Genomic DNA, 113,991 nt, shown 5'->3' with positions numbered 1-113,991 from the left:
CATTGCCGAACTGGATGCCTTGATGGGCGGCGGTGTCGAGACCGGCTCCAGCAGTCTGATCCTCGGTCCGGCCGGTACCGGCAAATCCTTGATCTCGATGATTTTTGCCGCCGCCGCCGTAGAGCGCGGAGAAAAGGCCGCACTGTTCATCTTTGACGAAGAGATGGGGCTGCTGTTCGAGCGCATGAAGAACATGGGTATTGACCTGGAGGCTATGCAAGCGACCGGCAATCTGTTGATCGAACAGGTGGACGCGGCCGAGTTGTCCCCGGGTGAGTTTTCCCATCGGGTACGACGTTGTGTGGACGAACGCGGTATCAAGACGGTGGTAATCGACAGTATCAATGGTTATCAAGCGGCGATGCCGGAAGAAAACGCACTGATCCTGCATATGCACGAACTGCTGCTCTATCTCAACCGCCGCGGCGCTGCGACCTTTATGACCGTTGCCCAGCATGGCCTGGTCGGCGATATGCAAACCCCGGTAGACATCACCTACCTGGCCGACACCGTTATCTTGCTGCGTTATTTCGAAGCACTGGGCAAGGTCCGCCGCGCGATTTCCATTATCAAGAAACGCACGGGTTCCCACGAGTCGACCATACGTGAGTACCGTATCAGCAGTCGCGGCATGACCGTCGGCCAACCACTGGATAATTTCCAGGGCGTGTTGCGCGGCATTCCGACCTACATGGGCGCCGGTTCACCCCTGCTCAAGGAAGAGGACGTGTGACTCCGCCTCCTTCTGCCTTCGAACGAGCCATCATCCTTGCGCCCCTGGGACGAGACAGCTCACTCGCGCTGATGATGCTCAATGAAGCCGGTTACCAAGGTGTGGTTGCCGGCAGTCTTGAAGATTTGTGCGCAGCGCTGAACGAGGGTGCCGGCCTGCTCATCATTGCGGCTGAAGCCTTGCGTGGCGTGAACCTGGAACCTTTGCTGGAGTTCCTGCACCAACAGCCGGCCTGGTCGGACCTGCCCATTGTGTTGATGACCCATCACGGCGGCAGTGAACAAAACGGCTCTTCACACTTGAGCGGGCTACTGGGCAACGTCACGTTCCTTGAACGCCCGTTTCATCCTGTGACGCTGATCAGCCTGGTCAGCACTGCCCTGCGCGGTCGTCGACGCCAATACGAAGCGCGCGACCGACTGATCGACTTGAGCCAGAGTGAATTGCATTTGCAGCGCACCCTGGAAACCCTCGAACAGCAAGTGGAAGAACGCACTGCGCAACTGCGCAACAACGAAGAAGCGTTGCGCCAATCGCAGAAAATGGAAGCCGTCGGCCAGTTGACCGGCGGTATCGCCCATGACTTCAACAATATGCTCACCGGAATTATCGGCAGCCTGGAATTGCTGCGCAGGCGCGTGTCCCGCGGCAAGCTGGATGACCTGGACAGCCTGATCGACCTGGGCGTGACCTCTGCCAACCGTGCTGCGAGCCTCACCCATCGCCTGCTGGCGTTTTCGCGTCGCCAGTCCCTGGACTCCAAGCCTGTGGCGATCAACCAGCTCGTGAGTTCCATGGGCGAGTTACTGCAACGCAGCATCAATGAAAGCATCGCCCTGGACATGCGTCTGGACAGTGCCTTGTGGACCGCCGAAGCCGACCCCAATCAACTGGAAAGCGCCCTGCTCAACCTGGTGATCAACGCTCGCGATGCCATGCCCGGCGGCGGCCGCCTGACGGTTGAAACCACCAATCGGCACCTGGACAGCGTGTTCACTGCCGCTTACGGCACGTTAAAGCCGGGTGATTATGTAGAACTGAGCGTCAGTGATACCGGCTGTGGTATCCCGGAACACCTGATGGGTCGGGTGTTTGATCCGTTCTTCACCACCAAGCCGATCGGCCAGGGCACGGGGCTTGGGCTGTCGATGATCTATGGCTTTGCTCGCCAGTCCCACGGTCATGTGACGATTCATAGCGAGATTGGTAAAGGCACCACGGTGAGTTTGTTCCTGCCGCGATTTGTCGGCGAGATGAAGCCCCAGGAGCCGCTCAATCCAACGTCGCTACCATTTGCTACGACGGGTGAGACTGTATTGATCGTCGAGGATGACCCCGCGGTACGGGTGTTGGTCAGCACTGTGCTCAAAGAACTGGGTTACGGGTTCGTCGAGGCAGGTGACGCGGATACGGCGTTGCCGATCATTGAGTCCGAGCAGCGCATTGACCTGATGATCAGCGATGTCGGTCTGCCGGGAATGAACGGCCGGCAACTGGCCGAAATTGGCCGCCAGGCTCGTCCAGAGCTGAAGGTGCTCTTTATTACCGGATACGCTGAGCACGCGGCCGTACGGGGTGGCTTCCTGGACCCGGGAATGCAGCTGATCACCAAGCCGTTCACGTTTGATTTACTGACGGCCAAGGTGCGGGAGATGATCCAGGCGTAGACATGCACGCCGCTATGTAACGAATTGTCATGGATCGATGTTGAACAGATGGAATCGATGCCTGTTTTTTTCCACGAAACGATAGCGAGTTTCGTATGAAAAAATACTTCAATCAGCATCGACTAAGAGAATTCCGTCAGTGATAACGTCCTCTTCCACCGCAAGCCCGTTGGTTGTCCAGATCGAAACCCCACCTGTTGGGCACGACGCACGCGCGCTCACCGCCTCTCCGTCTCCAATGGAAGAGGCTCCCGTGGTTAGCGAGTCCTCTGATGAAACACCTCAGGCAGCGGGGGACTGGATCCTAACCAGGAGGTACGCAAATGCACTAAAAAGTCCGGTCATTCAAGAGCAGAATCTGGACTATAAAAAGTTAAAGATAGACATCCCGCCAAACTCTTCCTTCGGACAATGGCGAAGGCATCTGCATGATATTATTGAAAGCCGCGCAATGAAGGATTGGGCAGCCGATAAGAACATTGACCTATCCTCCCCCATCAAGATTGATGCCCGCAATGGCACCATCATTTCCGACTGGGCCGGCGGCGCTGTAAGCGTATACGACTTTCCTGGCTGGCCTCTGCTCATGAGTGCCGTCAAAGCGCTGACGCCGTACGGCGGGGTTGTTACGATCGGGGAGAAAGATACCGCACAGGCGCAAGACATCGGTTTCTTTTATCACAAGCATGTTCCCTTTGATGGCTCCACCCCCAAGCCCGCTCAAAAAGAAATCTTGAAAGAGTATGCTGATCAAGTGCTGGAGGGGCCCCCTTTCGAACCAGCAGATTTGCATAGCCCTTTCAGGGAGAACCTCAGTCTGCAACAGACCGAACTGGGTGACTTTAATAATCGTAGGGCCGTGAGTGGCCAGATAACCGCCAGTCTTGTTGCAAAGCTGGGAAGGCTATCGAACTCCGCAATTCCCTATAGCACTCAGGAAGAACGCGCACAGCCTTTTGGACCGGACCAACGGGAGGCGTTGAAAAATACGGTATTCACTGTAGACCCCGCCTCATCCTATTTTCGAGAACACAACCTGATGCCAGGGGCGACTGTAAGCCTGCATCAGTTTATGGAAGATCAAGGTATAGAGATTCCCACAAGCTATGATCAACTTGTGGGGGTGGCCAAAGCACTGATGGGTGTCCCCCCGGTTAAGCCTGCTCTCGGAGATCTGGGCGGTGCGCTTTCCTGGCCAACGCTGCTAAGCAACGAAGATCAGCGCAAGCTCCACTCTGTCATTCGCCACGACTTGAAAGATACGCAAGACAACAATTTGCTCGCTCATTGGACCCGTAACGTTCACTGGGACGCCAGCGCCCTCAACGATAATCCTCATCAAGTGCTTAACGACCTTCTCAAGTCCACCAAAGCACGACTCTTGGGCATGAGAGCGAGGTCAGAGCTGGGCGAAATAGCTTCGCCTGACACTATCATGGAGTGGATGCTTGCCGCGCTCCAAACTTCCTTGGACAGCGAAAGCGTGTTCACGAACCCAAACGCTTCAACGAGAACCACGGTCGCTGGATTCAACTTGGCCACCCCCCACCTTGGAGGGAAAAGTGCATCCGCTATACGAAGCGCCCTGAGTGAACACTTGATCCGTGAGGGAAAAGCCACGGCCCGAACCGCCCCTCTCGCTGTGTTTGTACTGTTGTCTCGCAAAGCGCCGGAACTTTTGGTTAAAAATATACCTGAGGAAGTTAAATTTGGCTCGCACACATGGGTCAGTTTCAGCACTGCGGTGGCGCGTATCGAAGCCCAGGCACCTGGTTCCACCAGTAAAATGACATTTGCACAGGTGATGACCCGTGCTGAACAAATACCACTTTATCCTCAGGAAAAGCTCGTTGAACAGCTTGCACAAAGTGACGCGCTGAAAGACTGGGGTATCGTAAACGGCATCTTGGACGTCAACGGCGAGGATGTGTATACAGGCGCTCAGATGGATGAGGTGCGCAACGCATTTAATAAACAGGTGGCTGAGTTGAGCGCAGCGTCGACTACGCTTGCAACGCAGATGCCCCAGTTTCAGAAAAAAGTGGCGAAATACTTGCAATCGCTTCTACCACATTTATCTCTGGAAGATCTTCAAGATAAATGCATCACTCGTGATACCGCTCATCATGACTCCCCTGGTCCTTATTCGGTAGTGGATTTGTACCTGACGAACAGGCTCAAACCGGACGATATACAATGGCGGTCAAGTAATAGCAAAATAAGCCTGCCCGCCATTCGAGCAAGACTGAGCACGGAAACTTCGTCAGTATCAGCTCTAAAGGCTGAATTTGAACATGAGTTTTCCGCTTACGTTGATGACCATGAAGCGGCAATCAGTGCGCAAACCAAAAACTTGATTTCATCGCTGCCCCTGTCTGACCGGAAAATGATTGAATATGGGCAGCTCACCGTTGCTCAACATTCTGTCGTTAATCTTCCCGCTACCACAGGGCAATTAAAGAGTCATCCAAGGAATGAGGGAAAAATATTTTTGCGTAGTAGGCTCGATGAAAAAACGCACACCTATGAAATAGACTGGCATAAGAACACCATTATAAAACGCGATGATTTGAATGACGCAAAAATCGGCTCGCCCCCTACAAGCAGTTCGCCTATTCCACCCGGAATGAAGCCTGGAGACAGCTTCGACCTGCTTACACCCATTGCCCCTGCCAGTAACTATACTGACAAACTGCTTGATGAAAAAAACGACACCAAGATACCCAGGAGCTACTTTAGCGAGCGAACACGCTACATCGCGGATGCAAAGTTGAAAATTGCCGACATTCAGTCGTATAAAGAAATAGCCAAGGGTATGACGACGTTCGATACAGAAGTATCGACCAATAAAAAAATAGGTGATTTTTTCCTGAACCTTGTTCCGTTTTACTCTGCGGTCAATAATTTTGCGAAGGGCAACGTTGGCGAAGGTATCGTTGACCTGGCCCTTGATGTGTTCGGTTTTTTCGTTTCGTTCAACGCGGCCGCAAAGGGCGTAAAAGCCCTGAAGATAGGATCATCCGCATCCCGATACTTCAAGTATGGTGCCAAGATTTTCCGTCGTGGCATCATCGGTGCACTCAATCCACTGGACGGCGTTGGCACGCTAGTGAGCGGCGTTGCAACTGCCGGAAAAAACCTGGCCAAACTAGCCACCCGAAAAGTCATAAAATGGACTATGCCGGAAACCTATAAGGCGATAAAAGCGTTGAAAGGTTTTGATTCCGGCGCGATAGGAACCGCTAGAATTCATGGAGAACTCGTTGAAACTGTCGCAGCACAGAAGAATGGCAAATGGTATGCCATCGATACAGTTACCCGGCAACCCTACGGGCTTCCCCTCAAAGACTTCTTACCCTCTCCGCGAATAAATGTGGAAGAATTTGGGAACTGGGCGAGTGCGGCGGACCCCAAAAAGAAAATAAGCGATGAGATAGTCAACAAGTGGAAAGGAAGCGTTATAAAGCATCGAGGAACAGCGGAGTTTGATAATGGTTACTATATCGGCGCTTATAGCAAGGTGCCTGGACTGGACAGAGCTAAAAAAATAGAAGACATTATGAAGTTGGCTGGCGACAGCACACTCACTGCTGAGCAAGTAGGCATTATTGCAAAAAAATACGATGATATTGCGTACGGTTTTGGGCGCTCCGGTTCGGCGCGATTCATTGACAATATAGAACCTCGCTTCGGCAACGTGATCCCTGTGCCGCAAGTTGTCTACCTGACTGAGACATTACAGCTGTCTGACGGGCAGAGTGCTGCGCTGTCCCGTGTAATGGCGATGGCAATGGAGGAAGGAAAGGAGGCGCAACTCATTAAAAATCTCTACACCGCTGCGGCGTTTCCTACAGACCCAGCCTCACGCAAGTTCATTCAAGCTCTAACCAAACTTCAGACTCAAGTAGGCGGCCAGACCGCTTTCCACGCTGGGAAAACTCCTCGGCAGCTTTCCTATCAAGCCATGATAAAAGAATTGAGCGATTCGCCGGTTCAAAAATCGATAATGATCGATACGCCGGGCCATGCAGTGTCAGCGGGGATCAAGGTAACAGAGGGCGAAAAGCTATTCTGGTTTTATGACCCAAATTTCGGTGTGGCAACGTTTTCAAGCGCCGAGGCCATGGAAGGTGGCTTGAAGAAACTTTTCCATGATAAAAAACTGAATGTTCAATATAAAACTCACAGCCTTGACAGGAACGCTCTTGAGTTTAAGGTTTTTGATCATGATGACACCTGGCTGCAAAAAAACAGTGTACTCAGCTCAGAGGTGAAGCCATTATATGACGTGCCACTGACCCCTTCGGGTAGACCGCGCAACCTCACTAACGAAGAACTGAGGCTCAACTTGGAGAAGCTGCATGCGCACCCTGGCAACCGATGGCTGATTTGTTACGAAGCTTCCATACGCGTGGGGCAAGCTGAAAAAACCCTTTCGCCTCAGGTATTCGACACCGTTGTAGCCGCCACAAATCGCAAAGGCGGTAATAACTATTCAGCCGGCTACCTTGAACTCATGGGCATCAAGCCCGACAGCCTGAAAACCACCTTCAATCCCGCTGACATTACAGAGTCGGGATTTATTAACTTCAAGTATGCCAATGAAGGAGGGGATTTCTCTCACACGGTGTATATACAAAAAACCAGCAATAATGAGTTATTCCTTTTCAATACTAATAACCTGAGCTTTGATGCGGCGATGATCAAGAGTGGCAATCTTCCACAGACCAGCGCCGGAATCAGCGTCTATAAAATTAGCGATGGCAACCACAAAGGTCTTCAAGATTTCATCGACGGACTTGGGGAAAATGTCAAGCGACAATATGCTTACACCCCTGCGAGTGAACTAAACGCAAACGTTAAGAAGGCCCAGCCTTGATTGAATGAAATGCGCGGCGCCCGATATGGCGCCGCTTGCTTCAGGCCAACAACCGCTGGATATGCTCTTGCAACGTATCCAAATCAAACGGCTTGGCGAGGATAGGTGCATTGCGCGTGATCGGGCTGTTGCAGTCGAGAATTTCCTGCGGGTAGCCGCTGATAAAAATCACTTTCAGTTCCGGTCGCAGCTTCAGCGCCGGCTCGGCAATCTGCACCCCGGAAATCCCGCCAGGCAGGCGATAATCGGTGACCATCAGGTCCAGGTGCGGCTTGGTCGCAAGGATTTCAAAGGCCTGCTCCCCATCGATCGCCTTCAAGACCCGGTAGCCCAAACCTGCCAGGTATTCACCCAGCACAAACATAATGGATTCGTCATCCTCGACGATCAGTACGACATCTTGCGCATCTTCACTCATGGGAAGCCTTTGTCCGGTCAATTGCTGCAGTTACGACCATGGGGTCACGCAGAGGTTGCGTTGAGCTGACGATTGATTTCACGCAGCCGCCTCAAGGGGCAGGCACACCCGAAACAGGGCGCCCTCGCCTATCTGGCTCTCGACCTCAATGGTGCCGCCATGGGCAGCAACAATCTGCTCGGAAATAAACAACCCCAGGCCCAGGCCAGCGGCGGCATGGTTGGCGGAAACCCGTTCGAACTGCTGAAAAATGCGCTTCTGGTTGGCTTCACTGATACCAATGCCACGGTCGCGCACTTCCACACGCGCCTCGCCATGCTCGGTATACACCCGCACATCCACCGGGCTTTTGGCCCCGTAGCGCAGGGCATTGGTCAGCAGGTTGGTAATCACCTGCTCGATACGAAACTCATCCCAGTTGCCTTCCACAGCCTCGTCGGCCACCAACTGCATCGACGACTCGGCAGCGGCGACCTGTGGTTCGAAGTTATGTACGAGGTTGCGCACCAGTTGCGCCAGATCAAAATGCGCCGGGCGTATGGACAGTTTGCCGGTGCGGATGCGCGACACATCGAGCATGTCTTCGATCAGGCGGATCAGGCTTTTGATCTGGCGCTCATCGCGGTCGACCATCGCATGCATCTTGTCCAGGGTAAACGCGGCAGCGTTGTCACGGGCCAGGTGCATCTTGCGCAGCTGGGTCTCCAGAATCAGACCGTTCAGAGGCGTACGCACTTCGTGGGCGACAATCGACATGAAGTCGTCACGCATACGCACCGCCTGTTCCAGCTCGGCCTGTGTAGCCTGCAGGCGCGTAAGCAACAGCTCCTGCTCGCGGCGGCTGCGCTCCAGTTCCTCGACTTGCAGCTTCATCGCCTTGCTCTGGCGATACAGGTCGACGAACACATTGACCTTGCTCTTGACCGCGTGGATGTCCAGCGGCTTGTGCAGGAAGTCTACCGCCCCGCTTTCATAGCCCTTGAAGGCATAGTTGAGTTCGCGGCCGGCGGCGCTGACGAACACAATGGGAATGTTCTTGGTCTTTTCGGTGCCGCGCATCAGTTCGGCCAGTTCGAAACCGTTCATGCCGGGCATCTGCACGTCGAGAATCGCCATGGCGAATTCGTGTTCCAGCAACAAGGACAACGCCTCGTCGGCACTCAATGCCTTGAAGACCTGGCGATCCTCGCGCTTGATCAGCGCTTCAAGGGCCAGCAGGTTTTCCGGCAGATCGTCGACGATCAGCAGTTTGGCCTGGACAGTACTTAACATGGGAAGGGTTCCAGGGAAGCCAGCAATGAGCCGATCTGGCTCAAGGAAAGAATATGGTCAGGTGTATGCAAGGCCAGGGCCGCCAGGGGCATCACGGCGATCCGTGCCTGTTTGGGGTCCTGCACGATGGTGGTGCCGCCGGATTGCTTGACGTGGGCCAGCCCCTGCGCGCCGTCCTGGTTTGCGCCGGTCAACAGGATCGCCAGCAGGCGCGGCCCGTACACATCGGCAGCCGAGGCAAACAGGTAGTCGATGGCCGGCCGTGAGTGGTGCACACGGTCTTCCTGGCTCAGGGACAGGCTGCGGTCATGTTCCACCGACAAGTGATAACCAGGCCCGGCAAAATACAAGGTGCCCGCCTCGACCGCCTCTTTGTCCCGGGCTTCCTTGACCGGAATGCTCAAGCGCCGCGCAAAGACTTCTGCCAACTGGCTGCGACGCTCATCCGGCAGGTGCAGCACGGCGATGATCGGCAGGCTGAAGGTCACAGGCAGTTCACCAAAAATGCTCAGCAGGGCCTCAACGCCGCCGGCGGAAGCGCCGACAACGATAGCTTCAATCCCACGCATCGGGGGGTCATGCGCCTCGCTCATGATTTTCGGTAGATCCGTTCCTGTTTGACCAAGGGTTCGAATTGCTTGCTGTAGGCAGAAAAATCCAGGGTTTCCTTGCTGCCCAAGACGAGAAAGCCACGATGACACAGCGACTCATGAAACAATCCGAATGCGCGATCCTGCAACTTTTTATTGAAATAAATCAATACGTTACGGCATGAAATTAATTGTGTTTCTGAGAACACGCTGTCGGTCGCCAAGCTGTGGTCGGCGAAGGTCACGTTCTCGCGCAGCGTCTTGTCGAAGATCGCATAATCGTAGGCTGCGGTGTAATAGTCGGCGAATGAACGTTGCCCGCCTGCCTGCTGATAATTGGCTGTGTAGGCGCGAACGTTCTCAAGGGAGAAGATGCCCTGCTTGGCTTTCTCCAGCGATGCCGGATTGATGTCCGTGGCGTAGATGATCGTGCGCTCCAGCAACCCCTCTTCGCGCAACAGGATGGCCATGGAGTATACCTCCTCGCCCGTGCTGCAGCCGGCGATCCAGATCTTGATTGACGGGTAGGTCTTGAGCAGCGGTACCACTTCCTGGCGGATGGCCAGGAAGTGCGACGGGTCGCGAAACATTTCGCTCACCGGGATCGTCAAGAATTGCAGCAACTGCATGAACGCTGCCGGGTCGTGCAGCACCCGCTCCTGCAGCGCCGAAATAGTCGCGCAGTCGAACTGGCGCAACGCGTGGGCAACGCGCCGTTTGACCGACGCACCGGAGTAGTCACGAAAGTCGTAGCTGTACTTGAGGTAAATCGCCTCAATCAACAGGCGCAGCTCAATGTCGCTGCTTTTGTCCAAAAAACACTGCTCCACTTAAATACGTTCCATCTTCGGTAGCCATACGCGAATCAGCGAGAACAGACGGTCCAGGTCGATTGGCTTGGCCAGGTAGTCGTTGGAGCCGGCCGCCAGGCAGCGTTCCTGATCGTCTTTCATTGCCTTGGCCGTCACCGCAATGATCGGCAGTTTTTTCCAGCGCGGGTCCTGGCGGATCAAGGCCGTGGCCTCGTAACCGTCCATCTCGGGCATCATCACGTCCATCAATACCAGGTCGACATCTTCGACTTCGTTGAGTTTGTCGATAGCTTCGCGTCCGTTACGCCCGATAACCACTACGGCGCCCTTGTGCTCCAGGGCGCTGGTCAGGGCGAAGATATTGCGTACATCGTCGTCCACCAGCAGGATCTTGCGCCCTTCAAAGACCTTGTCGCGGCTGCGGGCCGTCTTGAGCATCTTCTGGCGGTCATGGGACAGCTGGGATTCGACTTTGTGCAGAAAGAGTGTGACTTCATCCAGCAGGCGTTCAGGTGAGCGTGCACCCTTGATGATGATCGAGCGGGAATACTTGCGCAGCTCAGCTTCTTCATCGCGGGTCAGGTTACGCCCGGTATAGACGATTACCGGCGGGAATGAGCAGATATCTTCGGTGGCCATGCGTTTGAGCAGCTCATTGCCGAGCATATCCGGCAACTTGAGGTCGATGATCATGCAGTCGTAGATGTTGTTGCGCAGCAGGTCGAGGGCTTCCTGGGCAAAGCCTACGGCGGTGATCTCGATGTCATCGTCGCCGATCAGGCGGGCAATGCTGTCACGTTGCAGATCGTCGTCCTCTACCAGGAGCACGCGCTTGACCTTCTGGGTCAGCTTGGCTTCCAGGCGGGCGAACACGTCCTTGAGCTCTTCTCGAGTGGTGGGTTTGACCGCATAGCCGATGGCGCCCATGTGCATGGCAGCTTCGACGCGGTCTTCCACGGAAATCACGTGCACGGGGATGTGCCGGGTGTTGGCGTGCTCTTTGAGACGCTGCAGCACGGTCAGCCCGGAATGGTCTGGCAGGCGCATGTCCAGCAGGATCGCGTCCGGGATGTATTCCTCGGCAAGGCTGTAGCCTTCGTCGGCGCCGTGGGCGACCAGGCAGTGGTAGCCCAGCTCGTGGGCCAGGTCGAACAGGATGCGCGCGAAGTTGGGTTCGTCTTCCACCACCAGGATGCAGCGGGTGCTGAAAGGGGCCTTTTCACGGTCATCGGCAAAACGTGGGATCTGCTGGGTATCAGTGACTGGCAGCGGAGAAATCTTCACCGGTGCAGGGTTTGGCGCGACCACGGCTTGGCGCGGTTGCTCGATAGGTGCTGCGTCTTCCTCACGCTCCACGTACTGCTCCGGCAATACCAGCGTGAAAATGCTGCCTTTGCCTGGTTCGCTGGTCACGCTGATGTAGCCGCCGAGCAACGCCGCCAGGTCGCGGGAAATGGACAGGCCCAGGCCGGTGCCGCCATAACGGCGATTAGTGGTGCCATCAGCCTGGCGGAAGGCTTCGAAGATGCTTTCTTGCTGGTCCAGGGCGATACCGATGCCGGAGTCGCGCACGGTAAAGGCAATGCCCTCCCCTGGCGCCCTGGAGACCGTCAGGCTGACCTCACCCTGTTCGGTGAACTTGATGGCGTTGGACAACAGGTTCTTGAGGATCTGCTCCAGACGCTGCCGATCGGTAAACAGCAAAGTCGGTGCACCCTCCTGCACGTCCACCTCAAAGCCCAGCTTGCGATCTGCCGCCAGCGGCTCGAACATGCCCCGCAGGCCGTCGACAAGGCGTACCACACTGGAGTTCTCCGGGCGCACTTCCAGCTTGCCGGCTTCAACCTTGGAAATATCCAGAATGTCGTTGATCAGGTTGAGCAAGTCATTGCCGGCCGAATAGATCGACTCGGCAAACTTGACCTGCTCGGCGCTGAGGTTTTCCTGAGGGTTCTCTGCCAGCAACTTGGCCAGGATCAACGAGCTGTTCAGCGGGGTGCGCAGCTCGTGGGACATGTTGGCAAGGAACTCGGACTTGTATTTGCTGGAGCGTTGCAACTCATCGGCGCGGTCTTCGAGCTCCAGTTGGGCCTGATTGAGCTGGATGTTCTTGCGATCCATGGCGTCGCGCTGCTCGGCCAGGGTCTGGGTCTGCGCGGCCAGTTGCTCGTTGGTCTGCTCAAGCTCGGCCTGCTGGGTTTCCAGGTGGGCCTGGGATTCCTTGAGGATACGCGACTGTTCTTCCAGCTCTTCGTTGGCGGTCTTGAGTTCTTCCTGCTGCACTTGCAGCTCTTCGTTGAGCTGTTGGGTTTCGGCCAGTACTTCCTGCAAGCGCTGGCGATAGCGAGCGGCTTCGATAGAGGTGCCGATATTGCCGGCAATCAGTTCCAGCAGTTCAACATCGCGCTCATCCAGCGCACGCAGGAAGCCCAGTTCAACCACGCCGTTGACGCGGTCTTCATCGCTGGTCGGCATCACCAGCACGCTGCGGGTAGCGCCTTCGCCCAGGCCGGAGCTGACCTTGAAGTAATCCACCGGCACATCGTCCAGGCGAATCAGGCGATCCAGCTGGGCGGCCTGCCCGACGATGCCTTCGTCGCTATAGATCGACTGCTCCTGCTGCTCTTGCTCGCGGGAGAACCCATAAGTGGCCACGCGCTTGAGGCCGCCGTGCTCTTCGCGCACATATAGAGCGGCAACGGCCGAGCCCATGTACTGGGCGAAGAACTGCAGGATGTTGCGCCCGAGCATGTTCAGGGTCAGCTGGCCAAGCACCTGTTCAGCCAGTTCGGTCTGGCCATTGCGTAGCCAGGCTTGCTGTTCGAGGCGTTGCGCAATCTTCTGTTGTGACGCGAGGTTTCTACTGTAACTATCTGAAAGTGAAACTAAATTCTTTCTACCGATATAAGCAAGAAAACCACTCAGTCCCAGTACGAACACCAGGTACAGGGTGACGCTGAGCACCGTCGTGCGGGTGACCTCTTGGTTCCGGGTGATGCGGAACTGCTGCTCCATCGCCACCGCGTCTTCGTACTCCCGGCGAATCTCGTCCGTCAGGCGTTTGCCACGGCCAGCCTTGACGGCGCCACGGTAGTCACCGTTCTGGCGCTGCATATCAATCATCGACTGGGCGTAGGTGTTCCACTCGTTCTGCAAGGCTTCCAGGCGTTTGAGGCGGTCGAACTGCTGGGGGTTGTCCGCCACCAGGTCTTGCAAATTACGCAGGTCGGCAATGATTCGCGGCTTGGCCACTTCATAAGGGTCGAGAAAATGCTCGTCACCGGTGATCAGAAAACCGCGCATGCCGGTTTCAAGGTCCACGGTCAGCTTGGACGTTTCATTGAGGTTATTGATGACCCGGTCGGTGTGCTCCACCCACTGGATCACCGACAGTAAATAGGTGATCAGGCAGACGAAAAATACCGCACTGAGCACACCCACGCCCAACGGTAGGGCCACGTTTCGGCTCAACAGGGTACGAAAGCTCTTTTCATCGACGGACGAAGCGGGAGTCATGGGCATGCCTTGGCCAAGTGCGGAAAAACCGGGAGTTTGCCCCAAAGTGGCGCTTGAACGCTATTTTTCTACGGCCGAAATACACAGGAATCATCACCCGCGAGCAAAAAGTACGCCATGGCTTTGCCTATTTTACATTCGGTTATTGACGTTATTTCTCACACAGCGGAGTAGGAAGTATCGGAACCTGCCCCATCCACCCCCCCACTCAGGAGGGCGTCTCGGGACAAGGAGGCTCCATTAGGAGGGCGCATTTCCTATCCACATTTAAGGTTTATCTATCATGTTGAATATCGAGCCACGTGCTTTGTCCTCTGTGTCAAGCGCCATTCCATTCCCTGAAGAAACACAAGCCCCCGACACCCCTAAAACTCAATCGACCCTATCGTCCCCCCCTGCGCGCACCAGCCTGATACCTCCCCGGAAAACCGGTTTGGCCGCCCAGTTGGCAGACAAAGAAAATTTGAAGTCACTGGGCCAAAAGCTCCAGCAGATTGCGGCGAAACTGGGTGAAGAGGCGCAGCCCTCAGCCGTCCTCGCCGCGCTTGGCAACACCCCGCTGGATATTCACCCTGGATCTTCCTACGCTGAAGAAGCGGGTGGCAGTGTGACCCTGGAGACCTTCATCAAGAAGTTCCTGGGGTTGCCGTTGCCCAGTAGCCATGTCCAACTCACGGGCCTCGCGTCCACGGTGACCAGCCGCTCGATGGAAAACCCGCTGGGCAACCTGAGCGGCGCGCTGTCCTGGCCGGTGCCCTTGAGCGAAGATGAACAACGACGCTTGCGTAACATCACCCTGAATCAAGAACATGCGCTGGGTGATAAGCCGTTATTGATGCAAACCAAAGGCGGTGTATTGGAGTTCCTGCGCTACCAGCAACCCATTACCACAGGGCCTCAGGATGATCCGGCTAAAATACTGCAGGCACTGATCCGTACCCCGCAGGCACAGTTGATGGGCAAAGACCTGCAGGAGCGAATGCAAGGCCTTGCCAGCGACAGCAGCGTGACAGACTACCTCTTGGCGGGCATCACATTGCAGTTGGACCCGGAGTCGATCACCGCTCCTCATCGCAATAAAATCGCCGGTTTCGATCTGGCCAGCAACCAGCACTGGGGTAAGCCTGCGTCCGCTATCATCGATAACCTGTCCAATTGGCTGATCGATAAAGGCAAAACGTCCCCGGAAATGGCCAAGGTGGGGGCCTACCTGCTGTTGGCCGGCCGCGCGCCTGAGTACCTGATCAAGGACATCCCTTCCAGCGTGAAAGTCGGCAGTGCCCTGTGGGCCCAACTGACCATCGCCGCCGCAAAAATCGAAGCCCACACACCTGGTCGGGTTCCCGGCATGACCTATGCCGAAGTGCTGATAGCAGCAGAATCCTTACCGGCCAATACCTACGCCGTTCAAACGGCCCAGCGCGATGCCTTGATACTTTGGGGGATAACCCGAAACCTGCTGTCCCCCCATAACAGCGAACCTGCACCTTCACAAATCGAACAGGTCAGGGTGGCTTACAACAACCATCTGAAATCGCTGACGGATATCTCTTCTTCCATACAAGTGCCTATCCCCAATCGCACGGAGATGGCGCTTGACTGCCTGAAAGCTGAGTTTCCCGACGTTGATCCGGCGGTTTTCGAAGCTCGAGTATTGGCCAAGCGTTACACCGGTGATGGCCGCGCTCCCAGCGGTGACCCGAGAATGCGCTCCATGCTCGATATTCTGCTGGAGGGGGAGCGTCTAGGGGAAAAATACGCATGGATCACCAACGACAAACGGATTCCGATCACTGCATTCAATCGCTTTGCACGCACCGAAGAGTGTGACATCACCGCAAACTTCATGGATCAATATGAAAAGGCTATAGCGGCACAAAAGAAAGGCCACCATGGGATGGTCAAACATCTGATTGGCGAGCAGCCATTGGAAGATCGCAAAAACTTTGAATTCGGCAAACTTGAATACTTCTACAGCGATGAATACCGCAAAACAAAGAACGGTAGATTAGAGTTGGTCAAACGTGACCGTACCTTGTATGTGAAAACCACCCGAGAGGGCGTGGAAAATCTCTACCACATCAACACCAGCACCGGCAGTATCGAGAAAAAAAACGAGCTGATCTCAAATTTCCCTGGCCTGCTCACCCTAGAAAAAACCAATAAGGCCGGGGAACAACTCCACGCGATATCAAGGCCTTATCACCCTTTCACCAACTCGCCGGCCCCTGACTCTGCAGAAAAACCTGGCAGTGATGCGATTCCCAATAGCTTCGACTCCAGCCGAACCAATGCGATTGCCAGTTTCTACCTGGAAAAAATGGACCTCGACCGCAAGGAGTTACTCAATTACGCCAAGAGCGTTACTTCCTTCGAACATGATCGGATGGGCGATAGTCAGGTGGGTGAGTTCCTGCTCAATCTGATCCCATTTCGGTCTGCCGTTAACAACGTTCGGCAAGGCAACTACGGCGAGGCGGTATCTGACCTGGCCTTCGATATCCTCGGATTCCTCACTTTTGGCGTGGGCAAAGCTGCGCAAGCCGGCAATGCCGCCCTCAGGGGCGTGCGGACCTTTAGTGCTGGCGCCAGGGCCGTGAAGACAGCAAAGCTCTTCGGTGCAATGGCAATTGATTCACTCAACGTACTCGGCGGTCTGGTCGGCGGGATAACCGGGGTTGGGACCCTGATCCATAAAATTGCGACCAAGGGGCTCGAATGCGTGAACATGCTCAAAGGCGCAACCGGTAGTTATGACCTGCTTAAAGCCGCCAGTAAACAGGAGGGCATCGTCGCAACCGGTACCTACAAGATTACAGAGCAGACGGTCGAAGGTGGTGCTGTATTTCGAGAGGGCAAGTGGTACGCCTACGACCCGATCACGCAGAAGCCTTACGGAGCTGCGCTGGTTGATTTCACACCTGCAACGGTTGCCGCCAATGGTCAGATAAACAGCAACTTTATCGATTGGTTAGCCAGGTATGCTGCACCCAATCCAACAACCACCCGCGATAAATTCAGAGAAGTACTAGAGACCGTCCAGAGAAATGATAGCGCGGGGTACAAACAAGGCTTTGACTCGGGCGTGGCCGAAGATGTCCCAGGCTACCACCCGACGATGAAGCAATCAGAGGTGAGGGATCTGGCGGTCACGAAGGTCAATGATCCCGAAGCGGTAGGCACTTTGGCCAAGGAGATACAAAAACGCATGGCGGACACTAGCCGTGAACACTACAAAATCTTTCAAAAAGAGATGGTTGCCCAAGGGGGCAGGACCTACGAGATGCCGCAAAACCTCTACCTCAGCCAAACGGACCTGGCTTCAAATGGAGAGTGCGCAGCCATTGTGAATACTATGGCGCTGGCTATTTTGCGCGGCCGCAGGGATGAGTTCATCAATAACTTTATGAAAGCAGCTGAGCATACTGACGACAAGAACGTAAAGGCTTTTCGTAACCAGCTGAACCAAATGCATCAGGTTCTGAGTAGTAATTATCACGGCACACAACCCTTCAGCCAGTTAGCGTACACCGGCATCATCGACGAACTCACCAACGCAACACGTCCGACACTCTTGAGGATCAGTACCAAAGATCATGGGCTGCTCGCAGGCGTCACCCTGACCCCAAACAACGAGAAAGAATGGTTTTTCTTTAACCCCAACTTCGGATTGGCGACCTTCCCGGATGAGGCCTCAATGCGCCGGGGGCTGGAAGTCTCTTTGAACAGCGGGTGGAGCGCCGGCACGCTCAATCCTGTCGACGTTGCAAGCGGCGTACCGGCATTCAACGCCAGCTATTTCACCGAAGAAAGCTTTACCCATACCGTGCCCTACAACAACCCGCATGCCCTGATCAACGCAAATCTTTAACCTTCGTACGATCACGTGCGTCAATGGCATTCTTGGGCAGTGCCATTGGCGCCTTCTACGTCGAAGACGTGGTATCTCAACAGTAGGGCGTTACTCCATTACGCCAAGAACACGATGCATCGCTCTCAACGCGACATTTGCCTCTATTCCCTTCACAATACCCCACCGCAACGGAACTTGCCGAGATCGACGCGACTCATTAGAGAATGGTCTTTCAAGCGTTGAAGACACGCCCTTTATTTTTCAGGAATCTCCCTTATGCCCGCTGAAGCATCCACCATCCTTGTAGTCGAAGACGATGCCATCGTGCGCATGCTGATCGTGGATGTACTCGAAGAGTTGGATTTCAAGGTGCTTGAGGCCGCTGACGCCGAAAAGGCACTCGAAAGGGTGCAAGACACCAGCCAGGTGATCGACTTGATGATGACCGACGTCGGCCTGCCAGACATGAATGGCAAGGAGCTGGCGACCAAGGTCCGCGAACTGCGCCCCACCCTGCCTATTCTATTTGCCAGTGGCTATGCCGAAAATATTGATGCGACGTCCGGCATGCAGGTGATCGCCAAGCCATTTTCCATCGACCAACTACGTGACAAAGTCAAATCAATGCTTCCAGCCTGACACCTCCTTTAGGATCTGTCCGCGTCGACGAAGGGATTAACGTGACGTTCAGCCAATAAAACTGGAAACTCTGCGCCTTCACCTCACGCTCTTAGACAGAACTCAGGAAGGACGCAACAACATGATTGGAAAACCGACGCGCCTGCTGTTGGCGAGCCTCTCGATATTTATGAGTACCGGCGCCTGGGCTGACTTCACCGCCAGCCCGAGTGAAGCCCGGGCAATCGCCAAGGAAGCCTACCTGTACGGTTTCCCGGTGGTGCAAATGTACAAGACGCTCTACACCCAGGCCGTTGACAAGGGCGGCGCCCACTTCAAGGCGCCGTTCAACCATATCGGTAATACCGCGCAGGTATTGACCCCCAAGGACACCGCGCTCCCTAGCCCGAACGCCGACACACCCTACTCATTCGTATGGATGGACCTGCGCAAAGAGCCTCTGGTACTGACCCTGCCCAGGATTGAAGACGAGCGCTACTACTCGGTGCAGTTGATCGACCTCTATTCCCAGAACATTGCTTACCTGGGCACCCGCAGCACCGGCAACAACGGCGGTCACTACATGATCGCCGGGCCTGACTGGAAAGGTCAGCAACCGGTGGACATCGACCGAGTGGTCTACAGAGAAAGCAACATCGCCTACGCCCTGTACCGCACGCAGCTGTTCGATGACAAGGACCTGGGCAAGGTCAAGCAAATCCAGAGCGGCTATAAAGTGCAACCCCTGAGCAGCTATGTGAAGCAGCCTGCCCCGGCCAAGGTGCCGAAGATCGAATGGCCCAAGCCGACGGCGACCATGACCGAAGGCCCGCAACTGTTTCGCTACCTGAACTTCATGCTGGCCTTCGCCGCCCCACAGGACAGCGAAAAAGACCTGCTGGCGCGCTTTGCCAAAATCGGCATAGCGCCGGGTGCGCCGTTCAAGGTCAACCAATTGACAGCAGAACAGCGCAAGGCCCTGGAAGAAGGCATCGCCGATGGCCGGGCCGAATTTGCCGCCTTCAAGAAGGACAAACTCGACACTCATCAGGTTGCCCAGGCTGATCTGTTCGGTAGCCGCGACCGTCTGCAAAACAACTACCTGTATCGCTACGCCGGTGCCGAGTTAGGCATTTTCGGTCACTCCAGCGACGAAGCGGCTCACCTGAGCTACATCGTCGACAGTGAGGGTAAGCCGGCCAACGGCGCACGCCACAGCTACACCGTGCATTTTGCCAAGGACCAGTTGCCACCGGCCGATGCGTTCTGGTCGCTGACCCTGTACGACGCCAAGACAAAATTGCTGGTGCCCAACCACAAGAAGCGCTACCTGATCAACTCGCGGATGTTACCGGCCCTCCAGCGTGACGCCGACGGTGGCCTCACCCTGGCGCTGCAACACCACGAGCCACCGAAAGCCGAACAGAGCAATTGGCTGCCGGCCCCGCCCGGTCCGTTCTATGCGGTCCTGCGTATTTACCTGCCCAAGCCCGAGGTGGGTAACGGTCAATGGAAGCTGCCCCCGTTGACACCGCTGAAATAGCACCTGGGCTTGCCGAGGCTCAATGTTTTTTGAGCTTCACGTAGGACTGATGCAGGTCCGACGCCCAGCCGTCAATGACAACTTTCACGTCGTCGGCCTTGAGCACCTGTGAGTCATTGGCCAATGGCTTGCCGGTGCCTTTGCGCACCACCTGGGCCACCACTTTGTTCGTGCCTCCATCGAGGAACTGCGCCTCAGTGCCCAGCGTGGTCTCCTGATCGCGGATACCCGTGCCGGTGCTGACTGCTGCGGCCACCAGAGCCACGGGGATAAACTCGTAGGGTTTGAGGCTTTCGGTCTTGCTGCTCACGGCGGTAATCGCCGCACGCACCACGATCACGCCTGGGCCTGGAGCATTGGCCAGGGGCAGTGACTTGGCCAGTTCACGCCTGAGCGCCTGATTGTAATAATCGCTGATGCCCCGCAGGGTGCTGTCCGGAATCTTTGCGGTGGCCTGGGGTTTGGGATAGAACTGGGTAGGCTCGATGTACGCCGCGGTGTAGCGGCTCAAGTCCAACTGCGGATCGACCCAGCGCATCACCTCTGCCCCGGAGGGCGACTTGGCTTCCTTGAGCTGGCTGTAATTGGAGAGAAACCCTGAATACTCATCCGGTTGCGGCACCTTGCTGGCACAGCCTGCCATGCCGAGCGAGGCGACGCACAGTGTGCTGATCATGAGCCTTAACTTCATTGTTGAACTCCCTGGCGACCATCATCGTAAGAATGAGATTTAGGTATAGCCAATACTTGGGCAATGCACCTGATTAAATGCAGAGCCTGTTTTTTTCTGTGCCGATCATGCGCGTTCGCGAGGGATCAGGCTTTGCAGCTGAGCGGCCAGGAAGTTGGCGTCGAAACCGAAGGTGTCCGGGTCTTTCAGGCCGTTGGTTTTCTTCCACAGCCAGTCGTGCTTATCCGCCGGCAGGACCAGCGACACACTGCCGTGGCGGGCGGCGGTGAGGCCCATCACCGACACTGAAATCAAACCACCGACGCCCATCACATCCGGCACGAACTCCACGCTTTTGCCAGTGATATGCACACTGAGTTTTTCGCTCTTGAAGGGTGAACTCTCCACCGGCACGCTCGGGCTGCTGGCGGTGTAAGCCTCGCGCTGAACTTCCAGCAAGCCTACGGTTTTTACCGGCTCCAGCCACTGTTCAATCTGGCCGAACAGCTCGCCAAGCTTCTGCGCCCAACGTGCTGATTGCAGGTCGAACTGCTGCTGTTTGTGTGCTTCGCTATCGGCGTAATGACGAAGCATCTCGCCCAGTTGCTGTACATCGTCCATTGCGGATTTCCTTGGGTGAGCCAGGTCGCGAAGCGTCATCATGGCAGATGCAGCCGCTCAAGGGGCGAGTAACGCGTACGAATAGGGCGAACGAGGTCAAACGCGGAAATCGGAACGCGCGATTCGCCCACTTATGCTCATTATGAAGTCTTCATTTTTGTCGCCATCGAAATCGAAACGCAATAAGGTGAGCTTATGGCTACGATAATACTCGCTGGTGACGGTGAGTTGAGGGTGGGCTGCGCGCAGGGCGGAAGTATCCAATTTATCCTTGCCGCTGACAAAGTCCGTTATTGTTGTGCTTCCCAAGCTGACGGATGAATCATTCGCGCCAATAACGAAGGTATTTTTACCCGGCCCGCCAGTCAGCTTGTTAGTGCCAGAGTTCGCCTTGACATAAAAAATGTCATCGCCCTCACCGCCCTCCAGTTCGTTACCGACGTCATTGCCAATTAAAATGTCATTGCCAGCACCGCCAATAGCCCGTTCGATGGTGACGCCATTGGCGATCGAAACGTTCCCTATGCCTCCCCCTACATTAGAGAAGCTGCCCGACCTTAAGTTGATAACCTGATCTTGCTTGAATGCGGAGAAATCGAATGTGTCTTTACCACCGGCGTCCCACACGCAAAATAATGGTAAATCATCGCCCGACGCCAATTTGAATACTTCACGATCGGCATTTGAGTTAAAGCCATATGTCGTATCTCCCGTACGCGTTTGAAGGTTCACACCGAATCGATCTTGCATGAGAGCGATATCATCCATCATCGGTGTACTTGAATACTGATTGCCCTCACCATGGGATTTATTAAAGCGATGGTCTGAGCGGTTTTCCAGAAAAGGACTTCTTAGCGTGTAAGCCAGCGTATTTTCCGCGTACTTGCTTTGCGATGCTGTGGGCGCCGGGTCAGGAAGCCCTAATTTAAAGGCCGTCGCCTTTGCAATGACGTGACGCCCAAAATTATTGGGTTTTTCCAGCCCATCGACATGGCCCTGGCTCAGCGTTACCAGCACCCTGCCGGGCTGATCATCGGACACGGGTGCATACCAGGGGGCCTGCCACTTGAAGCTACTGCCATCAACCTTAAACTGCATATGATGGGATTTTGCATTGACAGACTCTTTGAACCGAATATTTGCAGCATCGCTGAAATTATTCAGAGTCTCACGGATGACGCCTTTTTGTGTTTCTGTGAACCGGCTGGTCGTGGCGCCCGTTTCGGCACGATTGGAGAACTCATACGTCACCTCCGCGGGGTCCCCGGGACGCAGTGAACCCGCAAATCCGCTGGCATGTTTTGACCTCTCTAATACTTGGTCCGTGGACAATGAAACTTGGCGATATTTAATTTGATTGCCGCGGTCGCCTGCATGATCAATTTCGACGACAGTCCTGTGTGCCACGCTGGTGGCGTTTAACCTTGTCAAAGCAATGTTCGGATCAATATTCATGAGGTAGTCCTAAGGGAATTGGGAATTTGTCTACTCGTCTGACGGCAGATTAGTGACCTGCGTATCAGTGGTATTCCTACACAAGACAGTTCCAAAACTGACTTGGCACTTGAGACGCGGCTCGCCTGGTAGCGTTGGCAAAAACTCCCGCCGGCGTCCGGCCTTCAAAGGATGTAACCCCAGGTACAGATGACAGCTGTAACGAACCGCCTTCATTGGGTAAGGTGAAGCCTCATCCCCTTGTCCGGAGCATTGCATGCGCACCATCGGCCTTATCGGCGGCATGAGCTGGGAATCCAGCGCCGAGTATTACCGCCTCATCAACCAGCGCGTACGTGACCAGCTTGGCCCTTTGCGCAGCGCGCAGATTTTGCTGTACAGCGTGGACTTCGGCCCGGTGGAGCAGGCCCAGCACGCCGGTCGCTGGGACGATACCGCGCTGATCCTGGAGGACGCCGCGCGCCGTTTGCAGGCAGGGGGCGCCGAGTGCGTGGTGCTGTGTACCAATACCATGCACCTGGTGGCGCCGCGTATCGAGGCGGCGGTGTCGATTCCATTCCTGCATATTGCCGACGCCACGGCGGCCGCGGCGTTGGAGGCCGGTACCTTGAAGGTAGGTCTGCTCGGCACCGGTTTCACCATGGAACAGGACTTCCTCAAATCCCGTCTCGCCGCCCAGGGCCTGACCGTGCTGATACCGGACGCGGATGAGCGCAAGCAAGTGCACCGAATCATTTATGAAGAGTTGTGCGTGGGGGTCATCAGCGACGCCTCGCGCCAGGTGTATCAGCGGGTGATCCAGGCGCTCGCCGCGCGCGGCGCCCAGGCGGTCATCCTCGGCTGCACGGAAATCTGCCTGTTGATCCAGCCCGAACACAGCGCCCTGCCGCTGCTGGACACCACCGCGCTGCATGCACAGGCGGCGGTGGCGTTTGCTCTAGCGGATTAAGCCGACTTGCGCAGGCGCGCCATGCTCAGGGTGTCGACAAACGCACCGTCACGCAGGGCGTAATCGCGCAACCGCCCCTCCACTTCGAAGCCGAACTTGCGATACAGGTGATGCGCGGCTTCGTTGTCGGCATACACCGTCAGTTCCACGCGGTGCAGGTTCATCCAGTTGTCGGCGACGTCCAGCGCGGCGGTCAACAGCCGCGAGCCGACGCCCTTGCCCTGCCAGGCAGTCGCCACGCCCATGCCGAACGAACCGACATGGCTCTGACGCACGCGCAGGTACTGCTCCAGGCCCAGTTGGCCAACCACTTCACCGCCATGTACCGCCACCAACTGCAAGCGCCGCTCGTTATCCATCACCAAACGCTTGCGCCAGGCTTCCACCGATTGGAAAGGCATTTGCAGCACCTGACGGCAGACCGCCGGTTCGTTGTAGAGCGCGGCGACGCCCTCAAGGTGGGCCTCGGTAAAGCGCTGGATCACGATATGGGGCTCAGGTGCGTGCATTGTGTTTCATCCTTTGAAAGACCAATGGCGGACCAGTGTAGGGGCAAAGTCAGGCGCCTGACGAGCCCGGCGTTTTCCCACACATCAACCAGCGCCATCCTGCATCTGAACGATGGCAGTCCAGCCGTGCAACATCGATACTCAACCCAGGCCCTGCCCCCTGAACCCAGGTCCCGGCCTTCACCCTGTGACGAGAACAACAAAAAAAGTCCCACAGAGGAATACCTATGAGTCGCCTTGATTCCAATGGCCTGTTGCAGGCCTTCAGTACCCTGGCCCTGGATCTGCAGCGCCTGGCTCAACATCAAGACATCGAACATTTCCAGCACCATGCCCTGGCGCGGCTGAGCCAGTTGCTGGCATTTGACAGTGCCTGGTGGGGGCGCGCGGCGGTGATTGAGGGTGTGCCGGAGGAGCACAACAGTTACCTGTACCATTTGCCACCACACTACCTGGCGGACTGGCAGTCGATCCGCCATCTGGACGTGACCGTCGGCCGAGTTCATGCAACACCCGGCCAGGCCGTGATCATCGACATGCGCGACCCGGCCAATGGCAGCGCCTTGAATTGGCTGGGGCAGCGCCACGGCCTGGACCAATTGCTGTGCGTGATCCATATCGACCCGCAAACCCACCTCAGCGACCACCTGACGCTGTACCGCAAACCCGGTGCGCCCAGGTTCAACACCCATGACTGCCTGCTGCTCAATAATCTGATGTTGCATCTGGTGGCGGCAGTGTCCGCGAACCAGATCCGCACGCTGGTGGCCATGCGTGAAACCCTGACCAGCCCACGCAACCTCGCCTTGGCCGTATGCGACCCTCGAGGCGTATTGCAATGCGCCGAGCGCGGCTTTATCGACATTTTGCTCAGTGAGTGGCCGCGCTGGAGCGGCCCTACCCTGCCGGTACAACTGGATGAACGCGGCCATGCCGGCAAGCACATTCACATCCAGGTTTCGGCAGTGGGCGACCAGTTGCTGCTGGCGGCGCGCCTCAACCGTGCACTGCCCCAGTTGAGCCCGCGAGAGAACGACGTGGCCCAGGGGTTTGGCGAGGGCAAGACTTATAAGCAAGTGGCCCGCGACCTTGGCCTTTCACCCAATACGGTGCGCCACCATCTGCGCGCCATTTACACCAAGCTCGGGGTCAACGACAAGGCGCGTATAGCGCACTTGGTGCACGCCCCTCCCGACTGATCCTCGCCCTTTCAACTTAAGACTTTGCCACGCTCGTTTTCACGGTCGCGGGCAGCTGTTGCCCGTTTTTTGGCTGCCGCTTACAAGAGATGCCTTGCCATGATTCATTCACCTCTATGCAAGATCACAGTGCTGCTTGGCGGCACGCTGCTCAGCCTCGACAGCCAGGCCGCCGACCTTAACGCCCGGGACTTTTTCGGCGCACCGCCGGGCACCAGCCTGGGGGTGGTGTACCTGCCCGCCACCCGTGCCGGCGATTTCCATGGGCCCGCCGACAGCACCGGCAAGGCCGACCTCAAGGTCAACGCCCTGGCCTACCGCCAGGTGTATTTCACCGACGCCTGCGGCACGCTGTGTACGCCGCAGTTCATCCTGCCATTTGCCGATATTACGGCGCGCTTGCCCGGCACTGAGCAGCGCACCCGCGAGCGCGGCCTGGGCGATCCACAAGTGGGCGGCACGCTGTTTTTCATCAACGACCCGGCATCGCGCACCTACAGCGGCCTGTTGAGCCTGATCACCGTGCCGCTAGGTGAGTACCACAGCCATAACCCGGATGTGTCCCCGGGTGCCAACCGTTGGGGCGCCACCTTTGTCTACAACTACACCCAGGGCATCGGCGACAACTGGGTGCTGGAAGCCAACCTCGAAGCCCAGCTTTACGCCAGGAATGACGACTATTTTGGCAGCGAACTCAAGCAAGCCCCGCTGTACCGCCTGCAAGCCTTCGCGTCCTATGACTTCAGCGCCGCCACTTACGGGGCACTGCGCCTGATCCAGGCGGATGGTGGTGCGCTGCGCATCAACAATCGCCGTATCGACGATACCCACAAACGCTACACGCAACTGGGCCTGGAACTGGGGCATTGGCTCGACACCCAGAACCAACTGATGGTCAGCCTTTCGCAAAACGTCGCTACCTCCAACGGCTATGCCGGGACCGAGGCCTTGCTGCGCCTGGTCCATGTGTTCTGATCCCCATTCCTGGAGTTTGAAAATGCCTACTCAACCCTCTGCGGCAAAGGCACGGCTGGCAGCAATCGTGCTGTTTGCCGCCATCACCCCAACCATCCTGATGACCGCACCCGCCGTGGCCGCGCAGTTGGCCAGCGAATGGCAACTGAGCCCGGCACGCATTGGCGATTTGTTTTCCGTGGAGCTGGGCGCGATGAGCCTGGCGACCTTGCCTGCCTGGTGGTGGCTCAAGCGCGTTGACTGGCGCGCCGCGGCCCTGATTGCAGCGCTGCTGTTTATCGTGGCCAATCTGTTGTCGATGCGCGCCGACACCTATGCAGCGTTACTGGCGCTGCGCTGTACCAGCGCCCTGGCCGGCGGCTCATTGATGATCCTCTGCCTGGCCAGCGCCGCCACTACCGCCAATCCCAGCCGTGTCTACGGGCTGTGGGTGATGGGCCAATTAGTCGTCGGTGCACTCGGGCTGATCGTACTGCCGGGCTTGTTCGAGCGGTTTGGACTGAACGCCTGTTACCTGATCCTTGCGGGCTTGATGACCCTGTTACTGCCTCTGGCCCGGGCGTTTCCCGCTGGCAATGCCACGGCACCGGCAAGCCACGGCCCTTCATTGCCTGGCTCGCGCTGGAAAGCCGCGCTGGGGCTCGGCGCGGTCCTGGCCTTTTACATCAGCTTGGGCGGTGTCTGGACCTTTATCGGTGCCTTGGGCGCCAGTGTCGGGATTTCCCCGCAACACAGTGGTGAGGTACTCGCCATCGCAACCGTAATGGGCATTGCCGGCGCCGCGAGCGCGTCGCTGATTGGCGGGCGACTGCCCCGAGCAATGCTGTTGCTCGGGGGTTATGCGCTGATGGTGGCGGCTGTGCTGCTTTTGCTCGGCGAGCCAGCGCTGCTGCGTTTTGCCCTGGCGGCGCTGCTGTTCAAGTTCATCTGGACGTTCATCCTGCCGTTGGTGCTGGCCTGCCTGGCCGATCTTGATCACAGCGGCAAACTCATGAACGCCTCCAACCTGGTGATCGGCGGTGGCCTGGCCATCGGCCCGGCGATTGCCGGCCGCCTGATCGAGGCCAGCGGCGGGTTCACCCTTCTGCTGCTGGGCGCTGCCGTTATCACGTTGCTTTCCCTGGTGATGATCCTCACCAGCCGTCCCAACCACCTCACCGAACTGGAGCCGGTATGAACCGAACCACCGCATTTTTCTTCGATGAAATGAGCCTGTGGCACAGCGCAGGTGCGCACGCGCTGACATTACCCGTAGGCGGCTGGGTACAACCGCCGGCTGGCAGCGGTCATGCCGAATCCCCGGAGACCAAACGCCGCTTGAAAAGCTTGTTGGATGTGTCTGGATTGACGCGTCATCTGCACCTGCTTAGCGCACCGCCGGCCAGTGAAGCAGACCTGCTACGGGTGCACAGCAGCGCTTATCTGCAACGCTTCAAGGCCCTGAGCGATGCTGGCGGCGGCGAGCTCGGCCCGCAGGCGCCGATTGGGCCGGGCAGCTACGAGATCGCGAAACTGTCTGCGGGCTTGACCATCGCCGCCGTAGACACGGTGCTCAAGGGCCAGGCGCACAATGCCTATTCCCTGTCCCGGCCACCTGGGCATCACTGCCTGGCAGACAGCGCCATGGGCTTCTGCTTTCTCGCCAATATTGCCATTGCCATCGAAGCGGCCAAGGTCCATAACGGGCTCGGCAAAGTCGCCGTGATCGACTGGGACGTGCACCACGGTAACGGCACGCAATCAATCTTCGAGGAGCGCGCCGATGTGTTGACGGTTTCACTGCATCAGGACGCTTGCTACCCACCGGGCTACAGCGGCGAACAGGATCGTGGCCGGGGTCCTGGCCTGGGCGCCAACATCAATATCCCGCTGCCGCCGGGCAGTGGTCACGCAACCTATGCGCATGCGATGGAACGCATCGTGTTGCCCGCCCTTGAGCGTTTCGAGCCAGAGCTGATCATCGTCGCCTGCGGCTATGACGCCAATGCCGTCGACCCACTGGCGCGCATGTTGCTGCACAGCGAATCGTTCCGGCTGATGACCCGCAGCCTGCGCCAGGCAGCCGAGCGTATGTGCCAGGGCCGCCTGGTGCTGGTGCATGAAGGCGGTTACAGCGAAGCCTACGTACCGTTTTGCGGGTTGGCGACTCTGGAGGAATTAAGCGGCGTGCGCACCGCGGTGCAAGACCCAATGCTGGAGTTTGTGCAATTGCAGCAACCCGGTGCGGCGCTGCAAGCGTTTCAGCAACAGTGGGTGGAGCGGTTGGCGCAGGGGGTCAGTGATTAGCAGCAAGGCGCCACACCCGCGCAATATCCGCGGCGCGCTCGCGCAACAGGCGAGGGGCCTCGCTGCAGGCTTGCTCCAGACTCATTGGTCCCGACGGTAGGGCAAACGCCGCATCCACACCGTGGGCATACATCTGCTCGTAACCGTCGCCCAAGGTGCCTGCGATCACAATGACCGGTACGCCGTGCTGGCTGGCGATGCGCGCAACCCCGAACGGGGTCTTGCCGCGCAGGGTCTGAGCGTCGAAGCGGCCTTCGCCGGTGATGACCAGGTCGGCGCCGCGTACGGCGTGTTCGAGGCCAACCAGTTCGGCGACCACCTCCACGCCCGGACGAAATTGTGCACCGAGGAATGCCTTGGCGGCGAAGCCCAGGCCACCGGCAGCACCACTGCCCGGTTCGTCGCGCACATCCTTGGGCAGCACCTGGGCGCAGTGGTGGGCGAAATGGTCAAGGGCGGCGTCCAGTTGGGCCACCTGCTCGGGACTCGCACCTTTCTGCGGGCCGAAAATCGCTGAGGCACCGTGAGGACCGCACAGGGGGTTATTGACGTCAGCAGCGATCTCAAAACGCACCTGCGCCAAACGCGGGTCGAGCGTTTCAAGGCTAATACGCGCCAGGCCCGCCAACGCCAGCCCACCCGGGGACAGCGGCTGGCTTTCTGCGTCAAAAAGTTGCACACCCAGGGCCTGCATCGCACCAGCCCCGCCATCGTTGGTCGCACTGCCGCCAATCGCCAGGATAATGCGCTGCGCCCCCGCATCCAGGGCGGCGCAGATCAACTCCCCGGTGCCATATGTTGTCGTCGAACACGCGTCGCGCTGGCCCGGCGCGACCAGTTGCAAACCACTGGCCTCGGCCATCTCGATAATCGCGGTATGGCTGTCGGCCAACCAGCCCCAACGTGCCTCGACTTCGTCTCCCAGTGGGCCTCGCACGGTTTGCCGGCGCAACTGGCCATTGCACGCAGCAAGTACCGCATCCACCGTGCCCTCACCGCCATCGGCCATTGGGCATTCGACCAACTGCGCATCCGGCCAGACCTGGGCCAACCCTTCGGCAATGGCCTGGGCCGTGCCTGCGGCACTGAGGCTGTCCTTGAACGAGTCGGGGGCGATGATGATCTTCATGATGGGCTTTCTCCGGTTTTTATGATGCCCATGCTGCCAGTTGGCCTGGGCAATGACGCCGGTCCGATGCACAAGTGCAGGTGGGGTTTGTTGGTCATTTCTACAAAGCCTGCGCCTCCAGAGGCTGAGGCAACAACTGCACGCCCAGGTATAAGGTAAGCATACCGTCGAGGGTCAGCGGGTCGACGCCGCTGAGTTCGGCAATACGCTCCATGCGGTAACGCAAGCTGTTGCGGTGGATGCCCAAGGCATCGGCACACGCCTGGCTTTGCCCGTCGTGCTCGCACCAACTGCGCAAGGTGGCCAGCAGTTGCCCGTTGCTGTCCTTGGCCAGCACCTTGCGCAAGGGGTTGAGCAACTCGTCCAGGGCGTCGTCGTTGCGATGACGCCAGAGCATGACCGGCAGACGATAACGGGTGAGGGTCAACAGGCGTGTCTGCGGCAGGAGATCGCGGCCATAGGCAAGCAGATCACCGACACGGCGGTAGCATCGGCGCAACCCTGGCAAGCCATCCGCTTGCCCGCCAACCGCAACACGCAGGATAGTCCAACCCAGGCCGTCGAGCTTTTCCAGCAAACGCGGATTATCGACCTGCACAGCGGCAGGCCGGCACCACAGCAGGGAGAACTGCGCAGGGCTGACGCACCAACTGTCGGGATAGCGGCTGGTGAGCCAGGCACTCAAGGCTTCTGCCGATTGGCCCGGGCCCAGTTCGAACAGGTATGGCGTGCGCGCCAGATGCGGTTTGAGGCCCAGTTGCCGGGCTTCGTCCACCAGACGGGGGGAGTCGCCATTGTCGGCCAGCAGCAAGGCCAGCAAATCATCACAACGCTGGCGTCGCCATTGCTGCTCGGCTTGCTGATGGCGGTGGCTGACCAACATTTCAGCCGTCATGCGCACCAGTTCGGCATAGGTGCGCAGGCCATCGGGTTCGCCGGTAATGCCCAGCACGCCGATCAGCCGCTGATCGTGCATAAGCGGCAGGTTGATGCCCGGTTGCACGCCCTTGAGATGCTTGGCGGTCTGCCCGTCGATTTCCACCACCCGGCCATTGGCCAGGACCAACTGCGCCCCTTCGTGACGAGTATTGATACGCTCCGGCTCACCGCTGCCGAGGATCAGGCCCTGGCTGTCCATGACGTTGACGTTATAGGGCAGGATTGCCATGGTGCGATCGACAATCTCCTGCGCCAAGTCATGATCCAACTCGAACATGGGGCTAATTTCCTGAAAAGACGGGTTGTTCACCGGCACAGCGCAAAGGTGGCTTCGCTGTGCGCCGGCACAAAGACAGTCGCCCATCACGTCGCTGAGACTGTTGGGGCGGTCAACGTTACCCTCGCGCCGCGAAAAATCATAATAAAGAGAGAATCCCCATGTCACAGAGCGCTACTGCCGCACTGGCCAGCGATGACGATAAAAACGCCATCTACAAGCGCATTACCCTGCGCCTGATCCCCTTCATCTTTATCTGCTACCTGTTCAACTACCTCGACCGGGTCAACGTTGGCTTTGCCAAGTTGCAGATGCTCGATGCGTTGAAGTTCAGCGAAACCGTGTACGGCCTGGGCGCCGGGATTTTCTTTATCGGCTACGTGCTGTGCGGCGTGCCGAGTAACCTGGCGCTGACCCGGTTCGGCCCACGGCGCTGGATCGCGTTGATGATGATCGTGTGGGGCACGCTCTCCACGTGTTTGCTGTTCGTGACTACGCCCACGCATTTCTACACTTTGCGCCTGTTTACCGGTGCCGCTGAAGCCGGCTTCTTTCCAGGGGTGGTGTTGTACCTTTCACAGTGGTTTCCGACCTTCCGCCGTGGGCGGATCATGGCGCTGTTCATGTCGGCCATTCCGGTGTCCGGCTTGCTCGGCAGCCCGTTTTCCGGCTGGATTCTCAACCACTTCGCCGCCGGCCAAGGCGGGTTGGCCGGCTGGCAGTGGATGTTCCTGCTGCAAGGCATCCCGACTGTGATCCTCGGTGCCCTCGCCTACTTCCTGCTCAGTGACAGCTTCGCCCATGCCAAGTGGCTCAAGCCCCATGAACGCGCAGTGTTGGAAGCCGACCAGGCCACGGACCTGGCGAACAAGCCCGCAACCACCAGCGATTCGCTGGCTGAAGTCTTCAAGAACCCGGCGATCTGGGCGTTCGGCCTGATCTACTTCTGCATCCAGAGCGGCGTGTACGCCATCAACTTCTGGTTACCGTCGATCATCAAGAACCTGGGCTTCAGCGACAACCTGGTGATTGGCTGGCTCAGCGCGATCCCGTATCTGCTGGCGGCGGTGTTCATGTTGCTGGTGGGCCGCTCCGCCGACTTGCGCAAGGAACGTCGCTGGCACTTGGTAGTGCCGATGCTGATGGGCGCCATCGGCCTGGTGATTGCGGTTAACTTCGCCACCACCCCGGCCATCGCCATCCTTGGCTTGACCATCGCCACCATGGGCGCCCTGACCGGCCTGCCAATGTTCTGGCCGGTGCCCACGGCCATGCTCAGTGCCGGTGCCGCAGCGGGTGGCTTGGCGTTGATCAACTCCATGGGGCAGATGGCGGGGTTTCTCAGCCCGTATATCGTGGGGTTTGTGAAGGATGCCACTGGGTCCACGGATGTGGCGTTGTACCTGCTGGCGGCGGTGATTGTGGGTGGGAGTGTGCTGGCTTTGAGGATGACGCGTACGCTCAAGGTTTAACCTCCACGGGACGGCGCAGATGCTCTTGGAAGGCGTGAGGGTGTTTGCGTCGGCACACGGTGCCTTGAATGGAATTAAAGGCTTGCCTTTTATACCTGTCACTTTTGACAGTATTCAAATTCCTGGATCGCGTTTAGCCTTCTTGGTGAATTCATTTCACTTCTTGAAGGGCTATCGAGATGATCAGTAAAACGGCACAGGGCACTCAAGGTACGTTAGCAGTCACAGTAGCAGGCGCGCACAACCTGACCTTCCAGGGTGACGCGGATAAAATGGATATGTACCAGGAGCCAAATGGAATATGGCATTTGGTGGCGACAAAACGGCTCTCGCCAGAGCCCAACCATTTTTATGGCATTGATATTTATCTTCCCGCTGAGCTACCGAGTGACGGGACCCAACACAGCTATAGCTTTGCCGATGGGCGCGCCAGGTTGCTCTTTTCTGCGCATGAAAACTCGGGTATTTCTCCCTATTGGGCAACTGCCGGGGAGATAACAGTGTCATTCGACGGTGAACGGATGCAGGCGTCTTTCTCGGGTAAAGCGCAGTTTGGTAGCGATAAACAGATAACGCTGACAAAAGGTGATGTCGACCTGACAGGCGTGTCAATGGTTCACAGCGCCCAGTATCCGGCAAAAGGCGAACTGAACCTGACCTTCGAGGGGGGACCACTACCGGGTTCTTACTCTTTCAAAACCGACCTGCGGATTGATAGCTCCGACTTCGGGGGCCACCGCCCGGATCGCCGAATCTTCATGGGCGACTATTACGATGACGGCTTGCCGCGGACTCGGAATATTTTTGCCATCGTGGTCTATAACGACGCGAAGGGATTGATCCATGACCTGGCCGGCAACAATGACGTCCGCGTTCAGTTTCAACGACTCGACAGCTATGGGACGGTGACAGCCCATGCTGGGGTGCTGAAACTGAACGAAGAAGTCACTGACGAGCATGGCTCGGGTGAGTTTGCCTGTTCCTTTCGAAGAAATGACGGGCCTGAGTTTACTGCCATAGGGACGTTTACACTGGACAAGGCCCGTCATTAACCAAAGGGCACCGGCGGTGGGCGGTTACAGTTGTCCGCCGCCGTCGATATCGATGATGCTTCCCGTTATAAAGCTGTTCTCCATGGCCAGCACATACCCCGCCGCCACGTCTTCAGCCTGCCCTACCCGGCCAACCGGCAATGCCCCGCCCGCGTTGGCAAACATCGCCACGCGCTGCTCTTGCGCCAACCCGGCATAGGCCGGGGTGTCAATCACGCCCGGGCTGATAACATTGACCCGACGTGGCGCCAGTTCCTTGGCCAGTTGCTTGCCCAATGCCTCGGTCGCAGCGTTGATGCCGGTCTTGATGAACTGCCCCCCTGCCAGCTTGCGCCCCAACTGACCGGAAGTCAGGGTGATGCTGCCGTGTTCATTCAGGAACGGCAGCGCTTGTTGAATCGCACGCAGCGCGCCCCAGAGTTTCACATTGAAGTTGTCCTGGGCTTCGCCAAGGTCGGTTTCGATCAGGGGCTTGGCCCGCACCGAAGAGCCCGAGGTGTAGACCAGGTGGTCAAAGTGCCCCACCGTTTCGAACAATCGCTGCAACGACGCGCTATCGGTGACGTCTACCGGTTCGCTGCGTACGCCGTTCTCGATGCCGGAGGTCAAGCGACGCCCGGCCAGCACCACGTGCGCGCCGCGAGCGATGGCCGCCTGGGCTACGGCGGCACCGATACCGCTGCTGCCGCCAATAACGATGACGGTTTTACCGCTCAGAGAAGAAATCATGAGGAAACTACCTGGACAAGAAAGTGAGCCTTCATCTTCCCAGCTTGGCAATCGGCGAAAAATCCGGGTAAAACGACAAGATCTTTAAAGGATTTTTATCAATGGGCTCGATTCTCGACCTTGAAGTCTTTGTACGCAGCGCCGACACCGGTAGCCTGACGGCCGCCGCCCGTGGCCTCGGCCTTACCCCAGCAGCAGCCAGTATCGCCCTCAAGCGCCTTGAAACCCGGCTCGGCATCCGCCTGCTTGCTCGCTCCACCCGCAGCATGCGCCTGACCGAAGAAGGCCGGCGTTATCTGGACAGCGTGCGAGTGGCGCTGGAAGCCCTGTCCGAAGGCGAACATGCCATCAAGCAACAAGGCCAAAGCCTCAGTGGTTTATTGCAATTGGCCGCTCCCTCGGACTTTGGCCGCAATGTGCTGCTGGGCTGGTTGGATGAGTTCAAGCTCGAGCACCCGAACATCCGCCTGCAATTGTTACTCAACGACAGCAATGCCGATTTGTTTCGCGACACCGTCGACATCGCCCTGCGCTTTGGCGTGCCGAGGGATTCCAGCCTGGTGGCGCTGCCGGTGGTGCCCGGCCACCAGCGCATCGTCTGCGCCAGCCCCGACTACCTGGCGCGCTACGGCGCACCGCAGGTACCTGCAGATTTGGCGCAGCACAGTACGCTGCGCTACATGCGCCGCGGGCAGGCCAATAGCACCTGGTATTTCCGCCAGGGCACACTGCTGCAGGAGGTCGAAGTCAGCGGTGACTACCTCAGCGATGACGGCGAAATCGTTCGGCGCTGGGCGCTGGCCGGCCATGGCATTGTCTATAAAGCCAACCTGGATGTGGCCCGGGACATCCAGGCCGGGCGGCTGGTGCAGTTGCTTCCCGACTGGCAAGGCGAACCCACGCCGTTCAACCTGATGTGCCCTCACCGCCTGCAAGTGTCGGAGCGGGTGAAAGTGCTGCATCGCTTTTTACAGGCACGCTGCCAGACATTGCTGCGCGGATGAAGAAATGCACCCAGGGCTTGTTCCAGAGCCGTCGGGTCTGGTATTGCATGACTCACATTTGCCTGCCATGAGGAGCTTTGCATGATTTACCGCACATTGGGCCAGTCCGGGTTGAAGGTCAGCGCACTGACGCTCGGCACCATGATGTTTGGCGAACAAACCAGCACCGAAGACTCGCTGCGTATCATCGACAAGGCCTGGGACCAGGGTATCAATTTTATCGACACCGCCGACGTCTACACCGGCGGGCGCTCCGAAGAGATCGTCGGCGAAGCCATTGCGCGCAATCGCCAGGATTGGGTGCTGGCCACCAAGGTCGGCTTCGGCCCCGCCGATGGTTTGCCCAACCGCAGCGGGTTGAACCGCAAGCGCATCTTCAATGCGTTGGAAGCCAGCCTTGCGCGCCTGGATACCGATTACCTGGACATCTACTATCTGCACCGTGAAGATCACGACACGCCTCTGGAGGTAACCGTGTCGGCCATTGGCGACCTGATCCGCCAAGGCAAGATCCGCTACTGGGGCCTGTCCAATTATCGCGGTTGGCGCATCGCTGAAGTGATTCGCGTGGCCGAGCGCCTGGGGGTAGATAAACCCATTATCAGCCAGCCGCTGTATAACATCGTCAACCGCCAGGCCGAAGTCGAGCAAATCACAGCGGCGGCAGCCTATGGTTTGGGTGTGGTGCCTTACAGTCCGCTGGCCCGAGGGGTGCTCAGTGGCAAGTACGCACCTGACGTTACACCCGAGCCAGGCAGCCGTGCCGCGCGCCAGGACAAGCGCATCCTGGAAACCGAATGGCGGGTGGAGTCGCTGCGCATCGCCCAACTGATCCAGCAATACACTCAGGGACGTGGCGTGGGGATTGTAGAGTTCGCAATTGCCTGGGTGCTTAACAATGCGGCAGTGAGTTCGGCGATTGTGGGCCCGCGTACCGAGGCGCAGTGGGATGCCTACACTCGCGCGCTGGACGTAAACATCACGCCTGAGGATGAGGCCTTCATTGATTCGCTGGTCACGCCTGGGCACTCGTCCACTCCGGGGTTCAACGATGTGGGCCATTTTGTTTCCGGCCGCGTGGCGTTGCGAGCGGGCTGAAATCTGCCTGATAGCATGGAGATTAAAATGTGGGTGGGAGCAAACTCCCGCCCACATTCTATTTCTCGCAAAAAACGCCATACTCCCCTCCTGGAACTGGATATGAATCGGCTTTCGCGAGGACAGTGTGTCTAAAGGTGTGGTGTTATCGGTCTTGGCCTCGGTGTTGTTTGCCGTGATGTATTACTTCACGTCACTGCTCACACCGTTGAGTGGTCTGGAGATTTTCGGCTGGCGCATGTTGCTTACAGTACCTTGCATGACGGTGTTCATGATCGTCAGCGGCGAGTGGCGGCGGGTGTGGGAACTGTTGCGGATATTGGCGGCCAAGCCGCGCCTGATCGCCGGGGTGCTGGTGTCTTCTGCCTTGCTCGGCGTGCAACTGTGGCTGTTTATGTGGGCGCCGCTGAATGGGCGCAGCCTGGACGTGTCCGTTGGGTACTTCCTGCTGCCGCTGACCATGGTGCTCACCGGGCGCCTGGTCTACGGCGAGCGGTTGTCACGGTTGCAACAGATCGCTGTGGTGTTTGCCGCGCTGGGCGTACTGAACGAGTTGTATCAGGCTGGTGGTTTTTCCTGGGCAACGCTGGTGGTGATCATCGGCTACCCGGTGTATTTCGTGGTGCGCAAATACCTGACCACCGACCATTTGGGCGGGCTGTGGCTGGATATGGCGCTGATGCTGCCGGTGGCTTGGTGGTTTGTTCAGAGCGGTGAACAGGGCTTTGCTGTGCTCGATGTGCATCCCAAGCTATACGGGTTGATTCCGATGCTGGGCTTGATCAGCGCTTCGGCGCTGGTGAGCTACATTATTGCCAGTCGCTTGCTGGCCTTCAGTCTGTTCGGGCTGCTGAGCTACGTAGAACCGGTGCTGCTGCTGGCGGTGGCTCTGCTGTTGGGCGAAGGCATCCAAGGCGGGCAATGGCTGACCTATATCCCGATCTGGCTGGCGGTGATGGTACTGGTGTATGAAGGGTTCAAACATCTAGTGCGTCAGCACCGAGCTTGAATGGCTGGATGGAAGTGGCGCAATGGCGTGGGGGTATCCATTCCCCTTTGTCGAGTCAGGTCCTGACTTCGGTCGTCGGTAATTCAGGCGTACCTACGCTTTGTTCAATAACGTCGGCTGTGCTCTCCAGCCTTTCCCTCCACTTACCGTAATGGGGGATGTTGCTCTGGATTTGACTGCCCACCCTTTCCAAGTTGGCATCCATCTCTGCCTTATCGACACCAAACAGCTTGCCGATACGATTATCGTGATTCAATTCAAGCAGTGTTCCTTTGATGGGGTCTTTCAGGATGGTTTCGATGGAATTCGCCACGTTGTCAGGAACACTCAGCGCTTTCAACGCGGTAGCCAGGCCATGCCCAGGACTTCGGAGTTGCTTCAGGAACTCGTCGTAAAGACCCATTAGGTCATTAGCGCGCACGTTGTTCAGGGAGACACTGGTTATTTTCTTGCGGAACTCATTGAAGGTCATGGGTTCAAGCGGTTGGTTTTGGTTCAACCCGTTTTGGACGAAATAAAATCTCCTCGCCTTGGCGTCCTTTTTTTGGCCGCCGCCTTGCAAGTTTCCATAAGCGTCGTAGCTATAGACGATGGCCTCACCATCTGGCCGATACCCGACATAAAACGCCTTGCCATCTGGTTCCAGTTTATAGAGCTGCATTCGCACCAGCTCGTCGACCTGAGCGGGTGGGACCGAAGCGTCTTTGTTCAACCGCTCGAAAATATCCCCCCGCTCATGGCCGAAACTACCCACGACCGCATTAATATCACCAGCTGCGAACTCGCCGAACTGCTTGTTGACCCGTTCCTGCTGCTTGGGTGCTTCAGGATTGGAAAAATGCTGGGTAAATCGCTTTCGCTCAGTCAGGTCATTGGCTACGTCCTTGAGCCAGGCCGTCATTTCCTCTGCATTTTTGAACTCATGAAACGAGGTTACGTCATCTTCCGGCATATACAGCACGAAATTAGGCCCATCTTCGGTAGGCGGCACCCGCTTGATCACCATCATGTCATTGGACTGAGCGCCATCAACCGCGAATGTCGAGACCTGCACCCCAGGCGCACCCGGTTTGTTGGGTGAGACCACAGCCTTCACCAACTGATAACCCTCGGCGCTGAGGGTGTCGCCCAGGAACTCGGTTTCACCATCATCCAGAAACTTCTTACGCGCCTGATTGACCGGGTCTGCATCATCGGATGAACGCACATTACGAACTGGCGCGGCCTGTTCCGCTGGTAGGCTGGGCTCCATCGGGCGTTGATGGGTAGGAGAATTCACATTCATAAGCGGACCTCTTCGGAATGGAAGCGCAGGTTTCTCTGCGCTCCTCGCCTCTGTGTGATACTTGAAAAAACATCTGTTCCTATTCCACCGCCCGGCAATTGCAACCCGATATAACCGACACAAAAAAACCCGGTAAAAACCGGGCTTTTTCGTTATCCATTGAATTACTCGGCAGTCAGTACGCCGCGACGCACCTGGTCGCGCTCAATCGACTCGAACAGCGCCTTGAAATTGCCTTCGCCAAATCCATCGTCGCCCTTGCGCTGGATGAATTCGAAGAACACCGGCCCCATCAGGGTTTCCGAGAAGATCTGCAGCAGCAGGCGCTTATCGCCTGCAACCGAGGAGCCATCCAGCAGGATGCCGCGCGATTGCAACTGGTCCACCGGCTCGCCGTGGTTCGGCAGGCGGCCTTCCAGCATTTCGTAGTAAGTGTCTGGCGGTGCGGTCATAAAACGCATGCCAATCTTCTTCAACGCGTCCCAGGTTTTGACCAGGTCGTCGGTGAGGAACGCCACGTGCTGGATGCCCTCGCCGTTGAACTGCATCAGGAACTCTTCGATCTGCCCGGCGCCCTTGGACGATTCTTCGTTCAACGGGATACGGATCTTGCCATCCGGTGCGCTCATGGCCTTGGAGGTCAGGCCGGTGTATTCGCCCTTGATGTCGAAATAGCGCGCTTCGCGGAAGTTGAACAGTTTTTCGTAGAAGTTGGCCCAGTAGATCATGCGTCCGCGATAGACGTTATGGGTCAGGTGATCGATGACCTTGAGACCCGCGCCTACCGGGTTGCGGTCAACGCCTTCGAGATAGACGAAATCGATGTCATAGATCGAGTTGCCTTCGCCGAAGCGGTCGATCAGGTACAGCGGCGAACCGCCGATGCCCTTGATCGCCGGCAGGTTCAGCTCCATCGGCCCGGTTTCAATATGAATCGGCTGGGCGCCCAGTTCCAGGGCCCGGTTGTAGGCTTTTTGCGAGTCCTTGACGCGGAATGCCATGCCGCACACCGACGGCCCATGTTCGGCCGCGAAGTAGGCGGCGAGACTGCCGGGTTCGTTGTTGAGGATCAGGTTGATCTCGCCCTGGCGATACAGGTGCACGTCCTTGGAGCGGTGGGTCGCCACCTTGGTGAAGCCCATGATCTCGAAGATCGGCTCCAGTGTGCCAGGCGTCGGCGATGCGAATTCGATAAATTCAAAGCCCATCAGGCCCATTGGGTTTTCATATTGGTCGGTCATTTCGATGCCTCATCATTCTTGTAGGTAGCAATTGATCAGTTGCGAGCAAGGATGAGGTTCGAGGGTGGCGCACAGGAAAGACCCCGCACGCTGCGGGCGAGGAAGTCACCAAAGATGAGGGGGGAGCCGAGTAGCTTCATGGTGTCATCAGTCTCTGACGGCCGAGGCTTGCGTGAGCGCAAGTCCATATTCTTGTATGCGTAAACCGATTCTACACAGCGTAAACAGATTTGTCCGTACTCTTATCAAATCCCCATTGCCCTGTTTCGTGCAAGAGGTTTGTAGCAAGCGCGCCGGCTGGTTGAGCACCCGGGACACGCGTGAATAGGCCCTCAGCCCAGAATCAACAATCGGTAGCGAGCGTACTTGGGCAATGCCATCTATCATCGGCACATACCCTTCTTTTTTCAGCGACTGACTGTCCCTATGCCCCTGACCTCCAAAGGCCCACGAGGCCGAGCCACACGTTACGTCATCAGCGCAACCTGTGGACTGCTCCCGATTCTGCTGGGGGTCGCGATTCTTTACTGGCAAGCTGAACGCACACTTGAACAAAGCACCACACAAACAGCTCAGGAAGCAGTGCGCCAGTTTGATTTGATGCTCGACAATACCGCCCTCGCCGCCCGGGATTTGCTGCCATTGGCAGGTAAGCCGTGCGATAACGCGGCGAAACTGGCGCTGCGCGAACAAGTCACGCGCCGGCCGTTCGTACGCGCCACCACGTTGTCCTGGCAGAAAAACATTTATTGCAGCTCACTGTTTGGCGGCGACTACCAATCGCCGGTCAACCCGGACGACTATGTAGATGGCCGGTTGTGGTTGATGAATGGCAACCCTGTCACGCCAGATACTGCGTTACTGGTTTACCGCCTGGTGGAGGGTGAGCGAGGCGCGTTTGCCTCGATCGACAGCTACCACCTCACCAATGCCTTGCGCCTGATCAGTCGTTACGCCCACCTGATCTTGCAAGTCGGGCCCAATTGGCTGGATGCCGACGGCAAAGTGCATAACGACGCAGTGCCCGTGTTTGCCGTAGCCCATCATCACCTTGCATCCGCGCGCTATCACTACAGCGTCGAGGCCGGGATGCCTGCCGGAGAAACCTGGCGTTATATGCAGGCCCGCTATCCGGCGGTGTTCAGCCTGGTGGCGTTCTTTGGTGTGCTGGCTGGCATCCTCGCCCATTGGCTGCAAAAACGCTCGTCGGCACCCACCCACGAACTGCAACGTGCATTAAGCGCCAACGAATTTATCCCGTATTTCCAACCCGTGGTGCGCGGTGATACGCGTCAGTGGGCCGGTTGCGAAGTGCTGATGCGCTGGAAACATCCCAAAGAGGGGCTGGTGCGGCCAGATTTGTTTATTCCCCTGGCCGAAGACTCCGGCCTCATCGTGCCGATGACCCGCGCCCTGCTGCGCCAGACCGCCGTGCAACTGGCGCCCCATGCCGAACGCTTCAACCCCGGGTTTCATATTGGCGTGAACATTACCGCGCGGCATTGCCAGGACCTTGAACTGGTGAACGATTGCCAGGAGTTTCTCGCGGCCTTCCCGCCCGGCCAGGTCACCCTGGTACTGGAGCTGACCGAACGCGAACTGATCGAGCCCACCGAGACCACCCGGAGCCTGTTTGACGCCCTGCATCAGTTGGGGGTGATGATCGCGATCGATGACTTCGGCACCGGCCATTCCAGCCTCGGTTACTTGCGCAACTTCAATGTCGACTACTTGAAGATTGATCAGAGCTTTGTCGCCATGATTGGGGTGGATGCACTGTCACGGCATATTCTGGACAGCATCATAGAACTGTCAGCCAAGCTTGACCTTGGCATTGTTGCCGAAGGCGTGGAAACAGCAGAACAGTGTGAATACCTCGTCGCCCAAGGTGTGGATTTCTTACAAGGTTACCTGTTCGGCAAGCCGCTACCCTGCGATGAGTTCATTAAATCGTTAGGCAGCCGATGAAAGATTGTTATTTGGACAGAAGACATGATTTACTCCAGAGGGATTAACTACTACAATTTTTCTGCCTGTGCAGAACTCGCAGAAGGGTCTTCTTCGTTGACGTCGTGTTAACGTTCCTGGCTTATAGCTTTGTCTGCAGTTGATATCAGCCACTACACTATTGGAGTACAGATTTTGTCCAGACTCGCCGAATTTCGCGCAGCAGAAAAAGCCCTTCAAGAGCAGCTGGCCCAGCTGGAATCCTTGAAGAACGACGCAGGCTTGAAGAAAGAAATCGAATTCGAAGAAAAGCTCAAAAAGCTGATGGACAGCTACGGCAAAAGTCTGCGCGATATCATCGCCATTCTTGATCCAGCCCCGCGCAAGGCGGGTGCAACCATCGCCGCAGCGCCAAAGCAGCGCCGTGCACGGGTCGTCAAGGTTTACCACAACCCGCATACCGGTGAACTGATCGAGACCAAAGGCGGCAACCACCGCGGCCTGAAAGCGTGGAAAGAAGAGTACGGCGCTGCCACAGTAGATTCCTGGCTGCGCGGCTAATCACCCCACACTAAAAAAGCCCCGCACATGCGGGGCTTTTTTGCAGTTGACGGTTCGAAATCGAACTTAACCAGCCGTTCATTTTGTTCAAAACCACTAAAATGGGCCGATTCAAAGTTTCAGGCTGTTACGCACCGAACTGACTTCGTCCTTGCTCGCCTCGTAGGCTTGCGCCTGGCCCGCGTAAGAAAATACATAGGCCTTATCTGTATCCACCGCGCCGACTAATGTTTGTGACAACACGTGCCGTCCGTTTTCGGTTATCACGCAAGTAGTCTCCAACGCTTCAAGGCGACTCAGTGTCGTAGGATGCATCTTGCTGCACACGCTTTGATAACCGCCCCGGGCGAAATCTTTCTGAATCGATTTGCGCATCTCCAGTAACACGCTTGGAAGATTAACTTTATGCCCGGGCTCAATTGGCGTGCCGGTCAACTCCATGACCATCAGGGTTGCGCCGTTTTCATCATTTTTGATCGCGCGCTGGCGAGACACTGTTTGAGCCTTCGCGGGGACTTCGTCGTCAGGTATGACTTCTTCGACCTGCCAGCCGCTGGGCCAATGAATCTCCGGGTCGGCCGCCAATACGAACGAACTCCCCAGCATCAGGCACAACGTACTCAACAGCGATTTACGAAACTCGATCATTATGAAAAACGCCCAGGGTTCAAGCCGCAAAGTTTGCGGCCCCAGACCCGCCGCTCGCAAGGGCCGCGTGCGTTTTTTCATTTGGCGCGGCAGGTAGCCCTTGCGTATCATGAGCCGGCAGCACGGATGCTTGCCGCACGCCAAGGGACCGCTTTGCCCCATTTTTCTGGAGGGCCCATGAGCCTGCACGAACTGAACACCTTCCCGGGCGTCACTGCCCAGCCTGACACCGCCACTGCAAACTTTGTGTTTAACCACACCATGTTGCGGGTCAAGGACATCACCAAATCGCTGGACTTCTACACGCGCGTGCTGGGTTTCTCCCTGGTTGAAAAGCGCGACTTCCCGGAAGCCGAATTCAGCCTGTATTTCCTCGCCCTGGTGGACAAGGCCCAAATCCCGGCCGACGCCGCCGAGCGCACCCAGTGGATGAAATCGATTCCGGGCATCCTTGAGCTGACCCATAACCACGGTACCGAAAACGACGCCGACTTTGCCTATCACAACGGCAATACCGACCCGCGTGGCTTTGGCCATATCTGTATTTCGGTACCGGATATCGTCGCTGCGTGCGAGCGTTTCGAAGCGCTGGGCTGCGATTTCCAGAAGCGCCTGACGGATGGCCGCATGAAGAGCCTGGCCTTCATAAAGGACCCGGATGGTTACTGGGTCGAGATCATCCAGCCGGCGCCGATGTAACACGCGGCGCGTCTCGCGCAGTACGCAGGAATAAAAAAGCCCCATGATTGCTCATGGGGCTTTTTTGGTTTTTCGCGTGTCACTTATGCCGGGGCTGATGTGCGAATCAAGTGATCGAATGCACTCAGGGAGGCCTTGGCACCCTCGCCCACCGCAATGACGATCTGCTTGTAGGGCACGGTAGTGACGTCACCGGCCGCAAATACACCCGGCAGTGAAGTCTCGCCACGGGCATCCACGATGATCTCGCCGCGAGGCGTCAACTCCACCGTGCCTTTGAGCCAGTCGGTGTTGGGCAACAAACCGATCTGCACGAAGATACCTTCCAGGTCGATAGTCTTGAACTCACCACTGTCGCGATCCTTGTAGGCAAGGCCGGTGACTTTCTGGCCATCGCCTTTGACTTCGCTGGTCAGCGCGCTGGTAATCACATCCACGTTCGGCAAACTGTAAAGCTTGCGTTGCAGCACCGCATCGGCGCGCAACTTGCTGTCAAACTCAAGCAGCGTGACATGGTTGACGATCCCGGCCAGATCAATAGCCGCTTCCACACCGGAGTTACCGCCGCCGATCACCGCAACGCGCTTGCCCTTGAACAGCGGCCCATCGCAGTGCGGGCAGAAGCACACGCCCTTGGCCTTGTATTCCTGCTCGCCCGGCACACCCATCTCTCTCCAGCGGGCGCCAGTGGCCAGGATAACGGTCTTGGACTTGAGGGTCGCACCGCTTTCGAAGCGAATCTCATGCAACTCACCGGCATTTTTCGCCGGCACCAGGCTGCTGGCGCGTTGCAGGTTCATGATGTCCACGTCGTACTGACGCACATGCGCTTCCAGCGCAATGGCCAGTTTCGGCCCTTCGGTTTCCTGTACCGAGATAAAGTTCTCGATGGACATGGTGTCCAGCACCTGGCCACCAAAACGTTCAGCCGCTACACCGGTACGGATACCTTTACGGGCTGCGTAGATGGCCGCCGAGGAACCGGCTGGGCCGCCGCCGACAACCAATACATCGAACGCCTCTTTGGCACTGATTTTCTCGGCGGCTTTTTCGAGACCGCTAGTGTCGAGCTTGGCAAGAATTTCTTCCAGGCCCATGCGGCCCTGGCCGAAGTTCACCCCATTCAAGTAGACACTGGGCACCGCCATGACCTGGCGCTCGTCGACTTCGGCCTGGAACAGCGCGCCGTCGATGGCCACGTGACGGATATTGGGGTTCAGCACCGCCATCAGGTTCAGGGCCTGGACCACGTCCGGGCAGTTCTGGCACGACAGCGAGAAGTATGTCTCGAAGCTGAACTCGCCTTTAAGGGCGCGGATCTGTTCAATCACTTCGACACTGGCCTTCGACGGGTGGCCACCGACTTGCAACAGAGCCAGCACCAGCGAAGTGAATTCATGGCCCATGGGGATGCCGGCGAAACGCAGGTTGATATCGGCACCCGGGCGGTTGATGGAGAACGATGGCCTGCGCGCATCATCACCATCGGTTTTCAAGGTAATCAACGTCGTCAGGCTGACAACGTCCTGCAAAAGAGCGAGCATTTCCTGGGATTTCGCGCCGTCGTCGAGGGAGGCGACGATCTCGATCGGCTGGGTGACCCGTTCCAGGTATGACTTCAACTGAGCTTTAAGATTGGCGTCCAACATACGGGCGATTTCCTGTTCATTCGGTTTATTGCAGACAAAAAAACGCCCGAGCGAATCTCGCCCGGGCGTTTCGAGGGCGGATGCAGCTTACTGAGGTGCGGATTCCCGCCCTTGATACGTCTTCACAGACTTAGATCTTGCCGACCAGGTCCAGGGACGGAGCCAAGGTAGCCTCGCCTTCTTTCCACTTGGCTGGGCACACTTCGCCTGGGTGGGCAGCGACGTATTGAGCAGCCTTGATCTTGCGCAGCAGCTCGGAAGCATCACGGCCAACACCACCGTCGTTCAGTTCGACGATCTTGATCTGACCTTCCGGGTTGATCACGAAAGTACCGCGATCAGCCAGGCCAGCTTCTTCGATCAGCACGTCAAAGTTGCGGGAGATGGTCAGGGTTGGGTCACCGATCATGGTGTACTGGATTTTGCCGATGGCTGGCGAAGTGTTGTGCCAGGCAGCGTGGGCAAAATGGGTGTCGGTGGACACGCTGTAGATTTCGACGCCCAGCTTCTGAAATTCGGCGTAGTTGTCAGCCAGGTCTTCCAGTTCGGTTGGGCAAACGAAGGTAAAGTCGGCTGGGTAGAAGAACACTACCGACCACTTGCCTTTCAGGTCAGCGTCGGTCACATCCAGGAAGCTGCCGTTTTTGAAAGCGGTGGCTTTAAACGGTTTTACTTGGCTGTTGATGATAGGCATCGTTGACTCTCCGTCAGGGGTTAAGAAGTTGATGAGATGAATCCTACCGACTCTTTCGGTCGATGGCCCATTGGCAAACCTGATGCTGACGATTGGCTTTCTCTATCAAGTGGCGGTATTAATAGAAGAAATTTCAAATCAGCGGCTGGGTCGCCAGGGTCATGCCGAGAAATGGCGTCGCTTCAACATAGCGCATGGCGGATTTCATGTCGTTCCACCCGACGTAATTCATCAGCGACTTCAAGTCCCAGCCACTGCGATGGGCCCAGGTGGCAAAGCCGCGCCGCAGGGAGTGGCTGGTGTATTGCTCGGCGGGGATGCCTGCGCGTTCCAGGGCTTGGCGCAATAATGGGATGACACTATTGGGATGCAGCCCCTCCTCGCCCAGGTTGCCCCACCGGTCGATGCCGCGAAAGACCGGGCCGCGAACCAGCGCCGAGGCGCTGAGCCAGTCGCTGTAAGCTTGCACCGGGCACAGGCGCAGCAGCGCCGGCGTCTGGTACGTCTTGCCCAGGTTTTCCCGATCGCCTTTGCTGCGCGGCAGGTACAGGCTGATCCCGGCGCCGGGCACAGCCTGGACGTGTTCAATACTTAATCGGCACAGCTCATCACTGCGAAACCCCCGCCAAAAGCCCAGCAGGATCAGCGCAGTATCACGCTTGGCGCGCAGCAAGCGGGGCGGGTCCTGGTTTTCGCGGGCCTGGCTTGCTTCAAGCGCCAGTGAAGTGACGACCTGCTCAAGATGCTGTAGCTGCAAAGGCTCAGCCTGCCGCTCGCGCGCTGGATGTACGGCACGAATCCCCTTGAGCACCTTGCGCACCACGGGCGCTTTCGTCGGATCGGCAAAGCCCTGGCTGGTGTGCCACTGCGCCAGTGCCGAAAGCCGCAGTTTCAAGGTGTTTACCGCCAACACTCCGGCGTGCGCCACCAGATAACGCGCCACGCTGTCGCTGGTGGCCGGCAGGAACCCTCCCCAACTCACTTCGAAGTGCTCGATCGCCGCACGGTAGCTGCGGCGCGTGTTATCGCGGGTCGCAGCGTTGATATATCGATCCAGGTCGCTCATGGGTGTCGTTTCGTACTGCTGTCAGGGGAAGTGGCGGTTAAAACCGTTATGACACGGGATAATACGCCAATATCCCATCTCTTAAATCATGAATCTCAACGAGCTTTTATACGTGTTATAGTACGTATATACATACCATGTACCACAGTACTAAATCGACGGAGACTCCATGGCTCGCGGCGGCATAAACAAAGCAGTAGTTCAGACGGCACGCCTGGCAATCCTTGCCCGCGGTGAAAACCCCAGCATCGACGCAGTACGGATCGAGATGGGTAATACCGGCTCGAAAACCACCATTCATCGCTATTTGAAAGAGTTGGACGAAAGTGAAACCCGGCTGACCATTACCGAGGCGCCGATTGACGACGAGCTCGGCGAGCTGGTCGCACGCCTGGCCCAGCGTTTGAAAGAGAAGGCTCAGGAGCCGATTGACTTGGCGCTGGCGCAATTTGAACAGCAGAAAACCGCCCTGCTCGCCCAGGTTGAGGCGCTTGAAGAGGCACACACTCAGCTCAAGCAGCAATTTGATATCCAGGCCGCAGCCCTGGCGGAAGAAAGCGCTGCGCTGCAAACCACCAGCACCAGCCTGCAAGCCGAGCAAACCCGTAACGCCGGGTTGAGCCAGGCGTGCAGTGATTACGAGTTGCGGATCAACGACAAAGACGAGCAGATTCGCTCACTGGAAGAGAAACACCTGCACGCACGCGACGCGCTTGAGCATTACCGCAACGCGATAAAAGAACAGCGCGAGCAAGAGCAGCGTCGCCATGAAGGCCAGCTGCAGCAGATTCAAGCCGAATTGCGTCAGGCTCAGCAAAGCGCACTCGTACGCCAGGATGAAATCACCCAACTGCATCGCGATAATGAACGCCTGCTGATTGAGCAGCGAGTAACCACCAAGGAACTGAACGCATTGCAGGATCAGAGCCGCAAAGATCAGGCCGCACAACTCAAGCTCAACGAGCATCTGAGCAAGATCGACAGCGAGCGCGCCCTGCTTCAGGAGCGCCTGCGGGTTGCAGCACTGGACAGTCAGGCACGCCAGGAGGCGCTACTTGAAAATCAGCAGCGCAACAAGGCACTGGAACTGGACCTGATCAAGGCCCAGGCCAGCATCGACGCGCTGCGCCTGGCCGCCGCCGTTGCAACGGCGCCAGAAACAGCACAACCATCCTGATCAATCGGCCACAGGCGTGCGCATGGTGACGAACTCTTCGGCCGCCGTCGGGTGCACGCCGATGGTCTCGTCAAAATGCTGTTTGGTCGCGCCCGCCTTGAGCGCGATCGCCAGCCCCTGCACGATTTCGCCTGCATCCGGACCGACCATATGGCAGCCCAAGACCTTGTCGGTGTCGGCATCGACCACCAGTTTCATCAGGGTCTTTTCCTGGCAGTCGGTCAAGGTCAGCTTCATCGGCCGGAAACGGCTTTCAAAGATCTGCACCTTGTGGCCTTGCTTGCGCGCGTCTTCTTCCGTCAGCCCGACGGTGCCGATATTCGGCAGGCTGAACACCGCCGTTGCGATGTTGGCGTAATCCACCGCACGGTACTGCTCCGGCTTGAACAGGCGCCGCGCCACAGCCATGCCTTCAGCCAGGGCAACCGGCGTCAGTTGCACCCGACCAATCACATCGCCAATGGCCAGGATCGATGGTTCGGCGGTCTGGTAAAGATCGTCCACCTCAACGAAGCCGCGCTCGTCCAACTTCACGCCGGTATTTTCCAGCCCCAGGTTGTCCAGCATCGGGCGGCGGCCGGTGGCATAGAACACACAGTCGGCTTCCAGCACGCGGCCATCTTTCAAGGTGGCCTTGAGGCTGCCATCGGCTTGCTTGTCGATACGCTCGATATCGGCATTGAACTGCAGGTCCAGCCCGCGCTTGGTCAGTTCTTCCTTCAGATGGGTGCGCACCGAACCGTCGAAGCCGCGCAAGAACAGGTCGCCACGATACAGCAAGGTGGTGTTGGCACCCAAACCATGGAAAATTCCGGCGAATTCCACTGCAATGTAACCACCACCCACCACCAGTACGCGCTTGGGTAGCTCTTTAAGAAAGAACGCCTCATTGGAACCGATCGCGTGTTCACGCCCTGGAATTTCCGGGATCTGCGGCCAGCCGCCGGTAGCGATCAGGATGTACCTGGCAGTAAAGCGCTCGCCGTTGATCTCTACCTGATGCGCATCTACCAGACGCGCATGACCTTCATGCAGGGTCACCCCGCTGTTGACCAGCAGGTTGCGATAGATGCCATTAAGACGGTTGATCTCGCGATCCTTGTTGGCAATCAGGGTTGCCCAGTCAAAGTTCGCTTCGCCCAATGACCAACCAAAGCCACTGGCTTGCTCGAAGTCTTCGGCAAAATGCGCGCCGTACACCAACAGCTTTTTCGGCACGCAGCCGACGTTCACACAGGTGCCGCCCAGATAGCGGCTTTCCGCAACAGCCACCTTGGCACCGAAGCCTGCGGCAAAGCGCGCCGCACGAACACCGCCGGAACCGGCGCCAATTACATACAGATCAAAATCGTAGGCCATTTCACTCTCCTCGGCAGAACACCAGCATACCGACTTACATGGGGCTGAAAAACGAAAAAGCCACCCGAAGGTGGCTTTCTCTTGAAACAGTGCGGCAAGTGTAAATCAGTAGGCCTTGCCAGTCTTGTAGAAGTGCTCGTAGCAGAAGTTGGTTGCTTCGATGTAGCCTTCGGCGCCACCGCAGTCAAAACGCTGCCCTTTGAACTTGTAGGCAATTACGCAACCGTCTTTGGCTTGCTTCAACAGCGCATCGGTGATCTGGATTTCGCCACCCTTGCCCGGCTCGGTTTCTTCGATCAGTTTGAAGATGTCCGGGGTGAGGATGTAACGACCGATGATCGCCAGGTTCGACGGAGCATCTTCCGGCGCTGGCTTCTCGACCATGTCACGCACGCGGATCAAGCCATCGCCAATATCGTCGCCGGCGATAACACCGTACTTGTTGGTTTCGGTTGGGTTGACTTCCATCACCGCAACGATGGTGCAGCGGTATTTCTGGTAGAGCTTGACCATCTGGGTCAGCACACCATCACCTTCCAGGTTCACACACAGGTCATCCGCCAGAACCACGGCAAACGGTTCGTCACCGATCAGCGGGCGACCGGTAAGGATAGCGTGGCCGAGGCCTTTCATCTGAGTCTGACGGGTGTAGGAGAACGAGCACTCGTCAAGCAGTTTGCGAATACCGACCAGGTATTTTTCCTTGTCGGTGCCTTTGATCTGGTTTTCCAGCTCATAGCTGATGTCGAAGTGGTCTTCCAGGGCGCGTTTGCCGCGGCCGGTAACGATGGAGATCTCGTTCAGGCCGGCATCCAGGGCTTCTTCCACGCCGTACTGAATCAGTGGCTTGTTCACCACCGGCAGCATCTCTTTGGGCATGGCTTTGGTCGCTGGCAAGAAGCGAGTGCCGTAACCGGCTGCTGGGAACAAGCATTTCTTGATCATATGAGTCCTTACAAAGGGCTGTGCGTACGGAATTCGGCGCAGTCTAATCAGGCCGCAGTCACCTTACAATGGCTCCTGCTGGCGTTGCGATGTCATCATAGAGAAAAAATGGCGCAGTAAGTTCCGCTGATCCTGCAAAGGGCTTCATCAACGGTCAGGCAGAACGCACCCTGCTTATAACATCTGCAATTGTTTTAGCACGCTTTTCGCCTGCCAGCACGGACCTGCAACAACGTGCGCGCTACCCCAGGCTTTTGGCGGTATCATGGGCGCCTTGTACCAGACCATGAGATTCCCAATAGATGTCAGAACCCAAAGGTGTAAACGGCTACCTGATCACCCAGCGTGCAGACGGCTGGCACTTGATCAATTTTCACGGCGACAGCGTTGCTGGAGCATTCGCGACCGAAAGCCAAGCCATTGCAGTAGCCGAGGTGTTTGTGGATGAAGCAGGCCACGCGTCGAGCAAGCGTCCGAAAAACAAGTAAGCCTCGCCACACCGCCACAAAAAAGCCCCGGTCGACGGGGCTTTTTTGTGGACGTCTGTTTTTGTCGGCGCCCTGCGACCTCTGCGCCCCCGACACTTAGTTGTTTCGCCTGGTAAACGACTATTGTTTTTCAATTCGCGTAATCCCATTCTTACATCCAAAACCCCAACTAAAGCATTCTCATTTGGCGGCATGTAGTCCAACTCTTACAGTCAAAATAAAACTTTTGGCAAATTGCCATATCCTTCCTATATATCACTACACGTTACGGCTACACCACTAAACGAATGCGCCGACTTACTTCAACAGTGCAAAGCCACACAATCATTTCCGCCTCAAACGTGCCGCCTGATTGCAATGCAATTAATTGGAAAACCTGATTATCAGAAGGCCGACTCGGCTGACGACATCGGGATTTACCGGGCGCCACTTTTGCGGTGAAACCGTCAGTCCCAGACCCAATAGCGGCGGGACTTTTCAATGACATTTTTATGTGGGCGTCTGCAAATGAAAACTAAGTTTAAAACTGCGCTGTTTACCCTTGGGCTGTTCGCCGGCTCGATCTCAGGAGCTCATGCCGCAGATGGAACAGTCACCTTCCTCGGATCGGTCCACTCGGGTGCTTGCTCCATTAAGCCTGAATCCATCGACCAGACCGTTAACCTCGGCGCCATCGCAAAGCATCAATTGCAGGCCGGCGGCAAGTCGGAAGCCCGAAGCGTGAAAATCGAACTGGAGGGCTGCGACCTGACGAACCTTACCGATAACACGGTAACCACCACCTTCACTGCCGCCCCCTCAAACGATGTCCCAGGTGCAATCGGTACCGTCGGTGGTGCAGGCCTCATCGGCATCATGATGACCCACGGCGGCAAACCCGTTGAGCTGGGCGTCGCGACAACCCCGCAAGCCATTTCCACGGGTGATAACACCCTGGAATTCGGTGCCTACGTTCAAGGCGCGGCTACCGGCGACATCGTCCCCGGTGATTTCAGCGCCGTCACCAACTTCACCTTGGCCTATCAGTAAGTTGTTCCCCCCGCCACCTGAGGGTGACGGGGGGACGGGTGGGAGATACCGGTGAAAACATTCTTGAACCTCGTAGTCACCTCCTCGTTGACGATGTTCATCAGTCCTTGGAGTTTCGCCCAGCCACCTGCTCAGGGCGAAGGCATTGTCACGCTGGGTGGCGTGATCGTCGACTCCGCATGCGGGCTGGAACTGGTCAGTGCCGATCAGTCCATCGAGATGACACCCGAGCCCATAGGCAGGCTATTGCGCAATGCATTGGGCGAGCCACACCCCTTCGAATTACGCCTGGTCAATTGCTCCTTGACGCGCCCGGACCCGTCGCGGCCCGGGGCCACGCTGCCTGATTGGGAGCATCTGCGGGTGACCTTCGACGGCCCTCGCGACAGGGACGGCCGCTCCTTTGCCGCCTTTGGAGACTCACAGGGGGCTGCCTTTCATATCTGGGATTCGGCTGGCCAAGAGAGTGTGCCGGGCGAGCCCATGGCTCCGCACCCCCTGGCTGAAGGTGACATGACACTGCACTACACGCTTCGGCTGGTCGGCAACGGGCTGCCACTGGCACCGGGGGCTCACCGGGTCGCAGTGCGGTTCAGGTTGGAATACTTTTGAACATTGATGGGTTGCTTTCATGCTGAATACGTCGAAGATCAAAAATACGCTTCGCCCCAGCCTGGTAGGCGGGCTGATGTCGCTGGCCGGAACCGCGTTGGGCGCCGGGGATATCGAATTCAATACCGACGTGCTTGATTTGAATGATCGCACCAATATTGATTTGTCCCGCTTCGCCCGTAGCGGTTTCATTCTGCCCGGCACCTACACGATGCTTGTGCAGATCAATGGCCAGCCTGTTTCCGAGCAAACGGTGGCTTTCTACCCTCCCGAGCATGATCCCAAGGGCAGCCAGGCATGCTTGTCCCCTGGCCTGGTGGAACTGTTGGGGCTGAAGGCGTCGGATGCTACCAAACTCATCGCGTGGAAAAACGGCGAGTGCCTGGATACCCAAGGCCTGCCAGGCACAGAGGTGAGTGCTGACCTGGCCACCTCCACGCTGAACATCAACCTGCCCCATGCCTACCTTGAATACAGCGCCCTCAACTGGGATCCACCCGCGCGCTGGGATGAGGGAGTGCCAGGATTACTGGTTGACTACAACCTGACGGCACAGTCCAACGCCCAGAAAAACCAAAGTACACGCAATCACCTGAGCGGTAACGGAACCCTGGGGGCCAATGCCGGGGCCTGGCGCCTGCGTGCCGATTGGCAGGGACGCGTCGACAGCGCGAGGGACCGATCCGCCGGGGAGCAGAAGCTGGAGTGGAGCCGCTACTACGCTTACCGTGCCATTCCTTCGCTGAAGGCCCGATTGGTGGTCGGCGAGAACTACCTTTACTCGGACCTGTTCGACAGCTTCCGTTTTACCGGTGCCGCGCTGAATTCGGACGAAAGCCAACTGCCACCGAACTTGCGCGGCTATGCGCCGGAGGTTGTCGGGGTTGCCAAGACAAACGCCAGGGTCGTCGTCAGCCAGCAAGGCCGCGTGCTGTATGAAGCCCTGGTGGCGGCCGGCCCCTTTCGCATTCAGGACCTCAACGACGCCGTCACGGGTACGCTGGATGTGCGTGTGGAAGAGCAGGACGGCTCGGTGCAAACCTTCAAGCTCAACACCGCCGGTGTTCCTTACCTGACGCGCCCCGGGCAAATCCGCTACAAACTCGCGACCGGACGGCCTTCCGATCTTCAATACGGGGCTGACGGTGACTTTTTCGGCACCGGCGAATTCTCCTGGGGGATCAGCAACGGCTGGTCGTTGTTCGGCGGCGCCATTACCGATAACAACTACCATGCGGCCACTGTCGGTGCAGGTCGTGACTTGCTGGTGTTAGGAGCATTATCCCTGGATGTGACCCAGTCCCATGCGAACGTGTGGAATCAGACCCTCTCGGGTAAATCCTATCGCCTGCAATACTCCAAGAACTTCGAACAATACGACAGCCAAGTAACCTTCGCAGGTTATCGGTTTTCCGATAAGAACTTCTTAAGCATGAGCGAATACCTGGATGCTCGTCATTATGGAATGAACGGCGAACTCGCAGGGCGCGGAAAATACGACGAGTTGGGTCAATACGCTGGCGAATTCAAACCTATAGGGGGCAGTAAGGCGCTGTATACCGCCACGATCAACAAACAGTTTCGCGACCTGGGTGCCACGGTGTACGCCGGTTACAACAAACAAACTTACTGGTCGCGGCCGTCCAGCCAGCGTTGGAACTTGTCGGTGTCTCGCTACTTCAATGTCGGCACGGTCAAGAATCTGAGCCTGTCCCTGAATGTCTATCGCACCCAGGACTACAACTATAAGGATAACGGCATGGCGCTGACGGTCAGCCTGCCGCTGGGACGCAGTGGCACGTTATCGCTGGACGCAAATAGAACTGCAGGCAAGAGCGGCTTTTCAACGCGCTACAGCGATCGCCTGGATGAACGCAACAGCTACCAGCTCAGTGCGAGTGACAATTCCGCCAGCGGTTACCTGAGCCACATGGGTGATCAGGCTGACTTGACGCTGGCCGCCAGCCGTCAACAGGGCAACACCAGCCTGAGCATGTCGGCCCGCGGTGGCGGCACCCTCACGCCCCACGGCGCAGCACTGCATCGAACCAGCAGCATGGGCGGCACGCGTCTGATGGTCGATACCGGCGGTGTAGCCGATGTGCCAATGCGCGGTTACGGCACGCCGACGCGCAGCAACGCCTTTGGTAAAGCAGTGATTTCCGATTTGAGCAGCTACCAGCGTACGGCGGCCAGCGTGGATCTGGAGCGCCTGCCGAAAAACGTCGAAGCCACACAATCTGTCACGCAAGTGACGCTCACCGAAGGTGCCATCGGCTACCGATCCCTGGAAGTGATTTCCGGTGAGAAAGCCATGGCGGTACTGCGCCTGCCGGATGGCAGTACACCGCCCTTCGGCGCAACGGTTAAGAACGCCAAGCAGCAGGACACCGGCATTGTGAATGATGGCGGCAGTGTGTACCTCAGCGGCATCCAGGCGGGTGAGCAGATGTTCGTCACCTGGGGAGAAAGTTCGCGCTGCATTCTTACGCTGCCTTTGGATTTGCCGGCTGATGGCTTGACCCATGCCCTGCAACTGGATTGCCGAATGGTAGCCACTGATCAAACCTCGCCCGCGCCGTCCGAGCTGACCGGCCAGCACACCGCCACGGAGAACACATCCTCATGATGCTCAATACACGCCTCACCCTCTCGTCCATCGCATTGCTGGCCTTCAGCCTGAGCCAAAGCGCCCACGCCGCGATTGCCCTGGACCGTACACGCGTGATCTTTGACGGAGGCAAGGACGCCACCAGCGTGAATATCACCAACAACAACACGCAGTTGCCGTACCTGGCCCAAGGATGGATTGAGGATGAACAGGGTCAGAAAATCACCGCGCCCTTGATCGTGCTGCCACCGGTGCAGCGTGTGGAGCCCGGCAAACAAAGCCAGGTAAAGGTCCAGGCTCTGCCCGCGGCCAAATCCTTGCCGCAGGATCGGGAGACGGTCTACTACTTCAACCTGCGGGAAATTCCGCCGCGCAGCGACAAGGCCAACACGCTGCAAATCGCGCTGCAAACCCGGATCAAATTGTTCTATCGACCGCAAGCCATCACACCGACCCAGCAAGATCTGTCCAACCCCTGGCAGGAAAAGCTGACCCTTTCACGGCAGGGCGAACATTACCAGGTGAACAACCCAACGCCGTATTTCGTGACCCTGGTGGATGCACGCAGCACCAAGGATGGCAAGACCGTGTCAGGTTTCGAACCGCTGATGGTGCCACCCAAAAGCTCGCTGACCCTGGGCCCGACCGCCAAGGCCCTCGGAACATCGCCTTATCTGGCCTACGTGAATGACTACGGCGGGCGGCCGCTGCTGGCGTTCACCTGCAGTGGCGAGACGTGCAAGGTGAACCTGCAAGCAGCCCCGCTCACACAGTAATACCGACCGGAGTCAGCCATGAAATCGCACTATGTGAAGGTCTTGGGCGGCCTGTTACTGGCCCTTGTCGGGAGCGCGCAGGCCCAGGATGGAGACGATATAGAAGGCATGAGCGGACGACTGAATATCTCCGGATCAATGCATGAAACCCCCTGCAACCTGGAGATGACGTCGGTGCATCAAACCATTGACTTGGGCGACGTCTCCACCAGCGAACTGCGTCGTCCTGGCGATCAGGCAAGGTCAGTGGCATTCCAGTTGCGCTTCACCGATTGCCACCGCACCGCCGGCAGCATCCGCAGTGAACGCACAGGCAATCTGACGTGGAGTGCCTTTCAACCGGTGCTGTCGGTCGCGTTCCTCGCTCCGGCCGATGCCGATGATCCACGCCTGGTCAAAGTGCAAGGCATTACCGGGATGGGCCTGCAATTAACGGATGTGCGTGGCCGGGATGTAAACCTGGGGCAGCGGGGAGAACCTTTGTTCCTGCCCCTGGGTGGCGCCACCCAGACCTGGAACGTTCGGCCCACACGCACCTCCGCACCGTTGACCAGCGGGGCATTCCGGGCCGTGGTGGATTTCAGGCTCAATTATGAGTAAGGGCAGAAAAATGGCGAAGTCAAACGGCTCGTGGGCCGTGTTTATAGGCGCTCTGATGTGGGCCGTCAGCGAGGCGGTTTTGGCCGAGACCAGCCTGACCATCCGTGCGGTGATCATTGCGCCGCCGCCGTGCGTCATCAACAGCGGCAGTACGCTCGATGTGCCATTCGGCAATGACCTGCTGACCTCAAGGATCGACGGAATCAACTACCGCCGTGGTGTGCCCTACACCGTTACCTGTAATGCGCCGTACAGCAACGCGCTGACACTGGAACTCAAGGGCACCGGGGCTGCGTTTGACAGTCGTGTGCTCGTGACCCGCAAGCCAGACCTTGGGGTGAAGCTGTTCGTCAATGGCACTGACTGGCCTTTGAACACGGCGGTGAACTTTACCTATCCCAATTTACCGGTGGTTCAGGCGGTACCGGTCAAGCGCGTCGGCAGTACGTTGACAGGCGGGGCCTTCGATGCGACCGCCACTCTGGTGGTGGATTACCAATGAAGTCGATTACCCATGAAGAGAAACGATCCATGACCTTTTGGCCGCAGAAAGCATTGCTCGCCTTGTGCGCCATCAGCCTTTGCAGCGGCGTGTCGGCCAACCTGACCTTCAGCGGAACACTGAACGAGCCCCCGCCCTGCACCATCGACGCCGGCAATACCATTGAAGTGGATTTTGGCGATGTCGGCGTAAAGCGCGTCGATGGAGTGAAATACCGCCAGAGCGTCGGCTACACCATCAACTGTGGCACCGACACGCTGCCTTGGGAGCTTAAGTTGAGCGTCAACGGTACCGCGACAACGTTTGACAGTTCGGCGGTACAGACCAGCGTACCGGCACTGGGTATCCGGGTTTTCCAGAACAACCAGCCATTTGTCCTGAACTCCCCGCTGGAAATCAGCCTGTCGTCGCCACCGGTATTGGAAGTGGTTCCGGTCAAACAACCTGGCGCAACCCTGACACCCGCCCGGTTTACCGCGGTGGCCACGTTGTTGGCCGAATACCAGTAGGAGTTGAGTCCATGGGATATAAACGCATCCACCCGGTCTGGGCCTGTGCCGCGCTGGTACTGAGCCTGGGCTTGATCGCCGAAGGTAACGCAGCGGACAACCTGAGTTTCAGAGGCAATCTGGTTGAAGAAGCCTGCACGATTCGTCCCGGCGACGAAGCCATTACCCTGGAACTCTGGGACCTGACCAGCAAGTACCTCTACCTCAACACCCGCTCACTCGGAAAGGTTTTCAAGCTGCACCTGGAGGACTGCGACACCACGGTTGGCAACACAGTCACGATCACGTTCGGCGGCAGGGAAAACCCCGAGCTCCCCGGATTGCTCGCGCTCGATGGCGGCAGCGGCGCCTCCGGCATTGCGGTGGGCCTGGAGACGCCGGCTAACAACCCCCTGCCACTTAATACCGTCAGCGACAGGCAGGTGTTGAGCGATGGCAATAATGTGATCGAGCTCAAGGCCTATGTGCAGGGCGAGCCGCGGGCTATCCAGGAGCAGACCATCGGACATGGTGCCTACACAGTGACGTCCACGTTCACGCTGGACTATCCGTAAACCTGCCTGGCAAATCCCCACTTTATCCGAGCTCGCGTTGACAGGCGGGCTGAACGCTCGCCGGGGTAGAGCTCGGACAAAGAATCAACGAGAGATCAAAATGAAACGACTACATGGCGCCATTGTGTTTCTTGCACTGCTTGGTATCACCATGAATGTGAAAGCAGCTCAATGCCGTGTGAACGGCGGGCCGTGGATACAAATAGACATCGGCGGAACCCTGAATTTGCAGGTCCCGGTAGACGTACGCCTAGGCTCGGATGCCACCCGCATTCTTCTTGAGGGGGCGAACCTGGAATGCCGATTCACGCCTTACCCCGGTTTCCCGCCTCATCTCACGGACTACTGGTCAACCGGTGTACAAGCCGGTGCCCCCTGGACGCCTGGGCCAAAGTTCGTCAACCAGGGTACGGGCCTACGGATAAACGGGACATTCCAGAACACCCCGGTCCCCTATGGTATTCGTGTGTCAACAATGCCCAATAACAGCCTGGGAGTTCCGATCAACGTAACCCCGTATATTTTGATACGCAACAATCCGACAAACCCTATCGACATTCGAATCGGAGACACCCTAGGGGTCTTGCGTCTCTACCAGACAAACAATTACAACGCCTACGGTACGGCGCTCGCACTGACTTATACCGCTGCCAACAACTTCTCCATCTCACCGTCAACCTGCACCATCAACAATAACAACCCGATCGAGATCAACTTTGGTGACGTCAATCAGCGGGCGATCGGCAGCGACCCCCTCACGAGCGCCATCCGCGTCAACCGCAGGCTCACCTATTCCTGCCCGGATGGCGGCATTACCACGCCCATCACCATTACCTACAAAGGGATACCGTCGTCGTTCGATAATCGGCTCCTGATGATGACCAATCCGAACGTGGGTACTGCCCTTGTACGAGGCGGATCCGCAGTGCCAGTCAATGGCTCGTTCCTGACCCGGATTACCAACAGCGTGGGCGGCGATGACGTGACGTTTTCCCTGGCTCGGCGCGCGGGATCCCTCCCCACCCCCGGGGCCACAAGCGGCAGCGGAGTGCTCGTGATGGGAGTGCCATGACACAGGTGCGAGGCTGAGGCACTCTGGAGTGAGCAGTCGAAGATCTTGTATCTGGGACTGCGCACCAGGTGGCAGTTCGCTATAATCCGCGCCAACGCCCCACGACAGTGTCAGCGCCCTCCACTTCTTCTCGATGATGACTTCTATGAACAAAATCCTGGCACTGACCGCAGTACTGGCACTGGCCGGTTGCACCACCACTTCAGACACCCTGCTGAAAAATGGCGAGCAAGGCTTGACCATCGACTGCTCGGGCGAGGCCAACTCATGGGCCAGTTGCTACGAGAAAGCCGACGCCTCCTGTGCCGGCACCGGTTACCGCATCGTCGGCACCAATGGCACCCCAGCCCTCAAGGAAAGCGACAAGACCCTGGGCCAGGACGTGGGCAACTTTAAAGGTCGCAGTGTGGTGGTCGTGTGCAAGTAAGCCGTTGCGCTATAGATGCACTTCGGCGAACTTGATCCCAAGGCCACGCAATATTTCAATCAGGTCATCCAGCCGCGGGAATGACTCGACCTCATCCTGATCGTCTACCAGGAAGTAGCTGCGACCGCCGCTTTTCTTGAAGAACACGATCCACTCGCCCAAGTCGGCGGGGTTCTGGATGACATGGGTCGCTGCAATCTGACCTTCGGCGTGGCGGGCTTTGACGATTTCTCGTTTCATAACAGGCTTTCCAGAAAGAACAAATGCCGCTCAATCCCAAGATTGGAGCGGCATCTTTGTAGTGAATGCCCGGCAGTTTAACGGATGCCCTGCCCTGGATGCATACCGCGCCTGCGCGGTGTTGGACTTTTTATCGGGTTCGTAGCTCAGGATGAGCCTCGGCCTCAGCCGGAAATGCACTCTTCCCCGGCTTTCTTCACGTCGCCCGGCCGGATCGGCACGTTGGACATGCTTTCATAGAGCTTGATGCTGCTACCACTGGAGCGGTCTTCGATTTCGAAGATCGCAGAAGGGTCCGCCGAAAACTTCTGCGGCACGATGACCTGGATACCGTCTTTATGGGGTTCGATCTGCGGCGGCCGACGGGTCGCCTCCAGTTTGCGCACAACACACGCCGCATATTCCTGCGGTTTCTTCCCTGAGATGACCACCAACGTTGGCGGGGTCTGCTTGATATCTGCAACCGAAGCACACCCAGCGATTGCCAAGGCCAGCACCAACACACTCCACTTCATACTAAAACCTCCGATAAAGACCCTACGACAGCGGGGATGGTAAATTTCTCCCAGCAACGTAGGATTTATCTCTGATAACACGGTAAATAACTGTTTTTAATTGTCGAAGTCGTCGACGACGGCCCGATAATAAACGCGCTGGGGCTGATAAACTCCATCTTAACCTACGTATCGTTCTGATTTTTCAGAAAAGCCCTTCTGGAGACACCCGCATGAAATTCATTCACCAGCGTGAGCACCTCAACGAGGGAGACATTGTCGTTATCGAATGTTCACAGACCTGCAACATCCGCTTGATGAGCGATGCGAACTTTCGCAGCTTCAAAAATGGCGGACGCCATACCTACCACGGCGGTGCATTCGATAAATTCCCGGCCAAGATCACTGCACCCAGCACCGGCTTCTGGAACATCACCCTTGATGTGGTCACCCGTCGCGCCATCAGCGTGACCCGCAAGCCAGCGCTGTCCCACAAGATCCGCATCGTTCGTCGCACCAGCACCAAGCTGAGCTGAACCAGCAACTGACAGGAAAAAAGCAGTGACCCATACGACCAAATACGTCATCAAGTACAAGCTCAACGGCGAACGCCGCTTCGAATTTGCCCAGTTGACCGCCAACAGCGTCGAAGAAGCCAAGCAAGCCCTGGCGAAAATTCACGATGCCAGCGACATAATTACCGACATCACCGTGAGCAAGGCGCTGTAAGTCATGCCGGGCCCTACTGCCGATTTGTTCGCCGATGCTGCCCTGCAACAACCTGCCGGGCGCGAGCAGATCGGTGAAGAATCCTACGTTCTAAGGGGCTATGCCCTGCCCTGGATTGAGCGGTTGCTACCTGAGTTGCGGCGCGTGCTGGCCCAGTCCCCCTTTCGGCAAATGGTCACGCCCGGTGGCTTTACCATGTCGGCAGCGCTGAGCAGTTGCGGCGCACTGGGCTGGACCACCGATACCCGCGGCTACCGCTACAGCCCACTCGACCCGCGCAACCAGCAACCCTGGCCGGCCATGCCGGATGCGTTGCGCCAACTGGCCATGGCGGCGGCAACCGAGGCCGGCTTCCGCGACTTTCTGCCTGACGCCTGCCTGATCAACCGTTACGTGCCAGGGGCAAAGATGTCCCTGCACCAGGACAAGAACGAGCGCAGCTACAGCGCGCCGGTGGTCTCGGTGTCCCTTGGCCTGCCGGCGATTTTCCTGTTCGGCGGCCATGAGCGCAGTGACAAAACGCAAAAAGTCTCGCTGTTCCATGGCGATGTGGTGGTGTGGGGCGGGGTTGATCGCCTGCGCTTTCATGGGGTGATGCCGATCAAGGCCGGCGAGCATCCGGTCATGGGCGCGCAACGCATCAACCTGACCTTTCGCACCGCCGGCTAATTTGACCGCAAGCTTCGGAGTTTTACCGGTGGGCGACCCGCTTAATCTGCCCCTGAACCGTCTGGAGTGCAGGCCATGAACAACGAACACGATCCGCGCTGGGCCGCCATCATTGCCCGCGATGCCAAGGCAGATGCCCTGTTTGTCTATGGCGTGAAAACCACGGGCGTATATTGCCGCCCCAGCAGTGCTTCGCGTTTGCCACGCCCTGAGAATATCGAGTTCTTCGACACACCGGCCCAGGCCGAAGCCGCGGGTTATCGTGCCAGCAAACGCGCTGCGGGCGATCAGACGCAACTGGCGGCTTACCATGCGCAGTTAGTCGCCGACGCCTGCCGGCTGATCGAACAGGCTGAAACGCCCCCGAGCCTGGATGTACTGGCAGGCCAGGCCGGGTTGAGCCCGTTCCACTTCCATCGTGTGTTCAAAGCCGGCACCGGCTTGACCCCCAAGCGCTACGCCAGCGCCCTGCGCTCACGCAAGGTCCGCGATGGCCTCAAGGGGCAGCAGTCGGTGACAGACGCCCTGTATGACGCAGGCTTTAACGCCAACAGCCGTTTTTATGAAGCGGCTGACCAGCTACTCGGCATGAAACCCAAGGACTACAAAGGCGGAGGCGTCAATAACACCATTCGCTTTGCCGTCGGCCAATGCTCGCTGGGCGCAATTCTGGTGGCGCAGAGTCAGCGTGGCGTGTGTGCAATTTTGCTCGGGGATGATCCGGATAAGCTGGTGCACGATCTACAAGATCAGTTTCCCAAGGCCGAGTTGGTTGGCGCGGATCAGGATTTCGAACAACTGGTCGCCCAGGTGGTGGGCTTTGTCGAAGCCCCTGCCCTGGGCCTGGATCTGCCTCTGGACCTGCGCGGCACTGCCTTTCAGGAACGGGTATGGCAGGCATTGCGCGAAATCCCGGTAGGAAGTACCGCCAGCTATGCCCAGATAGCCGAGCACATCGGCGCGCCCACCGCCTTTCGCGCCGTGGCCCAGGCCTGTGGTGCCAACCACCTGGCGGTGGCGATTCCCTGTCATCGTGTGGTGCGCAGCAATGGTGAGCTTTCGGGGTACCGCTGGGGGGTGGAACGCAAACGTGAGTTGCTGAAGCGCGAAACCCCGCCTTCATAAAACGCCCTACTCGTCCAGTGAATAAAACAGAGTGGCCCGGCGCCAACGGCCCTGCTAAAACAGCGAAATGCCCTACTAACGCTGGAGACGCATCCCATGAGCACCTGGCCAGACCCCCGTATTCTCGACCTGCTGGGCATCGACGTGCCGATCATCCAGGCGCCAATGGCCGGCGCGACGACCACCGCCATGGTCATCGCTGCCCAACGCGCCGGGGCGCTGGGTTCCATGCCTGCCGCAGCGCTGAGTATCGAGCAACTGCGTGAAGCGGTCACGGTCATCCGCCAGGCCAGTACACGGCCGTTGAATCTGAACTTCTTCTGCCATCAGCCGCCTGTAGCTGATGAAGAGCGTGACCGCCATTGGAAGGATGTGCTGCAACCCTACTATCACGAACTTGGTGCCGATTTTGATGCGCCCACCCCCGTGTCCAATCGCGCACCGTTCGACGACGCGGCGTGCCAGTTGGTGGAACAACTGCGCCCGGAAGTCGTGAGCTTTCATTTTGGCCTGCCGGAACAGTCCTTGCTCGATCGGGTAAAAGCCACGGGCGCCAAAGTGCTGTCCTCGGCTACCACCGTTGAGGAAGCGATCTGGCTGGAAAAACACGGCTGCGACGCAATTATTGCCATGGGCATTGAAGCCGGTGGGCACCGTGGCCTATTCCTCAGCGATGACCTGAACAGCCAGATCGGGTTGATGGCACTGGTGCCGCAAATGGTCGACGCGGTCAGCGTGCCGGTGATTGCCGCAGGCGGCATCGGTGATGCGCGTGGCATCGTCGCGGCCCTTGCCCTGGGCGCCTCGGCAGTCCAGATCGGCACGGCGTACCTGTTCACGCCCGAAGCCAGCATCACCGCCTCTCACCACCACGCGCTGCGCCATGCCCTGGCCAGTGAGACGGCACTGACCAACCTCTTCACCGGCCGCCCGGCGCGGGGCATCGTCAACCGCGTGATGCGGGAGCTCGGCCCGATCAACCCGAGCGCCCCGGCATTCCCCAAAGCCGGTGGTGCGTTAATGCCGCTCAAGGCCAAGGATGAAGCAGGTTTCAGCAACCTGTGGGCGGGCCAGGCACTGGGGCTTGGCAAAGACCTGTCCACTTATGACCTGACGCGTCAATTGTCCGAGCAGGCGTTGACCCGACTCGCGCGCCACTGACATCAGCGGCAACTTTGCACTGTACCGGCAATGGCCAACCGCTATATATTCCCATACATAGCGGTAGAGCCTTCTACCTGAACGCCCCGTACAGCCCAAGGAGTCGCTTCACGATGAACCGTATCTCGCGCCTGGCCCCCCTGCTTGCCGTGTTCGTGCTGGGTTCGGCCCATGCCGATGAAGTACAGGTGGCCGTGGCCGCCAACTTCACCGCGCCGATCCAGGCAATTGCCGTCGACTTCGAGAAAGACACTGGCCATAAACTGGTCGCGGCTTACGGTGCTACCGGGCAGTTCTACACCCAGATCAAGAACGGCGCGCCGTTCGAGGTGTTCCTCAGCGCCGATGACACTACCCCGCAGAAGCTCGAAAGCGAAGGCCAGACGGTCAAGGGGTCGCGCTTTACCTACGCGGTCGGCACCCTTGCGCTGTGGTCGGCAACAGCAGGCTACGTGGACGCCAAAGGTGAAGTGCTCAAGCACAATCAATTCAAGCACCTGTCCATCGCCAACCCCAAAGCCGCGCCCTACGGGCTGGCGGCCACCCAGGTGCTGGCCAAGCAAGGCTTGACCGAGCAGGTCAAGGACAAGCTCGTCGAGGGCCAGAACATCACCCAGGCCTATCAGTTCGTATCCACCGGGAATGCCGAGCTGGGCTTTGTCGCCTTGTCGCAGATCTATAAAGACGGCAAAGTCACCAGCGGTTCGGCGTGGATTGTTCCGACATCGATGCATGACCCGATCAAACAGGACGCCGTGATCCTCAACAAAGGCAAGGACAGCGCCGCTGCCAAGGCGCTGGTTGAGTACCTGAAAGGCCCGAAAGCCGCTGCCATTATCAAATCCTACGGCTACGAGCTGTAAATGCCCCTGTCGAGTGCTGATTTTTCCGCGATCTGGTTGACCATCAAACTGGCGTCACTGACGACTGTGATCCTGTTGATCATCGGCACTCCGATAGCCCTGTGGCTGTCGCGCACCACCTCATGGTGGCGCGGCCCCGTCGGTGCAGTGGTCGCATTACCGTTGGTGCTGCCGCCAACGGTCATCGGTTTCTACTTGCTGTTGACCATGGGCCCCAACGGTTACTTCGGCCAGTTCACCCAATGGCTGGGCCTGGGCACGCTTACATTCAGTTTCGCCGGGCTGGTGATCGGCTCGGTGATCTATTCCATGCCGTTCGTGGTGCAGCCGTTGCAGAACGCCTTTTCCGCCATCGGCACACGCCCATTGGAAGTAGCCGCGACCTTGCGCGCCAATCCGTGGGACACGTTTTTTACAGTGATCCTGCCCCTGGCACGCCCGGGTTTTATCACCGCGTCAATCCTCGGCTTTGCCCATACCGTCGGCGAGTTCGGCGTGGTGTTGATGATCGGCGGCAATATCCCGGACAAGACCCGAGTAGTCTCGGTGCAAATATACGACCACGTCGAAGCCATGGAATATGCCCAGGCCCATTGGTTGGCCGGCGCCATGGTGGTGTTCGCGTTCCTCGTATTGCTGGCGCTCTATTCCAGCCGTAAAACCAGGATGGGCTGGAGCTGATCGCGATGATTGATATACGTCTGAACTTGAAATATTCCGCCTTCGCGCTGGACGTGGACCTGCAATTGCCGGGGCGTGGGGTGACCGCGTTATATGGGCAGTCCGGCTCCGGCAAGACCACTTGCCTGCGGTGTATAGCCGGTTTGGAGCGCGCCGAGGAGGGTTTTGTACAGATCAATGATGAGGTCTGGCAAGACAGCCGCAACGGGCTGTTCGTACCACCGCATAAACGCGCCTTGGGGTATGTATTCCAAGAGGCAAGCCTGTTTGCTCACCTGTCGGTGCGCGCCAATCTGGAATTCGGTCTCAAGCGTATTCCACGCCCGCAACGGCGTGTGGACATGGCTCAGGCCACCGAGCTGTTGGGCATCGGGCACTTGCTTGAGCGTCACCCGCAACACTTGTCCGGCGGCGAGCGCCAGCGCATCGGCATCGCCCGCGCCTTGCTCACCAGCCCCAAGTTGTTATTGATGGATGAACCGCTGGCGGCCTTGGACAGCCAGCGCAAAAGCGAAATATTGCCCTACCTGGAACGCCTGCACGACGAGCTGGATATCCCGGTGCTCTACGTCAGCCATGCCCAGGACGAAGTCGCCCGGCTGGCCGACCATATCGTCCTGCTCAGCGACGGCAAGGCCCTGGCCAGCGGCCCCATCGGCGAAACCCTGGCGCGTCTCGATTTGCCCCTGGCCCTGGGCGACGATGCCGGCGTGGTGATCGCCGGCAGCGTCATTGCCTACGACGCGCACTATCAGTTGCTCACCCTGCAACTGCCTGACTGCCGATTGCAGATTCGCGTGGCCCATGCGCCGGTGGCGGTGGGTAAACCGTTGCGGGTCAAGATCCAGGCACGGGATGTGAGCCTCAACCTGCAAGCGGACGAACACAGCAGCATCCTCAATCGTTTGCCCGTAACGGTCATCCAGGACATGGGGGCGGATAACAGCGCCCATGTTCTGGTACGCCTGGATGCCGGCGGCACACCATTGCTGGCACGTATCACACGTTTCTCCCGCGACCAGCTGCAACTGCATCCGGGCCAGGTGCTGTGGGCGCAAATCAAGGCGGTGGCGGTGCTGGCTTAAGCAATTGGCACGACCGCAAAACGCTGCGGTCAATCAGACATACCGGCCTGATTTGTTGCCAAGGAACCCGCACCATGCCCGACTCTTCGTTGCCCGCCGACCTGCCCCGTGACCTGCATTATGTGGATGACACCCAGCCTGGAATCCGCCGTAAAAAGCTGCGGGGCAAGTTTCAATACCTGGACGCAAAAGGCCAGCGCATTACCGATGCTGATGAAATCAAACGTCTGAACGCGCTGGCGGTACCGCCCGCCTACACCGATGTGTGGATCTGCGCCGACCCGCGCGGCCATCTGCAAGCCACCGGCCGCGACGCCCGTGGCCGTAAGCAATACCGTTACCACCCACGCTGGCGCGAAGTGCGTGACAGCGACAAGTATTCGCGGTTGCAGGCATTCGGCAGCGCCTTGCCAAAATTGCGCAAACAGCTGGAAGCCCAAATCGCCGAGCCCGGCTTTACCCGCGAAAAGGTGCTGGCCACGGTGGTGACGTTGCTGGACGCCACGCTGATCCGCGTCGGCAATACCCAATACGCCCGCGAGAATAAATCCTACGGCCTGACCACCCTGCGCAATCGCCACGTGGACATCAAGGGCAGCGAAATCCAGTTTCAGTTTCGCGGCAAAAGCGGTGTCGAGCACCAAGTGAGCGTCAAGGACCGACGCCTGGCCCGCGTGGTCAAGCGCTGCATGGAATTGCCCGGGCAGAACCTGTTCCAGTACCTGGACGAAGACGGTGAACGCCACACCGTCAGTTCCCATGACGTCAACGCTTACCTGCACGAACTCACCGGCGAAGACTTCACCGCCAAGGACTACCGCACCTGGGCGGGCACGGCGATGGCATTGGCGGTGTTGCGCGAGTTGGCGTGGCAGCCGGAGTCAGACGCCAAGCGGCACGTGGTAGGAATGGTCAAGGACGTGGCCAGGCAGTTGGGCAACACGCCCGCCGTGTGCCGCAAGTGCTACATCCACCCCGCGGTGCTTGAGCATTTCAGCCTCGGTGAACTGTCGAAACTGCCCAAGCCACGAGTGCGCAAGGGTCTGAAAGCCGAGGAAGTCGCCCTGGCGATGTTCCTGGAGAAGCTGGCCGAAGACTTGCCGCACAAAGCCAAGGTGGGGTAGCCTTTGCGCCCCTTCTGATTTACGGGACGAGCGCCGACGTGAACAACTAAGCCTTCCAGAATGTATCCGCAACGAGCCGCCTGGCGCGCTTGTTGGCCTGTTCGACATTTTTTTGGAGGTGCTGATGACTGACGTCAACCGGCTGCCCGTTCTTGTTTCCCTGCAACATGTGTCTTTCCAGTTCGCCAATGGCGAAACCTTGCTGGAGGACGTGAACCTGTCCATTGATTGCACCCACACCGGCATCGTCGGGCGCAATGGCCGTGGCAAAAGTATCCTGGCGAAGTTGATGGCCGGCATCCTGCAACCGTCTTCAGGCACATTGAAAAGACCACTCAGCCTGATCTATGTGCCCCAGGCGTTGACGATTCAAGCGGGAGAAACTGTCGCCCATATCACTGGCACCGCCCCTGCGCTGGCCGCCCTGGAGCGTATGGCGCGCGGCGACGGCCGCCTGGGCGATCTGGAACTGATCGATGATCGCTGGGACCTCGCAGAGCGCCTGCGCCTGGCATTGGATGCCGCAGGCTTGCCAACACTTGCCACCGACACTCAAGCCGACCGACTCAGCGGCGGCCAACTGGCCAGGGTCGCGCTGATCGGAGCGCTGTTGGCGGCGCCGCAGTTGTTGATTCTGGACGAACCCAGCAACCACCTCGACAGCGCCGGGCGCGAGTGGCTGTTGCGAGAACTGGCTGATTGGCGCGGCGGCCTGGTGGTGGTCAGTCATGACCGCCAATTACTCGACACCATGGCGCGCATCATCGAATTATCGCCCCTTGGCGTTCAGGTGTATGGCGGCAACTACGCTGCCTATCGACAGCAACGCGATACCCAACAGCACGCCGCTATCGCCGCATGGGAACATGCGCGCCAGGAACGTAGCCGTGAGCGTCGGCGCTTGCAAAAAGACCATGACAACCTCCAGCGTCATGCTGCGCGCTCACGCAAGCAGGCCGAGACCGCCAACGTCGACCGTTTTACCAAAGCCCGCTGGAAAAGCGCTGCCAAGGAAGTCGTCAGCACGGTGCGCAGTGCCCACCACGATCACAAACAGCAACTCGACGCCCAGGTACGCCAAGCCTACGCGCGCGTAGTGGATGAGACGCCGACCCTGCTCGCCTTGCCAGGCTCGGCAGTACCCAACGGCCGGCAGGTCCTGACGCTGGAACATGCGCAATTGCCCTGGCTCGACCCCAAGGCGTCGGGCACCTACCTGACGATCAGCCTGTCGGGGGCCGCACGCGTTGCCGTACGCGGGCCGAACGGTTGCGGTAAATCCACCCTGCTCAAATTACTTGCAGGCCAGTGGCAGGCGGTCAGTGGCGAGTGCACAGTGGCGGTGCCCAGCGCTTATATCGATCAGCAGCTGGCGTTGCTGGATGACCGGTGCAGCATTGTCGAGCAGCTCAACCTGCTCGACACGCCGTTGGCCGAAGCCGAACTGCGCACGCGCCTGGCGCTGCTGCAGCTGGATGCTTCGCGGGTCACGCGGCCGACCGGGCAACTCAGCGGTGGCGAGCGCTTGAAAGCCGCCATGGCCGTTGCCTTGTGGCGTGATACACCGGCGCAATTGTTGCTCCTGGATGAACCCACCAACCACTTGGACCTGGAGTCGGTGCTTGCCTTTGAGCAGGCCTTGAAGGGATTTACCGGCGCGATGCTGGCCGTGTCACACGACCCTGCATTCTTGCAGGCGATCGAGCCGACTCATCATCTGACCTGGCACCCCACAGGCTGGCAACTGGAACGTGCCTGAGGTCATTGCGCATACACGCAAAGCGTCCTACGGTAGTGGCCGAATAATCTCATCGTGGAAACCAGCCCCATGCTGCCTTCGTCCCGCAAGCCTTACACCAATGCCACGCTCGCCCATCGCCAGCGCTGGCGTGGCCGCGTGGGCTTGATGCTGGTGGCCTGCCTGTCAGTGCTGGCGGGCATGACCGATGCCATTGGCTTTATGGCCAGCGGCGATTTCGTCTCGTTCATGAGCGGCAACACCACGCGCCTGGCGGTGGCCATCAGCGCGGGTGACCTGGGGCTCACCGGGCGTCTGGTGTTGCTGGTTGCCACCTTTGTGGTCGGTAATGCCTTGGGTGTAGTGGTCAGCCGTTTCAGCAAGCGCCACGCACTGCCGTTGTTGCTGTGCATCGGCGCCTTGCTCTGCGGCGCGGCGCTGTTGCCGGCAACCGACACCTTGCCCGCGTTGCTCGCGGCAATTATTGCCATGGGCATGCTCAACGCGGCGGTCGAAGAAGTGAACGGATTACCCGTGGGGCTCACTTACGTCACCGGGGCGCTCTCACGCTTTGGTCGCGGGCTGGGGCGCTGGGTAATGGGCGAGCGTCGCAATGGTTGGCGCGTGCAATTGATTCCGTGGGCCGGAATGTTTGTCGGTGCCGTGATCGGCGCACTGCTGGAGCAGCAAATGGGACTGCGCGCACTGTGGGTCAGTGGTGCATTGGCGGGGTTATTGGGGCTGGCGACATTGATGATTCCGCGGCGCTGGCACTTGGGTTTTATGCCGCGTTGAGGTTGAACAAAGAGGTGCTCGCTCGACGTTTAAGCCTCGACATCCGTGTACCGGTAAAGAGCCATCACGTCGAGCGAGCGATTGAATCATAAGGCAATGCCCGGCGGCTGTCCCGCCAGGCGTTTCGGAATCGGGTTAAGGCAAGGTATTACAGACAAGTGGCAAGCGCTGCCAGGCGACGTTTGGCTGGCATGTTGTCCTCCACGGCATAGTATTTGACGGTAGAACCCGCTCCTGTGCTTTGTATGTCAACAAAGTAGTCGCCGGCCGTGGTGTAGACGGTGTAGCCACCTGCCTCGGTGGGCTCTTTGAAACCGCCGGCATCAACGCCGAACACGCGCTCATCCTGCCAGCCGAACTGAATGCACTGGGCGACCACCAGGGTGGCCTTGTCCGATGCCAGGGTTTTATAGGGGCTGCCTGCACGCGCCTCTTTCATCTTCGAGCCCGCGCAACCGGCCAGTGCGGCCAGTACCAATGCACCGATTACCATCTTGAACATGCCTGTGCTTCCTTGGAAAAACCGTGACTCTACCACTGTGCCGCGGCCAACTGACGCGCCCATGAACTTTGTTTCACTGTGACGGGCCAACCCGCCGTCTATAGTGGCCAAGCTCATTTTTTGGAAGTCTCCCTTCTGCCCGCCCTCCCGCGGGCTTTTTTTTGCCCTGGCGTCAGAACCACCAGCGAAACAGATAGAACAGCGCCATGCTCAACAGCACAGTGATCAGCACACTGCGCGTCCAGAACATCAAGGCCACGGCGCAGATACCTGCGAGCAAGTAAGGGTTGCTCGGGCTCAGGTTGAGCCGATGATCTGCCAGGAAAATAATCGGCCCGCAGATCGCCGTAAGCATCCCCGGCACGGCAAAGCCCAGGAACTCACGGGCGCCACGATTAAGCCTCACCGGCAAACGTGGCTCGATAAACAGGTAGCGGTTGAAAAACACCACAAGGCCCATGGCCACAATCATCAGGTAAATCATCGCTGCCCAACTCCCAATCGCTTGCAGGCAAAACCTGCGCTCATCCCCAGTACACCCGAAACCACCACCGCCGACTCCCAGTGCAAATAACTCAACCACACCGAACACAGCAGCGAGACCGCGACGCACACCACGGTCGGCACATCGCGCACCACCGGAGTGATCAGGGCGATAAAGGTTGCGGCAATGGAAAACTCCAGCCCCAACTGATCAAGGCCCGGAATGCTTTTGCCCAACACAATGCCGGCCAGGGTGAACAGGTTCCAGATGATGTAAAACGTCAGGCCGACGCCCAATGCGTACCAGCGATTGAAGGTCTGGCGGTCATAGTGGTTGACCAGGGCAAAGAATTCATCGGTCAGCAGGAAACCCAGGCTCATGCGCCACCGGACATTGAGCGACGACAACGTGGGACGCATGTGCATGCCATAGAGCAGATGCTGGGAGGTCAGTAACAAAGTGGTGAGTACGATGGATATCAGGCTGGCACCGCTCTTGACCATGCCGATGGCCACCAACTGCGCCGCACCGGCAAACACGATGGCAGACAAGCCTTGGGCTTGCAGCGGGGTAAATTGCGCATCGATGGCCATGGAGCCGGCGAGCAACCCCCACGGGGCGCAGGCAAGAGACAAGGGAATAACGGCGATGGCGCCGCGAGTGAAGGCGTAATGAGGTAATGCAGTGGGCATGGAAACGGCTCATCGACGGACAGTCGACAAGCATGCCAGTGCAATCAGGGGCTTGTCTTGAACGATCTTGCTCAGGCGAGCCTCACCGAAACCTGCTCCACCGAATCCCGCGCTTCACGCAGTTCGTACGCGTCCTGGTTCAGCCGGTGGATGGTGTTGAGCAGGCGCTGGCGCAGCACTTCGTCACCGAGTTTTTCCACGGCGCGCATCAGGTCGAACGCCGCGGTTTCGTTATTTTCCGCGACGGAATCCAGGGTCTTGCGCAGGTTGCGAGTGGCACGGGTCACGCGGGTTCTTCCTTCATGAGCAATGAGCAGGCACTGTAAGACCTTTGTGTTTCATTTTAATTTCAAACAGTTGTGGCTGTTTCACGGGCATTTGATCCATATCAACTGAAACCGGATTTGACCGAAACATATGGAAATACGTATATTCGAATAACCATATATGGATACCCTGATCATGTCGGATCTCCTCTCTCCTCCCAGCCTGTTCAAGTGCCTGGCTGATGCCACCCGCGCTCGGATGACCCTATTGATCCTGCGCGAAGGCGAACTTTGCGTATGCGAACTGATCCATGCCTTGGACGATAGCCAGCCGAAGATATCCCGTCATCTGGCGCAACTGCGCAGTTGCGGGCTGCTGCTGGACCGCCGTCAAGGGCAATGGATCTACTACCGCATCAACCCGGCACTGCCCGCCTGGGTCACACAGGTGCTGGACACCACCCTGCAAGCCAACCAGCCATGGTTGCAGAACGACGCGCTGCGTCTGGATGCAATGGGCGACAGACCACAACGGGCCAGCACCTGCTGCTAAGCCATCGGAGCGTTTATTCATGCTTGTCGCAATTGCGATTTTCCTCGTCACCATCGTACTGGTCATCTGGCAGCCCAAGGGCCTTGGCGTGGGTTGGAGTGCCAGCCTGGGCGCAATGCTGGCCCTGGGTTGCGGGGTGATCAGCCTGGCGGACATCCCGGTGGTGTGGCACATCATCTGGAATGCCACCGGTACCTTCGTCGCGCTGATCATCATCAGCCTGTTGCTGGACGAAGCCGGCTTCTTTGCCTGGACCGCCCTGCATGTGGCGCGTTGGGGCCGTGGCCGCGGACGGCGGTTGTTTGCCTATATGGTGCTGCTCGGTGCGCTGGTGTCGGCGCTGTTCGCCAATGACGGTGCGGCGTTGATTCTCACGCCCATCGTGATGTCGATGCTGCTGGCCCTGCGTTTTTCACCGGCGGCGACCCTGGCATTCGTCATGGGCGCCGGGTTTATCGCCGATACGGCGAGCCTGCCATTGGTGGTGTCGAACCTGGTAAACATCGTCTCGGCGGACTACTTCAAGATCGGCTTCAACGAATATGCCGCCGTGATGGTGCCGGTGAACCTGGTCAGTGTGGCCGCAACCCTGGCAGTGCTGTTGTGGTTTTTTCGCCGGGACATTCCCCAGACCTACGACCCGGCCGACCTGGAAGAGCCCGCCAGTGCCATCCATGACCCCGCGACGTTCCGCGCCGGTTGGTGGGTACTGGGTATTCTGCTCATCGGCTGTTTCGCCCTGGAACCGCTGGGCATTCCCATCAGTGCGATTTCCGCCGTCTGCGCCGTACTGCTGCTGGTGATTGCCGCCAAGGGCCACAAGATTTCCACACGTAAAGTCCTCAAGGAAGCGCCCTGGCAGATCGTGATCTTTTCCCTGGGCATGTACCTGGTGGTGTATGGGCTGCGTAACGCCGGCCTGACCGACTACCTGGCGACCTGGCTCGACACTTTCGCCACCTATGGTGTGTGGGGCGCGGCTATGGGCACCGGGGTGCTGACGGCACTGCTCTCATCGGCGATGAATAACCTGCCGACGGTGCTGATCGGCGCACTCTCCATCGAGTCCAGCCATGCTGTGGGCGTGGTCAAGGACGCAATGATCTACGCCAATGTGATCGGCAGCGACCTGGGCCCAAAAATCACCCCCATAGGCAGTTTGGCCACCTTGCTGTGGCTGCATATCCTGGCACGCAAAGGCATCACTATCACTTGGGGTTACTACTTCAAGGTCGGGATCGTGCTGACTTTGCCGGTGCTGTTGATCACCCTCGCTGCCCTCGCCTTGCGCCTGAGCGTTTAAAGGAGCCTGCAATGAAAGTGCTGTTCATGTGTACCGCCAACAGTTGCCGTAGCATCTTGTCCGAAGCGATGTTCAATCACATGGCGCCTGAGGGCTTCGAAGCGATCAGCTCCGGTAGTTTCCCCAAGGGCCAGGTTTTGCCCCGCAGCCTGAGCACGCTGCAGGCAGCCGGCATCAGCACCGAAGGTTTGTACAGCAAGGGCAATGACGCCTTTGAAGTCAGCCCGCCGGATGTGGTCATCACGGTGTGCGATAAAGCAGCCGGTGAAGCGTGCCCGGTGTATTTCGGCCCGGCGCTGAAGGCGCATTGGGGCTTGGCAGACCCTTCCGAGGTGCAGGGTGATGAGGCGCAAGTAGACACTGCATTCAAGGCCACCCTCGACATTATCGCCGCACGCTGCGAAGCGTTTTTTGCGCTGCCCTTTGCACATTTATCGCCGGATGAATTGAAGGCTGAACTTGAGCGTATAGCCTCAATGTGGGAGGGGGCTTGCTCCCGATAGCGGAGGGTCAGCTACAGATGAGCTGACTGACACACTGCTATCGGGGGCAAGCCCCCTCCCACATTTGGATCGTGGACCATTCAAATCTGCATGGTTTCTTAACCCTGCGCTGACGTATGCTTTCGCACTTTCTCGAAAGGACACGGGCATGCTGTCGATCTTTGTCTATGCGCTGGTATTCGGTTTTGTGTTTTGCCTGTCTCCTGGCGCGGTGCTGGCAGAGACTTTGCGTCGCGGCTTGCTCCATGGTTTCACACCGGCCCTGATGGTGCAGTTTGGTTCCCTCGTAGGCGATGCCGTCTGGGCGGTGATCGGCCTCACCGGTATCGCACTGCTGATTCAGCATGATGCGGTGCGAGTGCCACTGACGATCGTCTGTGCGCTGTACCTGGCCTGGCTGGGCATCCGCAGCCTGATTGATGCCTGGCAGTTACCCGCAACCGACAACGTCCCTGCCAGCTCAGGCAAAAATGCGTTGGCCGTAGGCGCGGCGATCTCTCTGGCCAACCCGAAGAATATTGTCTACTGGGGCGCCCTGGGCAGCGCCCTGTCGGGCATCGTCGGCGCAACCCCCAGCCAGGGGCAGACCCTGACGTTTTTTGCCGGATTCATGCTGGCGTCGGTGCTCTCGTGTTTTCTCACCGCCGCGTTGGTGAATCTGCTGCGCAAGAACGCATCACCGACCTGGCAACGCGTGAGTTATGCAGCGTGCGGTTTAGTATTGATCTATCTGGCGATACTCGCCGCGCAAGGTATATAAAGTTATCTGGCCAGTAACTTGAACATGCCTCTTGTCTGAACAAACTCTGAACGCGGACTAATTTAGTTAATCATGCGTTGACATTCTGTAACGCTCTGAGTAGATTGCCCGTGCCCGCAACTGGGGCCTTTTTTAAACCTCACAAAAGAAGCCAATGGACACAGTATCTAGTCGCTGTCCGAGCACCGCCTCTGCGGGCATCGGGCGCCAAACCCAGAATATGACAGGACTCGCCTTCCAGGTCCGGTAAGCTGCGCTAGAGCTTGATGCTCCACCGTAACTGCCTCACCGGTCGCGTGTCCGGTCCCGAGGTGTGTTATGACCTTCCAACTCATTGCTTTACCCGATGTACCTACACTGGCCGCAGCCTTGCGCGCCAAGCTGTGCCGCGAGCCCGTGGGCTTCATGCCAACCCGCCCGGCCTTTGCTGCACCCTCCTCCCAAGTACGCCCGGTACCGCCGCTGGCGCACTGGCGTATCTGCCCTGACAGCGGCCAACTGGTGCAGCACTGGGATCACGCCGACCCTCAAGACCCACAGAGACCCAAGGTTTCCCGCCTGGCGCAAGCCAGCTTGATGCTCGGTCTTTACGTGAGCGCTCGCGCCGCCTGACCTGGCTGGAAACAACAACTTTCTTATTGATGCCCTGGAGTTCTTTATGAACAAGTCCAGTAGGAGCCCGCTGCGCGCAAGTTAATTAATGCGCTGTTAGCGGGCATTGTAGAAGTTACCTGAACACTTTATTTAAACCGATCGCGAAGTCCGCGGCTCGGCATGCTTTCGCTCGCCTGTATGCAGGTAAGTACCGGGTATGTTTTGTCGAGAATTGGCGACAGGAGTACAGACAATGAGCGCCGTAAAAAACACGCCTCTGCACAAGAAAAATGGCACCGCTGCCGACACCAAGCTGTCGATGCGCGCCGCCCGTGAAGCCCAGAATGGGCTGGCGGCCACCCTCGCCAATGTACGAGCCACCCAGGACGGTCTGACCGAACTGGACGCCTCGGCCCGCCTGCAACGGGAAGGCTATAACGAAGTCGCCCATGACAAGCCGCCACACGCCATCGTCCAGTTCCTGCAGGCACTGAACAACCCGTTCATCTACGTGCTGTTGACCCTGGCCGGCATCAGCTTTGTCACCGACTATTGGTTGCCACTGCAGGCAGGTGAAGAAGTCGATCTGACCAAAGTCATCATCATCATGACCATGGTGTTGCTCAGCAGCCTGCTGCGCTTCTGGCAGGAACACCGTTCGGCCAAATCCGCCGAGGCCCTGAAGGCGATGGTACGCACTACCGCCACCGTGCTACGTCGCGAACAGGTCGGCGCCCAGCCCACCTTGCGCGAAGTGCCGATGCGCGATCTGGTGGCCGGCGATATCGTGCAGTTGTCGGCAGGCGACATGATCCCCGCCGACATCCGCCTGATCGAGTCCCGCGACCTGTTTATCAGCCAGGCCGTGCTGACCGGTGAAGCCTTGCCGGTGGAGAAGTACGACACCCTGGGCGATGTCACGCAAAAATCCGCCTCCAACCTCGCCGCCGACCAAGGCAATCTACTGGACCTGCCGAACATCTGCTTCATGGGCACCAACGTGGTGAGCGGCCGCGCCAAGGCGGTGGTGGTGGCTACCGGACCGCGCACTTACTTCGGCTCCCTGGCCAAGGCGATTGTCGGCTCGCGGGTGCAAACCGCCTTCGACCGTGGCGTGAACAGTGTCAGTTGGCTGCTGATCCGCTTCATGTTGGTGATGGTGCCGATCGTGTTCTTCCTCAATGGCTTCTCCAAGGGGGACTGGGGCGATGCCTTCCTGTTTGCCCTGGCGGTGGCCGTCGGCCTGACCCCGGAAATGCTGCCGATGATCGTCAGTGCCAACCTGGCCAAAGGCGCTACAGCCATGGCCAAGCGCAAAGTGGTGGTCAAGCGCCTCAACGCGATCCAGAACTTCGGTTCAATGGATGTGCTGTGCACCGACAAGACCGGCACCCTGACCCAGGACAAGATCATCCTTGAGCATCACGTCAACGCCTTCGGCCAGCGCGACGACGCGGTGCTGTCCCTGGCCTGGCTCAACAGCTTTCACCAGAGCGGCATGAAGAACCTGATGGACCAGGCCGTGGTGCAGTTCTCGGCGCAAAACCCCAAGTTCCAGATGCCATTTGCCTACAGCAAGGTCGATGAATTGCCCTTCGACTTTGTACGCCGTCGCCTGTCGATCGTGGTCAAGGATGCCGCCGATGACCAGTTGCTGGTGTGCAAAGGGGCCGTGGAAGAGATGCTGAGCATCTCGACCCACACCCTGGAAGACGGCGCCGCCGTGCCTCTGGACGATCGCCGTCGCGAGGCACTGCTGGCGATTGCCAACGACTACAACGAAGACGGTTTCCGGGTACTGGTGGTCGCAACCCGCCATATCCCCAAGGCATTGGCGCGTCAGCAATACACCACTGCCGATGAACGCAACCTGGTGATCCAGGGCTTCCTGACCTTCCTCGACCCGCCGAAGGAAACCGCGGGCCCGGCAATTGCCGCGCTGCAACAGATTGGCGTGGCGGTCAAAGTGTTGACCGGCGACAACGCGGTGGTCACCAGCAAGATCTGCCGCCAGGTTGGCCTCGAACCCGGCCAGCCGCTGCTGGGCGTGGAAATCGAAGCCATGGACGACGCCACCCTGCTGCGCCGCGTGGAAGAACGCACGGTGTTCGCCAAGCTGACGCCACTGCAAAAATCCCGTGTGCTCAAGGCGCTGCAAGCCAACGGCCATACGGTGGGCTTTCTCGGCGACGGCATCAACGATGCACCGGCGCTACGGGATGCCGACGTGGGTATTTCGGTGGACAGCGGCACGGATATCGCCAAGGAGTCGGCCGACATCATCCTGCTGGAAAAGAGCTTGATGGTGCTGGAAGAAGGCGTGCTCAAGGGCCGCGAAACCTTCGGCAATATCATGAAGTACCTGAACATGACCGCCAGCTCCAACTTCGGCAACGTGTTCTCGGTGCTGGTAGCCAGTGCGTTCATTCCGTTCATGCCGATGCTGGCGATCCACCTGTTGCTGCAGAACCTGATGTACGACATCTCCCAACTGGCTCTGCCGTGGGACAAGATGGACAAGGAATACCTCGCCAAACCGCGCAAGTGGGATGCGAAAAACATCGGCCGCTTCATGATCTGGATCGGGCCGACCTCATCAATCTTCGACATCACCACCTTTGCCCTGATGTGGTACGTGTTCTCGGCCAACAATGTGGAAATGCAGACGCTGTTCCAATCAGGTTGGTTTATCGAAGGGCTGCTCTCGCAAACCCTGGTGGTGCATATGCTGCGCACCCGCAAGATTCCGTTCTTCCAGAGCACGGCCGCCTGGCCGGTGTTGATGATGACCTGCATCGTGATCGCCCTGGGCATCTACGTGCCGTTCTCGCCGCTGGGCACCCTGGTGGGTCTGCAACCGCTGCCGATGGCGTACTTCCCATGGTTGGTAGGCACCCTGCTGGCTTACTGCTGCGTCGCTCAACTGATGAAAACGATCTACATCCGCCGCTTCAAGCAGTGGTACTGATCCCCCGCCATTCAAACGGTGGTGGTCGCCCGGCCGCCGCCGTGCAATACAAGGATGCTCCCTATGCGCGTCTTGATCTGTGCAGGTCGTCATTACGCCGACACCAAAAAGTCCCGCCACGTGCTGGACGCTTACCACCGCCTGCACCCAGTGCAGGTGTTGATCCACGGCGGCAACCAGTTCCTCGGCAGCGAGATCGAGGAATGGGCGCGGGAAATCGGTATCGACGTGGTGCGCTACCCACCCAATTGGCAGCGCCACGGCAAGCAGGCGGAACGCCAGCGCAACCACTTCATGCTGGCCGACAGCCGCCCCGACCTGATCATCGCCCTGCCCGGCGGTGACGATACCTCGGAGCTGGTCTGCCAGGCCAAAGCCAGCGGCATTTCGGTGCTGACCGTAGAAAGCTGAATTCAAGCGAGGTGCATCATGCACAACCCACACAACCCGAAGCACACGGACGGGTTTGCCAAATATCGCGCGCGCCATTTGCGCAGGGCGCGTCCCACCCTGCTGCTCTTGCCACCGGCCAAGCGCCGCGCCTTGCAGCGCAACCTGATCTTTATCGGCGTGACGCTGGGCACGCTGTTAATCCTCGCCCTGGTTTCCAAGGCGAATGCTGCCGGCGGCGCCTACGTGGTAGATGATGGCGCGATCAATGCGCCAGGCGAATGCAACATCGACGCCTGGCACACCGCCAATCGGCACGCAGGCAGTACGCACAACGAAACCTTGTCCCCGGCCTGCACGCTCAGCGGTATGCCATGGGTGCAGTGGGGCGCGGCGTTATCGCGGGCCACTGACGCGGGAAAGGGCGAAACGCAAGTCAGCCCACAGGTGAAGGCGCAGCTGTTGTCACGAGAAGACCTGGGGCTGGAGTTGGCAGTCGCCGCCGGGGCACACATTGCCCTCGATCGCCAGCACGCATTCGACGGCGCTGACTTCAACCTGCCGTTAACGTGGCAGGCCATGGATGCACTGCGCCTGAACCTGAATGCCGGCTGGAACCATGCCTATAACGACGGCGCGCAACAGCACCGCCTGACCTGGGGTATGGGTTTCGAATACCAGCTTGCGCAGGTGTTGACGTTGATTGGCGAACGCTATGGCCAGGAAGGCGGTGAACAAGCATGGCAGGCGGGGCCGAGATTCCACGTCGGCAAGTTTGTCGACGTGGACCTGGTGGTCGGGCGCAGTTTGACTGGGGACCGTGCCCAGTGGCTGACCACTGGGGCGACTTTCAGGTTCTAGGCCTTGGCCTGTTGCTCCAGGTGGACCTGCAACTGCGGGTCGATTTGCAGCTGCCCGGCCAGATCGTCCAGGTAGTTGCGCTCGGCGTCCTGCTGATCATTGACCAGCAGGACGCTGGCCAGGTAAATCTCCGAAGCGATTGCTGGGTCCTTGGCATATTCAGCGAAATCTGCGGCATCCAGTGGCTTGGCGACTTCGGCGTCGAGCCACTGCTGCAGTTGTGGATCGTCGGTATGACGGCCGATCTCGGTAGAGATCATCTTTTTCTCTTGCTCATCGATCCTGCCGTCCGCCTTGGCTGCTGCGATCATTGCACGCAGTACGCCGTGGCTATGGGCTTCGGCTTCAGGCCCTTCAAGCTGGTCAACGGTCTGGATGGCTTGCTGCGGCGCAGTCGCCTGCTGACGTTGCCACGCTTGATACGCCTGGAATGCGGCCATGCCGAGAGATGCCAGCGCCGCGTAATTCATTCCGCCGCTGCTACGCGTCTGGGTCGTGCCGCCTGCCGGAGCGCCGCCCAACAAGCCACCCAGGCCACCCAGGCCACCCAGTAAACCACCCAAGCCGCCACCGGCTGATGCATTGCCGGTACCGGCGTTTTTCAACAAACCTCCAAGCAATCCGCCCAGGCCGCCGCCCGAAGCGCCGCCGCTTTGCTGCCCTGCTCGCCACAGTTGTTCCAGTAGATCGCTGGTATTCATGGTGTCGCCCTCCCGGGGCGCAATAATGGCGTTTATCAAACATAGTTCGCCTGCGATGGAACACCATGACCGCCGGGCGGGCAAGCTTTATGATGTCGCCACCATGCCGTCAAGGGAGAACCGCGGTGAACCGTATCGAGCATATTGGGTTGATGGCCCACTACAATCAATGGATGAACCGTAAGGTCTACGCCGCCGCCGGCACCTTGACCGACGCGGAGTTGACAGTGGATCGCCAGGCGTTTTTCGGCTCGATCCTCGGCACCTTGAACCACCTGACGCTGGGCGACACAGTCTGGCTCAAGCGCTTTGCCGAACATCCGGCGGGCTTTCGCGCGTTGGCACCGTTGAGTGACATCCCTACACCGGTGGATCTCAAGCAATTGGCCTTTGCCAACTTGAGTGAACTGTCAGCCCATCGCGCCTGGCTGGATCAATTGATCATTGATTGGGCCAACACGCTGCAGGAGTCTGATCTGGACCAGCGCCTGCGCTACCACAACATGCGCGGCGTGGCAGGTGAGAAGCCCTTCTTCGGCCTGCTGGTGCACTTTTTCAACCACCAGACCCACCACCGGGGCCAGGTGACAACACTGCTGACCCAGGCTGGCGTGGACGTAGGTACTACCGACCTGCTGGCACTGATTGACTGAACGCGGGCACAGCGCATAACACAAATCTTGTGGGAGCGGGCTTGCTCGCGAATGCAGTACGTCAGGCACTGAGCCAGTTACTGAAGCACAGCTTTCCCGAGCAAGCCCTCTCCTTTACTTCACCTTGCTGCTCAACGTCTCCACACTGCGCTTCAAATCATCCAGGCCGCGCTTGAGGCCGGCGATTTCGTCTTTCTGCCGATCTATCGTATTTTTCTGCTCATCCACCGTGCGCTTGAGACTCGACAACTGGCTATCACTGCTGCTGGAACTCGACCCGTCTTTACGCTTGAACTCGTCAAATGCACGATCCTGATCATCCATTTTGGTTTTCAGGCTTTGCAGCTCGCTTTCGCTACGCTTTTGCGCCGCTTGCAACGCCTCGATATCGCCGACGGAAATACTCGACGACTTCAACACATAGGTATTGCCCGCCTCTACCGAGGCGCCCGTCAATCTGTCTGTCGACGATGCACTGAACTCTCCCCACCGCACCGAACTCGCCGCCTGCGCCGGGCCAGCTATCGCCGCACCCAACAGCCCCACCACGCCTGCAGCCATCATCCAAGAACGCCTACGGACACTGAGCATCAACTGACTCCTTTGCGATTTGCCGGGATGGCATGTCGCTATGACTGTCATTTATGAGGCTTGTTCCTGCGGCGCAAGCATTCATCAGGACTTAACCCCAAGGCCCTGTAGATCACTGATCTGCCACACTTTTTCATCGGTATCTTTATGCAGGAAAGCGCGCTTCGAGGTTGCGCCGAAGCGACAGGATCTATATATTCCCAACCCTGCTACACCGCGCTACCGCCCGAATGGCGAAACTGGTAGACGCATGGGACTTAAAATCCCCCGCTCGTAAGGGCGTCCCGGTTCGATTCCGGGTTCGGGCACCATAGATATCAAGGGCTTGCCAGGGAAACCTGAGCAGGCCCTTATCCTTTCTGCTCCGCAATTCTCTCCAAGCTCTACGAAAACCAACTGGCTCTAGAAACTTCCATCATGGAGTTGTCGAGCCGGGTGGAAGCAGCGAGGGCTAGAGTGCTTATTCACTCCAGATTGAATACTAGGCAATGGGCCTATGCGAAAGAACTCGAGTGAATAACAATTATTTCAAAAACCTATTTAACCACTCGTCGGAATCGACGCATTGGCAAGGTAATAACACCTTGCATTTTCCCGTCTGTAGGCTTGACTGCGGAAGCAGGTAGAACAATAAACTCATGCAACACATTGCATTTTACTTGGAGTCCAGTATTGAGCTGGACTCCAGTATCAATTGAATAGGGCGCCAGCGAGTTAACCTAACTACGGATTTTCTGTAGCAGTGGCAAGTCTGCAGCTTTATTTTAAATAGGGAGCCAACTCATGGAATTTAAAATCCAAAAGGAATGCAAATATGGCTATCACAATTACAAACGGCGCAAGCAGAATTGTCAAAGTTGCAGTAAGTGCATGGCATACTGATACAAACCCCAGTGAGGACTACTACCCAATAGAGCAAGGTAATAGCGACACGTGGACGCGCAGCGATTCAAGAGGCTATTTAATGGTCGTCCAAGGTCTAGCAAAGACAAACGAGTACTACATTTCTTCCAGCAGCAAAATCGTTATCGAGGATGACCGTGTCAAAGATCACGGCCAATCTATTAGCCCACTAACGTCTGTAAATGCCTGATGTGTGTCGATAAACGCATGTAGAGGTCACTCAAAACAGGAGACGGCCGAGAAAATTCATGCCCGGGTCGGAGTTGCCAACCCGACACATTAGTAAGTATTGGCACGTCCTCTTCAGTATTTTAGTGCTTCTATAGTTCCCCCATCTGCAAAAAACTCCGTAGATGTCAATCTACGGGGTTTTTAAGAGTGGAGGCCAAGGTTTTTTGCAAGAGCAATCTACGGGCGAGTGAGATCAAATCGTTCGTTCGCTTTCGTTGTTATCTCGAAGCGAGAGCAATGCCAGGCAGAAGACAGCTGCATGACCGATCTCTACACACTGACCGGCTAACTGACCGAGTCAGCATGAGAAGGGGTCTGGCCGTGATCAACATATTGAGGGCGAGCCATCAATACGCCACCACACTACTTAGCCGTCTCTTGAATGCACCTTTAGAACCGTGAATTACCGGCCCGCAATAAAATCAGTCAATTGACTCACCAACCCAAGGTTGTCTTAATAATTTTTAAGAATATATCAACAAGCTATATACCATATTTAATTTTTAAATAACACTAAACCCATAAGTCCTTTATAAATGACTACCACAACAAGAAGGCAACGAAAACGTGATAAGCATATAACACTTCAAATCAATGGACACGAAGGAATGTACTCGTATGACTATCTTGGCGAAAAATCTTGTTAGCCCACTCACCACTTCGGCACAGCTCCGAACAAGTGAAGATTACCAGGCACTCTATAATTTTTCACATACCTATGATCGAGGAGGATTTAATTCCTCACAGGGCAAGCCGTCTTACACTATTGCGCAGGCCGCGGATGAAATAACTCGAGGAGGTTACTATTGGGGTGACAACGACCACAATGGGAAATACAACTTCACCTACAGCTTTCTGACTTCAGAAAGTCAAGCATACGCCTCCGAGAATGTGTCTGGATTCAGCGCATTCAACGCTCAACAGAGATCCCAGGCAGCCCTTTCGTTCCAATCCTGGTCGGACGTCGCCAACATTTCATTCATCGAATCCAGAAGCGGAGGCGACGCACATATATCACTGGGCAATTATAGTAATGACCTGCAGCATGGAGGTGCCAGGTCAGCTTTCGCCTTCTACCCTAATAACAGCGGAAATAGCGATGCGTTGTTTTATACCAATCAAAACTATCAAGAAAATTTAACACCGGCAAACGGCAATTATGGTCGTCAAACCTTGACCCATGAAATTGGTCACACGCTTGGACTGCAGCATCCAGGTTCGTACGACGCCAGTGTGGGTCAACCGTCGTATTCGGATGCGAAATATGCCGAAGATACACATGCTTACTCCGTGATGAGTTACTGGAGCGAGAGCAACACCAACCAGAACTTCAGTAAAGGTGGTGTCGAAGCCTATGCTGCGGGCCCGCTGATCGACGACATCGCCGCGATCCAGAAGCTCTACGGTGCCAACTACAGTACTCGCGCCGGTGACACGACCTACGGATTCAACTCCAATACCGGGCGCGATTTCCTCACTGCCACATCCGATGCCGACAAGCTGGTGTTTTCGGTATGGGACGGCGGCGGCAAAGACACTCTGGACTTCTCCGGTTTCACTCAAAACCAGAAGATCAACCTTACTGCCACCTCGTTTTCTGATGTGGGCGGCCTGGTGGGCAACGTGTCGATCGCCAAGGGCGTTACCATCGAGAACGCATTCGGCGGTTCGGGCAACGACCTGATCATTGGTAACCAGGTCGCCAACCTTATCAAAGGCGGAGCCGGTAACGACCTCATCTACGGAGGTGGCGGCGCAGACCAATTGTGGGGCGGCGCCGGCAACGACACGTTCGTGTACGGTGCCAGTTCCGATTCCACGCCACGCGCTGCGGACAAGATCTTTGACTTCACCTCGGGCTCCGACAAGATCGACCTGTCGGGCATCACCAAAGGTGCGGGCTTGAGCTTCGTCAATGCATTTACCGGCCATGCCGGCGATGCTGTGCTGAACTATGCCTCGGGTACCAACCTGGGCACCTTGGCCGTGGACTTCTCCGGGCACGGTGTGGCGGATTTCCTCGTCACCACCGTCGGCCAGGCAGCCGTCAGCGACATCGTGGCGTGATACAAAGCGCGGCGCTTCGTGCGCCGCGCTCAGTGATTGGAAAGGAGCTCACGATCAAATACTCAGCTCTACCCATGCAGCTGCGCCCACTATTGCTGCAATGTGGAGCGGCTGCACTTCTTCCTAGTTGATTTCAGTTACGAAATTTTCGCGAGACCGCCGTACTTTTTTCAGGTTTACCAGCCAGTCAGACTCTGCTGCCCGATACCCCAAAGGCAGCAGCACCACACTGCGCAGATGCCTGGCTCCCAATCCCAGAATCTCATCGACAGCCGATGGGTCGAACCCTTCCATGGGCGTCGCATCGACTTGCTCGGATGCCGCGGCGATTAAAGCCGAGCCGAGGCCGATATAGGCTTGGCGCGCAGCCGCTTGATAGTTGGCCTCCTGCCCACGCTCGGCGACTATACCGAGGAGCATTTGACGGTAATCTTCCCAACCCTGGTTGACGGTAGCTCGTACCGAATTGGTCAGGTCGAACATCATGTTGACACGCTCAGGCGTGATGTCATCCCAGGCGGCGAACACCAGCAAATGAGAGCAGTCGGTCACCTGGGACTGATTCCAGCTGACCGCCTTAATCTTTTCGCGAATTTGCGGATTGGTCACCACCAGCAATTCAAATGGCTGGAGCCCGCTCGACGTCGCCGTCAGGCGTACCGCCTCCAGGATTCGCTCCAGCTTTTCAGCAGGTATTGTCTTGGACGAATCGTAACTTTTCGTCGCATAACGCCAATTCAGCAACTCGGTTATTTTGCTCATTCTTCACATTCCACGTAGGTCAACGGTGTTTATCCAGCCCAATCCGATTACCTTCCGGATTACGCTGCGGCTTATACTGCGGATTAAAGTCAACTTGAAGGTCAAGCAAAAAATGAAGATAGGCGAGATTGCGCGACGTACCGGCCTTGCTGCTTCAGCAATACGCTACTACGAGGAGCAAGGCCTGCTGGACGCCCCCACGCGCGACATGAACAACTATCGCTATTACAGCGAATCCACCATTAAGCGCCTGGAAGTCGTGATCCACGCGCAAAGGCTGGGGTTTTCCCTCGACACCATTCGTGGCCTTTTCCTTCATGACGGGAGCTGCTCCAAATCCCTCACTCTGGAACAGATCAATGTACGTCTGGAGGAGATACAGCAAATCGAAGCCACGCTAAAAGTGCAGCGTGAGGAGTTGTTGATGCTGCAACAAACCCTCGAAGAAAGCCTTCGTACTGGCATCGCACCGGGATTGGATTGCCCGCGCAGCGCTGAGCGATCAAGGCCTGATCGAGCCGTAGTCATGCGAAGCAAGCACATGATGGCTTCCGGCAAGTGACGAGAACGCGATACCGCGGGATATAGATTGCTGTAAAACGACAGGCATGAAAAAACCCCACAGCATCTGCGACCCTGTGAGGTTTTATCGCCAGCTGTACCGATGCCGCATCAAACCACGCTGATCATCTCTGCGCTCAGTTGTGCCGCATTGAACCCCACCAGGGTGACACTGCTGTCCCCCGCCAGAATCACGCTGTCACTGCCGTTCTGGGTGGTGGACCCGATTACAGCATCGGCGCTCGCAAACAACGACTTGGCGAACACCAACAGATCATGCCCGTTCTGATGGATGTTGAAGTCGCTGATCACGTCGTGGCCGAACCCGCGCTGATCAAACACAAACAAATCGCTGCCCACGCCACCACTGAGCTGGTCATTGCCCTGCCCGCCGATCAAAACATCATTACCGCTGGCGCCATACAGCGAGTCGTTACCCGTGCCGCCCAGCAGCGTGTCGTTGCCGTCACCGCCGTGCAGCAGGTCATTTCCGGCGCCACCGTCGAGCCGATCGTTGCCGTTCTGGCCGAATATCAGGTCGCGTGCTGCAGTGCCTTTCAGGGTGTCGGCCAGTTGGCTACCTTCGATGGATCTGGCGTAAGCCTTGTCGGCGCCGAACAGGCCATCGAAATCCAGCTTGCCGTTGGTGACCGTATAAGACGGCGTCAGCGTCTGCCCGATACCGCTGAAGATGCCACCGATAACAGGCAGTTGACCGAGCGTGTTAGCGAGGCCCGTTTCGAACTCCACATGCTCTACGCCATGCAGTTCTTTAAGGCCGTATTGGCCGCTGCTATCGTTCAAAAACAACGTACCGTCGCTCAGTTTCACGGCTTCGTAGGAGGACGCCGTACCTTTGAGAAAGACTTTGTCATCGCCTGCACCGCCAGCAACGATATCGGTACCGGTACTGACCCGGAAACTGTCGTTACCACTGAACCCGTCGAGGAAGTCATCGCTGCGACCATCCTGCAGTTTGTCTGCACTGTCGGTGCCCAGCAGGAAGGCCGGTGTACCGTAATGGTTGGAGGTGGCGGTCTGTTTGTCGCTGACCCAGGTGAAGCTGCGGCTGATCGCGTCGAGGTTGCTGATCACGATGGTGCTATCGCGCTCGATGTAATCGTAGAACGTCGACTGGGCGATGCGCTGGATGGGGTTGATGAAAATACCTTCGAGGTGCGCAGCCCATCCTGACAAGTTGGCAATGGAAAACGGACCATTGGGCCAGGTTGGCAGGGCGTAGATCGTATCGAACAGCACGATATTGTCGGTCGTCGAGGTGTAACTGGCGTCACTCCCCTGAAGAGCGTCGATGATGGCGCTTCCCACGTTGGTTTCCTGCCCGGTGAGGCGGTGCACCACATCGTTTTCAAAACCGAAGTTGTAGATTCCGTCGCTGTTGCTGGACTTGGGCGACTCCATGCCAAAGTAGTCCGAATCCTTGAAGAAACCGTCTGCCAGCGTGTCCTTGCCGATATACATGCTGTTAGTGACTGAGCCGCCCTGGCTGTAGCCGGTTACCAGCACATCCTTGCCGCTCAGGTTGTGGTCTATCGCGTAATCCTTGATTGAATTGAGCAGGTACTCATAGCCGTTGATATACGAGTTGTCGATCATGGCCGGCCAACCCAGCAGATCAGTCAGGGAGTTGGTGCCGGCAATGGAAAACCCCATTTTCAGCAATTGACCACTGTCATCGTATTGACCAAACACCCTGGCCTGGGAGCCGAACACGCCATCGCCGGTGAAGCTTCCGGTGATATCGGTGTGGCTGCTATCAACGCTCAGTTCATTGGCGCCGATTTCACGCCAGCCCTTGGGCAATGCAAAGGTATTGCCCTCCCCCAGTACCGCCCCTGGAAGGTTGTAGAGCGCGCCTACGGTCGCGACACCGCTGGTGTAAGTGGCGAGGTTCCAGGCATCTGAAATCAGCACACGGGCATCTTGCCCCTTGTAATCGAATATAGCCATGTCAGTACTCCTTGAGCCCAGCGATCAACACCGAAGTCGACGGTAATAACTGATACGTCGGGCTAAACAATATGCATTGAAGTTGTTGTTGTGCATTCTGTTCAGGCTGCTTCTTTTCTTAATATCGACTTTGACCATTAAGGAAGCTTGTCAACATTAGCGTAGAAACATTGTCGTACATCGACCGACTATCGGATTGTAAGGGGCTGTTATTAAGCACCCATACAAAAAAAGCGCCGGGAGCGCTATTTAACAAACAATAAGTGGACGTTTGTTTTTTCCGTGACTAATGGGTCAGGACTAATTAAACCCGCCGCGCGCGTTATGGATGACTTACTCAACCCAATAACGATCAAATATCAAATAGCGATGCAGATAACACTCGCCCTCAGGAAGAAAAAACTTCAGTACCTTGGCGCGCCGACTGCTGATACCGGGGCACTTGCTGCCTTGCCAATTGCGCCTGCACGCCTGCGACAGCCTCAAGCACTCTCTGCGCCCACTGTTCATCCTGCGGGTCAACCACGACCACACGAAAGCCATGCTCATGACCTTCTATGCGCACGCCCTCGGAATCATCCACGTGTAAATCGATATCGAAGGCCGACGGAAGCTTCGACGGTGTGTTCAACAGCCCACGTGCGTTTAGGGTTTGGTTATGCACGACGCTGTTCACCACCCCATCGACGCGTATGCCGTACAGCATAAGCCAACGCCTGATATACGAAGGCGCCCGGCCTGAGGAGGTGTAAACCCAGATGCTGCACCCCTGGCGCCGTAGCTCCCGGGTCAGGGAGCGGGTGCCGACACGCAGCGGCTCGCCCCACCAGCGATGGACGCAGGCCGGCAACCAGCTGCTTTCCACGGGCGAGTGATCAAGTTGGCAGGCCAGGGTGTCGTCGATATCAAACGAGATCCGTACGCGTGGCCGTGTGAGCATTCGCGTGGACAGGGCTTGAACGAGTAGGTTGGCGGACGTTCGGCATTTGCCCGCAAAGGTTTGATACCTGCTCATCATTGGCCTCCCTGATAGATTGGCTGCGGTGTGTCGCTCAAGAAAAACACACCCGGATCAGGCGCTTGTTCCTCCAGGAACGCGGCGTACTTCTTCTTGATCTTGGGCAATTCATATAACGCCTTCACCCCATGTTTGGCCGAGTTGCGGATCACCGAGGAGGGGTTGAAGTAGCCTTCGGCGTTTTCGAGTGTCAGCACGAACGGCGGCAACCCTGCACGCATCAGCAGGTAGCTGACGATCAGCGAGCCACTGCGGTTATTGCCTTCGATGAACAATTGCGGCTTGCTGAGGATGCGTACATACACACCTGCTGCACGCTTCCACACCGATTCACTGCGGTAGGCGCAGTACCAATTGAACAAGTCCTTGATGCCACCCTCAACGTTGTTGAAGAAGTGCTCCTCGGTTGCGGCCAGGTGTTGCGCGTATTCCAGGCGGCGTGCCGGATCTCGACCACAGAGCACCGTGGCGTTGATCTCCAGCATCAGGTCAAGGTGGTGCAGATCAAACAGGTCCACGCCCTGGGCCACGTAGTCGTCAACCAGCGCATAACCTGCAAGCACATTCTCCAACACCTCGTCCGTCAGCGGGTCCCGCGGCTCGGTAAACTGCGTGCTGAGCTGGGCAAAGCGGCTCTGCACTTTACGCAGGGCGCGCTCAATCGCTGGCAAATCTAGACGACGCGTTACAGGCATTGGCATTCCCGAGAAGACGTTGGCGCAGGTGCGGCTGTTATCGAACATGGATGGCTCAGCTGAACTTGCCGCTGATGTAATCCTCGGTCATCTGCTCACGCGGGCTGCCGAAAATCTGCGCGGTCGGGCCCATTTCCACCAGGTAGCCAGTGCGCGTGCCTTGGGAAATATCCACCGAGAAAAACGCCGTGGTGTCTGCTACGCGGATGGCCTGCTGCATGTTGTGGGTCACCAGTGCGATGGTGTAGTCCTTCTTCAATTCCACCATCAGCTCCTCCACCCGGCGGGTCGCGATGGGGTCGAGGGCCGAACAGGGCTCATCGAGCAACAGCACTTCCGGCTCGGTGGCGATGGCGCGGGCGATACACAACCGCTGCTGCTGACCACCAGAGAGCGACAAGCCACTGACCTTGAGCTTGTCCTTGACCTCATCCCACAGCGCCGCGCCTTGCAGGGCGTGCTTGACGCGGTCGCCCAAGTCACCTTTGTAGCGGTTCAGGCGCAGGCCGAACGCGACGTTGTCGAAGATGCTCATGGAAAACGGGTTGGGCTGCTGGAACACCATGCCAATGTAGCGGCGTACCACCACCGGGTCGACGCCCTTGCCATACACGTCCTGGCCGAGGAAATGCACGTGGCCCTCGAAGCGAAAGCCCTTCACCAAATCGTTCATGCGGTTGAGGCTGCGCAGCACAGTACTCTTGCCGCAGCCCGAGGGGCCGATAAAGCCGGTGATCTTGTTTTTTTCAATCGGCACATGGCTGTCACGCACCGCCATGAAGTTGCCGTAGAAAATCCTGTCCAGCTTGCAGTCCATGACCACAGGCGACTGGGTGACAAACGGAGCGGCTATTTGCGCAGTTGAGACGTTCAAAATTCAGATGCTCCCGTTCTTAATACTTGGGCTTGCCGAAGATACGGCTGACAATATTGACAACCAGCACAATCATCACCAACACCAACGAGGCCGCCCAGGCGAGCTCAAGCTGGTTGTCGAACGGCATGCCGGAGAAGTTGTAGATCAGCACCGCCAGCGAGGCCGTGGGGTTCATGACCGCGAGGTCGCCGTCGTGGTAGATCCAGTAGTTGCTGAACAGCGCGGTAAACAGCAGCGGCGCGGTTTCGCCGGCAGCCCGGGCCACCGCGAGCATCACCCCGGTGAGGATCGCCGGCAGGCCGGTCGGCAAAATGATCTTCCAGATCACCTGGGAGCGGGTGCAGCCCATGCCGTAGGCGGCGTCCTTCATGATCTTGGGCACCATGCGCATCGACTCTTCGGCGGTGAGCACCACGATCGGCAGCATCAGTACCGCCAGGGCTACACCGCCCGCCGGCGCCGAGTAAGTACCGGTGGTCATGACCACCAGGGCGTAGGCGAACACCCCGGCCAGGATCGACGGCAGGCCCGTGAGCATCTTGGCGGCAAAGCGCGCAGTGTTCGCCAATTTGCTGTCCGGCCCCAGTTCGGCCAGGAAGATCGCCGCCATGATGCCGACCGGTACCGCGATGGCAGCAGCAATGCCGACCATCACGAAAGTGCCTGCCATGGCGTTGCCGAAACCGCCGCCGGTTTCGAAGCCGGTGGGCGGCAGTTCGGTAAACACTTCCAGGCTCAGGCGTGCGCCACCACGGGTGATCAGCATGTAGAGCACGGAAATCAGCGGCACACTGGCCAGCAGCGCGCCCAGCCAGACCAGCGTTGTCAACACCAGGCTGCGCAGGGCGCGGCCTTCGAACTTGCGCTGCAGGCTGGGCACCGCGGTGATCGGGGACGTGAGGTCAGTCATTGTTTAGTACCGCGCTGGGCGTAGAGCATGATCATGGAACCGATGACGTTCACCAGCAGCGTGATAAACATCAGCACGAGCGCGGCGTACATCAACACCTCGATCTCATTCGGCCCGGCTTCGGGAAAGTTCAGCGCCAACAAGGCCGCCAAAGTATTGGCCGGCGCAAACAGCGACAGTGAGATGTTGTTGGCGTTGCCCACCAGCATTGCCAGCGCCATGGTTTCACCCAGCGCGCGGCCGAGGCCGAGCACCAGCGAACCGAAAATACCGGTGGCGGCAGAAGGCACCATCACCTTGAGAATCGCCTCCCAATGGGTAGTCCCCATACCGTAGGCAGCCTGCTTGGTTTTCATCGGCACGCTGGTCAGGGCGTCCTGGGACACGGCGGCAATCGTCGGCAGAATCATGATCGCCAATACCAGCGCCGCAGGCAGCAACCCTGGCCCGCTCAAGGAGGTGCCGAAAAACGGGATCCAGCCCAGTTCACTGTTCAACCAGGTGGTCAGTGGCCGGATCGCCGGGATCACTACGTAGATGCCCCACAGGCCATACACCACGCTGGGGATGGCCGCGAGCAATTCAACGATGGTGCGAAACACCGCCGCCAGCTTCGCCGGCAGGAAATCCTGCGTCAGGAAAATCGCCATGCTGACGCCGAAAACCCCTGCAATCAGCAGCGCAATCAGGGCGCTATAGAGCGTGCCCCAAATCGCCGGCAGGATCCCGTACTTGCCTTGGTTGACATCCCAGACACTGCCAAAAAGCACGTCGAAACCGTGCTTCTCCATGCCGGGAAGGGCCTTGCGTCCCACCTCGAATACCAAGGCTGCGACCAACGCCAGAATCAGTACCACCCCGATTCGCGCGAGCCCACGGAAGGTGCGATCGACCAGGAAGTCTTTTGCAGAGGGGGGTTGGCAGGCAGAATCCGGGTTAACCGGAACGACGAAAGGTTTGATCATGGGCGAATTCCGGAACAAAGGGGGAAACGCTCCCGGCCTGGCTGACAGCCCAGGCCAAGAGCGACCTCACGGGTGTTACTGGATGTTGGCGGAAGCTTTACGCACCTGATCGACCACCGATTGCGGCAGCGGGATGTAGCCCATCGAGTCGGCGATTTTCTGCCCCTCGGTCAAGCTGTATTCGACCATTTCGCGCATGGCCTTGGCCTTGGCCGGATTACCGTTGTCCTTGCGGAAGATCATCCAGGTGTAGGACGTGATCGGGTAGGACTTGGCGCCGTCCGGGTCCGGCAGCCAGGCCACCAGGCTTTCCGGCATCTTCACTGCTGCCAGGGCCTCGGCACCGCTCTCGGCGTTCGGCACCACGTACTGGCCGGCCTTGTTCTGCAACTGGGCGAAGTCGACCTTGGCCAGCTTGGCGAAGCCGTACTCAATGTAGCCAATCGCGCCTGGCGTCTGGCGCACGGTGGCGGTCACGCCATCGTTCTTGGGCGACTTGATGAATTTGTCGCTGGCCGGCCAGTTGACGGTGTTGCCCTCCCCCAGCGCCGTTTTGAATTCAGGATTGATGGTTGCCAAGTGCTTGGTGAATACCGCCGTGGTGCCGCTGGAGTCTGCACGCACTACCACGGTGATCGGTGTATCGGTCAGTTTCAGGTCCGGGTTGGCGGCGACGATCTGTGGGTCGTTCCACTTGGTGATCTTGCCCAGGAAGATATTGGAATAAACGTCGCGTGGCAGCTTGAGGCCCTTGGGGTTGCCCGGAAGGTTATACGCCAGCACGATTTCACCCGCGGTCATCGGCAGCAATTGCACGCCTTCGGCCACCTTGGCGATGTCTTCATCCTTCATGGCCGAATCACTGGCGGCGAAATCGACGGTTTTATTCAGGAAGTCCTGCACACCTGCGCCGCTGCCCTTGGATTGATAATCCACCGTGACGCCAGCGGTCTTCTTGCTGAAGTCCTTGAACCAGGTGAGGTAGATCGGTGCAGGGAAGCTGGCGCCGGAGCCGGTGAGGCGCACGTTTTCGGCGGCGAAGGTCATGGAGGAGGCACACAGAGAAACCGTAACGGCCAGTGCTGCAGACTTCATCAAGCTTTTCATTAAAAGGAACTCGTTGTGGTGACGGGCTCCCGAACTGTGCAGCAGGGTTGTTACATTTTTATGAAAATTGAGTGGCAAACCGGGGTTTTGTCCCTGTTTGCCACTACAGCGATGTATTTCCGGGGGACTGGTTAGTAACAAATTGCGTCTAAAATGCTGCGATCCCCTATGGCGGGGGCGCTTGCTCCTGCTGAGCTACGCAGCAGGTTCGCAAAGAACGTTTGCTTGCCTTGCTGATACATCACGCCGGGGCCTATGCCCACTACTTGCTCCCTGGAATCCTGTTGCCGATGGCCATCGATACGGTCATCGCTGATCTGCTTGAGTTGATACCCCGCCACACCGACCCGCCAGCGTTCGGCAACGGCATAGGACACTGCGAGGTTACTGTGGATCGCTTGGCCCGGCTGGACACTGATGGCATTCTGACACTGTTCACCTCGCTGGTGGCGCAGGCCAATGCAGAGCTGATGCCCAGAACCCGAATCCATTGTGTTTGACGCATACAGCACCTTCACTGACTGCCGATTAAAAAACGTTGAATGGGTAATCCACGATCACCCGGTACTCATCGGCATTCGAGTTGCCACGGGTATTGCCCGGCGCGGTATAGCCTTGGCCGGATCGATGCGCGGCCCAGCGCAATGTGACGTTCAAGCCCTTGGCCTTGCCGCCCGGCACCGCATAACGCAGGGCGACGTCGCGTTCCCAGTGGTGCGCGTCCTTACCCGCAGCGTTATAGATGTAGCCGTAGCCGGTGCTGTTGGGGTCGACTCGCGTCAGGTCCGCTTCACCCCGGGTGTAGGAGGTGCTGAGCTGAAAGTCCGGCGCGTTGATGAAGGCCAGGCTGGTCTGGTATTGGATCTTCCAGGACTTTTCACCCGGGGCATTGAAGTCGGCGTATTGCTGGGAATTGTTCAGGTACATGAACGTGCGGTCGTCCTGCACGACGTAGTCGAACGGTGTGTCGCCGTCGACCTTCTGCACACCGAGGGTCAGGCTCTGGCCTGCGCCGGACAGGGTCAGGCCGCCGGTGTAAGTATTGTTGTCGATGCGCCCCAAGTGGCTTTGGCCCTGGTCACGGGTCTTGAAGTAATGCACATACGGCGTCAGCGTGATCCCATGGTTCAACGTGAAGGGGTAGCTGACCCCAGCGTAATACTGGCTCCAGATATCGCTGAGCTGGCCGCCATACAGGGTCAGCGTAACCCCGCCCGGCGCACTGTAAACGCCGCCCAGCCAGCTCATGTGCGAACTCTCGCGCTCGGCCGCCACACCGGCCTTGTTGCCAGTGCCGTAACTGGTGGTCAGGTGGCTCTGGCCGCTCTGGTTGCGCAGGCGTGTGGAATCGACCCAGCCGGTGTCGAGGGTCAGGTTTTGCAAGCTGTAGTTCTTCAGCGTGACGCCACGATAGGTCTGTGGGAACACCCGGCTCACACCGCTGGCCACCAGTGGGTTATCCAGATACTGGTCACCTGCCTGCACCAAGCTGCCAAAGCCGCGCAGCTTGAGTGCCACGCCCGCTGCCGAGAAGTCAGACTCCGGAGCCTTTTTCGAATCCAGCGGCAGCAAACCCGCCCCGCCACTGCCTCCACCGCCATCGAGCTTGAGACCATAGAACCCATGCACATCGACCCCCACACCAATCGGCGTGTCGGTGTAACCCGAGCGAAACGACAGGTACACACCTTGCACCCATTCACGCTGATCCAGGCGCGACGGCGTGTTGTGGTTATCGCGGCCCAGGTAGTAATTGCGCAGCAGCCCATTGAGGGACGAGCCGCTGACAAATCCCGGCGTCACCGCCAGTTCGGCTTTCTGTCGTTCATTGATACCGGTGCTGAGGTTATCCCGTTGGCCCAAGGAGTTATCGGCCTGTACGCCCGTCGCCGAGAGTGACACCGTGAGCGATATGGAGACACGCACGATCCGCTTGAAAATAGGCATCAGCGTTGCTCCTGTGGTTGTTCAAGCACCGTCACGGTCGCCGTAGTGCCCGCGCGCAAGCGGCCCTATCCCAAGAGCAAGTGCAAGCTGCCAATACATCGGCAGCCTGCATTCCAGGCTTACTTGCCTTCAGTCAACGCGTTGTAGCTGGTGAACAGGTTGCGGTAGTCCGGGATGTGGTTGGAGAACAACGTCCCCAAGCCTTCGATATCGTTGCGCCAGTCGCGGTGCAGCTCACAGGCCAGGCCGAACCAGGTCATCAGCTGCGCACCATTGGCCGACATGCGGGCCCAGGCCGATTGCTGGGTCAGCTCATTGAAGGTGCCGGAGGCATCGGTCACCACGAACACTTCAAAGCCTTCCGCCAGCGCCGACAGCGCCGGGAATGCCACGCACACTTCGGTCACCACGCCGGCAATGATCAGTTGCTTCTTGCCGGTGGCCTTGATGGCCTTGACGAAGTCTTCGTTGTCCCAGGCATTGATCTGCCCAGGACGGGCAATGTACGGAGCGTCCGGGAACAGCGCCTTGAGTTCCGGTACCAGCGGGCCATTGGGGCCGGTTTCGAAACTGGTGGTCAGGATGGTCGGCAGCTTGAAGTACTTGGCCAGGTCAGCCAGGGCCAGCACGTTGTTCTTGAATTTGTCCGGGTCGATGTCGCGGACCAATGACAGCAGGCCAGCCTGATGGTCGACCAACAACACAGCGGCGTTATCTTTGTCCAAGCGAACGTAAGGTGTAGACATCGTGATACTCCTGATAAAGAAGGTGACGCTCCGAGTGGGCGCCCGGTAAAGAACCCAGCGTGTTTACTTGCGCTGTGAGTCTAGTTCTTCGTGATTGTTTGCCACTTCCTGAGCCTTGATGTAGCTCTCGATCAGCAGTTGGTAGTGCGGCATCGCCTGGGTGTAGACGTTCGCCCACTCCTGGGCATCCGGACGGTTCCACGAACCTTGCAACTCCGAGAGCGTGCCCATGATGTCGATCGGCACCGCGCCGGCTTGGGCCAGGCGCGCGATGGTCAGGTCGGTGGCCAGCCTGGAGTGGTTGCCCGAAGCATCGACCACTGCGAACACCTTGTAGCCTTCGTGCACCGCTGCGATAGACGGAAAGGCCAGGCATACGCTGGTCAGGGTGCCGGCAATCACCAGGGTCTTCTTGCCGGTGGCTTTGACGGCGGCGTGAAACTCAGGGTTATCCCAGGCGTTGATTTCGCCGCGACGGGCGACGTACTTGGCGTGGGGCGCGGCTTCGTGGATTTCCGGGATCAGCGGGCCATTGGGGCCTTGTGGAACCGAAGCGGTAGTGATGACCGGGATTTTCAACAGGGTCGCGGCCTTGGCCAGCGCGATAGCGTTGGCGCGCAACTGAGGAACATCAATGTCCTTGACGATCTGGAACAGACCACTCTGGTGGTCGATCAGCAACATGGCCGTGTCGGCGGGATCAATCGTCGGCTTTTGACCATTGAAGTTTGCAGCGTTACCTGATGCAGTCATTTGCATTTCCTCTTTGCTTGGATAGACCTCCCTGGAATGGTGTGCCGGAACAGTGCCCGGCAGTGTCTGCACTTCCTGTATAGACACGCTCCGACCGGTATCCACGACTTGCGCCTGTAGGACACCTGCGAAAAAACAATGGAGCCACCTTAATCATCAGGTTCAGGGTTAGGTAGTGGCTGAACCGGGCCGCTGCATCTCAAAAATGGAACGATGTACCGCCCCTTGCACATTGGCTCAGGCTCGCCTCAATGGCTGGCCATGCCAGCCATATGCATCATCCAGCGCAAGCCACTCGCAAGGATGCCGAGGGCGAGCACGCTGGCGAACCAGATAGCGATCAGCCACAACACCCGCTGGTACCAACGGCCAGCAGGCAGCGGCTTTTCACCCTTAGTGGTAGCCATCGCCAATCCTCACTTTGCCGCGGAATACGTAGTAGCTCCAGCAGGTGTACATCAGGATGATCGGCAGGATGAACAGCGTGCCGATCAGGATGAACAGCTGGCTCGAAGGCGGCGATGCAGCGTCCCACAAGCTGATGGATGGCGGCACAATGTTCGGCCAGATGCTGAAGGCCAGCCCGATATACCCCAGGAACACCAGCACCAGGGTGAATACGAACGGCCAGTGCGAGTGGTGTTGGCGCAACGTTTTCAACAGCCCCACCAGTGCCAGTACGCCCAGCAGCATCAGACCGCCAAACACCACAATGTGCGCCTGGGCAAACCAGCGCAGGGCGATTTCCGGGTGCAGCCACGGCGTCCACACGCACAGCACCGCCACCACCGCCATCAGCGCAAAGGCCAGGTAGCGGCTGAACAGGCGCATGCGCGATTCGAGCATGCCTTCGGTCTTGACCAGCAACCAGGTGCTGCCCAGCAACGCGTAGGCCACCACCAACCCAACCCCGCAGAACAGCGGGAACGGCGAGAGCCAGTCGAGGCTGCCCCCGGCAAACTGGCGATTGACCACCGCAATGCCGGCGATGTAGGTGCCGATCACCACGCCCTGGCAAAAGGTCGCCAGGAACGAGCCGCCGATAAACGCCATGTCCCAGATATGCCGCTTCTGCGGGCTTGCCTTGAAGCGAAACTCAAACGCCACACCACGAAAGATCAGCCCGGCCAGCATGAAAATCAGCGGCAGGTACAACGCCTCCAGGATCACCGAATACGCCAGCGGAAACGCCCCATACAACGCCGCGCCGCCGAGTACCAACCATGTCTCGTTACCGTCCCATACCGGCGCCACGGTGTTCATCATCACATCGCGCTCCTGCTCGTCCGGGATCAGCGGAAACAGGATGCCCAGGCCCAAATCGAAGCCATCCATGATCACGTACATCATCACCCCGAAGGCAATGATCACGCCCCAGATCAACGACAGGTCTATACCTACAATGCCCATGTGCAATCCCCTTGATCAGTTGGTGTGGTCGCCGGACGCGAGCGTCTCGGTGACGGCGGACAGGGGGCGGCGTGGTGTACGCTCCTGGCCGGGGCCGCCCTGTGGCGGATGGTCGTGATGGGGCTGCGGGCCTTTGCGCACCAACTTCATCATGTAGCCGATACCCACGGCGAATACAGAGAAGTAGATGAGCACAAACAACGCCAGGGAGATGCTCAATTGCGTAACGCTGTGATTGGACGCCGCGTCTGCGGTGCGCATCAGCCCGTAGACCACCCACGGCTGGCGCCCTACTTCGGTGGTGATCCAGCCGGCCAGCATGGCGATCAGCCCGGTCGGCCCCATGAACAACACCAGGCGCAGGAACAGGCGATTGCGATACAGCGCGCCGTTACGCCGCAAGGCGAAGCCCAGCAAGCCAGTAAGGATCATCAACATGCCCAGTCCGGCCATGATGCGGAAGCTGAAAAAGATGATGGTCGAGTTCGGCCGGTCTTCCTTGGGGAAGCTCTTGAGCGCCGGGATCTGTTTGTCCAGGCTGTGGGTGAGGATCAGGCTACCCAGGTACGGCACTTCGATTGCAAAGCGGGTCTTCTCGGCCTGCATGTCAGGGATGCCAAACAACACCAGCGGCGTCGCGCCGTTACCGACGTTTTCCCAATGCCCTTCAATCGCAGCAATTTTCGCCGGCTGGTGCTCCAGAGTGTTCAAACCATGGGCATCACCGACGACCGCCTGGATCGGAGCCACGATCAACGCCATCCACAACGCCATCGAGAGCATTTTACGCACTGCCGGAGTGTCGTTTTTACGCAGCAAGTGCCAGGCCGCCGATGAGCCGACGAAGAACGCCGTGGCAACAAAGGCAGCGATTGCCATATGCGCCAGGCGGAACGGGAACGACGGGTTGAAGACGATGGCGAACCAGTCCAGCGGCACCACCCGGCCATCGACGATGGAGAAGCCCTGGGGCGTTTGCATCCAGCTGTTGGACGCCAGGATCCAGAACGTCGAGATCAACGTCCCGATGGCGACCATCACCGTAGAAAAGAAGTGCAAACCGCGCCCCACCCGGTTCCAGCCAAACAGCATGACCCCGAGGAAACCCGCTTCCAGGAAGAACGCCGTCAGCACCTCATAGGTGAGCAACGGCCCGGTGATGCTGCCGGCAAAGTCCGAGAAACGACTCCAATTGGTGCCGAACTCGTAGGCCATGACCAGGCCCGAGACCACGCCCATGCCGAAGTTGACGGCGAAGATCTTCGACCAGAAGTGATACAGGTCCTTGTAGACCGCGTTGTTGGTTCTCAGCCACAAGCCTTCGAGCACCGCCAGGAAACTGGCCAGGCCGATGGTGATAGCGGGGAAAATAATGTGAAACGAGACCGTGAAGGCGAATTGAATTCGCGCAAGGTCCAGCGCCTCGAGATTTAACATGGCAATACCCTTATTGAAACACGATGCTCACGCGCACCCGGCCCGGCGTGCCTCTGGCCTGGTGGCCTGGGGCAAGCGGATGTGCAGTGATCAGGGAAAACCAGGGCGCCATACTGGCCGCCCCGGTACGACTCAAGCGCCGTGGGACTGGATCAGATTGCTGACCGGCGCGGGTTCAAGCCGGATGGCGATGAACTTCGACGTCGGGGTAAACGTACGGTCGCCATAGCTTTCCAGCGGCACCAACGGGTTGGTTTCGGGGTAATAGGCGGCGGCCTGCCCGGCGGGAATGTCATAGGCGATCAAGGTGAAGCCGCTGACCCGACGCTCACGGCCATCGCCCCACAGCGAGACCATGTCGACTTTCTGCCCCGGCTCGTAGCCCAGCTTGCGGATGTCCTGTTCATTGACGAACACCACATCGCGCATGCCATAGACGCCGCGATAACGGTCATCGAGCCCGTACAGGGTGGTGTTGTACTGGTCGTGGGAACGCATGGTCTGCAGGATCAGCTCCGGCTTGACGTCCAGATTGCGCACGCCTTCGCTGACCAGGTGCGCCGGCAACACGCTGGAGACAAACTGGGCTTTGCCGCTGTCGGTTTTCCAGATGCGTCGCGCTGCGTCGTTGCCCAGATGAAAGCCGCCCGGATGCAGCAGTTTGGTGTTGAAGTCCTTGAAGCCGGGAATGGTGTCGGCAATCAAGTCGCGGATGCGGCCGTAGTCGGCCACCGTCCACAGCCAGTCAATCGGGTGATTGCCCAGGGTCGCATTGGCGATCCCGGCAATGATGGCGGGTTCCGAACGCATCAGCGGCGACTTGGGTTTCAGCTGGCCGTGGGAGATGTGCACCATGCTGAAGGTGTCTTCAACGGTCACGCCTTGCGGGCCTTGTTCCTGGATGTCGATATCGGTGCGGCCCAGGCACGGCAGGATCAAGGCTTCGCGGCCCGTCACCAGATGGCTGCGGTTGAGCTTGGTAGCGATGTGCACAGTGAGGTCGCACTTGCGCAATGCCGCGTGGGTGCGCGGGGTGTCCGGCGTCGCTTGGGCAAAATTGCCGCCCAGGCCGATGAAGACCTTGGCGCGCCCTTCTTCCATGGCCGCAATCGCCATGACCGTGTTGTGACCATGGCGGCGCGGGACCTTGAAGTCAAAGCGTGCTTCCAATGCGTTGATCAACTCCGGCGGCGCCAGTTCGTTGATGCCCATGGTGCGGTCGCCCTGCACGTTGCTGTGGCCACGCACGGGCGATAGCCCCGCCCCTGGCCGGCCGATATTGCCACGCAACAGTTGCACGTTGATGATTTCCTGCACGGTCAGCACCGAGTGTGTGTGCTGGGTCACGCCCATCGCCCAGCACATGATCACCCGCTTGGCGCGTCGGTACATGCGTGCGGCCAGCTCGATATCCTCAAGGCTCAGGCCCGATTGCTCGACGATATGCTCCCATGAGGTGGCGTCCACTTGCGCCAGATAGTGCTCCAGGCCCGAGGTGTGCTGGGCAATGAAAGCGCGGTCGAAGACTGCCTCGCCATCGTTCTCCAGGGCTTCACGTTCCCATTTGAGCAGGAACTTGGCGATACCACGAAAGGCCGCCATGTCGCCGCCCAAGGCCGGGCGAAAGTACGCCGACGAGGTAGGTTCGGAACCGTTGGTGAGCATCTCCAGGGGATGCTGCGGGTGTTGGAAACGCTCCAGCCCACGTTCCTTGAGCGGGTTGAAACAGATCACCTGGGCACCGCGCTTTACCGCCTCGCGCAGCGGTTCGAGCATACGTGGGTGGTTGGTGCCGGGGTTCTGGCCGATGACGAAAATCGCGTCGGCTTCTTCCAGGTCATCGAAGGTCACCGTGCCTTTGCCCACGCCAACACTGTCGTCCATGCCCAGGCCGCTGGCTTCGTGGCACATGTTCGAACAGTCGGGAAAGTTGTTGGTACCGTAGGCGCGAACGAACAGTTGGTACAAATAAGCCGCTTCGTTACTGGCGCGCCCCGAGGTATAGAACTCGGCCTGGTCCGGCGACTCCAGTTCGTTGAGGTGCTTGGCGATCAGGGCAAAGGCATCGTCCCAAGTGATTTCGACATAACGGTCCAGCGAGTCGTCATAGCGCATTGGGTGTGTCAGGCGGCCCTGGTATTCGAGCCAATAGTCACTTTGCGCTGCCAGCGACGACACCGTGTATTTGTTGAAGAACGCCGGATTGACCAGGCGCCCGGTGGCTTCCCAGTTGACCGCCTTGGCGCCGTTCTCGCAGAACTTGACCATGCCGCTTTCCGGCGACTCGCCCCAGGCGCAACCGGGACAGTCAAAACCGCCGTTCTGGTTGGTCTTGAGCATCGCACGGATGTTCTTGAGCGCGTTTTCACTGCCCAGCCAGTTTTTCGTCACCGCGATCAGCGCGCCCCAACCGGCGGCGGCCCCCTTGTACGGTTTATAACGTTCAACTTCGCTCATGATGTTTCTCCAGGACTTCACGCATAGGCAGCGCCTAACTTAAAGCCTTTATTGATGGTTATTTTCAGGCATTGCAGAACGCAAACAGTGTTTGCACCGATCTTTCCACGGTCTGGAAATCGGTTTACATATTCAGGCTAGGCCCTGCAAAAACATCTGTCTAATCACAAATAACGACCACGCCATCGACACCATCTATCAAAATTAAAATCTTTATTTTTCATAGTGATACGAACCTAAAAAGCTCAAATAAAATCGCTATAGATTTCATCGATCACTCAGTTGTTAATAGTGATTAGACGCCCTTGAAAAACAACTTTAGGCTTGAATCAAATAAGGCTCTCATCTCTGTCGAGCGCTCAAAAACAACGCCATGGCTACGCTCTTATTGAGTCGCAGCCGGAGGTTTCCATGACCGATAAAATCCTGATGGATAGTTTTTCTCGCCGGGTCGACTATCTCAGAATGTCGGTGACCGACCGCTGCGATTTCCGTTGTGTGTATTGCATGGCCGAAGACATGCAGTTCCTGCCGCGCCAGCGCATCCTCACCCTGGAGGAGCTGTATCAACTGGCTGAAAGCTTCGTCACCCTGGGCACTCGTAAAATCCGCCTGACCGGCGGCGAGCCGCTGATTCGCCCAGGTGTGGTTGACCTGTGCCAGCGCATCGCCGCCCTCCCCGGCCTGCGCGAGCTGTGCATGACCACCAACGGCTCGCAGTTGGGCAAGCTCGCCGCCCCCTTGTTCGAGGCTGGCGTGAAGCGCCTGAACATCAGCCTCGACAGCCTTGATCCCCAGCGCTTTCGCGAACTGACGCGCACCGGCGATCTGGCAAAAGTCATCGCCGGTATTGACGCTGCGAATGCTGCGGGTTTTCAACACACCAAACTCAATTGCGTGGTGATGAAAGGCCGCAACGATCACGAGATCAACGACCTGGTAGCGTTCGCCATCGAACGCGGCGTGGATATCAGCTTTATCGAGGAAATGCCCCTGGGCGTGATCAGCGAACACAGCCGTGCCGAGGCTTTCTACTCCAGCGCGCAAGTGCGCGAGCGCATCGCCGAACGCTACACCCTGATCGACTCGGCCGAATCGACCCAGGGCCCTTCACGCTACTGGCGCCTGGCCGAAGCACCGCATATCCGCCTGGGCTTTATTTCCCCCCACAGCCACAACTTCTGCGGCACCTGCAACCGCGTGCGGCTGACCGTTGAAGGCCGCTTGCTGCTGTGCCTGGGCAACGAGCATTCGGTCGACCTCAAGGAGGTGCTGCGCCGTTACCCGGGTGAACCGCAACGGCTGGAGCACGCCATTCTCGAGTCGATGAAGATCAAGCCGTATCGACACAACTTCGAGCTCAACGATGAAGTGCAGGTGGTGCGTTTCATGAACATGACCGGCGGCTAGCTGGCCGGCCTCTCTTTCTTTGTACTCAGTTGACCCGAGGTACCCCATGCACGAACACTCGCCTACCCTGACCCATCTGGACGCCGCAGGCCGAGCCAGCATGGTCGACGTCACCGACAAAGCCGCTACCACCCGCGAAGCCCAGGCCCAGGCTTGGGTGCACATGTTGCCGGCCACCTTGCAACTGATCCAGGCCAACGGCCATCCCAAGGGCGATGTGTTTGCCGTGGCACGTATCGCCGGGATCATGGCCGCGAAGAAAACCCATGAGCTGATCCCGCTGTGCCACCCGCTGATGCTCAGTTCGATCCACCTCGAACTGCGCGCCATCGAGCCTGACAGAGTGCAGATCCTCAGCACCTGCCGGCTCAACGGCCAGACCGGCGTCGAACTCGAAGCCCTGACCGCCGCCAGCGTGGCAGCCTTGACGATCTATGACATGTGCAAGGCCGTGGATCGGGGCATGGTCATCGACCGAATCCAGCTGCTGAAAAAACACGGCGGCAAATCAGGCACCTTCATTGCAGGAGACGCCCAATGATTCTGATCAACTACTTTGCGCGCTACCGTGAACAACTGGGTGTTGGCGGTGAAAAGCTCGTATTGGATGAGTCCCTGCGCACCATTGCAGACGTCAGGCAATTGCTATGCGCCCGCGATGAGACCTGGCAGCAAGTGCTGGGTGAAACCAGCCTGATGTGCGCGCTGAACCAGGAACTCTGCACACCGCAAGCGCTGATCGAAGACTTCGACGAAATTGCGTTCTTCCCCCAAGTGACCGGAGGCTGACCCATGCCGATTCAGGTGCAGACCGAACTGTTGGACCTGGGTGAACTGACCCGCAGCGTGCACGCCGAAGACCCCGGCGTTGGCGCCGTGGCCACGTTCGTGGGGTATGTACGCGATATCAACCAGGGCGATCAGGTCAGCGCATTGTTCCTTGAGCATTACCCCGGCATGACCGAGCGCGCACTGCAGTTGATCGTTGATCAAGCCCATGAACGCTGGCCGCTACAGCGGGTAAGCATCGTTCATCGTGTGGGCCCGCTGAAGGTGGGTGAGCCCATCGTCTTCGTCGGCGTCGCCAGCCAACATCGCCTGGATGCCTTTGAAGCCTGCGCGTTCCTGATGGACTACCTCAAGACTCGGGCGCCGTTCTGGAAGCGGGAGCAAACGCCAGCTGGAGAGCGTTGGGTAGAAGGACGGGAAAGTGACCGGCTGGCGCAGGAGCGCTGGGTACTCAGTTAAGCGTACATCGCTCCTGCAAAAGCCTTAACTGACTGGCATTAGCGTGCCCGAATCAGAACAACTCAGAGAACGGTATAAACCGCGCCGTATCACCGGCCCGCAACGTGCTGCCCTCGCAAATTTCAACCAACCCATCAGCCCACGATGCACCCAGCATCACCCCGGAACTCTGGTTCGGATACAGCACCGCCCTGCCCGCCTCGATCCTGGCTCGCAGGTACTCGCGGCGACTGCCGGCCTTGGGCCAGTCAAACCCCACATTCACCTCAAAGCTCATCGGCGTGACATCATCGACGCCCTGGATACGCAGTAGATAAGCCCGGGCCAGCAAGCCGAAGGTCACCAGTGCCGAGGCCGGGTTGCCGGGCAGGCCAATCACCGGCACTCGGCCAAACGAACCGACGGTCAGGGGTTTGCCCGGTTTGATCGCAAGTTTCCAGAACAATGGCTTGCCGCATTCACGCAGTACCTGGCCGAGGCAATCGGCATCGCCGGCCGACACGCCGCCGGTGGTCAGGATCAGGTCGGCCGCCTGTTGCAGCTGCTCCAGCTTGAGCCGAGTCAGTTGCGACTGGTCGGGGAGAATGCCGCCGTCGATGACCTCACAACCCAGTGCCCCCAGCCAATGGCTGAGCAAAGTTCGATTGCTGTTGTAGATGCAGCCAGGCTTGAGCGGTGTGCCCGGCTCGGCCAGTTCATCGCCGGTGGACAGCAGCGCCACCCGTGGCCGGCGTACCACCGACACATGGGTGCAGCCCTGGGCTGCCGCGACGGCCAGCTCGAAAGGGCCGAGTCGCTTGCCGGCATGCAGTAATACCTCACCGGCGCGGTTTTCCTGGCCTTGGGTGCGGATATTCTGGCCCTCGCGCAGCGGCTGGGTAAAGCGCACACGCGCATCGTCCAGCACCTCGGCGTTCTCCTGCATTTCGATGCAGTTGGCCCCGTCCGGCACCGGTGCGCCGGTGAAGATGCGCGCACAGGTACCGGGCTGCAGCGGTTCAGGCGCTTGACCGGCGAAGATCTGCTGCGACACCGGCAGTGGCTGGCCGTGCCAGTCTGTGAGGTTCAGGGCGTAGCCGTCCATGGCACTGTTGGGCCAGGGCGGCAGGTCCAGGCTCGCCACCAGGTCATTGGCCAGCACCCGTTGCCGGGCATCGCTGAGCAGCACCAGCTCGCTGTCGTGCAGGCGATGCTCCTCGGCCAGGGCCAACAACGCAGCAATGGCCTCCTCCACCGACATCAGCGCGGCGCGCCTCATCCTCGCGTGCCGCACAGAGCCACCGGCTTGAGGTGCGGCACGAAGTTACATGGTCGGTGGCGCGCATCGAGCTGCTCGGCCAGAATACCTTCCCAGGCAGTACGACAAGCACCCGTCGAGCCCGGCAGGCAGCACACCAGCGTGCCGTTGGCCAGCCCGGCCAAGGCGCGGCTCTGCACCGTGGACGTACCAATATCAAGAATCGAGATCGCACGGAACAGCTCACCAAAACCATCAATGTGCTTATCCAGCAAACAGCCCACCGCCTCGGGGGTGCTGTCGCGGCCGGTAAACCCCGTGCCGCCGGTAATCAACACCACCTGCACGCGCTCATCGGCGATCCAGGCCGCCACCTGGGCGCGAATTTTGTACAGGTCATCCTTGAGCAGGTTGCGCTCCAACAGGCTGTGCCCAGCTTCCAACAGGCGACTGACCAGCAATTGCCCGGAGGTGTCATTGGCATATTCGCGGGTATCGCTGACCGTCAACACGGCAATATTCAGGGGTACAAACAATGCATCCGACGTGACGCTCATGTGATTCTCCGGCAGGCAATTATCAAAACAATGGCCTGAGGCTAAAGCGCTGAAACGATGGCTGTCTAATCGTTACGACTGACCGGGTTATCGAGCGTTTCTATCACGGCTTTCACTGCCGGCCCTGGACTGCTATCGAGTGCATCAATCACTCTGTCAATACAGGTGATTGGACGTGCCTGCCGTTACAATGAGATCGTCTGCTCATTCATTCGCCGGGTTGCGCGGGGTTCCAGCACCTTGCGCCATGAACGGCTTTTCACTTATTCCCAGGCAGGTGCATTAATGGACATAAAGCAACTCAAATTCCTGATCGCGCTGGAGCAGACCCGGCACTTCGGCCAGGCTGCTGCACGCTGCCATATCACCCAGCCGACCCTGTCGATGCGCCTGCGCAACCTGGAAGATGAGCTTGGCCTGGAGCTGGTCACCCGCGGCCAGCGCTTTGAAGGCTTCACCGAAGCCGGCGAGCGTGTGCTGGCCTGGGCGAGGACGCTGCTCGCTGCCCATGACGGCCTGTTTGCCGAAGCCGCCGCATGCCGTGGCCAACTGGTCGGTAACCTGCGCCTGGGCCTGGTGCCCCTGAGCGGCTTCAACCCGATCCGTTTCATTCAGGACTTGTCCCACACCTTCCCGGAACTCAAGTTCAGCCTCACATCCATGAGTTCGGACAGGATCATCGAAGCGCTGGGCACCAACCAGCTGGACCTGGGTGTGTGCTACCTGGACCACGTCAATCCCAACTATCTGGATTTTTTTGAAATGGGCGAGACCCGTGTCGGGCTGCTCTACGACACCCGCCACTTCCATTTCGAAGGCACCCAAATGAGCTGGGAAGACGCCGCCGAACTGCCATTGGGGATGATCAGCAACGGCATGCACTACCGCAAATCCATCGACCTGAGTTTCCGCAGCCGTGGCCTGGATCCGCAGCCGATCCTCGAAAGCGATTCCACCTATCAACTGTTCCAGGCGATCCACGAAGGCTTCTGCTGCGCGATCATGCCGTTGGACAGCGGCCTGGAAAGCCCGATCGAGAACCTGGCGTTCATCAACCTGCCGGACGCCAGCGTCCTCGCGCCCCTGGGCATGGTGATGCGCAAGACCGAACCACGCTCGGCCATTGCCGAGAAGTGTTTTGCCGAAGCCAGGAAGTTGTTTGCGATCAAGGGCGAGGGTTAACGCCCACAAAAAAGGCGCTCCGTAGAGCGCCTTTTTACCGCCGTTTGCTTTACTGCACACTTACCTGACGCAGTTCAGGCTTGCTTTCGCCACCAATCGTGATGCGTTTGGGCTTGGCCTCTTCAGGCACCTCGCGCTGCAGGTCGATGCTCAGCAAACCATTGGTCAGGGCTGCGCCGCGCACTTCGATGTGGTCCGCCAGGCGGAACGACAACCGGAAGGCACGTTGAGCAATGCCTTGGTGCAGGTAAGCGACCTTATCGTCGGTTTCGCGTTTACCGCCGGAAACCGTCAAGACGCCCCTTTCGACCTGGATATCCAGATCCTCCTCGGTCAGGCCAGCGACGGCGATGACAATGCGGTACGCGTCGTCACCGTGCTTTTCCACGTTGTGAGGTGGATAGGAGTTCGGAGCCTCGCTACGCAGCGCCGACTCGAACAGGTCATTGAAGCGGTCAAAGCCCACCGATTGACGGAACAGTGGTGCCAACGAAAGGGTAGTAGCCATTTTAAAATCTCCTGAGTTTCTCCAAGTGATTTAGTACGCGACCCGCATTCGGCATCGCGTGATCAAAAATTTATGGACGAGGAAACGGAATTCAAGAGGGCTGCAAGAAATTTTTTCTTGCGCCAATGACTATCGCAAAAACCGCAGTGATACCGCATGTGCTCTAATCTGAATGCCAGGCGTGCTTTAACCCGTGAGCGCCTGAGACAGCCCTTGAGGTACAAAAAAATGAAAATGACATTCCCTGCCCTGGCATTGGGCATCCTGATTTCCCAAGGGGCCCTGGCCGCCGGAGATGGCACTGCCGCGCTGGGCGGCGGTGTCGGCGGCGCGTTGGGCAATGTGGTAGGCCAACAGCTCGGCGGTTCGACCGGCGCGGCTATCGGTGCAGGCGTGGGCGGCGCCGCCGGTGGCGCGGTTGGCGCGCAAAAGGGCAATAAAACCGAAGCGGCGATTGGCGGCGGTTTGGGTTCGGCAGGCGGGTCGCTGATTGGCAATCGCCTGGGCGGCACCACCGGTTCGACCATCGGCGCAGGCGTCGGTGGTGCAGCCGGTGGCGCGCTGGGTAATAACCTGGCCGATGACGGGAGCGATCATCGCTCAGGCGGCGCCAAGCACAAAGGCAACAAGCATAAGCACAAGAATAAGCATCATTGATCGGCTTGCCATAATGCCAGGTGTAGGAGCGAGCAAGCTCGCTCCTACGTCGGGCCAATATCCATTTACATCGGCGTGCTGCTCACTACCCGCAATGCCAGCCCTTCATAGGCATCCAGCGTAATCGTGAACGTGCCCTCCTCTGTCAGGTCCCCTTCTACACGCTCATTGATGATATCCACCACCGGCCCCGGCGCGATGTTAGGCAGGTGCAGGGATTCGGTGATCGGCGTGGCACCAAAGTTCAGCGCAGTGATCTGCGTCCCCTTACCCGCCGGCAGTTCGTGAACCATGACCAGCAACCCCGGATGCTCGACATCCGGTATCAGGATCTGACGGCTCGCGGCGATGTCGTAGGCGCGGCGTACGCTGAGGATTTTCTGCAGTTGCGAAGCGAATGAATCCGGATCCTGCAACTGGTGGTTCAGGCTGCCGTACAGGCTTTTGGAGCGCGGCATCTGCCCGGCCGACAGCTCGGCCTCGGGGTTCAGGTCCACCAGATCGTAAGCGCCGCGATGTATCCAGCGGGTATCACCATCGGCCATCAGGTGCGCCACGTCTTCGGCCGCCAACGGCAGCGCGCCCACCAGGTCCCAGCCGGATAACGCGAACACCCCAGGCTGCATGGCGTTGTACATCACCAGCAGCAAATGGATCTGGCGAATCTGCTGGGTATCAGCCTGGGTAATCGCCTCAAGGTCACGAATGCCCAAGGCAGCAGTGATGATGCTGACCGTGGTGCAGGACACGCCGTTGGTGACGAACTTGAGGTTGTACGGCGCATGTTCACCGGTCAGGCGTTCGTACATCTGCTCGCGGATATGCTCGCGCAGGATGTTGCCGGGAAAAGTCTGGCCCTGGAACAGGAAGGTGTCATGGGCGTGCAGCGTCCAGAAATGCACCAGTTCCAGGGTCAGTTCGTCGTGGTTCTGCAGCGCGTGGATCAACGAACCCGGGTCGATGCCCAGCGTGTGCATCTGGCGCAGCATCAGGCGCAGGAATTCGGTGTCGCCCATCAGCAACGCGTGCTGGTAGGCCGGCCGGGTGATGAAGTCGTATGACAGGTCTGCACCGCCGTGGGACATGGAGGCAATGTCATCCACAGTCAGGTTGAGTTCCTGGAAGCTGAAACCACCGGCCTTGCGAATTGCGCCGCCGAGCAACTGGTTGCCGGTGATCGACAGCGGATGGCTTTCCGACCAGGCCGTACCATCGAGCTTGCGCTCCACACCGAGAAAACCGTTGGCGTCCAGGCGCAGGATCTTTGCGCCCATCACATCAATGGCGTGCAACGCATCACCGATGATCATCTGCTGCGCGGCGAACGAGGGGTCCAGCCAATTGAGCGACGGCTGGCCTTCCTTGAAGTAATGCAGGTACACCCATCGCCGTGGTTTGCCATCCACGCCGACCACCTCTGGCGTGGCGCTCCAGTCGGTTTCCTTTACCCCGGGTTCGAAGAAGATCACCCGCTGCAACTGGCCAACGATGTAGTGCTTGTCGCGCAGCGCATCCACCTGCATCGGGCTGAGGTTCTGCGCATCACGGCCCTCGAGCACGTCCGGCAGCAACGGCCAATCTTCCTCACGGATTTCCACCATGTGGTACAGCCCGGGGTAGTCCTCGTAGGCCATCTCCGCGAGGCGAAAGTCCGCGCCCTTGCCGGTGTGGGATGGGATTACATCGTCGATGATCACCGCATTGTGCGCGGCGGCCATGCGCGTCAAGGCCTGCAACTGCGCCTCGGTGCCCAGTTGCGGGTCGATGTCGAAGCTGATGCGGTCAAAATTGCCATCGATGGTCGGGGTGTGTTCGGTGCCAGCCAAGCCACCGGACTTTTTCAATGGGCCGTTGTGAATGCCTTGAATGCCGATTTTCGACAAGGCATGCCACAGGGTTTCATCCCCCAGCGCTTCGAGCACCGTGCCGCCTTCGCGGGTGACAATCGACGCCGGGTAGGCGGTGAACCACACTGACGACAAGGCTGACGCATCACGCGGCCGGGTATGCGCGTAGGGCTGCTGCCACAAGCGCCCTTGCCCGGAGTAGAGCTTGGCCCGCTGCCGCGCCGCGTGCAGCATGGATTGTTGCACCAGCCAGTTCACATGATCGTTGTTCGCCGCGGTCATAAGCTCGGTACCTGTGGTCGTTAAAGGTTACTCGTAAGCATATGAGGGGCGTGCGCGCCATTCGTTGCATTGAAATAGAGCCAGGGCCGGCCGCAATCTAAAATGTCGAATCGTCGCACCGCCCCTCCCACACTAGATTTTCGTCTGTCTTGTCTCTTGGCGTTGTCTGCCGATACTGCCTGGGGGTGAAGCCGGTCGATGCCTTGAACTGGCGGGTAAACGCACTGTGGTCGGTGTACCCGCATTGCAATGCCACCTCGGTAATCGGCAGCTCGCTATGCAACAGCCGCCGGGCATGTTCCAGGCGTACCTTCTGGATCATCTGCCGGGGCGTCAGGTGGAAAACGCGTTTGCAGTAGCGCTCCAGTTGCGCCACGGAAATCCCGGCGATACGGGTCAACTCACCCAAGGTGACGCGGCGGTTGAAGTGGGCGCGGATGTGTTCATCCACCGCCGCCAGGCGTTGATAAGCCGGGTGGGTTTCGCTGGCCGATTGCAGGTCTACCGAAATCCCGGCCAAGCCGATGATTGCACCGAGCCGGTTGTACAGCGGCCATTTGTGCGTGAGGCACCAGCCGGGTTCGCGGGTGCCGTAGAGGTGTAATTCAAGCTGATCCTCCAACACCTGCCCCCGTTCGAGCACACGCCGATCCTGCTCGGTATAGCCAGGCCCCAGTTGTGCAGGGAACACCTCGGCGCTGGTCTTGCCCAGCAGCGGTTGCAACTGCCTCAGGCCGCAGCGCTGCACCAGGGTGCGGTTGGCGAGCACGTAGCGGGCGTCGATGTCCTTGATAAAAATCGCGGCGTTGGGCAGCACGTCGAACATCGGTAATAACTGCTCTACCCCGTTCAATAGCTGCTCGATGCTGTCGGGGCGGCTGCCGTGGAGAAGGCTCGCAAACGCGCTGTGCAACATGACTTTCACCGCCCTTTTATTGATCGACGGCCAGCAGATTGCGCCATGTGCCGGGCGCTGTCGAGTGCGAGAAATTGTGCTGAATTCGTCATTCATCCCCACGTAAAACATCAATCGCCGCCGGGCTGGCGGGTTCACGATAGCGCCACTGCATGCCTATCCAATAACTCACAAGAAGGCGCCGCTATGTCAGGCCAAGGCAAGTTCAAGAAACAGTTGTCACTGATGGACCTCACCTTTATCGGGCTGGGAGCCATCTTCGGTTCGGGTTGGTTATTCGCCGCCAGTCATGTGTCGGCCATCGCCGGCCCGGCGGGGATTTTTTCCTGGTTGCTGGGTGGTTTCGCCGTGCTGTTGCTGGGCATTGTCTATTGCGAACTCGGCGCCGCCCTGCCCCGCGCCGGTGGCGTAGTGCGTTACCCGGTGTACTCCCATGGCCCGTTGCTGGGCTACCTGATGGGCTTTATCACGCTGATCGCGTTTTCCAGCCTGGTGGCGATTGAAGTGGTTGCCTCGCGCCAATACGCTGCAGCGTGGTTTCCGGAGTTGACCAAGGCCGGTTCCAGCGACCCGACCACCCTGGGCTGGCTGGTGCAGTTCGCGCTGCTATGCCTGTTCTTTATCCTCAACTACCGCAGCGTCAAGACCTTTGCCATCGCCAATAACCTGGTGAGCGTGTTCAAGTTCATCGTGCCGTTGCTGGTGATCGGTGTGCTGTTCACCTTCTTCAAACCGGCGAACTTCCAGATGCATGGTTTTGCACCGTTCGGCCTCTCGGGCATTGAGATGGCGGTGTCGGCTGGCGGCGTGATCTTCGCCTACCTGGGGCTGACGCCGATCATTTCAGTGGCCAGCGAAGTCAAGAACCCGCAGCGCACCATCCCCATCGCGTTGATCCTCTCGGTACTGTTGTCGACTGCCATCTATGTGCTGCTGCAAACCGCGTTCCTCGGCGGTGTGCCCACCGAAATGCTCGCCAATGGCTGGGCCGGCATCAGCAAGGAGCTGGCCCTGCCATATCGCGATATCGCTCTGGCGCTGGGTGTAGGTTGGCTGGCTTATCTGGTGGTGGCCGATGCG

General features: G+C 58.2%; 109 protein-coding genes, 1 tRNA gene and 1 pseudogene (2 of these 111 cut by a window edge). 62 read left to right on the top strand and 49 right to left on the bottom strand.

The annotated features are described in order from the left end of the window. From PSEBG33_RS13480 to PSEBG33_RS13490, 3 genes are all read left to right on the top strand, one after another. On the top strand, window positions 1–733 hold the end of the coding sequence (locus PSEBG33_RS13480; protein WP_005788292.1) for an ATPase domain-containing protein. It extends 770 nt beyond the left edge of the window; 733 of the gene's 1,503 nt are visible here — the last part of the coding sequence; its start codon lies beyond the left edge, outside the window; the stop codon is at window positions 731–733. Continuing rightward, the gene (locus tag PSEBG33_RS13485; RefSeq protein ID WP_005788290.1) at window positions 730–2,400 is read left to right on the top strand and encodes an ATP-binding protein; all 1,671 of its coding nucleotides are present in this window, start codon (window positions 730–732) and stop codon (window positions 2,398–2,400) included. Before PSEBG33_RS13480 ends, PSEBG33_RS13485 begins: the two co-directional genes overlap by 4 nt. Window positions 2,401–2,653: 253 nt before the next feature. Continuing rightward, on the top strand, window positions 2,654–7,279 hold the full coding sequence (locus tag PSEBG33_RS13490) for a YopT-type cysteine protease domain-containing protein (RefSeq protein WP_032803540.1): 4,626 nt from the start codon (window positions 2,654–2,656) through the stop codon (window positions 7,277–7,279). A gap of 40 nt (window positions 7,280–7,319) precedes the next feature. Here the strand turns inward: PSEBG33_RS13490 and PSEBG33_RS13495 are convergent, their stop codons facing one another. From PSEBG33_RS13495 to PSEBG33_RS13515, 5 genes are all read right to left on the bottom strand, one after another. After that, entirely contained in the window at window positions 7,320–7,697 is a 378-nt protein-coding gene (locus PSEBG33_RS13495; RefSeq protein ID WP_005788286.1) for a response regulator, read from the bottom strand. A gap of 78 nt (window positions 7,698–7,775) precedes the next feature. Further along, the gene (locus tag PSEBG33_RS13500) at window positions 7,776–8,969 is read right to left on the bottom strand and encodes a hybrid sensor histidine kinase/response regulator (RefSeq protein WP_005788284.1); all 1,194 of its coding nucleotides are present in this window, start codon (window positions 8,967–8,969) and stop codon (window positions 7,776–7,778) included. Beyond that, a complete protein-coding gene (locus tag PSEBG33_RS13505) occupies window positions 8,963–9,562 on the bottom strand; it encodes a chemotaxis protein CheB (protein WP_005788283.1) in 600 nt (199 codons plus the stop codon). The genes PSEBG33_RS13500 and PSEBG33_RS13505 overlap by 7 nt, the downstream gene beginning before the upstream one ends. Beyond that, complete coding sequence (locus tag PSEBG33_RS13510; protein WP_171905487.1) at window positions 9,559–10,389, bottom strand: CheR family methyltransferase; 831 nt, start codon at window positions 10,387–10,389, stop codon at window positions 9,559–9,561. The genes PSEBG33_RS13505 and PSEBG33_RS13510 overlap by 4 nt, the downstream gene beginning before the upstream one ends. After that, window positions 10,390–13,887 (bottom strand): response regulator, encoded by a 3,498-nt coding sequence (locus tag PSEBG33_RS13515; RefSeq protein ID WP_005788279.1) that lies wholly within the window; start codon window positions 13,885–13,887, stop codon window positions 10,390–10,392. 283 nt (window positions 13,888–14,170) lie between these two features. On the opposite strand from PSEBG33_RS13515, the gene PSEBG33_RS27380 reads away from it, so the two are divergent. The 3 genes from PSEBG33_RS27380 (at window position 14,171) to PSEBG33_RS13525 (ending at window position 19,901) form a co-directional block, all read left to right on the top strand. After that, window positions 14,171–17,758 carry a hypothetical protein gene (locus PSEBG33_RS27380; protein WP_005788277.1) on the top strand — a complete coding sequence of 1,196 codons (3,588 nt, stop codon included), beginning with the start codon at window positions 14,171–14,173 and terminating at the stop codon, window positions 17,756–17,758. A 258-nt stretch (window positions 17,759–18,016) separates the two neighbouring features. Next, window positions 18,017–18,379, top strand: coding sequence for a response regulator (locus PSEBG33_RS13520; protein WP_005788275.1), 363 nt, complete (start codon window positions 18,017–18,019; stop codon window positions 18,377–18,379). Between the two features lie 121 nt (window positions 18,380–18,500). Next, window positions 18,501–19,901, top strand: a complete 1,401-nt coding sequence (locus tag PSEBG33_RS13525; RefSeq protein ID WP_005788274.1) for a DUF1254 domain-containing protein — start codon at window positions 18,501–18,503, stop codon at window positions 19,899–19,901. A gap of 19 nt (window positions 19,902–19,920) precedes the next feature. Here the strand turns inward: PSEBG33_RS13525 and PSEBG33_RS13530 are convergent, their stop codons facing one another. From PSEBG33_RS13530 to PSEBG33_RS13540, 3 genes are all read right to left on the bottom strand, one after another. Further along, window positions 19,921–20,592: a DUF3313 domain-containing protein gene (locus PSEBG33_RS13530; RefSeq protein WP_005788271.1), complete on the bottom strand. Its 672-nt coding sequence runs from the start codon at window positions 20,590–20,592 to the stop codon at window positions 19,921–19,923. A 105-nt stretch (window positions 20,593–20,697) separates the two neighbouring features. Further along, window positions 20,698–21,192 (bottom strand): hypothetical protein, encoded by a 495-nt coding sequence (locus tag PSEBG33_RS13535; protein WP_005788270.1) that lies wholly within the window; start codon window positions 21,190–21,192, stop codon window positions 20,698–20,700. 96 nt (window positions 21,193–21,288) lie between these two features. Beyond that, the gene (locus PSEBG33_RS13540) at window positions 21,289–22,647 is read right to left on the bottom strand and encodes a M10 family metallopeptidase C-terminal domain-containing protein (protein WP_005788269.1); all 1,359 of its coding nucleotides are present in this window, start codon (window positions 22,645–22,647) and stop codon (window positions 21,289–21,291) included. 256 nt (window positions 22,648–22,903) lie between these two features. Here PSEBG33_RS13540 and PSEBG33_RS13545 point away from each other — a divergent pair, with 256 nt between their 5' ends. Continuing rightward, complete coding sequence (locus PSEBG33_RS13545; protein WP_005788267.1) at window positions 22,904–23,596, top strand: aspartate/glutamate racemase family protein; 693 nt, start codon at window positions 22,904–22,906, stop codon at window positions 23,594–23,596. Here the strand turns inward: PSEBG33_RS13545 and PSEBG33_RS13550 are convergent. Beyond that, window positions 23,593–24,105 (bottom strand): GNAT family N-acetyltransferase, encoded by a 513-nt coding sequence (locus PSEBG33_RS13550; RefSeq protein ID WP_005788265.1) that lies wholly within the window; start codon window positions 24,103–24,105, stop codon window positions 23,593–23,595. The two genes, PSEBG33_RS13545 and PSEBG33_RS13550, sit on opposite strands and share 4 nt — an antisense overlap. A gap of 227 nt (window positions 24,106–24,332) precedes the next feature. On the opposite strand from PSEBG33_RS13550, the gene PSEBG33_RS13555 reads away from it, so the two are divergent. The 4 genes from PSEBG33_RS13555 (at window position 24,333) to PSEBG33_RS13570 (ending at window position 28,565) form a co-directional block, all read left to right on the top strand. Next, on the top strand, window positions 24,333–25,304 hold the full coding sequence (locus PSEBG33_RS13555) for a helix-turn-helix transcriptional regulator (protein ID WP_005788263.1): 972 nt from the start codon (window positions 24,333–24,335) through the stop codon (window positions 25,302–25,304). A 99-nt stretch (window positions 25,305–25,403) separates the two neighbouring features. Then, entirely contained in the window at window positions 25,404–26,279 is an 876-nt protein-coding gene (locus tag PSEBG33_RS13560; protein WP_005788261.1) for a transporter, read from the top strand. Window positions 26,280–26,301: 22 nt separating this feature from the next. Next, on the top strand, window positions 26,302–27,456 hold the full coding sequence (locus tag PSEBG33_RS13565) for an MFS transporter (protein ID WP_005788260.1): 1,155 nt from the start codon (window positions 26,302–26,304) through the stop codon (window positions 27,454–27,456). After that, complete coding sequence (locus tag PSEBG33_RS13570; RefSeq protein ID WP_005788258.1) at window positions 27,453–28,565, top strand: class II histone deacetylase; 1,113 nt, start codon at window positions 27,453–27,455, stop codon at window positions 28,563–28,565. Before PSEBG33_RS13565 ends, PSEBG33_RS13570 begins: the two co-directional genes overlap by 4 nt. Here PSEBG33_RS13570 and PSEBG33_RS13575 read toward each other — a convergent pair. Together PSEBG33_RS13575 and PSEBG33_RS13580 are read right to left on the bottom strand one after the other, a co-directional pair. Beyond that, window positions 28,555–29,694 carry a glycerate kinase gene (locus PSEBG33_RS13575; RefSeq protein ID WP_005788256.1) on the bottom strand — a complete coding sequence of 380 codons (1,140 nt, stop codon included), beginning with the start codon at window positions 29,692–29,694 and terminating at the stop codon, window positions 28,555–28,557. The genes PSEBG33_RS13570 and PSEBG33_RS13575 overlap by 11 nt on opposite strands. A gap of 100 nt (window positions 29,695–29,794) precedes the next feature. After that, entirely contained in the window at window positions 29,795–30,910 is a 1,116-nt protein-coding gene (locus tag PSEBG33_RS13580) for a sugar diacid recognition domain-containing protein (protein WP_005788254.1), read from the bottom strand. 161 nt (window positions 30,911–31,071) lie between these two features. Here PSEBG33_RS13580 and PSEBG33_RS13585 point away from each other — a divergent pair, with 161 nt between their 5' ends. Beyond that, window positions 31,072–32,382, top strand: a complete 1,311-nt coding sequence (locus tag PSEBG33_RS13585) for an MFS transporter (RefSeq protein ID WP_005788253.1) — start codon at window positions 31,072–31,074, stop codon at window positions 32,380–32,382. A gap of 179 nt (window positions 32,383–32,561) precedes the next feature. Beyond that, on the top strand, window positions 32,562–33,434 hold the full coding sequence (locus tag PSEBG33_RS27375; RefSeq protein WP_032803537.1) for a hypothetical protein: 873 nt from the start codon (window positions 32,562–32,564) through the stop codon (window positions 33,432–33,434). Window positions 33,435–33,458: 24 nt separating this feature from the next. On the opposite strand, the gene PSEBG33_RS13590 is transcribed toward PSEBG33_RS27375, so the two are convergent. Further along, window positions 33,459–34,163: an SDR family oxidoreductase gene (locus tag PSEBG33_RS13590; protein WP_005788248.1), complete on the bottom strand. Its 705-nt coding sequence runs from the start codon at window positions 34,161–34,163 to the stop codon at window positions 33,459–33,461. A gap of 101 nt (window positions 34,164–34,264) precedes the next feature. Here PSEBG33_RS13590 and PSEBG33_RS13595 point away from each other — a divergent pair, with 101 nt between their 5' ends. From PSEBG33_RS13595 to rarD, 3 genes are all read left to right on the top strand, one after another. Continuing rightward, window positions 34,265–35,167, top strand: coding sequence for a LysR family transcriptional regulator (locus PSEBG33_RS13595; protein ID WP_005788246.1), 903 nt, complete (start codon window positions 34,265–34,267; stop codon window positions 35,165–35,167). An 81-nt stretch (window positions 35,168–35,248) separates the two neighbouring features. Next, window positions 35,249–36,265, top strand: coding sequence for an aldo/keto reductase (locus tag PSEBG33_RS13600; protein ID WP_005788244.1), 1,017 nt, complete (start codon window positions 35,249–35,251; stop codon window positions 36,263–36,265). 127 nt (window positions 36,266–36,392) lie between these two features. Beyond that, window positions 36,393–37,274: an EamA family transporter RarD gene (gene rarD, locus PSEBG33_RS13605; protein WP_005788242.1), complete on the top strand. Its 882-nt coding sequence runs from the start codon at window positions 36,393–36,395 to the stop codon at window positions 37,272–37,274. Between the two features lie 55 nt (window positions 37,275–37,329). On the opposite strand, the gene PSEBG33_RS13610 is transcribed toward rarD, so the two are convergent. Further along, window positions 37,330–38,559: a dermonecrotic toxin domain-containing protein gene (locus PSEBG33_RS13610; RefSeq protein ID WP_005788240.1), complete on the bottom strand. Its 1,230-nt coding sequence runs from the start codon at window positions 38,557–38,559 to the stop codon at window positions 37,330–37,332. Between the two features lie 164 nt (window positions 38,560–38,723). Then, window positions 38,724–39,800 carry a 4-hydroxyphenylpyruvate dioxygenase gene (hppD, locus tag PSEBG33_RS13615; RefSeq protein WP_005788238.1) on the bottom strand — a complete coding sequence of 359 codons (1,077 nt, stop codon included), beginning with the start codon at window positions 39,798–39,800 and terminating at the stop codon, window positions 38,724–38,726. Window positions 39,801–40,226: 426 nt separating this feature from the next. Between hppD and PSEBG33_RS13620 the strand changes: the two genes are divergently transcribed. Beyond that, a complete protein-coding gene (locus PSEBG33_RS13620) occupies window positions 40,227–41,768 on the top strand; it encodes an EAL domain-containing protein (protein WP_005788236.1) in 1,542 nt (513 codons plus the stop codon). Between the two features lie 174 nt (window positions 41,769–41,942). Then, the gene (locus PSEBG33_RS13625) at window positions 41,943–42,308 is read left to right on the top strand and encodes a histone-like nucleoid-structuring protein, MvaT/MvaU family (protein WP_005788234.1); all 366 of its coding nucleotides are present in this window, start codon (window positions 41,943–41,945) and stop codon (window positions 42,306–42,308) included. 111 nt (window positions 42,309–42,419) lie between these two features. On the opposite strand, the gene PSEBG33_RS13630 is transcribed toward PSEBG33_RS13625, so the two are convergent. Beyond that, the gene (locus PSEBG33_RS13630; RefSeq protein WP_005788232.1) at window positions 42,420–42,956 is read right to left on the bottom strand and encodes a DUF4946 domain-containing protein; all 537 of its coding nucleotides are present in this window, start codon (window positions 42,954–42,956) and stop codon (window positions 42,420–42,422) included. Between the two features lie 177 nt (window positions 42,957–43,133). On the opposite strand from PSEBG33_RS13630, the gene gloA reads away from it, so the two are divergent. Beyond that, window positions 43,134–43,655: a lactoylglutathione lyase gene (gene gloA / locus PSEBG33_RS13635; protein WP_005788230.1), complete on the top strand. Its 522-nt coding sequence runs from the start codon at window positions 43,134–43,136 to the stop codon at window positions 43,653–43,655. Between the two features lie 83 nt (window positions 43,656–43,738). Here gloA and ahpF read toward each other — a convergent pair whose 3' ends face one another. From ahpF to PSEBG33_RS13650, 3 genes are all read right to left on the bottom strand, one after another. Continuing rightward, complete coding sequence (gene ahpF, locus PSEBG33_RS13640; RefSeq protein ID WP_005788228.1) at window positions 43,739–45,304, bottom strand: alkyl hydroperoxide reductase subunit F; 1,566 nt, start codon at window positions 45,302–45,304, stop codon at window positions 43,739–43,741. 130 nt (window positions 45,305–45,434) lie between these two features. Further along, a complete protein-coding gene (ahpC, locus tag PSEBG33_RS13645) occupies window positions 45,435–45,998 on the bottom strand; it encodes an alkyl hydroperoxide reductase subunit C (protein WP_005788226.1) in 564 nt (187 codons plus the stop codon). A 133-nt stretch (window positions 45,999–46,131) separates the two neighbouring features. Further along, window positions 46,132–47,064 carry a site-specific integrase gene (locus PSEBG33_RS13650; RefSeq protein ID WP_005788224.1) on the bottom strand — a complete coding sequence of 311 codons (933 nt, stop codon included), beginning with the start codon at window positions 47,062–47,064 and terminating at the stop codon, window positions 46,132–46,134. A gap of 169 nt (window positions 47,065–47,233) precedes the next feature. Here PSEBG33_RS13650 and PSEBG33_RS13655 point away from each other — a divergent pair, with 169 nt between their 5' ends. Next, window positions 47,234–48,241 (top strand): DNA-binding protein, encoded by a 1,008-nt coding sequence (locus PSEBG33_RS13655; protein WP_005788222.1) that lies wholly within the window; start codon window positions 47,234–47,236, stop codon window positions 48,239–48,241. Here PSEBG33_RS13655 and gorA read toward each other — a convergent pair whose 3' ends face one another. Beyond that, entirely contained in the window at window positions 48,242–49,600 is a 1,359-nt protein-coding gene (gorA, locus tag PSEBG33_RS13660; RefSeq protein WP_005788220.1) for a glutathione-disulfide reductase, read from the bottom strand. 105 nt (window positions 49,601–49,705) lie between these two features. Beyond that, a complete protein-coding gene (galU, locus tag PSEBG33_RS13665; protein ID WP_003173830.1) occupies window positions 49,706–50,545 on the bottom strand; it encodes a UTP--glucose-1-phosphate uridylyltransferase GalU in 840 nt (279 codons plus the stop codon). Between the two features lie 302 nt (window positions 50,546–50,847). Here galU and PSEBG33_RS13670 point away from each other — a divergent pair, with 302 nt between their 5' ends. The 11 genes from PSEBG33_RS13670 to PSEBG33_RS13720 all read left to right on the top strand — a co-directional run bounded on the left by PSEBG33_RS13670 (window position 50,848) and on the right by PSEBG33_RS13720 (window position 59,725). Then, the gene (locus PSEBG33_RS13670; protein ID WP_005788216.1) at window positions 50,848–51,033 is read left to right on the top strand and encodes a hypothetical protein; all 186 of its coding nucleotides are present in this window, start codon (window positions 50,848–50,850) and stop codon (window positions 51,031–51,033) included. Between the two features lie 507 nt (window positions 51,034–51,540). Next, entirely contained in the window at window positions 51,541–52,062 is a 522-nt protein-coding gene (locus PSEBG33_RS13675; protein WP_005788215.1) for a fimbrial protein, read from the top strand. 51 nt (window positions 52,063–52,113) lie between these two features. Beyond that, a complete protein-coding gene (locus tag PSEBG33_RS13680) occupies window positions 52,114–52,674 on the top strand; it encodes a fimbrial protein (RefSeq protein ID WP_005788213.1) in 561 nt (186 codons plus the stop codon). A gap of 19 nt (window positions 52,675–52,693) precedes the next feature. Next, the gene (locus PSEBG33_RS13685; protein WP_005788212.1) at window positions 52,694–55,303 is read left to right on the top strand and encodes an outer membrane usher protein; all 2,610 of its coding nucleotides are present in this window, start codon (window positions 52,694–52,696) and stop codon (window positions 55,301–55,303) included. Beyond that, window positions 55,300–56,061 (top strand): fimbria/pilus periplasmic chaperone, encoded by a 762-nt coding sequence (locus tag PSEBG33_RS13690; protein WP_005788210.1) that lies wholly within the window; start codon window positions 55,300–55,302, stop codon window positions 56,059–56,061. Before PSEBG33_RS13685 ends, PSEBG33_RS13690 begins: the two co-directional genes overlap by 4 nt. Window positions 56,062–56,079: 18 nt before the next feature. Then, the gene (locus tag PSEBG33_RS13695; RefSeq protein WP_005788208.1) at window positions 56,080–56,661 is read left to right on the top strand and encodes a fimbrial protein; all 582 of its coding nucleotides are present in this window, start codon (window positions 56,080–56,082) and stop codon (window positions 56,659–56,661) included. A gap of 10 nt (window positions 56,662–56,671) precedes the next feature. Then, window positions 56,672–57,163, top strand: coding sequence for a fimbrial protein (locus tag PSEBG33_RS13700; protein WP_032803532.1), 492 nt, complete (start codon window positions 56,672–56,674; stop codon window positions 57,161–57,163). A 29-nt stretch (window positions 57,164–57,192) separates the two neighbouring features. Continuing rightward, window positions 57,193–57,672, top strand: coding sequence for a fimbrial protein (locus tag PSEBG33_RS13705; RefSeq protein ID WP_032803882.1), 480 nt, complete (start codon window positions 57,193–57,195; stop codon window positions 57,670–57,672). A gap of 11 nt (window positions 57,673–57,683) precedes the next feature. Next, window positions 57,684–58,226: a fimbrial protein gene (locus tag PSEBG33_RS13710; RefSeq protein ID WP_005788203.1), complete on the top strand. Its 543-nt coding sequence runs from the start codon at window positions 57,684–57,686 to the stop codon at window positions 58,224–58,226. A gap of 100 nt (window positions 58,227–58,326) precedes the next feature. Next, entirely contained in the window at window positions 58,327–59,298 is a 972-nt protein-coding gene (locus PSEBG33_RS13715) for a fimbrial protein (RefSeq protein WP_005788202.1), read from the top strand. 145 nt (window positions 59,299–59,443) lie between these two features. After that, window positions 59,444–59,725, top strand: a complete 282-nt coding sequence (locus PSEBG33_RS13720; RefSeq protein ID WP_005788201.1) for a hypothetical protein — start codon at window positions 59,444–59,446, stop codon at window positions 59,723–59,725. A gap of 9 nt (window positions 59,726–59,734) precedes the next feature. Here PSEBG33_RS13720 and PSEBG33_RS13725 read toward each other — a convergent pair whose 3' ends face one another. Further along, entirely contained in the window at window positions 59,735–59,965 is a 231-nt protein-coding gene (locus PSEBG33_RS13725) for a hypothetical protein (RefSeq protein ID WP_005788199.1), read from the bottom strand. A 164-nt stretch (window positions 59,966–60,129) separates the two neighbouring features. Next, window positions 60,130–60,480: a hypothetical protein gene (locus PSEBG33_RS13730; protein WP_005788197.1), complete on the bottom strand. Its 351-nt coding sequence runs from the start codon at window positions 60,478–60,480 to the stop codon at window positions 60,130–60,132. A gap of 212 nt (window positions 60,481–60,692) precedes the next feature. Here PSEBG33_RS13730 and PSEBG33_RS13735 point away from each other — a divergent pair, with 212 nt between their 5' ends. From PSEBG33_RS13735 to PSEBG33_RS13780, 11 genes are all read left to right on the top strand, one after another. After that, window positions 60,693–60,995, top strand: coding sequence for a DUF1883 domain-containing protein (locus PSEBG33_RS13735; protein WP_003173824.1), 303 nt, complete (start codon window positions 60,693–60,695; stop codon window positions 60,993–60,995). 25 nt (window positions 60,996–61,020) lie between these two features. Next, entirely contained in the window at window positions 61,021–61,188 is a 168-nt protein-coding gene (locus tag PSEBG33_RS29555) for a hypothetical protein (protein ID WP_005788194.1), read from the top strand. Between the two features lie 3 nt (window positions 61,189–61,191). Continuing rightward, window positions 61,192–61,857 carry a DNA oxidative demethylase AlkB gene (gene alkB, locus PSEBG33_RS13740; protein WP_005788193.1) on the top strand — a complete coding sequence of 222 codons (666 nt, stop codon included), beginning with the start codon at window positions 61,192–61,194 and terminating at the stop codon, window positions 61,855–61,857. A 75-nt stretch (window positions 61,858–61,932) separates the two neighbouring features. Then, entirely contained in the window at window positions 61,933–62,982 is a 1,050-nt protein-coding gene (gene ada / locus PSEBG33_RS13745; protein ID WP_005788191.1) for a bifunctional DNA-binding transcriptional regulator/O6-methylguanine-DNA methyltransferase Ada, read from the top strand. A gap of 96 nt (window positions 62,983–63,078) precedes the next feature. Continuing rightward, on the top strand, window positions 63,079–64,143 hold the full coding sequence (locus PSEBG33_RS13750) for an NAD(P)H-dependent flavin oxidoreductase (RefSeq protein ID WP_005788189.1): 1,065 nt from the start codon (window positions 63,079–63,081) through the stop codon (window positions 64,141–64,143). 113 nt (window positions 64,144–64,256) lie between these two features. Continuing rightward, entirely contained in the window at window positions 64,257–65,006 is a 750-nt protein-coding gene (modA, locus tag PSEBG33_RS13755; RefSeq protein WP_005788188.1) for a molybdate ABC transporter substrate-binding protein, read from the top strand. Continuing rightward, on the top strand, window positions 65,007–65,687 hold the full coding sequence (gene modB, locus PSEBG33_RS13760; RefSeq protein ID WP_005788186.1) for a molybdate ABC transporter permease subunit: 681 nt from the start codon (window positions 65,007–65,009) through the stop codon (window positions 65,685–65,687). A gap of 5 nt (window positions 65,688–65,692) precedes the next feature. Then, entirely contained in the window at window positions 65,693–66,772 is a 1,080-nt protein-coding gene (gene modC, locus PSEBG33_RS13765; protein WP_005788184.1) for a molybdenum ABC transporter ATP-binding protein, read from the top strand. A gap of 74 nt (window positions 66,773–66,846) precedes the next feature. After that, the gene (locus PSEBG33_RS13770) at window positions 66,847–67,896 is read left to right on the top strand and encodes a DNA topoisomerase IB (protein ID WP_005788182.1); all 1,050 of its coding nucleotides are present in this window, start codon (window positions 66,847–66,849) and stop codon (window positions 67,894–67,896) included. A 124-nt stretch (window positions 67,897–68,020) separates the two neighbouring features. Next, window positions 68,021–69,655 (top strand): ABC-F family ATP-binding cassette domain-containing protein, encoded by a 1,635-nt coding sequence (locus PSEBG33_RS13775; RefSeq protein ID WP_005788180.1) that lies wholly within the window; start codon window positions 68,021–68,023, stop codon window positions 69,653–69,655. 69 nt (window positions 69,656–69,724) lie between these two features. Continuing rightward, window positions 69,725–70,429, top strand: a complete 705-nt coding sequence (locus PSEBG33_RS13780; RefSeq protein WP_005788178.1) for a YoaK family protein — start codon at window positions 69,725–69,727, stop codon at window positions 70,427–70,429. A 148-nt stretch (window positions 70,430–70,577) separates the two neighbouring features. On the opposite strand, the gene PSEBG33_RS13785 is transcribed toward PSEBG33_RS13780, so the two are convergent. The 4 genes from PSEBG33_RS13785 to PSEBG33_RS13800 form a co-directional block, all read right to left on the bottom strand. Continuing rightward, a complete protein-coding gene (locus tag PSEBG33_RS13785; RefSeq protein WP_005788175.1) occupies window positions 70,578–70,931 on the bottom strand; it encodes a hypothetical protein in 354 nt (117 codons plus the stop codon). Between the two features lie 172 nt (window positions 70,932–71,103). Further along, window positions 71,104–71,415, bottom strand: a complete 312-nt coding sequence (locus PSEBG33_RS13790; protein WP_005788173.1) for an AzlD domain-containing protein — start codon at window positions 71,413–71,415, stop codon at window positions 71,104–71,106. After that, window positions 71,412–72,107, bottom strand: coding sequence for an AzlC family ABC transporter permease (locus tag PSEBG33_RS13795; RefSeq protein WP_005788171.1), 696 nt, complete (start codon window positions 72,105–72,107; stop codon window positions 71,412–71,414). Before PSEBG33_RS13795 ends, PSEBG33_RS13790 begins: the two co-directional genes overlap by 4 nt. A gap of 71 nt (window positions 72,108–72,178) precedes the next feature. Continuing rightward, entirely contained in the window at window positions 72,179–72,394 is a 216-nt protein-coding gene (locus PSEBG33_RS13800; protein WP_005788169.1) for a hypothetical protein, read from the bottom strand. 175 nt (window positions 72,395–72,569) lie between these two features. Between PSEBG33_RS13800 and PSEBG33_RS13805 the strand changes: the two genes are divergently transcribed. The 8 genes from PSEBG33_RS13805 (at window position 72,570) to PSEBG33_RS13840 (ending at window position 80,305) form a co-directional block, all read left to right on the top strand. Then, entirely contained in the window at window positions 72,570–72,926 is a 357-nt protein-coding gene (locus tag PSEBG33_RS13805) for a metalloregulator ArsR/SmtB family transcription factor (protein ID WP_005788167.1), read from the top strand. A gap of 19 nt (window positions 72,927–72,945) precedes the next feature. Beyond that, window positions 72,946–74,229, top strand: a complete 1,284-nt coding sequence (locus tag PSEBG33_RS13810; RefSeq protein ID WP_005788165.1) for an arsenic transporter — start codon at window positions 72,946–72,948, stop codon at window positions 74,227–74,229. 11 nt (window positions 74,230–74,240) lie between these two features. Continuing rightward, window positions 74,241–74,732, top strand: a complete 492-nt coding sequence (locus PSEBG33_RS13815) for an arsenate reductase ArsC (protein WP_005788163.1) — start codon at window positions 74,241–74,243, stop codon at window positions 74,730–74,732. Between the two features lie 148 nt (window positions 74,733–74,880). Next, a complete protein-coding gene (locus PSEBG33_RS13820; RefSeq protein WP_005788161.1) occupies window positions 74,881–75,492 on the top strand; it encodes a LysE family transporter in 612 nt (203 codons plus the stop codon). A 318-nt stretch (window positions 75,493–75,810) separates the two neighbouring features. After that, on the top strand, window positions 75,811–76,104 hold the full coding sequence (locus PSEBG33_RS13825; RefSeq protein WP_005788159.1) for a hypothetical protein: 294 nt from the start codon (window positions 75,811–75,813) through the stop codon (window positions 76,102–76,104). 235 nt (window positions 76,105–76,339) lie between these two features. Next, window positions 76,340–79,054, top strand: coding sequence for a magnesium-translocating P-type ATPase (mgtA, locus tag PSEBG33_RS13830; RefSeq protein ID WP_005788157.1), 2,715 nt, complete (start codon window positions 76,340–76,342; stop codon window positions 79,052–79,054). Between the two features lie 63 nt (window positions 79,055–79,117). After that, window positions 79,118–79,465 carry a DUF2493 domain-containing protein gene (locus PSEBG33_RS13835; RefSeq protein ID WP_005788155.1) on the top strand — a complete coding sequence of 116 codons (348 nt, stop codon included), beginning with the start codon at window positions 79,118–79,120 and terminating at the stop codon, window positions 79,463–79,465. A gap of 18 nt (window positions 79,466–79,483) precedes the next feature. Further along, a complete protein-coding gene (locus PSEBG33_RS13840) occupies window positions 79,484–80,305 on the top strand; it encodes a hypothetical protein (RefSeq protein WP_005788153.1) in 822 nt (273 codons plus the stop codon). Here the strand turns inward: PSEBG33_RS13840 and PSEBG33_RS13845 are convergent. Further along, on the bottom strand, window positions 80,302–81,006 hold the full coding sequence (locus PSEBG33_RS13845) for a tellurite resistance TerB family protein (protein WP_005788151.1): 705 nt from the start codon (window positions 81,004–81,006) through the stop codon (window positions 80,302–80,304). The genes PSEBG33_RS13840 and PSEBG33_RS13845 overlap by 4 nt on opposite strands. A gap of 125 nt (window positions 81,007–81,131) precedes the next feature. Here PSEBG33_RS13845 and PSEBG33_RS13850 point away from each other — a divergent pair, with 125 nt between their 5' ends. Further along, on the top strand, window positions 81,132–81,659 hold the full coding sequence (locus tag PSEBG33_RS13850; RefSeq protein ID WP_005788149.1) for a DinB family protein: 528 nt from the start codon (window positions 81,132–81,134) through the stop codon (window positions 81,657–81,659). A gap of 114 nt (window positions 81,660–81,773) precedes the next feature. On the opposite strand, the gene PSEBG33_RS13855 is transcribed toward PSEBG33_RS13850, so the two are convergent. Then, window positions 81,774–82,250: a hypothetical protein gene (locus PSEBG33_RS13855; RefSeq protein WP_005788147.1), complete on the bottom strand. Its 477-nt coding sequence runs from the start codon at window positions 82,248–82,250 to the stop codon at window positions 81,774–81,776. Window positions 82,251–82,474: 224 nt separating this feature from the next. Here PSEBG33_RS13855 and PSEBG33_RS13860 point away from each other — a divergent pair. The 3 genes from PSEBG33_RS13860 (at window position 82,475) to PSEBG33_RS13865 (ending at window position 85,451) form a co-directional block, all read left to right on the top strand. Continuing rightward, window positions 82,475–82,561, top strand: a tRNA-Leu gene (locus PSEBG33_RS13860). 503 nt (window positions 82,562–83,064) lie between these two features. After that, the gene (locus PSEBG33_RS28755; protein WP_078821311.1) at window positions 83,065–83,343 is read left to right on the top strand and encodes a hypothetical protein; all 279 of its coding nucleotides are present in this window, start codon (window positions 83,065–83,067) and stop codon (window positions 83,341–83,343) included. A gap of 659 nt (window positions 83,344–84,002) precedes the next feature. After that, window positions 84,003–85,451 (top strand): serralysin family metalloprotease, encoded by a 1,449-nt coding sequence (locus PSEBG33_RS13865; RefSeq protein ID WP_032803527.1) that lies wholly within the window; start codon window positions 84,003–84,005, stop codon window positions 85,449–85,451. 123 nt (window positions 85,452–85,574) lie between these two features. Here PSEBG33_RS13865 and PSEBG33_RS13870 read toward each other — a convergent pair whose 3' ends face one another. Next, window positions 85,575–86,213: an NAD(P)H-dependent oxidoreductase gene (locus PSEBG33_RS13870; protein ID WP_005788144.1), complete on the bottom strand. Its 639-nt coding sequence runs from the start codon at window positions 86,211–86,213 to the stop codon at window positions 85,575–85,577. A 25-nt stretch (window positions 86,214–86,238) separates the two neighbouring features. Here PSEBG33_RS13870 and PSEBG33_RS13875 point away from each other — a divergent pair, with 25 nt between their 5' ends. Further along, window positions 86,239–86,775, top strand: a complete 537-nt coding sequence (locus PSEBG33_RS13875; protein ID WP_232289426.1) for a MerR family transcriptional regulator — start codon at window positions 86,239–86,241, stop codon at window positions 86,773–86,775. Between the two features lie 110 nt (window positions 86,776–86,885). Here PSEBG33_RS13875 and PSEBG33_RS13880 read toward each other — a convergent pair whose 3' ends face one another. The 15 genes and pseudogenes from PSEBG33_RS13880 to PSEBG33_RS13940 all read right to left on the bottom strand — a co-directional run bounded on the left by PSEBG33_RS13880 (window position 86,886) and on the right by PSEBG33_RS13940 (window position 103,067). Next, window positions 86,886–88,745, bottom strand: coding sequence for a calcium-binding protein (locus PSEBG33_RS13880; RefSeq protein WP_005788140.1), 1,860 nt, complete (start codon window positions 88,743–88,745; stop codon window positions 86,886–86,888). Window positions 88,746–89,133: 388 nt separating this feature from the next. Further along, on the bottom strand, window positions 89,134–89,760 hold the full coding sequence (locus PSEBG33_RS13885) for a hypothetical protein (RefSeq protein ID WP_032803525.1): 627 nt from the start codon (window positions 89,758–89,760) through the stop codon (window positions 89,134–89,136). Beyond that, a complete protein-coding gene (locus tag PSEBG33_RS13890) occupies window positions 89,760–90,458 on the bottom strand; it encodes a hypothetical protein (RefSeq protein WP_032803881.1) in 699 nt (232 codons plus the stop codon). Before PSEBG33_RS13890 ends, PSEBG33_RS13885 begins: the two co-directional genes overlap by 1 nt. 55 nt (window positions 90,459–90,513) lie before the next feature. Continuing rightward, complete coding sequence (pstB, locus tag PSEBG33_RS13895) at window positions 90,514–91,275, bottom strand: phosphate ABC transporter ATP-binding protein PstB (RefSeq protein WP_019817112.1); 762 nt, start codon at window positions 91,273–91,275, stop codon at window positions 90,514–90,516. Between the two features lie 76 nt (window positions 91,276–91,351). Then, window positions 91,352–92,245 carry a phosphate ABC transporter permease PstA gene (pstA, locus tag PSEBG33_RS13900; RefSeq protein ID WP_005788134.1) on the bottom strand — a complete coding sequence of 298 codons (894 nt, stop codon included), beginning with the start codon at window positions 92,243–92,245 and terminating at the stop codon, window positions 91,352–91,354. Further along, the gene (pstC, locus tag PSEBG33_RS13905) at window positions 92,242–93,210 is read right to left on the bottom strand and encodes a phosphate ABC transporter permease subunit PstC (protein ID WP_005788132.1); all 969 of its coding nucleotides are present in this window, start codon (window positions 93,208–93,210) and stop codon (window positions 92,242–92,244) included. The genes pstA and pstC overlap by 4 nt, the downstream gene beginning before the upstream one ends. A gap of 75 nt (window positions 93,211–93,285) precedes the next feature. Continuing rightward, window positions 93,286–94,317: a phosphate ABC transporter substrate-binding protein PstS gene (gene pstS / locus PSEBG33_RS13910; RefSeq protein ID WP_005788130.1), complete on the bottom strand. Its 1,032-nt coding sequence runs from the start codon at window positions 94,315–94,317 to the stop codon at window positions 93,286–93,288. 131 nt (window positions 94,318–94,448) lie between these two features. Beyond that, a pseudogene (locus PSEBG33_RS28750) lies at window positions 94,449–94,739 on the bottom strand (transporter); the annotation flags it as partial. A 106-nt stretch (window positions 94,740–94,845) separates the two neighbouring features. Next, entirely contained in the window at window positions 94,846–96,264 is a 1,419-nt protein-coding gene (locus PSEBG33_RS13915; RefSeq protein ID WP_005788125.1) for an OprD family outer membrane porin, read from the bottom strand. A 119-nt stretch (window positions 96,265–96,383) separates the two neighbouring features. Continuing rightward, complete coding sequence (ycaC, locus tag PSEBG33_RS13920; protein WP_003191542.1) at window positions 96,384–97,010, bottom strand: isochorismate family cysteine hydrolase YcaC; 627 nt, start codon at window positions 97,008–97,010, stop codon at window positions 96,384–96,386. Between the two features lie 63 nt (window positions 97,011–97,073). Continuing rightward, on the bottom strand, window positions 97,074–97,763 hold the full coding sequence (locus PSEBG33_RS13925; RefSeq protein ID WP_005788122.1) for an isochorismatase family protein: 690 nt from the start codon (window positions 97,761–97,763) through the stop codon (window positions 97,074–97,076). A 248-nt stretch (window positions 97,764–98,011) separates the two neighbouring features. Then, a complete protein-coding gene (locus PSEBG33_RS28745) occupies window positions 98,012–98,170 on the bottom strand; it encodes a DUF2474 domain-containing protein (protein ID WP_005788120.1) in 159 nt (52 codons plus the stop codon). Then, window positions 98,157–99,173 (bottom strand): cytochrome d ubiquinol oxidase subunit II, encoded by a 1,017-nt coding sequence (gene cydB / locus PSEBG33_RS13930; protein WP_005788118.1) that lies wholly within the window; start codon window positions 99,171–99,173, stop codon window positions 98,157–98,159. Before cydB ends, PSEBG33_RS28745 begins: the two co-directional genes overlap by 14 nt. A 15-nt stretch (window positions 99,174–99,188) precedes the next feature. Beyond that, window positions 99,189–100,610, bottom strand: coding sequence for a cytochrome ubiquinol oxidase subunit I (locus tag PSEBG33_RS13935; RefSeq protein WP_005788116.1), 1,422 nt, complete (start codon window positions 100,608–100,610; stop codon window positions 99,189–99,191). 132 nt (window positions 100,611–100,742) lie between these two features. Then, window positions 100,743–103,067, bottom strand: a complete 2,325-nt coding sequence (locus tag PSEBG33_RS13940; protein WP_005788114.1) for an FdhF/YdeP family oxidoreductase — start codon at window positions 103,065–103,067, stop codon at window positions 100,743–100,745. Between the two features lie 411 nt (window positions 103,068–103,478). Between PSEBG33_RS13940 and moaA the strand changes: the two genes are divergently transcribed. From moaA to moaE, 4 genes are read left to right on the top strand one after another with little or no spacing between them, the layout of a single operon-like run. Then, the gene (moaA, locus tag PSEBG33_RS13945; protein ID WP_005788111.1) at window positions 103,479–104,477 is read left to right on the top strand and encodes a GTP 3',8-cyclase MoaA; all 999 of its coding nucleotides are present in this window, start codon (window positions 103,479–103,481) and stop codon (window positions 104,475–104,477) included. Window positions 104,478–104,523: 46 nt separating this feature from the next. After that, a complete protein-coding gene (gene moaC / locus PSEBG33_RS13950; RefSeq protein WP_005788109.1) occupies window positions 104,524–105,018 on the top strand; it encodes a cyclic pyranopterin monophosphate synthase MoaC in 495 nt (164 codons plus the stop codon). Beyond that, on the top strand, window positions 105,015–105,266 hold the full coding sequence (moaD, locus tag PSEBG33_RS13955) for a molybdopterin converting factor subunit 1 (RefSeq protein WP_005788107.1): 252 nt from the start codon (window positions 105,015–105,017) through the stop codon (window positions 105,264–105,266). The genes moaC and moaD overlap by 4 nt, the downstream gene beginning before the upstream one ends. A 3-nt stretch (window positions 105,267–105,269) precedes the next feature. Beyond that, window positions 105,270–105,725, top strand: coding sequence for a molybdopterin synthase catalytic subunit MoaE (moaE, locus tag PSEBG33_RS13960; protein WP_005788105.1), 456 nt, complete (start codon window positions 105,270–105,272; stop codon window positions 105,723–105,725). A gap of 52 nt (window positions 105,726–105,777) precedes the next feature. On the opposite strand, the gene glp is transcribed toward moaE, so the two are convergent. Together glp and moaB are read right to left on the bottom strand one after the other, a co-directional pair. Beyond that, the gene (gene glp, locus PSEBG33_RS13965) at window positions 105,778–106,983 is read right to left on the bottom strand and encodes a gephyrin-like molybdotransferase Glp (protein ID WP_005788102.1); all 1,206 of its coding nucleotides are present in this window, start codon (window positions 106,981–106,983) and stop codon (window positions 105,778–105,780) included. Beyond that, the gene (gene moaB / locus PSEBG33_RS13970) at window positions 106,980–107,519 is read right to left on the bottom strand and encodes a molybdenum cofactor biosynthesis protein B (RefSeq protein WP_005788101.1); all 540 of its coding nucleotides are present in this window, start codon (window positions 107,517–107,519) and stop codon (window positions 106,980–106,982) included. The genes glp and moaB overlap by 4 nt, the downstream gene beginning before the upstream one ends. Before the next feature lie 285 nt (window positions 107,520–107,804). On the opposite strand from moaB, the gene PSEBG33_RS13975 reads away from it, so the two are divergent. Continuing rightward, window positions 107,805–108,701, top strand: a complete 897-nt coding sequence (locus PSEBG33_RS13975; RefSeq protein ID WP_005788099.1) for a LysR family transcriptional regulator — start codon at window positions 107,805–107,807, stop codon at window positions 108,699–108,701. Between the two features lie 49 nt (window positions 108,702–108,750). Here the strand turns inward: PSEBG33_RS13975 and PSEBG33_RS13980 are convergent, their stop codons facing one another. Continuing rightward, window positions 108,751–109,209 (bottom strand): Hsp20 family protein, encoded by a 459-nt coding sequence (locus PSEBG33_RS13980; RefSeq protein WP_005788097.1) that lies wholly within the window; start codon window positions 109,207–109,209, stop codon window positions 108,751–108,753. A 228-nt stretch (window positions 109,210–109,437) separates the two neighbouring features. On the opposite strand from PSEBG33_RS13980, the gene PSEBG33_RS13985 reads away from it, so the two are divergent. After that, window positions 109,438–109,866, top strand: a complete 429-nt coding sequence (locus PSEBG33_RS13985; protein ID WP_005788095.1) for a glycine zipper domain-containing protein — start codon at window positions 109,438–109,440, stop codon at window positions 109,864–109,866. Window positions 109,867–109,931: 65 nt separating this feature from the next. On the opposite strand, the gene treS is transcribed toward PSEBG33_RS13985, so the two are convergent. Both treS and PSEBG33_RS13995 read right to left on the bottom strand, forming a co-directional pair. Further along, the gene (treS, locus tag PSEBG33_RS13990; RefSeq protein WP_005788094.1) at window positions 109,932–111,995 is read right to left on the bottom strand and encodes a maltose alpha-D-glucosyltransferase; all 2,064 of its coding nucleotides are present in this window, start codon (window positions 111,993–111,995) and stop codon (window positions 109,932–109,934) included. A gap of 97 nt (window positions 111,996–112,092) precedes the next feature. Next, window positions 112,093–112,911 carry an AraC family transcriptional regulator gene (locus PSEBG33_RS13995; RefSeq protein ID WP_005788092.1) on the bottom strand — a complete coding sequence of 273 codons (819 nt, stop codon included), beginning with the start codon at window positions 112,909–112,911 and terminating at the stop codon, window positions 112,093–112,095. Window positions 112,912–113,097: 186 nt separating this feature from the next. On the opposite strand from PSEBG33_RS13995, the gene PSEBG33_RS14000 reads away from it, so the two are divergent. Then, on the top strand, window positions 113,098–113,991 hold the 5' portion of the coding sequence (locus PSEBG33_RS14000) for an APC family permease (RefSeq protein ID WP_005788090.1). The gene runs 732 nt beyond the window's last position; 894 of the gene's 1,626 nt are visible here — the first part of the coding sequence; the start codon lies at window positions 113,098–113,100; the stop codon falls past the right edge of the window.

This window comes from Pseudomonas synxantha BG33R, assembly GCF_000263715.2.
Lineage (GTDB): Bacteria > Pseudomonadota > Gammaproteobacteria > Pseudomonadales > Pseudomonadaceae > Aquipseudomonas > Aquipseudomonas synxantha_A.
Note: the sequence above shows the minus strand (reverse complement) of the source record. Positions and strands in the feature narration are given on the sequence as shown.

Bases quoted from the DNA above. Each gene is read 5' to 3' on its own strand.
- PSEBG33_RS13935 (WP_005788116.1), bottom strand. From the start codon at position 100,610: ATGTTAAATCTCGAGGCGCTGGACCTTGCGCGAATTCAATTCGCCTTC.
- PSEBG33_RS13855 (WP_005788147.1), bottom strand. From the start codon at position 82,250: ATGCTCAGTGTCCGTAGGCGTTCTTGGATGATGGCTGCAGGCGTGGTG.
- PSEBG33_RS13985 (WP_005788095.1), top strand. From the start codon at position 109,438: ATGAAAATGACATTCCCTGCCCTGGCATTGGGCATCCTGATTTCCCAA.
- PSEBG33_RS13980 (WP_005788097.1), bottom strand. From the start codon at position 109,209: ATGGCTACTACCCTTTCGTTGGCACCACTGTTCCGTCAATCGGTGGGC.
- PSEBG33_RS13590 (WP_005788248.1), bottom strand. From the start codon at position 34,163: ATGATTTCTTCTCTGAGCGGTAAAACCGTCATCGTTATTGGCGGCAGC.
- PSEBG33_RS13810 (WP_005788165.1), top strand. From the start codon at position 72,946: ATGCTTGTCGCAATTGCGATTTTCCTCGTCACCATCGTACTGGTCATC.
- PSEBG33_RS13885 (WP_032803525.1), bottom strand. From the start codon at position 89,760: ATGAGCAGGTATCAAACCTTTGCGGGCAAATGCCGAACGTCCGCCAAC.
- PSEBG33_RS13775 (WP_005788180.1), top strand. From the start codon at position 68,021: ATGACTGACGTCAACCGGCTGCCCGTTCTTGTTTCCCTGCAACATGTG.
- PSEBG33_RS13735 (WP_003173824.1), top strand. From the start codon at position 60,693: ATGAAATTCATTCACCAGCGTGAGCACCTCAACGAGGGAGACATTGTC.
- pstC (WP_005788132.1), bottom strand. From the start codon at position 93,210: ATGATCAAACCTTTCGTCGTTCCGGTTAACCCGGATTCTGCCTGCCAA.
- PSEBG33_RS13600 (WP_005788244.1), top strand. From the start codon at position 35,249: ATGATTTACCGCACATTGGGCCAGTCCGGGTTGAAGGTCAGCGCACTG.
- PSEBG33_RS13995 (WP_005788092.1), bottom strand. From the start codon at position 112,911: ATGTTGCACAGCGCGTTTGCGAGCCTTCTCCACGGCAGCCGCCCCGAC.
- PSEBG33_RS13865 (WP_032803527.1), top strand. From the start codon at position 84,003: ATGACTATCTTGGCGAAAAATCTTGTTAGCCCACTCACCACTTCGGCA.
- PSEBG33_RS13750 (WP_005788189.1), top strand. From the start codon at position 63,079: ATGAGCACCTGGCCAGACCCCCGTATTCTCGACCTGCTGGGCATCGAC.
- moaD (WP_005788107.1), top strand. From the start codon at position 105,015: ATGATTCTGATCAACTACTTTGCGCGCTACCGTGAACAACTGGGTGTT.
- PSEBG33_RS13725 (WP_005788199.1), bottom strand. From the start codon at position 59,965: ATGAAACGAGAAATCGTCAAAGCCCGCCACGCCGAAGGTCAGATTGCA.
- PSEBG33_RS13870 (WP_005788144.1), bottom strand. From the start codon at position 86,213: ATGAGCAAAATAACCGAGTTGCTGAATTGGCGTTATGCGACGAAAAGT.
- PSEBG33_RS13530 (WP_005788271.1), bottom strand. From the start codon at position 20,592: ATGAAGTTAAGGCTCATGATCAGCACACTGTGCGTCGCCTCGCTCGGC.
- PSEBG33_RS13505 (WP_005788283.1), bottom strand. From the start codon at position 9,562: ATGAGCGAGGCGCATGACCCCCCGATGCGTGGGATTGAAGCTATCGTT.
- PSEBG33_RS13715 (WP_005788202.1), top strand. From the start codon at position 58,327: ATGAAACGACTACATGGCGCCATTGTGTTTCTTGCACTGCTTGGTATC.
- PSEBG33_RS13795 (WP_005788171.1), bottom strand. From the start codon at position 72,107: ATGCCCACTGCATTACCTCATTACGCCTTCACTCGCGGCGCCATCGCC.
- PSEBG33_RS13500 (WP_005788284.1), bottom strand. From the start codon at position 8,969: ATGTTAAGTACTGTCCAGGCCAAACTGCTGATCGTCGACGATCTGCCG.
- PSEBG33_RS13685 (WP_005788212.1), top strand. From the start codon at position 52,694: ATGCTGAATACGTCGAAGATCAAAAATACGCTTCGCCCCAGCCTGGTA.
- mgtA (WP_005788157.1), top strand. From the start codon at position 76,340: ATGAGCGCCGTAAAAAACACGCCTCTGCACAAGAAAAATGGCACCGCT.
- PSEBG33_RS27380 (WP_005788277.1), top strand. From the start codon at position 14,171: ATGTTGAATATCGAGCCACGTGCTTTGTCCTCTGTGTCAAGCGCCATT.
- PSEBG33_RS13720 (WP_005788201.1), top strand. From the start codon at position 59,444: ATGAACAAAATCCTGGCACTGACCGCAGTACTGGCACTGGCCGGTTGC.
- PSEBG33_RS13555 (WP_005788263.1), top strand. From the start codon at position 24,333: ATGAGTCGCCTTGATTCCAATGGCCTGTTGCAGGCCTTCAGTACCCTG.
- PSEBG33_RS28755 (WP_078821311.1), top strand. From the start codon at position 83,065: ATGGCTATCACAATTACAAACGGCGCAAGCAGAATTGTCAAAGTTGCA.
- PSEBG33_RS13710 (WP_005788203.1), top strand. From the start codon at position 57,684: ATGGGATATAAACGCATCCACCCGGTCTGGGCCTGTGCCGCGCTGGTA.
- PSEBG33_RS13730 (WP_005788197.1), bottom strand. From the start codon at position 60,480: ATGAAGTGGAGTGTGTTGGTGCTGGCCTTGGCAATCGCTGGGTGTGCT.
- PSEBG33_RS13655 (WP_005788222.1), top strand. From the start codon at position 47,234: ATGGCTCGCGGCGGCATAAACAAAGCAGTAGTTCAGACGGCACGCCTG.
- PSEBG33_RS13840 (WP_005788153.1), top strand. From the start codon at position 79,484: ATGCACAACCCACACAACCCGAAGCACACGGACGGGTTTGCCAAATAT.
- PSEBG33_RS13705 (WP_032803882.1), top strand. From the start codon at position 57,193: ATGACCTTTTGGCCGCAGAAAGCATTGCTCGCCTTGTGCGCCATCAGC.
- PSEBG33_RS13540 (WP_005788269.1), bottom strand. From the start codon at position 22,647: ATGAATATTGATCCGAACATTGCTTTGACAAGGTTAAACGCCACCAGC.
- PSEBG33_RS13890 (WP_032803881.1), bottom strand. From the start codon at position 90,458: ATGCCTGTAACGCGTCGTCTAGATTTGCCAGCGATTGAGCGCGCCCTG.
- PSEBG33_RS13675 (WP_005788215.1), top strand. From the start codon at position 51,541: ATGAAAACTAAGTTTAAAACTGCGCTGTTTACCCTTGGGCTGTTCGCC.
- moaE (WP_005788105.1), top strand. From the start codon at position 105,270: ATGCCGATTCAGGTGCAGACCGAACTGTTGGACCTGGGTGAACTGACC.
- galU (WP_003173830.1), bottom strand. From the start codon at position 50,545: ATGATCAAGAAATGCTTGTTCCCAGCAGCCGGTTACGGCACTCGCTTC.
- PSEBG33_RS13835 (WP_005788155.1), top strand. From the start codon at position 79,118: ATGCGCGTCTTGATCTGTGCAGGTCGTCATTACGCCGACACCAAAAAG.
- gloA (WP_005788230.1), top strand. From the start codon at position 43,134: ATGAGCCTGCACGAACTGAACACCTTCCCGGGCGTCACTGCCCAGCCT.
- PSEBG33_RS13550 (WP_005788265.1), bottom strand. From the start codon at position 24,105: ATGCACGCACCTGAGCCCCATATCGTGATCCAGCGCTTTACCGAGGCC.
- alkB (WP_005788193.1), top strand. From the start codon at position 61,192: ATGCCGGGCCCTACTGCCGATTTGTTCGCCGATGCTGCCCTGCAACAA.
- PSEBG33_RS13650 (WP_005788224.1), bottom strand. From the start codon at position 47,064: ATGAGCGACCTGGATCGATATATCAACGCTGCGACCCGCGATAACACG.
- PSEBG33_RS13670 (WP_005788216.1), top strand. From the start codon at position 50,848: ATGTCAGAACCCAAAGGTGTAAACGGCTACCTGATCACCCAGCGTGCA.
- PSEBG33_RS13520 (WP_005788275.1), top strand. From the start codon at position 18,017: ATGCCCGCTGAAGCATCCACCATCCTTGTAGTCGAAGACGATGCCATC.
- PSEBG33_RS13575 (WP_005788256.1), bottom strand. From the start codon at position 29,694: ATGAAGATCATCATCGCCCCCGACTCGTTCAAGGACAGCCTCAGTGCC.
- glp (WP_005788102.1), bottom strand. From the start codon at position 106,983: ATGAGGCGCGCCGCGCTGATGTCGGTGGAGGAGGCCATTGCTGCGTTG.
- PSEBG33_RS13525 (WP_005788274.1), top strand. From the start codon at position 18,501: ATGATTGGAAAACCGACGCGCCTGCTGTTGGCGAGCCTCTCGATATTT.
- PSEBG33_RS13845 (WP_005788151.1), bottom strand. From the start codon at position 81,006: ATGAATACCAGCGATCTACTGGAACAACTGTGGCGAGCAGGGCAGCAA.
- modA (WP_005788188.1), top strand. From the start codon at position 64,257: ATGAACCGTATCTCGCGCCTGGCCCCCCTGCTTGCCGTGTTCGTGCTG.
- PSEBG33_RS13975 (WP_005788099.1), top strand. From the start codon at position 107,805: ATGGACATAAAGCAACTCAAATTCCTGATCGCGCTGGAGCAGACCCGG.
- pstS (WP_005788130.1), bottom strand. From the start codon at position 94,317: ATGAAAAGCTTGATGAAGTCTGCAGCACTGGCCGTTACGGTTTCTCTG.
- moaA (WP_005788111.1), top strand. From the start codon at position 103,479: ATGACCGATAAAATCCTGATGGATAGTTTTTCTCGCCGGGTCGACTAT.
- treS (WP_005788094.1), bottom strand. From the start codon at position 111,995: ATGACCGCGGCGAACAACGATCATGTGAACTGGCTGGTGCAACAATCC.
- PSEBG33_RS27375 (WP_032803537.1), top strand. From the start codon at position 32,562: ATGATCAGTAAAACGGCACAGGGCACTCAAGGTACGTTAGCAGTCACA.
- PSEBG33_RS13630 (WP_005788232.1), bottom strand. From the start codon at position 42,956: ATGATCGAGTTTCGTAAATCGCTGTTGAGTACGTTGTGCCTGATGCTG.
- cydB (WP_005788118.1), bottom strand. From the start codon at position 99,173: ATGGGCATTGTAGGTATAGACCTGTCGTTGATCTGGGGCGTGATCATT.
- ada (WP_005788191.1), top strand. From the start codon at position 61,933: ATGAACAACGAACACGATCCGCGCTGGGCCGCCATCATTGCCCGCGAT.
- PSEBG33_RS13610 (WP_005788240.1), bottom strand. From the start codon at position 38,559: ATGAATGTGAATTCTCCTACCCATCAACGCCCGATGGAGCCCAGCCTA.
- PSEBG33_RS13915 (WP_005788125.1), bottom strand. From the start codon at position 96,264: ATGCCTATTTTCAAGCGGATCGTGCGTGTCTCCATATCGCTCACGGTG.
- PSEBG33_RS13790 (WP_005788173.1), bottom strand. From the start codon at position 71,415: ATGATTTACCTGATGATTGTGGCCATGGGCCTTGTGGTGTTTTTCAAC.
- PSEBG33_RS13620 (WP_005788236.1), top strand. From the start codon at position 40,227: ATGCCCCTGACCTCCAAAGGCCCACGAGGCCGAGCCACACGTTACGTC.
- moaB (WP_005788101.1), bottom strand. From the start codon at position 107,519: ATGAGCGTCACGTCGGATGCATTGTTTGTACCCCTGAATATTGCCGTG.
- pstA (WP_005788134.1), bottom strand. From the start codon at position 92,245: ATGACTGACCTCACGTCCCCGATCACCGCGGTGCCCAGCCTGCAGCGC.
- ahpC (WP_005788226.1), bottom strand. From the start codon at position 45,998: ATGCCTATCATCAACAGCCAAGTAAAACCGTTTAAAGCCACCGCTTTC.
- PSEBG33_RS13805 (WP_005788167.1), top strand. From the start codon at position 72,570: ATGTCGGATCTCCTCTCTCCTCCCAGCCTGTTCAAGTGCCTGGCTGAT.
- PSEBG33_RS13495 (WP_005788286.1), bottom strand. From the start codon at position 7,697: ATGAGTGAAGATGCGCAAGATGTCGTACTGATCGTCGAGGATGACGAA.
- PSEBG33_RS13515 (WP_005788279.1), bottom strand. From the start codon at position 13,887: ATGACTCCCGCTTCGTCCGTCGATGAAAAGAGCTTTCGTACCCTGTTG.
- PSEBG33_RS28745 (WP_005788120.1), bottom strand. From the start codon at position 98,170: ATGGCTACCACTAAGGGTGAAAAGCCGCTGCCTGCTGGCCGTTGGTAC.
- PSEBG33_RS13580 (WP_005788254.1), bottom strand. From the start codon at position 30,910: ATGTTCGAGTTGGATCATGACTTGGCGCAGGAGATTGTCGATCGCACC.
- PSEBG33_RS13565 (WP_005788260.1), top strand. From the start codon at position 26,302: ATGCCTACTCAACCCTCTGCGGCAAAGGCACGGCTGGCAGCAATCGTG.
- hppD (WP_005788238.1), bottom strand. From the start codon at position 39,800: ATGACCGACCAATATGAAAACCCAATGGGCCTGATGGGCTTTGAATTT.
- PSEBG33_RS13780 (WP_005788178.1), top strand. From the start codon at position 69,725: ATGCTGCCTTCGTCCCGCAAGCCTTACACCAATGCCACGCTCGCCCAT.
- PSEBG33_RS13560 (WP_005788261.1), top strand. From the start codon at position 25,404: ATGATTCATTCACCTCTATGCAAGATCACAGTGCTGCTTGGCGGCACG.
- PSEBG33_RS13815 (WP_005788163.1), top strand. From the start codon at position 74,241: ATGAAAGTGCTGTTCATGTGTACCGCCAACAGTTGCCGTAGCATCTTG.
- modC (WP_005788184.1), top strand. From the start codon at position 65,693: ATGATTGATATACGTCTGAACTTGAAATATTCCGCCTTCGCGCTGGAC.
- PSEBG33_RS13925 (WP_005788122.1), bottom strand. From the start codon at position 97,763: ATGACTGCATCAGGTAACGCTGCAAACTTCAATGGTCAAAAGCCGACG.
- PSEBG33_RS13700 (WP_032803532.1), top strand. From the start codon at position 56,672: ATGGCGAAGTCAAACGGCTCGTGGGCCGTGTTTATAGGCGCTCTGATG.
- PSEBG33_RS13585 (WP_005788253.1), top strand. From the start codon at position 31,072: ATGTCACAGAGCGCTACTGCCGCACTGGCCAGCGATGACGATAAAAAC.
- PSEBG33_RS13820 (WP_005788161.1), top strand. From the start codon at position 74,881: ATGCTGTCGATCTTTGTCTATGCGCTGGTATTCGGTTTTGTGTTTTGC.
- PSEBG33_RS13535 (WP_005788270.1), bottom strand. From the start codon at position 21,192: ATGGACGATGTACAGCAACTGGGCGAGATGCTTCGTCATTACGCCGAT.
- moaC (WP_005788109.1), top strand. From the start codon at position 104,524: ATGCACGAACACTCGCCTACCCTGACCCATCTGGACGCCGCAGGCCGA.
- PSEBG33_RS13940 (WP_005788114.1), bottom strand. From the start codon at position 103,067: ATGAGCGAAGTTGAACGTTATAAACCGTACAAGGGGGCCGCCGCCGGT.
- gorA (WP_005788220.1), bottom strand. From the start codon at position 49,600: ATGGCCTACGATTTTGATCTGTATGTAATTGGCGCCGGTTCCGGCGGT.
- PSEBG33_RS13695 (WP_005788208.1), top strand. From the start codon at position 56,080: ATGAAATCGCACTATGTGAAGGTCTTGGGCGGCCTGTTACTGGCCCTT.
- PSEBG33_RS13825 (WP_005788159.1), top strand. From the start codon at position 75,811: ATGACCTTCCAACTCATTGCTTTACCCGATGTACCTACACTGGCCGCA.
- PSEBG33_RS13785 (WP_005788175.1), bottom strand. From the start codon at position 70,931: ATGTTCAAGATGGTAATCGGTGCATTGGTACTGGCCGCACTGGCCGGT.
- PSEBG33_RS13570 (WP_005788258.1), top strand. From the start codon at position 27,453: ATGAACCGAACCACCGCATTTTTCTTCGATGAAATGAGCCTGTGGCAC.
- PSEBG33_RS13880 (WP_005788140.1), bottom strand. From the start codon at position 88,745: ATGGCTATATTCGATTACAAGGGGCAAGATGCCCGTGTGCTGATTTCA.
- PSEBG33_RS13595 (WP_005788246.1), top strand. From the start codon at position 34,265: ATGGGCTCGATTCTCGACCTTGAAGTCTTTGTACGCAGCGCCGACACC.
- pstB (WP_019817112.1), bottom strand. From the start codon at position 91,275: ATGGACTGCAAGCTGGACAGGATTTTCTACGGCAACTTCATGGCGGTG.
- modB (WP_005788186.1), top strand. From the start codon at position 65,007: ATGCCCCTGTCGAGTGCTGATTTTTCCGCGATCTGGTTGACCATCAAA.
- PSEBG33_RS13545 (WP_005788267.1), top strand. From the start codon at position 22,904: ATGCGCACCATCGGCCTTATCGGCGGCATGAGCTGGGAATCCAGCGCC.
- PSEBG33_RS13690 (WP_005788210.1), top strand. From the start codon at position 55,300: ATGATGCTCAATACACGCCTCACCCTCTCGTCCATCGCATTGCTGGCC.
- PSEBG33_RS13770 (WP_005788182.1), top strand. From the start codon at position 66,847: ATGCCCGACTCTTCGTTGCCCGCCGACCTGCCCCGTGACCTGCATTAT.
- ahpF (WP_005788228.1), bottom strand. From the start codon at position 45,304: ATGTTGGACGCCAATCTTAAAGCTCAGTTGAAGTCATACCTGGAACGG.
- ycaC (WP_003191542.1), bottom strand. From the start codon at position 97,010: ATGTCTACACCTTACGTTCGCTTGGACAAAGATAACGCCGCTGTGTTG.